The organism is Mucilaginibacter sp. 22184 (assembly GCF_052045695.1).
In the GTDB taxonomy this organism is placed as follows: Bacteria; Bacteroidota; Bacteroidia; order Sphingobacteriales; family Sphingobacteriaceae; genus Mucilaginibacter.
Map to the genome: position 1 here is coordinate 287,818 of NZ_JBQEPI010000008.1, position 115,343 is coordinate 403,160.

The 115,343-nt window shown below is 43.7% G+C and carries 96 protein-coding genes and 3 tRNA genes (1 of these 99 running past the window's edge); 44 read left to right on the forward strand and 55 right to left on the reverse strand.

The window, feature by feature from the left end:
* From ACTJKG_RS19210 to ACTJKG_RS19220, 3 genes are all read right to left on the reverse strand, one after another.
* Positions 1 to 1,294, reverse strand: partial view of an ABC-F family ATP-binding cassette domain-containing protein gene (locus ACTJKG_RS19210; RefSeq protein ID WP_172337140.1) — the 5' portion only. Its footprint begins 629 nt before the window's first position; the window shows 1,294 of its 1,923 coding nt (coding positions 1-1,294); it begins with the start codon at positions 1,292 to 1,294; its stop codon lies beyond the left edge, outside the window.
* Between the two features lie 173 nt (positions 1,295 to 1,467).
* Positions 1,468 to 2,232: a type I methionyl aminopeptidase gene (map, locus tag ACTJKG_RS19215; protein WP_172337139.1), complete on the reverse strand. Its 765-nt coding sequence runs from the start codon at positions 2,230 to 2,232 to the stop codon at positions 1,468 to 1,470.
* A 380-nt stretch (positions 2,233 to 2,612) separates the two neighbouring features.
* Entirely contained in the window at positions 2,613 to 3,398 is a 786-nt protein-coding gene (locus tag ACTJKG_RS19220) for an SGNH/GDSL hydrolase family protein (protein ID WP_172337138.1), read from the reverse strand.
* A 302-nt stretch (positions 3,399 to 3,700) separates the two neighbouring features.
* Between ACTJKG_RS19220 and ACTJKG_RS19225 the strand changes: the two genes are divergently transcribed.
* Positions 3,701 to 4,741 carry a quinone-dependent dihydroorotate dehydrogenase gene (locus ACTJKG_RS19225; protein ID WP_172338143.1) on the forward strand — a complete coding sequence of 347 codons (1,041 nt, stop codon included), beginning with the start codon at positions 3,701 to 3,703 and terminating at the stop codon, positions 4,739 to 4,741.
* Between the two features lie 200 nt (positions 4,742 to 4,941).
* Here ACTJKG_RS19225 and ACTJKG_RS19230 read toward each other — a convergent pair whose 3' ends face one another.
* From ACTJKG_RS19230 to ACTJKG_RS19240, 3 genes are all read right to left on the reverse strand, one after another.
* A complete protein-coding gene (locus tag ACTJKG_RS19230) occupies positions 4,942 to 5,118 on the reverse strand; it encodes a spore protein (protein ID WP_166090535.1) in 177 nt (58 codons plus the stop codon).
* 32 nt (positions 5,119 to 5,150) lie between these two features.
* Positions 5,151 to 5,221 (reverse strand) — tRNA-Cys (locus ACTJKG_RS19235).
* 50 nt (positions 5,222 to 5,271) lie between these two features.
* Positions 5,272 to 6,021 carry a TrmH family RNA methyltransferase gene (locus ACTJKG_RS19240; RefSeq protein ID WP_172338142.1) on the reverse strand — a complete coding sequence of 250 codons (750 nt, stop codon included), beginning with the start codon at positions 6,019 to 6,021 and terminating at the stop codon, positions 5,272 to 5,274.
* Between ACTJKG_RS19240 and tamL the strand changes: the two genes are divergently transcribed.
* The gene (gene tamL, locus ACTJKG_RS19245; protein WP_440740164.1) at positions 6,012 to 8,387 is read left to right on the forward strand and encodes a translocation and assembly module lipoprotein TamL; all 2,376 of its coding nucleotides are present in this window, start codon (positions 6,012 to 6,014) and stop codon (positions 8,385 to 8,387) included. The two genes, ACTJKG_RS19240 and tamL, sit on opposite strands and share 10 nt — an antisense overlap.
* Positions 8,388 to 8,502: 115 nt before the next feature.
* On the opposite strand, the gene ACTJKG_RS19250 is transcribed toward tamL, so the two are convergent.
* The gene (locus ACTJKG_RS19250) at positions 8,503 to 9,036 is read right to left on the reverse strand and encodes a hypothetical protein (protein WP_172338140.1); all 534 of its coding nucleotides are present in this window, start codon (positions 9,034 to 9,036) and stop codon (positions 8,503 to 8,505) included.
* A 301-nt stretch (positions 9,037 to 9,337) separates the two neighbouring features.
* Between ACTJKG_RS19250 and ACTJKG_RS19255 the strand changes: the two genes are divergently transcribed.
* Positions 9,338 to 9,703: a hypothetical protein gene (locus ACTJKG_RS19255; RefSeq protein ID WP_172338139.1), complete on the forward strand. Its 366-nt coding sequence runs from the start codon at positions 9,338 to 9,340 to the stop codon at positions 9,701 to 9,703.
* A gap of 87 nt (positions 9,704 to 9,790) precedes the next feature.
* Here ACTJKG_RS19255 and ACTJKG_RS19260 read toward each other — a convergent pair whose 3' ends face one another.
* Positions 9,791 to 10,195, reverse strand: coding sequence for a hypothetical protein (locus tag ACTJKG_RS19260; protein ID WP_440740165.1), 405 nt, complete (start codon positions 10,193 to 10,195; stop codon positions 9,791 to 9,793).
* A gap of 136 nt (positions 10,196 to 10,331) precedes the next feature.
* Between ACTJKG_RS19260 and purU the strand changes: the two genes are divergently transcribed.
* Together purU and ACTJKG_RS19270 are read left to right on the forward strand one after the other, a co-directional pair.
* Positions 10,332 to 11,156, forward strand: coding sequence for a formyltetrahydrofolate deformylase (gene purU, locus ACTJKG_RS19265; protein ID WP_440740166.1), 825 nt, complete (start codon positions 10,332 to 10,334; stop codon positions 11,154 to 11,156).
* Between the two features lie 179 nt (positions 11,157 to 11,335).
* Complete coding sequence (locus tag ACTJKG_RS19270; RefSeq protein ID WP_440740167.1) at positions 11,336 to 12,214, forward strand: endonuclease/exonuclease/phosphatase family protein; 879 nt, start codon at positions 11,336 to 11,338, stop codon at positions 12,212 to 12,214.
* 42 nt (positions 12,215 to 12,256) lie between these two features.
* Here ACTJKG_RS19270 and ACTJKG_RS19275 read toward each other — a convergent pair whose 3' ends face one another.
* From ACTJKG_RS19275 to ACTJKG_RS19290, 4 genes are all read right to left on the reverse strand, one after another.
* Positions 12,257 to 13,711, reverse strand: coding sequence for a glycoside hydrolase family 30 protein (locus tag ACTJKG_RS19275; RefSeq protein ID WP_440740168.1), 1,455 nt, complete (start codon positions 13,709 to 13,711; stop codon positions 12,257 to 12,259).
* A 625-nt stretch (positions 13,712 to 14,336) separates the two neighbouring features.
* Positions 14,337 to 14,723 (reverse strand): chorismate mutase, encoded by a 387-nt coding sequence (locus tag ACTJKG_RS19280; RefSeq protein WP_172338134.1) that lies wholly within the window; start codon positions 14,721 to 14,723, stop codon positions 14,337 to 14,339.
* Between the two features lie 101 nt (positions 14,724 to 14,824).
* Entirely contained in the window at positions 14,825 to 15,187 is a 363-nt protein-coding gene (locus tag ACTJKG_RS19285) for a hypothetical protein (protein ID WP_172338133.1), read from the reverse strand.
* A gap of 11 nt (positions 15,188 to 15,198) precedes the next feature.
* Complete coding sequence (locus tag ACTJKG_RS19290) at positions 15,199 to 15,804, reverse strand: DUF998 domain-containing protein (RefSeq protein ID WP_440740169.1); 606 nt, start codon at positions 15,802 to 15,804, stop codon at positions 15,199 to 15,201.
* 311 nt (positions 15,805 to 16,115) lie between these two features.
* Here ACTJKG_RS19290 and ACTJKG_RS19295 point away from each other — a divergent pair, with 311 nt between their 5' ends.
* Positions 16,116 to 18,896, forward strand: a complete 2,781-nt coding sequence (locus tag ACTJKG_RS19295; RefSeq protein WP_253952332.1) for an ABC transporter permease — start codon at positions 16,116 to 16,118, stop codon at positions 18,894 to 18,896.
* Positions 18,897 to 18,971: 75 nt separating this feature from the next.
* On the opposite strand, the gene ACTJKG_RS19300 is transcribed toward ACTJKG_RS19295, so the two are convergent.
* The 5 genes from ACTJKG_RS19300 to ACTJKG_RS19320 form a co-directional block, all read right to left on the reverse strand.
* Complete coding sequence (locus ACTJKG_RS19300; RefSeq protein WP_172338131.1) at positions 18,972 to 20,483, reverse strand: RagB/SusD family nutrient uptake outer membrane protein; 1,512 nt, start codon at positions 20,481 to 20,483, stop codon at positions 18,972 to 18,974.
* Between the two features lie 76 nt (positions 20,484 to 20,559).
* On the reverse strand, positions 20,560 to 23,658 hold the full coding sequence (locus ACTJKG_RS19305) for a SusC/RagA family TonB-linked outer membrane protein (RefSeq protein WP_172338130.1): 3,099 nt from the start codon (positions 23,656 to 23,658) through the stop codon (positions 20,560 to 20,562).
* Between the two features lie 210 nt (positions 23,659 to 23,868).
* On the reverse strand, positions 23,869 to 25,167 hold the full coding sequence (locus ACTJKG_RS19310) for a hypothetical protein (protein WP_172338129.1): 1,299 nt from the start codon (positions 25,165 to 25,167) through the stop codon (positions 23,869 to 23,871).
* A 540-nt stretch (positions 25,168 to 25,707) separates the two neighbouring features.
* A complete protein-coding gene (locus ACTJKG_RS19315; protein ID WP_440740170.1) occupies positions 25,708 to 26,265 on the reverse strand; it encodes a pyridoxamine 5'-phosphate oxidase family protein in 558 nt (185 codons plus the stop codon).
* A 3-nt stretch (positions 26,266 to 26,268) separates the two neighbouring features.
* Complete coding sequence (locus ACTJKG_RS19320; protein ID WP_172338144.1) at positions 26,269 to 26,679, reverse strand: winged helix-turn-helix transcriptional regulator; 411 nt, start codon at positions 26,677 to 26,679, stop codon at positions 26,269 to 26,271.
* A gap of 94 nt (positions 26,680 to 26,773) precedes the next feature.
* Between ACTJKG_RS19320 and ACTJKG_RS19325 the strand changes: the two genes are divergently transcribed.
* Positions 26,774 to 27,157, forward strand: coding sequence for a DoxX family protein (locus tag ACTJKG_RS19325; RefSeq protein ID WP_172338127.1), 384 nt, complete (start codon positions 26,774 to 26,776; stop codon positions 27,155 to 27,157).
* On the opposite strand, the gene ACTJKG_RS19330 is transcribed toward ACTJKG_RS19325, so the two are convergent.
* Entirely contained in the window at positions 27,132 to 27,842 is a 711-nt protein-coding gene (locus ACTJKG_RS19330) for a hypothetical protein (protein WP_440740171.1), read from the reverse strand. The genes ACTJKG_RS19325 and ACTJKG_RS19330 overlap by 26 nt on opposite strands.
* A 74-nt stretch (positions 27,843 to 27,916) precedes the next feature.
* On the reverse strand, positions 27,917 to 28,774 hold the full coding sequence (locus ACTJKG_RS19335) for a helix-turn-helix domain-containing protein (protein WP_440740172.1): 858 nt from the start codon (positions 28,772 to 28,774) through the stop codon (positions 27,917 to 27,919).
* A 550-nt stretch (positions 28,775 to 29,324) separates the two neighbouring features.
* On the opposite strand from ACTJKG_RS19335, the gene kdpF reads away from it, so the two are divergent.
* The 9 genes from kdpF (at position 29,325) to ACTJKG_RS19380 (ending at position 41,393) form a co-directional block, all read left to right on the forward strand.
* Positions 29,325 to 29,402, forward strand: coding sequence for a K(+)-transporting ATPase subunit F (gene kdpF, locus ACTJKG_RS19340; RefSeq protein WP_076377293.1), 78 nt, complete (start codon positions 29,325 to 29,327; stop codon positions 29,400 to 29,402).
* A gap of 11 nt (positions 29,403 to 29,413) precedes the next feature.
* The gene (gene kdpA / locus ACTJKG_RS19345) at positions 29,414 to 31,129 is read left to right on the forward strand and encodes a potassium-transporting ATPase subunit KdpA (protein ID WP_172338124.1); all 1,716 of its coding nucleotides are present in this window, start codon (positions 29,414 to 29,416) and stop codon (positions 31,127 to 31,129) included.
* 110 nt (positions 31,130 to 31,239) lie between these two features.
* Entirely contained in the window at positions 31,240 to 33,270 is a 2,031-nt protein-coding gene (gene kdpB, locus ACTJKG_RS19350; RefSeq protein WP_172338123.1) for a potassium-transporting ATPase subunit KdpB, read from the forward strand.
* A gap of 90 nt (positions 33,271 to 33,360) precedes the next feature.
* Positions 33,361 to 33,927, forward strand: a complete 567-nt coding sequence (locus ACTJKG_RS19355; protein ID WP_172338122.1) for a K(+)-transporting ATPase subunit C — start codon at positions 33,361 to 33,363, stop codon at positions 33,925 to 33,927.
* 412 nt (positions 33,928 to 34,339) lie between these two features.
* Positions 34,340 to 35,470, forward strand: coding sequence for a sensor protein KdpD (locus ACTJKG_RS19360; RefSeq protein WP_172338121.1), 1,131 nt, complete (start codon positions 34,340 to 34,342; stop codon positions 35,468 to 35,470).
* A gap of 1 nt (position 35,471) precedes the next feature.
* Positions 35,472 to 37,184: an ATP-binding protein gene (locus ACTJKG_RS19365; protein WP_440740173.1), complete on the forward strand. Its 1,713-nt coding sequence runs from the start codon at positions 35,472 to 35,474 to the stop codon at positions 37,182 to 37,184.
* A 553-nt stretch (positions 37,185 to 37,737) separates the two neighbouring features.
* On the forward strand, positions 37,738 to 39,495 hold the full coding sequence (locus tag ACTJKG_RS19370) for a family 43 glycosylhydrolase (protein WP_440740174.1): 1,758 nt from the start codon (positions 37,738 to 37,740) through the stop codon (positions 39,493 to 39,495).
* Positions 39,496 to 39,883: 388 nt separating this feature from the next.
* On the forward strand, positions 39,884 to 40,390 hold the full coding sequence (locus ACTJKG_RS19375) for a hypothetical protein (protein ID WP_172338118.1): 507 nt from the start codon (positions 39,884 to 39,886) through the stop codon (positions 40,388 to 40,390).
* A 46-nt stretch (positions 40,391 to 40,436) separates the two neighbouring features.
* Complete coding sequence (locus ACTJKG_RS19380) at positions 40,437 to 41,393, forward strand: acetyl-CoA carboxylase carboxyltransferase subunit alpha (protein WP_172338117.1); 957 nt, start codon at positions 40,437 to 40,439, stop codon at positions 41,391 to 41,393.
* Between the two features lie 564 nt (positions 41,394 to 41,957).
* Here ACTJKG_RS19380 and ACTJKG_RS19385 read toward each other — a convergent pair.
* Entirely contained in the window at positions 41,958 to 45,110 is a 3,153-nt protein-coding gene (locus ACTJKG_RS19385; RefSeq protein ID WP_440740175.1) for a protein O-mannosyl-transferase family, read from the reverse strand.
* Between the two features lie 214 nt (positions 45,111 to 45,324).
* Between ACTJKG_RS19385 and ACTJKG_RS19390 the strand changes: the two genes are divergently transcribed.
* The 7 genes from ACTJKG_RS19390 to ACTJKG_RS19420 all read left to right on the forward strand — a co-directional run bounded on the left by ACTJKG_RS19390 (position 45,325) and on the right by ACTJKG_RS19420 (position 53,051).
* A tRNA-Gln gene (locus ACTJKG_RS19390) sits at positions 45,325 to 45,395 on the forward strand.
* Between the two features lie 153 nt (positions 45,396 to 45,548).
* Positions 45,549 to 46,493, forward strand: coding sequence for a ribose-phosphate pyrophosphokinase (locus ACTJKG_RS19395; protein WP_172338115.1), 945 nt, complete (start codon positions 45,549 to 45,551; stop codon positions 46,491 to 46,493).
* 136 nt (positions 46,494 to 46,629) lie between these two features.
* On the forward strand, positions 46,630 to 47,214 hold the full coding sequence (locus ACTJKG_RS19400) for a 50S ribosomal protein L25/general stress protein Ctc (RefSeq protein ID WP_166090502.1): 585 nt from the start codon (positions 46,630 to 46,632) through the stop codon (positions 47,212 to 47,214).
* A 143-nt stretch (positions 47,215 to 47,357) separates the two neighbouring features.
* Positions 47,358 to 47,918, forward strand: a complete 561-nt coding sequence (pth, locus tag ACTJKG_RS19405) for an aminoacyl-tRNA hydrolase (RefSeq protein ID WP_172338114.1) — start codon at positions 47,358 to 47,360, stop codon at positions 47,916 to 47,918.
* Positions 47,919 to 48,025: 107 nt separating this feature from the next.
* Positions 48,026 to 50,473: a TonB-dependent receptor domain-containing protein gene (locus ACTJKG_RS19410; RefSeq protein ID WP_440740176.1), complete on the forward strand. Its 2,448-nt coding sequence runs from the start codon at positions 48,026 to 48,028 to the stop codon at positions 50,471 to 50,473.
* A gap of 63 nt (positions 50,474 to 50,536) precedes the next feature.
* Complete coding sequence (locus ACTJKG_RS19415) at positions 50,537 to 50,887, forward strand: Spx/MgsR family RNA polymerase-binding regulatory protein (RefSeq protein WP_172338112.1); 351 nt, start codon at positions 50,537 to 50,539, stop codon at positions 50,885 to 50,887.
* A gap of 178 nt (positions 50,888 to 51,065) precedes the next feature.
* Positions 51,066 to 53,051 carry a M1 family metallopeptidase gene (locus ACTJKG_RS19420; protein ID WP_172338111.1) on the forward strand — a complete coding sequence of 662 codons (1,986 nt, stop codon included), beginning with the start codon at positions 51,066 to 51,068 and terminating at the stop codon, positions 53,049 to 53,051.
* Positions 53,052 to 53,146: 95 nt separating this feature from the next.
* On the opposite strand, the gene ACTJKG_RS19425 is transcribed toward ACTJKG_RS19420, so the two are convergent.
* Positions 53,147 to 54,883: a thiamine pyrophosphate-dependent enzyme gene (locus ACTJKG_RS19425; RefSeq protein ID WP_172338110.1), complete on the reverse strand. Its 1,737-nt coding sequence runs from the start codon at positions 54,881 to 54,883 to the stop codon at positions 53,147 to 53,149.
* Between the two features lie 94 nt (positions 54,884 to 54,977).
* Between ACTJKG_RS19425 and ACTJKG_RS19430 the strand changes: the two genes are divergently transcribed.
* Entirely contained in the window at positions 54,978 to 55,295 is a 318-nt protein-coding gene (locus tag ACTJKG_RS19430; protein WP_172338109.1) for a hypothetical protein, read from the forward strand.
* 117 nt (positions 55,296 to 55,412) lie between these two features.
* Here ACTJKG_RS19430 and ACTJKG_RS19435 read toward each other — a convergent pair whose 3' ends face one another.
* The 4 genes from ACTJKG_RS19435 to ACTJKG_RS19450 form a co-directional block, all read right to left on the reverse strand.
* Positions 55,413 to 55,997, reverse strand: a complete 585-nt coding sequence (locus ACTJKG_RS19435; RefSeq protein WP_440740177.1) for a hypothetical protein — start codon at positions 55,995 to 55,997, stop codon at positions 55,413 to 55,415.
* 315 nt (positions 55,998 to 56,312) lie between these two features.
* Positions 56,313 to 57,218 carry a helix-turn-helix domain-containing protein gene (locus ACTJKG_RS19440; RefSeq protein WP_172338107.1) on the reverse strand — a complete coding sequence of 302 codons (906 nt, stop codon included), beginning with the start codon at positions 57,216 to 57,218 and terminating at the stop codon, positions 56,313 to 56,315.
* 35 nt (positions 57,219 to 57,253) lie between these two features.
* Positions 57,254 to 57,985 (reverse strand): LytR/AlgR family response regulator transcription factor, encoded by a 732-nt coding sequence (locus ACTJKG_RS19445; protein ID WP_440740178.1) that lies wholly within the window; start codon positions 57,983 to 57,985, stop codon positions 57,254 to 57,256.
* Positions 57,982 to 59,100: a sensor histidine kinase gene (locus ACTJKG_RS19450; protein ID WP_440740179.1), complete on the reverse strand. Its 1,119-nt coding sequence runs from the start codon at positions 59,098 to 59,100 to the stop codon at positions 57,982 to 57,984. Before ACTJKG_RS19450 ends, ACTJKG_RS19445 begins: the two co-directional genes overlap by 4 nt.
* 235 nt (positions 59,101 to 59,335) lie before the next feature.
* Between ACTJKG_RS19450 and ACTJKG_RS19455 the strand changes: the two genes are divergently transcribed.
* The gene (locus ACTJKG_RS19455; RefSeq protein ID WP_172338104.1) at positions 59,336 to 59,641 is read left to right on the forward strand and encodes a hypothetical protein; all 306 of its coding nucleotides are present in this window, start codon (positions 59,336 to 59,338) and stop codon (positions 59,639 to 59,641) included.
* 126 nt (positions 59,642 to 59,767) lie between these two features.
* On the opposite strand, the gene ispG is transcribed toward ACTJKG_RS19455, so the two are convergent.
* The 3 genes from ispG to ACTJKG_RS19470 all read right to left on the reverse strand — a co-directional run bounded on the left by ispG (position 59,768) and on the right by ACTJKG_RS19470 (position 63,916).
* Positions 59,768 to 61,813 (reverse strand): (E)-4-hydroxy-3-methylbut-2-enyl-diphosphate synthase, encoded by a 2,046-nt coding sequence (gene ispG / locus ACTJKG_RS19460; RefSeq protein ID WP_172338103.1) that lies wholly within the window; start codon positions 61,811 to 61,813, stop codon positions 59,768 to 59,770.
* 89 nt (positions 61,814 to 61,902) lie between these two features.
* A complete protein-coding gene (locus ACTJKG_RS19465; RefSeq protein ID WP_172338102.1) occupies positions 61,903 to 62,514 on the reverse strand; it encodes an RDD family protein in 612 nt (203 codons plus the stop codon).
* A gap of 394 nt (positions 62,515 to 62,908) precedes the next feature.
* Positions 62,909 to 63,916, reverse strand: coding sequence for an MBL fold metallo-hydrolase (locus ACTJKG_RS19470; protein WP_440740180.1), 1,008 nt, complete (start codon positions 63,914 to 63,916; stop codon positions 62,909 to 62,911).
* Between the two features lie 78 nt (positions 63,917 to 63,994).
* On the opposite strand from ACTJKG_RS19470, the gene ACTJKG_RS19475 reads away from it, so the two are divergent.
* Positions 63,995 to 64,357 (forward strand): hypothetical protein, encoded by a 363-nt coding sequence (locus ACTJKG_RS19475; protein WP_440740181.1) that lies wholly within the window; start codon positions 63,995 to 63,997, stop codon positions 64,355 to 64,357.
* Between the two features lie 108 nt (positions 64,358 to 64,465).
* Here ACTJKG_RS19475 and ACTJKG_RS19480 read toward each other — a convergent pair whose 3' ends face one another.
* From ACTJKG_RS19480 to ACTJKG_RS19500, 5 genes are all read right to left on the reverse strand, one after another.
* A complete protein-coding gene (locus tag ACTJKG_RS19480; RefSeq protein ID WP_440740182.1) occupies positions 64,466 to 65,293 on the reverse strand; it encodes an alpha/beta hydrolase family protein in 828 nt (275 codons plus the stop codon).
* A 244-nt stretch (positions 65,294 to 65,537) separates the two neighbouring features.
* Entirely contained in the window at positions 65,538 to 66,020 is a 483-nt protein-coding gene (locus ACTJKG_RS19485; RefSeq protein ID WP_440740183.1) for a hypothetical protein, read from the reverse strand.
* A 214-nt stretch (positions 66,021 to 66,234) separates the two neighbouring features.
* On the reverse strand, positions 66,235 to 67,032 hold the full coding sequence (locus ACTJKG_RS19490; RefSeq protein WP_440740184.1) for a TlpA family protein disulfide reductase: 798 nt from the start codon (positions 67,030 to 67,032) through the stop codon (positions 66,235 to 66,237).
* Between the two features lie 109 nt (positions 67,033 to 67,141).
* Positions 67,142 to 68,668 carry a carbon-nitrogen hydrolase family protein gene (locus tag ACTJKG_RS19495; RefSeq protein WP_172338097.1) on the reverse strand — a complete coding sequence of 509 codons (1,527 nt, stop codon included), beginning with the start codon at positions 68,666 to 68,668 and terminating at the stop codon, positions 67,142 to 67,144.
* Between the two features lie 249 nt (positions 68,669 to 68,917).
* Positions 68,918 to 69,292 carry a DoxX family protein gene (locus ACTJKG_RS19500; protein ID WP_440740185.1) on the reverse strand — a complete coding sequence of 125 codons (375 nt, stop codon included), beginning with the start codon at positions 69,290 to 69,292 and terminating at the stop codon, positions 68,918 to 68,920.
* A 166-nt stretch (positions 69,293 to 69,458) separates the two neighbouring features.
* On the opposite strand from ACTJKG_RS19500, the gene hemA reads away from it, so the two are divergent.
* Positions 69,459 to 70,688 (forward strand): glutamyl-tRNA reductase, encoded by a 1,230-nt coding sequence (gene hemA, locus ACTJKG_RS19505; RefSeq protein WP_172338095.1) that lies wholly within the window; start codon positions 69,459 to 69,461, stop codon positions 70,686 to 70,688.
* Positions 70,689 to 71,065: 377 nt separating this feature from the next.
* Here the strand turns inward: hemA and ACTJKG_RS19510 are convergent, their stop codons facing one another.
* Complete coding sequence (locus ACTJKG_RS19510) at positions 71,066 to 71,944, reverse strand: hypothetical protein (protein ID WP_172338092.1); 879 nt, start codon at positions 71,942 to 71,944, stop codon at positions 71,066 to 71,068.
* Positions 71,945 to 72,416: 472 nt separating this feature from the next.
* Between ACTJKG_RS19510 and hemC the strand changes: the two genes are divergently transcribed.
* The 12 genes from hemC (at position 72,417) to ACTJKG_RS19570 (ending at position 84,210) form a co-directional block, all read left to right on the forward strand.
* The gene (hemC, locus tag ACTJKG_RS19515; RefSeq protein WP_440740186.1) at positions 72,417 to 73,991 is read left to right on the forward strand and encodes a hydroxymethylbilane synthase; all 1,575 of its coding nucleotides are present in this window, start codon (positions 72,417 to 72,419) and stop codon (positions 73,989 to 73,991) included.
* 127 nt (positions 73,992 to 74,118) lie between these two features.
* Entirely contained in the window at positions 74,119 to 75,090 is a 972-nt protein-coding gene (gene hemB / locus ACTJKG_RS19520; RefSeq protein WP_440740187.1) for a porphobilinogen synthase, read from the forward strand.
* A gap of 123 nt (positions 75,091 to 75,213) precedes the next feature.
* A complete protein-coding gene (hemL, locus tag ACTJKG_RS19525; protein ID WP_172338089.1) occupies positions 75,214 to 76,584 on the forward strand; it encodes a glutamate-1-semialdehyde 2,1-aminomutase in 1,371 nt (456 codons plus the stop codon).
* 89 nt (positions 76,585 to 76,673) lie between these two features.
* A complete protein-coding gene (locus tag ACTJKG_RS19530; RefSeq protein ID WP_172338088.1) occupies positions 76,674 to 77,543 on the forward strand; it encodes a sensor histidine kinase in 870 nt (289 codons plus the stop codon).
* A 21-nt stretch (positions 77,544 to 77,564) separates the two neighbouring features.
* Positions 77,565 to 78,272: a response regulator transcription factor gene (locus tag ACTJKG_RS19535; RefSeq protein ID WP_172338087.1), complete on the forward strand. Its 708-nt coding sequence runs from the start codon at positions 77,565 to 77,567 to the stop codon at positions 78,270 to 78,272.
* A complete protein-coding gene (locus ACTJKG_RS19540) occupies positions 78,272 to 78,793 on the forward strand; it encodes a hypothetical protein (protein ID WP_172338086.1) in 522 nt (173 codons plus the stop codon). The genes ACTJKG_RS19535 and ACTJKG_RS19540 overlap by 1 nt, the downstream gene beginning before the upstream one ends.
* 113 nt (positions 78,794 to 78,906) lie before the next feature.
* Complete coding sequence (gene hemE, locus ACTJKG_RS19545) at positions 78,907 to 79,932, forward strand: uroporphyrinogen decarboxylase (RefSeq protein ID WP_172338085.1); 1,026 nt, start codon at positions 78,907 to 78,909, stop codon at positions 79,930 to 79,932.
* A gap of 113 nt (positions 79,933 to 80,045) precedes the next feature.
* Complete coding sequence (gene hemJ / locus ACTJKG_RS19550) at positions 80,046 to 80,585, forward strand: protoporphyrinogen oxidase HemJ (RefSeq protein WP_172338084.1); 540 nt, start codon at positions 80,046 to 80,048, stop codon at positions 80,583 to 80,585.
* A 334-nt stretch (positions 80,586 to 80,919) separates the two neighbouring features.
* Complete coding sequence (locus ACTJKG_RS19555) at positions 80,920 to 81,489, forward strand: RNA polymerase sigma factor (protein WP_172338094.1); 570 nt, start codon at positions 80,920 to 80,922, stop codon at positions 81,487 to 81,489.
* Positions 81,473 to 82,240, forward strand: coding sequence for a hypothetical protein (locus ACTJKG_RS19560; protein ID WP_440740188.1), 768 nt, complete (start codon positions 81,473 to 81,475; stop codon positions 82,238 to 82,240). Before ACTJKG_RS19555 ends, ACTJKG_RS19560 begins: the two co-directional genes overlap by 17 nt.
* A 17-nt stretch (positions 82,241 to 82,257) precedes the next feature.
* Complete coding sequence (locus ACTJKG_RS19565; RefSeq protein ID WP_172338082.1) at positions 82,258 to 83,079, forward strand: outer membrane beta-barrel protein; 822 nt, start codon at positions 82,258 to 82,260, stop codon at positions 83,077 to 83,079.
* Positions 83,080 to 83,211: 132 nt separating this feature from the next.
* Positions 83,212 to 84,210: an ABC transporter ATP-binding protein gene (locus ACTJKG_RS19570; protein WP_172338081.1), complete on the forward strand. Its 999-nt coding sequence runs from the start codon at positions 83,212 to 83,214 to the stop codon at positions 84,208 to 84,210.
* 103 nt (positions 84,211 to 84,313) lie between these two features.
* Here the strand turns inward: ACTJKG_RS19570 and ilvA are convergent, their stop codons facing one another.
* From ilvA to ACTJKG_RS19660, 18 genes are all read right to left on the reverse strand, one after another.
* The gene (gene ilvA / locus ACTJKG_RS19575) at positions 84,314 to 85,564 is read right to left on the reverse strand and encodes a threonine ammonia-lyase IlvA (protein WP_440740189.1); all 1,251 of its coding nucleotides are present in this window, start codon (positions 85,562 to 85,564) and stop codon (positions 84,314 to 84,316) included.
* A gap of 2 nt (positions 85,565 to 85,566) precedes the next feature.
* Positions 85,567 to 86,733, reverse strand: coding sequence for a 2-isopropylmalate synthase (locus ACTJKG_RS19580; RefSeq protein WP_440740190.1), 1,167 nt, complete (start codon positions 86,731 to 86,733; stop codon positions 85,567 to 85,569).
* A gap of 162 nt (positions 86,734 to 86,895) precedes the next feature.
* Positions 86,896 to 87,678 carry a class I SAM-dependent methyltransferase gene (locus ACTJKG_RS19585; protein ID WP_440740191.1) on the reverse strand — a complete coding sequence of 261 codons (783 nt, stop codon included), beginning with the start codon at positions 87,676 to 87,678 and terminating at the stop codon, positions 86,896 to 86,898.
* A 41-nt stretch (positions 87,679 to 87,719) separates the two neighbouring features.
* A complete protein-coding gene (gene leuB / locus ACTJKG_RS19590) occupies positions 87,720 to 88,799 on the reverse strand; it encodes a 3-isopropylmalate dehydrogenase (protein ID WP_172338077.1) in 1,080 nt (359 codons plus the stop codon).
* 44 nt (positions 88,800 to 88,843) lie between these two features.
* The gene (leuD, locus tag ACTJKG_RS19595; RefSeq protein WP_172338076.1) at positions 88,844 to 89,434 is read right to left on the reverse strand and encodes a 3-isopropylmalate dehydratase small subunit; all 591 of its coding nucleotides are present in this window, start codon (positions 89,432 to 89,434) and stop codon (positions 88,844 to 88,846) included.
* 46 nt (positions 89,435 to 89,480) lie between these two features.
* On the reverse strand, positions 89,481 to 89,774 hold the full coding sequence (locus ACTJKG_RS19600; protein ID WP_172338075.1) for an antibiotic biosynthesis monooxygenase family protein: 294 nt from the start codon (positions 89,772 to 89,774) through the stop codon (positions 89,481 to 89,483).
* Between the two features lie 111 nt (positions 89,775 to 89,885).
* Positions 89,886 to 91,304 carry a 3-isopropylmalate dehydratase large subunit gene (gene leuC / locus ACTJKG_RS19605; protein ID WP_172338074.1) on the reverse strand — a complete coding sequence of 473 codons (1,419 nt, stop codon included), beginning with the start codon at positions 91,302 to 91,304 and terminating at the stop codon, positions 89,886 to 89,888.
* A gap of 150 nt (positions 91,305 to 91,454) precedes the next feature.
* The gene (ilvC, locus tag ACTJKG_RS19610; protein ID WP_172338073.1) at positions 91,455 to 92,513 is read right to left on the reverse strand and encodes a ketol-acid reductoisomerase; all 1,059 of its coding nucleotides are present in this window, start codon (positions 92,511 to 92,513) and stop codon (positions 91,455 to 91,457) included.
* Positions 92,514 to 92,674: 161 nt separating this feature from the next.
* Positions 92,675 to 93,280 carry an acetolactate synthase small subunit gene (gene ilvN, locus ACTJKG_RS19615; protein ID WP_172338072.1) on the reverse strand — a complete coding sequence of 202 codons (606 nt, stop codon included), beginning with the start codon at positions 93,278 to 93,280 and terminating at the stop codon, positions 92,675 to 92,677.
* Positions 93,281 to 93,310: 30 nt separating this feature from the next.
* The gene (ilvB, locus tag ACTJKG_RS19620; protein WP_440740192.1) at positions 93,311 to 95,047 is read right to left on the reverse strand and encodes a biosynthetic-type acetolactate synthase large subunit; all 1,737 of its coding nucleotides are present in this window, start codon (positions 95,045 to 95,047) and stop codon (positions 93,311 to 93,313) included.
* Positions 95,048 to 95,129: 82 nt separating this feature from the next.
* The gene (ilvD, locus tag ACTJKG_RS19625; RefSeq protein ID WP_172338070.1) at positions 95,130 to 96,842 is read right to left on the reverse strand and encodes a dihydroxy-acid dehydratase; all 1,713 of its coding nucleotides are present in this window, start codon (positions 96,840 to 96,842) and stop codon (positions 95,130 to 95,132) included.
* Positions 96,843 to 97,610: 768 nt separating this feature from the next.
* Positions 97,611 to 97,865: an ATP synthase F1 subunit epsilon gene (atpC, locus tag ACTJKG_RS19630; RefSeq protein ID WP_076374640.1), complete on the reverse strand. Its 255-nt coding sequence runs from the start codon at positions 97,863 to 97,865 to the stop codon at positions 97,611 to 97,613.
* 101 nt (positions 97,866 to 97,966) lie between these two features.
* Positions 97,967 to 99,472: a F0F1 ATP synthase subunit beta gene (atpD, locus tag ACTJKG_RS19635; protein ID WP_172338069.1), complete on the reverse strand. Its 1,506-nt coding sequence runs from the start codon at positions 99,470 to 99,472 to the stop codon at positions 97,967 to 97,969.
* Between the two features lie 160 nt (positions 99,473 to 99,632).
* Positions 99,633 to 100,619: an NAD(P)H-quinone oxidoreductase gene (locus ACTJKG_RS19640; RefSeq protein WP_440740193.1), complete on the reverse strand. Its 987-nt coding sequence runs from the start codon at positions 100,617 to 100,619 to the stop codon at positions 99,633 to 99,635.
* A 189-nt stretch (positions 100,620 to 100,808) separates the two neighbouring features.
* Entirely contained in the window at positions 100,809 to 102,428 is a 1,620-nt protein-coding gene (locus ACTJKG_RS19645; protein WP_440740194.1) for a SusD/RagB family nutrient-binding outer membrane lipoprotein, read from the reverse strand.
* A gap of 11 nt (positions 102,429 to 102,439) precedes the next feature.
* Complete coding sequence (locus ACTJKG_RS19650) at positions 102,440 to 105,763, reverse strand: SusC/RagA family TonB-linked outer membrane protein (protein ID WP_440740195.1); 3,324 nt, start codon at positions 105,761 to 105,763, stop codon at positions 102,440 to 102,442.
* A 572-nt stretch (positions 105,764 to 106,335) separates the two neighbouring features.
* Positions 106,336 to 107,232 carry an SDR family oxidoreductase gene (locus tag ACTJKG_RS19655; RefSeq protein WP_440740196.1) on the reverse strand — a complete coding sequence of 299 codons (897 nt, stop codon included), beginning with the start codon at positions 107,230 to 107,232 and terminating at the stop codon, positions 106,336 to 106,338.
* Between the two features lie 310 nt (positions 107,233 to 107,542).
* On the reverse strand, positions 107,543 to 108,286 hold the full coding sequence (locus tag ACTJKG_RS19660) for an SDR family oxidoreductase (protein ID WP_172338066.1): 744 nt from the start codon (positions 108,284 to 108,286) through the stop codon (positions 107,543 to 107,545).
* Positions 108,287 to 108,433: 147 nt separating this feature from the next.
* On the opposite strand from ACTJKG_RS19660, the gene ACTJKG_RS19665 reads away from it, so the two are divergent.
* Positions 108,434 to 108,745, forward strand: a complete 312-nt coding sequence (locus ACTJKG_RS19665; protein ID WP_440740197.1) for a winged helix-turn-helix transcriptional regulator — start codon at positions 108,434 to 108,436, stop codon at positions 108,743 to 108,745.
* Positions 108,746 to 108,789: 44 nt separating this feature from the next.
* On the opposite strand, the gene ACTJKG_RS19670 is transcribed toward ACTJKG_RS19665, so the two are convergent.
* The 3 genes from ACTJKG_RS19670 to bla all read right to left on the reverse strand — a co-directional run bounded on the left by ACTJKG_RS19670 (position 108,790) and on the right by bla (position 112,754).
* Positions 108,790 to 109,368 (reverse strand): Crp/Fnr family transcriptional regulator, encoded by a 579-nt coding sequence (locus tag ACTJKG_RS19670; protein ID WP_172338064.1) that lies wholly within the window; start codon positions 109,366 to 109,368, stop codon positions 108,790 to 108,792.
* 174 nt (positions 109,369 to 109,542) lie between these two features.
* Entirely contained in the window at positions 109,543 to 111,936 is a 2,394-nt protein-coding gene (locus ACTJKG_RS19675; protein WP_440740198.1) for an ABC transporter permease, read from the reverse strand.
* 80 nt (positions 111,937 to 112,016) lie between these two features.
* On the reverse strand, positions 112,017 to 112,754 hold the full coding sequence (gene bla, locus ACTJKG_RS19680; RefSeq protein ID WP_440740199.1) for a subclass B1 metallo-beta-lactamase: 738 nt from the start codon (positions 112,752 to 112,754) through the stop codon (positions 112,017 to 112,019).
* An 88-nt stretch (positions 112,755 to 112,842) separates the two neighbouring features.
* On the opposite strand from bla, the gene ACTJKG_RS19685 reads away from it, so the two are divergent.
* The 4 genes from ACTJKG_RS19685 to obgE all read left to right on the forward strand — a co-directional run bounded on the left by ACTJKG_RS19685 (position 112,843) and on the right by obgE (position 115,244).
* Positions 112,843 to 113,304, forward strand: coding sequence for a redoxin domain-containing protein (locus ACTJKG_RS19685; protein ID WP_172338061.1), 462 nt, complete (start codon positions 112,843 to 112,845; stop codon positions 113,302 to 113,304).
* A 115-nt stretch (positions 113,305 to 113,419) separates the two neighbouring features.
* Positions 113,420 to 113,493 (forward strand) — tRNA-Arg (locus tag ACTJKG_RS19690).
* A gap of 54 nt (positions 113,494 to 113,547) precedes the next feature.
* Positions 113,548 to 114,120, forward strand: a complete 573-nt coding sequence (locus tag ACTJKG_RS19695; protein WP_172338060.1) for an adenylate kinase — start codon at positions 113,548 to 113,550, stop codon at positions 114,118 to 114,120.
* Positions 114,121 to 114,239: 119 nt separating this feature from the next.
* Positions 114,240 to 115,244: a GTPase ObgE gene (gene obgE / locus ACTJKG_RS19700; protein WP_172338059.1), complete on the forward strand. Its 1,005-nt coding sequence runs from the start codon at positions 114,240 to 114,242 to the stop codon at positions 115,242 to 115,244.
* Positions 115,245 to 115,343: the final 99 nt, after the last annotated feature.

A 115,343-nucleotide genomic window follows, 5' to 3' on the forward strand; every position in this document is an offset into this window, starting at 1 on the left:
CACCCGTAAACAGGAACGAACCCAGTATGGTACGCAGCTCCGTATCGGTATGTTTTGGCGCGAAAGCCTGCAGCTCCTGCAATATCTGGTTTTCCAGGTGCAGGGACTCTAACTGGTGCTGGGCGAAGAACGTAGTAGTTACATTATGCCCGGTAGTAACCTTGCCCTGGAAATCTTTATCGGCCGAGGCGATGATCCGCAACAATGTCGATTTACCTTTACCGTTGGCACCGATCAGGGCAATTTTATCACCTTTTTCAATTACGGCTTCGCCACCATTTAAAATATCAATAGCCGGGTATTTTTTAACGATATCCTCTAAAGTTATAACATGGCGGCCCGATTGCTTGCTGAAACGGAAGGCGAAGTTAACTGTCGGGTTATCATCGTCCACATCATCGATACGCTCCATCTTGTCGAGCATTTTGATACGCGACTGTGCCATTTTTGCTTTAGATGCCTTGGCCCGGAAACGCTCGATCAAACGCTCTTCCTGTTTTATTTTTGATTGCTGGTTTTTGAACTCACCGCGCTGAATTTCTTCGCGCAGGGCTTTCTCTTCCAGGTAAAAGGTATAGTTGCCCGCATAAACGGTCAGTTTTCCTTTGCGCGATTCCACCGTGCGGTTGATCACTTTATCCAGGAACCATCTATCGTGCGATACGATGATGATAGCGCCGTTAAATGCTTTCAGATAGTCTTCCAGCCATTGGATAGATGGTAAGTCAAGGTGGTTGGTGGGCTCATCCAGCAACAGGATATCGGGAGCTTGTAATAAAATTTTGGCCAGCATTACCCGCATACGCCATCCACCCGAAAAGGTGTTGAGCTTACGTGCGCAATCGCTGTCGCTAAAACCCAAACCGGCTAAAATTTCGCGGGCTTTGTATTCAATGTTATAACCATCAAGCAATTCAAACTCATGTTGTTTGTCGCTCAGCTTGTGTAAAAGATCTTCGGTATAATCGGTTTCCAGCTTTTTAAGCAGGTTCTCGATCTCATCATGCAGTTGGTTCTGACGCTCAAAAGCCTCCATAGCCACATGCACAATAGTTTTATCGGATGAGTATGACAGCAAATCCTGGTTAAGGTAACCCATGGTAAGGTCCTTAGCCATTGATATGGTGCCCGATGTAGGTTTATAGTCGCCTACAATAATTTTTAAAAGGGTAGTTTTCCCCGTTCCATTGGCACCTATTAAACCAATTTTTTCACCGGGTTTTATATGCCAGTTGGCTTCATCGTAAAGGGCCCGCGCACCAATCTCAAACGTAAGGTTATTTATAGCAATCATTTGCGCGCAAAGGTACGAAATTAAGCTTAAGGCTGAAAGCCTAAGGCCAAAAGCTTACTTGTTAATTACCAAAGCTTTAAGCTTTGTGATTAGAGCTTAAAGCCGAAGGCTAAAAGCATAAAGCTTATTAAAACTAAGCAGGGCTTTAAGCTTTCCGCTTTGAGCCTTCTGCTCTAATCCCAAATGCCGTTCTGTGCGGTAAATATTACCGGTTCGCCACCGGTTACCATAATGGTATGTTCATGCTGTGCCACAAAGCCGCCTTTATTGCCGGTTAGCGTCCAACCGTCGGCTTGGGTATCGGCAATGGTTGAACGTGTGGAAATGAATGTCTCTATGGCTACCACCGAATTCTTTTTGAAACGGACCGCGTTATATCTGTCGGCGTAGTTGGCTATTTCATGGGGTTCTTCGTGCAAACTCCTACCTACGCCATGCCCAGTCAGGTTTTTTATTACCGTGTAGCCTGCTTTTTTAGCTTCCGTCTCGATCAATCGGCCTATCTCCGATATCCGGACACCACCTTTAATGTTGCTGATGGCCTTTTTCAATATCTCTTTGGATGCTGCTACCAGTTTGCCATGGCCGTGGATATCCTCGCCCAATACAAACGAGCCACCATTATCGGCCCAATAGCCGTTTAACTCTGCCGATACATCAATGTTTACCAGGTCGCCTTCTTTCAGGATCTTATCGGCTGAAGGTATGCCGTGCGCTGCCTCTTCGTTAACGCTAATACAGGTATAACCAGGGAAATTATAGGTTAAAAAAGGTGCGGAACGCGCACCCATCTGTGCCAGTAATTCGCCGCCGTACTCGTCAAGTTCTTTTGTTGAAATGCCCGGTTGGGCAAAGTCACGCATCTTTCTGAGCGTAATGGCAACAGCATCACTTACCTGCTGCATCCCAATTCTTTCGTCTTCGGTAGTTATCGACATGGTTAACGTATTTATCTGTGACAAAATTAGTAATTAATACACTTATCAACGTTTACCTAACGTCAGTTTATGATTGCTCATCCATCTCCATTTTAAATTAACCCACAAAATAGAAAGCGTACTGAAAAGAGTTCGGTAAGCAAGTTTGTGATTAGGAGACTCCGTTGGAGTCGGGAATTTCCTCAAATTTTTCTATAAACAGGTGGTCTCTCTGAGGTCGAATCTCATGCGAGGTATACTATTATATGATAAACCATTTGCCGGCCCCAAGGGGGCCACGTGTTTATAGTCCCAAAGTGTGAATTAATAGGCTCCGTAGGTGCCTCCTATTGGAATTCAGGTTGATATTTTATGGGGTAACTTAAACTATCACTCACCGCTCAGGCTCCTACTGCTTTAAGCCATGTTTGGGCCATCAGGGCTTCGCCGGGTACAGCGGGGTGTACGCCGTCCATGCTCCAATAAGGTGCGGGGGCTATCTCCAACGCTTTATCAAACGCTGCCTGGTAGGGTACAAAAACAGTCCCGAACTCGGTAGCGATATCGCGTGCGGCCTTGCGGAACAGATCAAACGTAGGATACCACTTATCATCAACAGCGCGTACGCCCTTGGTGGCAAATGGTTCGCAGATCACCAGTTTAACATCGGGTAAGGTTTGTTTAGTAAGGGTAAGCAGTTTTTTATAATCGGTGATGTACGTATCAATAGTGCCGGTATAACCGCCGGTGAGTGTGTGCCAAAAATCATTTACGCCGATGTGGATACTCAGAATATTGGGTTTCAGGTCAAGGCAATCGCTGGTCCAGCGTTCGGCCAGCTGATAAACTTTATTGCCGCTGATGCCTTTGTTGTATATTTTCAGATCCTTGCCGGCATGATCAATCAATAGTTTTGAAGCGGTAATGAGGGTATAACCCGAGCCCAGGGAACTGGTGGTATTGGGTTCAGTTTTTTTATGATCGCGGCCCCAGTCGGTAATGGAATCGCCCTGAAATAAGATCACATCACCGTTATTGAATTTTAATTTAGGCGCGCTTTTTTCGGTAGCCAGCGCTGCCGATACAATTTGAGGGATACCCACCGCGGCCATACTGCCAACGGCTGTGGTTTTCAAAAAATTACGACGTCCCTGTTTAAAGGTGTCTCTTAGTTCTTTTCTGGTCATTGAGGTTGTTTTAGGGATAACTGATTTTTCGAAAATACAGATTTGTGGTGTGTTTTTAAATAAAAGTTGCAGTACCTGCATGGCGTCGAATGACTCACCCGGGCAAGTATACCCCACGCGTCATTGCGAGCATAGCGTGGCAATCCCCTACCTAAAGAGCGGACCTGCTTATCGGGAATTGCCACGTCGTTCCTCCTCGCAAAAACGCAGCGATGGCTGGGTGAGTCAACTCATCGTCGCCCAAATCAAAAAATCCTAAAATTCTGGTTTACACACCTAAAGGAATGTGTTAACTTCGCGGCATGTATTTTTTATTAAAACCCATCCTGTTTCTGTTCGATCCCGAAAAAGTACATTATTTTGTAACCCGTAACTTAAAACGCTTCAACCGTTTTCCGGGTGGCGCTGCCTTGAGCAGAGCTATTTGGGATGTGAACAATCCGCGACTGGAAAAAGAGGTATTTGGTCTTAAGTTTAAAAACCCGGTAGGACTTGCAGCCGGTTTTGATAAAAATGCCGAACTCATGGGCGAAATGGCCAACATCGGTTTTGGCTTTGTGGAGATAGGCACTGTTACCCCCCTGCCGCAACCCGGCAACCCTAAAACACGGATGTTCCGCTTGCCGGCAGATGGTGCGCTCATCAACCGCATGGGTTTTAATAATTTTGGTGTCGATGTAGCCGCCGAGCGCATAGCCACTTTCCGCAGAAATGCTAAGGGTGCTCAAAAGGGACTTATCATCGGTGGTAACATCGGTAAAAACAAGGTTACGCCTAATGAGGAAGCTGTTAACGATTATATCAAATGCTTTGACCGTCTGTTTGATGTGGTTGATTATTTTGTGGTGAATGTAAGTTCGCCCAATACACCGGGCCTGCGCGAATTGCAGGAAAAAGAACCGCTGATGCATCTGCTGAATACACTGCAGCAACGCAATTCAAAAAATGGTATCAGCAGGCCTATACTGCTAAAAATAGCACCGGATCTGACCGACTCTCAGTTGGATGATATTGTGGATATTGTACAGCAAACCGGTATAGCGGGTATTATCGCTACCAATACTACTATCAGTCGTGAAAATTTAACTGCTGCCGAAAGTTTAAAAAATGAAGCGGGTGGCCTGAGTGGCAAACCTTTAACCAAACGCTCTACCGAGGTGATCCGTTACTTGCACCAAAAGTCAAACGGCTCGTTCCCTATTATTGGGGTAGGCGGCATACATTCTGCTGATGATGCTATCGAAAAACTACAGGCCGGCGCATCGCTGGTGCAGCTGTATACCGGCTTTATTTATGAAGGGCCTGGATTGATAGGGCGGATCAATAAAAAGTTATTGTCTTGAATCTGAATTGATAGAATGAGGATGTCTGAATCAGGATTTTCAGAATTAAAGAATTCTCAGAATTTTTTCCATTACTCAATTATGTTAATTCAAAAATTCTGAAAATCCTGATTCAGACATAAAAAAACCTCTTGTTTCTGAAACAAGAGGTTTTTACAAGATCTTTTCAAGCACCGTTAAGCGCTTAAAAACAGAAAAAATTATTTCGCGGCAGCAGCTTTTGCTAAAACTTCGTTGTTTTTAGCTATCTGGCTGTGTTTTGACTCAGCAGAACGGCTTCCGTACTCCAGGTTGGTAGCCAGTTTCAAAAACTGAACTTCTAAACGTGAAGTAGTTTTGTTTTTTCTATCTTTTCTTTTTAAACGAGTAACGCCCATGGTGTTGTATTTTAAATTTTTTTAAACCCTTGAGGTCGGGAGCGGATTCGAACCGCTGTAAAAGGTTTTGCAGACCTCTGCCTAGCCACTCGGCCACCCGACCATTTTTTAAGGACTGCAAAAATAGTAATTTATTTTTTGGAAAGCCAACATTTATTTCATTGAATTTCTTTTTATTTCAGAACAGAGTATCGCCGTAGCTATCGCCACGTTTAATGATTCGGCATTTCCGGCCCTGGGAATGGTTACGGCGGTGGTTATCAACTGTTCAATGGCGGCGCTGATACCATTGCCTTCATTACCCATCACCAGCAGGCCTTCGGCGCCAAAATGAGTATTGTACATGTTTTGCCCATTTAGCATGGCACCAAATATAGGTAGTTTGATCTGCGGCAGCATATTTAAAAGATCGGCATAATGTACATTAACGCGCGCCAGGGAACCCATGGTAGCCTGCACTACTTTGGGGTTGTATACATCAACGGTATCTTCAGAACAGATAATATCCTGTATGCCAAACCAATCGGCCGTGCGGATAATGGTGCCCATATTGCCCGGGTCCTGCACGCTATCCAGTACCAGCGAAAATTTTTTTTCGAGCGCTTTATAATTTAATACCGCCCATATTGGTATCTTGACCAAACCAATTACCTCTTGCGGTGTTTTCAGTGTGCTGATTTTTTGGAGTTCATTTAATGAAATTTCCTGAAAGTTTATTTTTCGGGATAAATTCAGCAATTTTGGAGCAATTGCAGGGGTATGGTAAACGGTATCAACCTGGTAGGCAGAGTTTATAAATTCCGTAACCGATTTGTAACCCTCAACCATAAATAAACCATGTTCCCTGCGAAACTTTTTATGTTGTAAGGATGATAATAAACTGATTTGTGATTTTGAAAGCATATATAAACCCTGCTGTTTTCCGCCTTACAATATTAAGTATTTTGCTGCTCATTATTGGGTCGGGCTGTAGCAGTACCCGTGGTTTAAAAAAAAACCAGGTAATAGTGCGCAAAATCACCATTAAAGGTATTGATAAGGAATTTGCCGAAGCGGCTGTAAATTATGTAGATAAGGAGCAGCAGCCCAATAACTGGCTCGACCTTCAATTTTATTACACCTTTAACAAAAACGGCAAACGTAATTTTGGCACAGCACCCTCCATCCTGGATAGTAACCTGGTGGAGTTTTCGCGTTTTCAGATAGAAAGATATATCCAGAACCGTGGCTATTTGAAAGCCAAGGTAACGGATAGCATTGTTGTTAAAAAACAAAAGGCCGAGCTGGTTTTTACCGCGCAGGAGGGCCCTATGTTCCGGATACGGAAGGTATCAGATAGTATTGCCGATAGAAACATTAAAAATTTATTCGACGCCAACCGTGTTAAGATATCCCACATTTCGCCGGGGGCACGTTTTGATACCGATAGCCTGGCCCATGACCGGGATGAGATATACTCGCTGATGAAGCGGAATGGTTACTTTGATTTTTACAGGCAGTATGTGAGTTTTGATTACGACTCCACCTTTAATAATAGCGTGGTTGATGTTAAAATGATCATTGATAACCCGGCAGGTAAAAAGGAGCACCCAGTTTACACCCTCAATAATACGCTGGTTACCATTTCGCGCAGTAGCGGCCGCACAACAGGTAAGGCCGACACCTTGCAGGTTGATTCGCAATTCAGGTTTGTTGACTTCTCGGGCCGTTTTAAGCCGAGGGTAGTAAAGGATTATGATTTTCTTCGGAAGGGGGAGCTTTATAATATAGATAAGCAAACATTAACCACTACCAGGCTTTCGGAATTAAATGTTTTCCGTAATGTGCCCAATCCCACTTATTCAAAATTGGCCGATAGCTCCAACCGGCTCAATACGCAGATAGATATTGTGCCGCTCAAAAAAATGTCAGACCGTGTGGAGGGCGAGATCCTGTTTAGCGGCGGGCGTTTTGGTTATAACATAGGTAACACCTTCACCAACCGTAATGTGTTTAAACAGGCTGCTATATTACAGGTAAAATTAAACTGGAGTATTTTATTTGATAATGGGCATAGCATCCAAAACCAGGAGCTGAGGGCAGGGGTTAACCTGATCTATCCCCGTATTTTAACACCGTTTGATTTTCCATTGTTGGGTAAATTTGGTGTACCGCATACAACATTCTCCAGTAACTATTCATTGTTTTATCAAAAAGGCCTGGTAAGGCGCGAGAGTTTTATCAACTCAATTACCTATGATTTTTTTGAAACCGGGCGTAAACAACATACCATTACACCTATCAGTGTCGAATTTTCACGGGGTATACTTGATCCCGCAGCCAGAGATACTTTGATCAGCCAAAACAGGCTTTCGTATGTGCGGCTAATTGGTCGTACTACATTTACCACGGGTAGCCAGTATACTTTTCAGTATAACGCTCTTGAACTAAACTCTTATAAGAATTTTACCTATTTCCGCGGTAGTTTAGATATTGGGGGTAATTTTCTGAGCCTGGCAAGCAGCGTGTTTAATACCTCAAGAGATGCGGATAATGAGCGTAAAGTATTTGGCTATACTTTTTCGCAATATGCCAAAACCGAACTGGACTTGCGTATTTATAAAACGCTGGGTGGGGAACGGCAATTTATATTCCGTATAAATCCGGGTATTGGTATCCCTTACGGTAACAGTGATCAATTGATATTTGAAAAAAACTTTTATACCGGTGGCGCTAATGATATAAGGGCGTGGCTGCCACGTACCTTAGGTCCGGGACAGTTTAACCGTGGTACCTTTTATGGCGATAATTATAATACCCGCGCAGGTTTAAAATATCTTGATCAGTTTGGAGAAATAAAAATAATTGGCAATGCCGAATACCGGTATACCATAGCCAATAACTTTTGGGGAGCCAAATTAAAGGGAGCGGTATTTATGGATGCCGGCAACGTATGGCGTTTAGGCAAAAAGGCCGAAAATCCGGATGGTGAGTTCCGGTTTAATAATTTGCTGCAATCCACCGCGGTAGGTGTAGGTACAGGTTTACGGTTCGACCTCGGCTTCTTTATCTTCAGGCTCGACGCGGCATTTAAATTTAAAGATCCACAGTTTAACGGCTCCGATCAGTGGGTACTCATCAAACACTTTGGTGAATTATTTAGTGATGGCCCGTTTAAGAAGGCTTATCTCCAAAACAATGCCACCAGCAAAGATGCCAGTGGAAAAGTTACGGCAGGCGACAGCTACAACTTTATGCAGCTGAATTTTGGTATCGGGCTACCGTTTTAATTATTGAATTATTGAATTATTGAATTATTGAATTATTGAATTATTGAATTAGGCTAATTGCTGAATTAATGATTTATTGATTTTCCAGGTTTTCAACTTTCGGCTTTCAGCTTATCTAAAAAATTCCCTTCAGGCCATCAATAATACTTTCAAAAAAGGTGGGCATACTCAGGCCGTTGTGATAGTTGAAATACAGAAATATGCAGAATATCACCACCGCTATAATAATAAACCGCTTAAACATATAGGCCAGCAGTACCAGCGCCAGCGGAATGGCTACCAGTAATATCCAACTGATATGGAAGGGGCTTAGTTTACTATCATGTTTGTAAATGTAATACAGGATGGCATGTGTACCACTGTCGTTCATGTGTTTGGCATATAAAAAGGCAGAGCGATCAAGCTTGTGGCGATAAAAGGCGGTTCCCTTTTCAAATTTGAGCTGTTCCTGGAAACCGTTCATCACAAAGGTGAATACCCCGTTTACATCTTCCTGTATCACACCGGCGGTATCGGTGGCAACTACGGCAACCTCGTCAACAGCAAAAGGGTTTTCTTTTACAACAAAGTGATTTATGGCGATGGATTTTGCAAAGCCAAAGCTATGAGCCGCCGTAATAAGGCATAGTAAAAGGAATAGTTTTTTCATTTTTTTAATTGGCCGGTTTATTCCCGGATAAAAATGTACGCAATAAAAATAGTGTTTTAAAGCGGTTGGTTCAAGAAAATATATGCCTGCATTTAATGGTCGGGTAAAAGTTACACGGACAGTAAAACTATAACAGGCTTTAGGGTATTTTGTTGAATTTGTAGGGCTAGTATATCTAAGTGAAACTTTTCGGGCGCGGGCAGTAGTCATTTAATAATTTACAATGCCGTTATGCAGGCTTCATCACTAAAACATTAAAATGTATTAGTTTAGCCGCCAGTGCAAATAGCACTCCATAAAAATGATCAAAGCATATAAATTATATACCGGGGCCGATGGCAACTCACATGTGCAAACAGGCAGCGTAGCCGAAGCTCAATTTAACGAAGCTTTATCTGTGCGTTTCCAGGAGTCGCCGCCGCATTCATTTTTCGACTGGCACAATGCCCCAACCAATCAATACGTGATCACCTTATTGGGTACATTGGAATTTGAGACTCGTACCGGCGAAACGTTTATATTAAAACCAGGCGAAATACTGATAGCCACCGATACCACCGGCACAGCCCATAAATGGCGCCTGATCAACGATGAGCCCTGGCGCCGCGTTTATGTAACGTTTGAACAGGAAAACCAGGTGAATTTTATACCCGATGTTGAGTCGTAAGTCCGAAGTCCTGAGTCTAAAGTCAGGAAAGCGAAGGTTTTTGATTTACGACCTCGAACTCAAAACTTCGGACTAACGACTTAAAAACTATTTTATCCGCACATAAATACTGCCGTAACCATCGGCTATGTCTATATCGTGTAAGTACAGCGTATCATTCCTGATCAGCAGGGATTGGTCGAACCCATTGCCTCCTGTTTTCAGTACATCGATAGGTTGCGGGTTAGATTTGATGTTCCTCACGATAGAAAATTTACCCTGCGCGGCTACCGTATCTTTTCTGTAAAAACGGAAGGTACTATCGTCATTAAACTGATAACGTTGGGTAAAACCGGAGCTTTGGGGTGTTATGGTAAAGCCACCGATACCACCTACTGATTTAACCCATCGCCATTGCCCCATAACAGATGTTGACGCCGGGAGTTTGCCCTTATTACAAGCGCTCGCGCTGCATAAGATCAGCGCTGTGATCATTAAAAGAAATTGTTTCATAATGTAAGGTTTATATCATGTAATTACGGAGATGGCCGCCCGAACGATACATGACGCTGATTTAAACTACATAATTGTTTGTATAAATGATACCTGTTTGTAAATTACGGGCAAATTCTTTTTGTACCCTGATATCATGATTATTGTTATTCAATGTAAAGACCAGGTTGGTTTGGTAGGTTCCATAGCTACTATACTGGCCAAACATCAGCTCAATATAGTTTCCATGCGCGAACATGTGGATAAAGCCGAAGATGTTTTCTTTGTGCGCCTGGAAGTGGAGGAGGGCGATACCAGCGGATTGGAGGATACATTGAAAGACGTGTTACCTGCCGGTGCTATTATATCGGTAAATCCTACGCCGCATAAAAAAATAGTGGTGATGGTAACCAAAGAGTATCATTGCCTGGCCGATATCCTAATCCGCAATTATTTTAACACGCTGGGTGCAACGGTGCAATGCGTAATAGGTAATCACGCTACCCTGCAAAATATTTGCGAACGCTTTGATATGCCTTTTTACCACCTGTCGCATGAGCAGTACGGCCGTGAAGAGCTGGAGCAGCAAATGGCCGATGTGATACAGCAATACAATCCGGATTATATTGTGCTGGCCAAGTTTATGCGTATCCTGTCGCCTGCATTTGTAGCCCGGTTCCCGATGCGGATCATTAATATCCATCACTCATTTTTACCGGCGTTTATCGGGGCCAATCCTTATAAGCAGGCTTTTGAACGTGGGGTGAAACTGATTGGTGCGACAGCCCATTTCGTATCCAACGAGCTGGACGAAGGTCCTATCATCGCCCAGCAGATCATCCCGGTAAATCACTCGTTTACGGCGGCTACCATGGTAAAAGCCGGCCAGGAAATTGAAACTGCCGTATTAGCCAATGCACTTAAACTGGTTATTGAAGACCGTGTTTTTGTTTACGGGAATAAAACCGTTGTTTTTGGGTAGGGAAAACGAATAAAAAATAGGGTGTCATGATGGGCCCCGTCGAACCATGGTGGGCAGGGCGTCTTCGACAAGCTCAGACTGACAGGCCTTTTTACAGTTTAGTAATTTATTTCGTTAATTAACGCTTGTTTAATACACAGGCCTTATTTTCGCCGCCTGTTCATATTTATCAAATCATCATGAAAAAACTCTTTTTTCTTTTAATCCTGGCTATCGCTACTTGTACTGCCGGGTTTGCCCAGCAATTTACGGTAGCTACTTACAATATGCGTAATGATAATGCCAGTAATGACGATTCTGTACGCGGCAACGGGTGGAAACAACGCTTGCCCGTGATTATAAAGCTTATCCAGTTTCATGACTTTGATATATTTGGTACACAGGAATGCCTTATCCATCAACTACAGGGCCTTAAGGCCAGTATGCCTAATTATGCCTACACTGGTATAGGCCGCGATGACGGTAAAACCGAAGGCGAGTTCTCGGCCATTTTTTATAAAACCACCAAATTTAAGCTGCTAACCCATGGCGATTTTTGGCTGGCTCCCATTACCGATAAGCCCAACAAAGGCTGGGACGCCGCCTTGCCGCGGATTTGCTCATGGGGATCTTTCCAGGAGATCAAAACGGGCTATAAATTCTATTACTTTAACCTGCATATGGATCATATTGGTGTGGTGGCCCGCAGGGAAAGCGCTAAACTGGTTTTAACCAAAATCAAAGCTATCGCAGGCAAAGCCCCGGTTATATTTTCGGGCGATTTTAATGTCGATCAAACTTCTGACAGCTATGCGGTGATCAATACATCGGGCACTTTAAAAGATGCTTATGAGTTATCACCCATTAAATATGCCGAGAATGGTACTTTCAATAATTTTAACGCCAATACCAAAACTACCTCACGCATCGACCATATATTTTTAACTAAAGATTTTACGGTAAAAAGGTACGGGATACTGACCGACAGCTATCGTGGAAAAGCAAAGGAGGGAGATAAATACGAGGCCAAACTGCCGTCTGACCATTTCCCGGTAATGATAGTGGTGGATCATAAATGACCCACCACACCAGAGATATAGTTGATATAGTATAAGACTCCTTTATTCTACAATAAGCGTAGCGATGGAGTGAGGCAGGCTGGTTGTTTTAGCGGCCTTGCCTTTTATCCATAAGTTGTATTCAATTTTTTCGTCGGTTTTGTTCATCACCACCACGGCCAGTTTTCCATCGGTGTTGAGGTAAGCGGTGGTTAACAGTTTATCCCTGCTGGCTACCGCGCTTACGCGTTTGGCACCCGGGCGGATAAATTTTGAGAAGTGCCCCAGGTAATAGTATGAGCTGGTATAGATGAGGTTGCCGGTTTGCGTATCGGCATGTACCGGTGCAAAGCAAAAGTTACCTACGTGGTTTGGTCCGCCTTTTTCATCAAGCAGGATGTTCCAGTCGGTCCAGGCTACAGTGCCGGCATTAAAATCGTTGATCATGGACAGGCCGTATCTTTCGCCCATTGCCCAGTCATTAATTTTGGCAAAATCATACTTTTCGATGCAGCCCTCTGTAAAGATCAGGTTTTTATCGGGGAATGATTCATGTACGCGGCGGGTACTTTCAAATTGCTGACCCGCTCCTGTCCAGGTTTCATACCAGTGGAAACCTACACCCCAGATGTATTTGGCAGCCTCAGGATCTTCCAGTATGGTGCTGGCGCGTTGGTAAAGTAAATCGCGGTTATGATCCCATACAATCAGTTTCTTTTCGGCCAGGCCTTGTTTGTGCAAAGTTGGACCCAGGAAGTTCTTTACAAAATCGCGCTCCTCTTCGGCGGTGAACATGCACGACTCCCATTTTTGTTTGGCCATAGGCTCGTTTTGTACCGAAAGGCCCCATACCGGGATACCTTCTTTTTCATAGGCTTTGATAAATTTCACAAAGAAATTGGCCCAGCTTTGGTCAAACTCAGGTTTTAATTTACCGCCGTGCAGTACATCATTATTATCTTTCATAAAAGCCGGTGGGCTCCATGGCGAAACAAACAGGTTTAGCTTGCCGCCTGCCGCCGCTATAGCCGCTTTAATAAAAGGGATGCGGTAGGTTTTGTCATGACTGATATCGAAAGTTTTCAGATCAGCATCACCCTCTTTTACGTAGCTGTAACTATCACTTGAGAAATCGCAGCTTTGGATATTGGTGCGGGCCAGTGTGTAACCAATGCCTTTGTCTTTATCGTAATAGGCAGTTAAAAACTCTTTTTGCTTATCCTTTGGCAGCTTGGCGAATACCTCGGCCGATGCATCGGTTAAAGCAGCGCCTACGCCCATCATGGTTTGGAATGTTTTAGCCGGATCAACAAAAACAGCAACCTCTGTTTCGGCGGGTTGGGGTTTGTCTGTAAACTGAAGTGTTTCGGTTGGTGTAAGCTTATAGCCTGCTTCTTTTTCAGATACAATTACCTTTACCGATTTGTTGCTGACAGAAAACGGAGCCTGAGCATATACAACTCCGGTTTTTACCAGGCCGCCCGCTATAAAACAGGCAATTAAAAATTTTTTCTTCATGGATTTATAGTATAGAATGCCGGTTTGAATAACGCTGAAAATGGACGTTTCCGGCAATCCAAATTTATTAAAGTTAATGAGAATAAAGCAAGCTGAATGATATAAATAATTGATTTATAGTAACTTGGTGTGAAATTGATACGGTTTAATACCATGCTTATTTAATGGCAAAAAATCTCATAATCAGCCTGTTCCGTTTGGTGTAGCCGAGCCTGAATAAAATTTTGATGCGCTTAAATACAAAAATTTAATGGTGATTAAATAAGAAGCTTTTGATGATGTAATTGCCTATCAGTATCCGCTCCCGCGAGATTAGCGTAAGCATATCTCGTGGAGGGCATGTGGTAAGCTTCCAGCTTACGTCAGCTGAAAACTGAGGCATGCATGCCCCGGGCTTCGCGGATAGAGTGAATTTTCTCCGCGCGTCATTGCGAGGTACGAAGCAATCTCTATGCTTTACAGGGTGACTCTGCTTATCGGGGATTATCAATGTTGTGTTTGTTTTTATTGGTATTAATGAACTCCCTCCGGTCGGTTGTCTTCGTACCTCGCAATGACGCGTGTATTAAAAAGTGTAGACTGGTGAGTAGGCTCTGCATCATGCTATTGCTTAACAAAGCTTCAATTACTTTTGCGCCTTGATCTCTTCCTCTATCCGCAAGCTTTCTTTGTGTATAGCGTTCATCAGTTCGGTTACAAAAGTTTCTGATAACCCTTCTTTTTTACCGGCCTCAATACTTTTTTCGATCACCTGTTTAAAACGGTCGGCTTGCAGGGCGGGGATATTGTTTTGTGCTTTATAAACACCAATTTCTTTTACCACTCTTTCGCGTTCGCCCAGCAGGGCTATCAAAGCTTTATCCAAAGAGTCGATCTTTTTGCGGCTTATCTGCAGGGTTTGGTCGTTGCCTTTTGGAGTTTTCATTGGTGCTGTTTGTGCGCTAACTAAACTATAACTAAACAGGGCTAATAATAATAAGCCAAACACACGGCTGTATAATTTTATTTTCATGTCTTTTTAACCTATAAACCGGCTAATTATTATCAATGTTTTCAATTATGCATAAAAAAAGCAGGTATAACTATACCTGCTTTTTAGATAACTCCTATGAGTTATCGCCCATCGGCGTTGTGGCCGTGTCTGATCATGTCTTTAACCGCCAGGGCCAAAAATCCCTTGTCGGCTTCGCCAAGCATAGTTTGTTTGCCGCCGTCGTTTATTTCATAAGTGATCTTGCCATGATAGTCGCTCTCGGCAACCAGCTGTTTGCCATCCCGCGAGTATTTTACATAGCCATTGGGTGAAATGCTTTGAATACCGGTGCCATCGGGCGTAAAATAGGTTTGGCCCACATATTCTATTCTTACCGTTAAACCATTTGCATTTTCCACAATAGTAGTATGTCTTTTGCCAAATCTGCAGGCAGTTACCGATAAAAGGATACCCATAACCGCTATTAATTGTAGTTTTTTCATGATATAAATTTTTAGTGATTTAAAAGTTGTTGATTTTCCTGTAATGAAACCAGTCTGATGAGCCCTACACTCAAACCCATGAACCAAACCGACCAGCCCAAATGCGCAAACCGCTGAATAAGGCCCGGATAAACATTTTCAATAGCAGGTACAAAGCGTAAAAATATAAGCAGCATGAGTGACAGGCTGATTAAGGAAATTATTCTGACCGATACCAGCTCTTGTCTGCCCCGCCATAAAATGACAACCAGTAAAGCGCCCAGGTATAACAGTAAAAAAAAGGGCCCCGAAGCAGAATGAAGATGATTGCCTGCGTGAAACATGGCAACCCAGCCCATCATCAAAGTAAACGCGGGCAGTGTAAATACTGGGATAAGGTTAAGGCCTAATTGTTTACAGGCCCCATAAACACCCATGATAAAAAACATACTTAAAATGGCGCCAAACATGGTTAGGGTTGCCATTAAAGGTTCGGATCGGGTACCCATGGCGCCAAGCTCGCTAACAGTATTACTCAGGTGGTTATAGTTACCATGAATAAAACCGCATATGATGGTGGAGGCCCAAAAAATTATCGGGATAATAATGCCTGTGTATAGTAATGTTTTGATGTTCATGATAGTTAAGGTTAAAAATTAAAACAAATATATATATAACATGGTACTATACAATACATAGTACTGTATATTTTTTTATTATTTGCTGCAACCTATTGATATGAGGGCGCGTCATATAAAGCGTATATACTATTAATACTATGCTAAATGGATAGAATAAATGGCTCAAAAGCGAACATTCTGTACGGATACGGACGATTTATTTAATATTTTTTGTATTTAATTCATTGTAAATGAATTATTTATAATAGTGGCACGTATTTTATCATAAAGTTTACTATACCTATAACTTATTTAAACCCGTTTGCGAAATGAATACAGAAGACCGTATCTGGCATCTGATGATAAAAAGGCTCACCCACGAAGCCTCTGCAAAGGAGTTACAGGAGTTGGATACATTGCTCAATGAAAATCCGGATTTTAAGAACAGCGTTAGACTCATGTTGGAGTGGTGGGAGCCCGGAGCAGTGCAGGAGAGTCCGGAAGAGTATAGCTATTATCTTTTTAAAAAGATCCTCAAACGTATCCGGGAAGCGGAAGCAAACGCCAAACCAGCTAACCCTTATAAAGAAACAGGTACCGGTTATTCTGAACCGGGCTTTAAAAAAAAAGTACCAGGCAATCCAATTGATAACTTTGTAAGCCATTTTACCATGATAAAAAATTACTTGAAAATCGCGCTAAGACAATTGCTCAAACAGAAAATGTACGCGGCCATTAAAGTTGGTGGTTTTGCGTTGAGCATTGCCGCCTGCCTGCTTATCGCCCTGTATATAAGGGAGGAGCTGAGCTTTGATAAAAGTTACCCGGATGCCAACCGTATTTACCGGATAGTAGGGCAATACAATTTTGATCAGGTTCATGAAAAAGGAGTTGACTGGCCAGCGGTAATGGGGCGGACAATAAAATCTGATTTTCCGGAAGTGGAGCAATTTGGCCGCTTAATGCCCAACTCGCTTTTTTGGGGCGCCGGGAGCAATGAGCTAAAACGGAGCGATGCCCCCGAAAATACACATGAGGAAGGGTTCGCTTATGCCGATCAAACTTTGCTTGATATATTAAAACTGCCTATGGTTTATGGCGATGCCGCTCATGCGCTTAGCGAGCCTTATACCATGCTGATATCAAAAAGCAAGGCCGATAAATATTTTCCCGGTCAAAACCCGGTTGGTAAGGTGATGTACCTGAACAATAATAAAAGTAAGGCCTATAAAATTGGCGGTGTGATGCAGGATATCCCGGCCACATCTCACCTGCACCAATATAACTTTTTGCTAACCCTTGCCGGTGTGGAATTTTGGAACGGCGAGCAAACTACCTGGCAGGCCAGCAATTACCACGTTTATGTTAAACTAAAACCGGGAACTAATGCCGCCGGGTTTAGTAAAAAGATAACCCATGCGGTAATCAACAATTATTATATCCCCGATATGATTAAGAGCGGGGACAAGAACGCGTCAAAAATTGCGGCAGCATTAAGTATGTATGCGCAAAATGTTCAGGACATCAACCTCCGGTCATATGACATTCATGATGGCGAATCGCATGGTGATATCCGTTTCATTTGGCTATTTGGCGCTGTGGCGGGTTTTATATTGGTTATAGCCTGTATCAATTTTATCAATCTTTCTACCGCTAAATCGGCCAACCGGGCTAAGGAGGTTGGTTTACGCAAGGTGGTAGGTTCGCAACGCAGCGGTTTAATCAGTCAGTTTTTAACCGAATCTTTATTATACAGTTTCTTTTCCTTCATCTTGGGTTTAATACTGGCTGTTGTACTGCTGCCTTATTTTAATGTACTGGCATCAAAATCATTAACTATACCCTGGCAGCAGTGGTGGCTGTTACCAACAGTATTGGTATCGGCTGTTCTGATTGGTGTAGTTGCGGGAATCTATCCCGCATTCTACCTGTCGGGCTTTAAGCCTGCCGAAGTGTTGAAAGGCAAGCTGAGTACAGGCGCTAAAAGCTCTGGATTGCGTAACGGGCTTGTTGTTTTTCAGTTCACCACATCCATCATTCTCATCATCAGCACATTTATTATTTACAACCAGATGCAATTCATCCTCAATAAAAAGGTTGGGTTTGAAAAAGACCAGGTAGTGATGATTCAAGGAACCAATACCTTGCAGGATAATGAAGTAAAGAGCTTTAAGAATGAACTGTTAAAACTGCAAGCAGTAAAAAGCGTATCCATCAGCGATTTTTTACCGGTGGCCGGAACTAAACGCAACGGTAACGAATTTTTTAATGAAGGAAGGGTTAAAGTGGATGTTGGCGTTGGCAGCCAGTTTTGGGATGTGGATGAAGATTATATCAAAACCTTTGGTATGAAGCTTGTTGCCGGTCGTAATTTTAACCCGGCCATGAAAACCGATTCGCAGGCGGTGATCATCAATCAAAATTTGGCGCAAAAACTCAACCTTAAAAATCCGATAGGTAAAAGGATAGTGAATTATGGCGCGCCGAAGGAGATCATCGGTGTGGTGCAGGATTTTAATTTTGAGTCATTGCGCGATGGGATTAGTCCGTTAGTAATGCATTTAAGTACCAGCAATTCCATCGTATCGGTAAAAGTAAAAACCGGCGACATGAAAAATACGCTGGCCGAGATCACCCGCACCTGGAAAAGCTTTTCGCCCAATCAACCCATACGTTACACCTTTATGGATGAACGTTTTGCCGGCATGTATGCCGATGTGCAGCGCATGGGGCGCATATTTACCAGTTTTGCCATACTGGCCATTATTATAGCCTGCCTTGGCTTGTTTGCCCTGGCGGCCTATATGGCCGAGCAGCGGAGCAAGGAGATCGGGATCCGCAAGGTGCTGGGTGCCAGTATTGGCAACATCACTACGTTGTTATCGCTTAATTTTATCAAGCTGGTATTTATAGCTATTATCATAGCATCGCCCATAGCCTGGTGGGCCATGACCAAGTGGCTGCAGGATTTTACCTACCGTATTCCTATTGGCTGGGAAGTGTTTGTATTTGCTGGCGTAGTTGCTATCGGGATAGCCCTGTTTACGGTAAGTTTTCAATCTATCAAAGCGGCCATTGCCAACCCTGTTAAAAGCCTCAGAAGCGAGTAACCCATCTTAACCTGTCATAAAAAAACAGCCCCGGTTTTGTCCGGGGCTGTTCTGTTTTATATTAACCTATATTAATTAAAAGCCTGGGTTATTAGGCAATAATTTTGGATTAACATCTGTTTCCTGTTTTGGTAAAGGGAACAATAATTGTTTTTCGGAATAAGTTGCGTTGAACACGGTTTTGTGTCCCACAAAATTATCCCAGTTACCGGTAACATCGTTATGTATTTTGCGTGTGCGAATCATGTCAAACCACATTTTATTTTCAAAACAAAGCTCAAAATAACGTTGCAGCCATACTTCTTTCTCAAACGCATCTTGTGACAATGCACCTATTGCAGCCAGGCCAGCCCTTGAACGGATCTGGTTCACATACTGAATAGCATTGGCATTTGGTGACCCTTCGGCACGGTTTGATGCTTCGGCATACATCAACATCACATCGGCCAAACGGTAAATGGTGTAGTTCAAATCTGATTTTGCAGTATTGGTAACCGCGTTTACATCAAACCATTTGTAGATGTAGTGATTTTTAAACACAACCGGCGCGTTCGGTGCTTTAATAGAAGGATAGCTGGTGTAAAAGAATTGTTTTTCTGCTACACGTTTATCACCTGCCGGGAATGAAGCAATGAACTGATCTGTTGGCCAAACCGATCCGTACTCGTCTGAGTATTTAGAAATACCCGAAAAGTTAGGAATAGTAAGTGGTGTAAGCGGATTTGCTTGCGGAACAGAAGCGGCGTACTGTACCTGAAAGATAAACTCGCCAAGGTTTTTGTTGGATGGGTTGATCATATCGGTATAGTTAGGGAACAAAGAGTATTTACCGCTTTGTATTACAGCCAGTGAGCGTTTTGCCGATTCGGCATAATATTGCGCCCCACCGTTAATAGCTGCACCTGCATAGGTTAAATAAACATCGGCCAGCAGCGATTGCACCACGCCCATGGTTACTCCCCCGGTTGATGTTGCTACCGGTAAAGTTGATTTCTCGGCGGCTAACAGATCGGGGATGATAATCTCGTCATAGATCTGTTTGGCAGGTACACGCGGCACTTGCAGGTTAAGATCTTTTGGCGGTTCGGTTATTTTAGGAACCGCACCATACATACGCACCAGGAAAAAGTAGTAAAGAGCACGCATGGTACGGGCTTCGGCCACCATGTTGTTTTTTGCTTCGTCGGTTAATCCCGCGGCATTAATAAGCGGGATCCTTTGGATAGCCAGGTTACAGGCACCCACACCCAGGTACATTTGCTGCCACCAGGTATCAAAATAAAACGACGTATTGCTGTAAATAAGGGTCTGGAAGTTTACAAAGCCTGTTTGCCCCAGGTCGCTGTTGGCTTTACCGGTCATAAACTCCATCAGGTTCCAGGTATTACCACCATATGAGCCAGACTGGCCGGCCAATAGGCCTGTTAGATTTTGATAAGATCCGTTAGCAAATGCCCGGGCCACCTTTGCGCTTGAAAGGTCGGCATCTGGCGTTAGAACTGATTTGGGATGCTCTTCCAAAAACTTTTTGCATGAGCACGCAAGTACTAAGCCCGATATGATTAATATGTTTTTTAATATTCTCATTTTAGTAAGTTTTTATATGGTTACTATTATCCTTCATTCCTATTTTTCTTTCTGATTGTATCATACCATACTGTTTTTAAAATCCAACCTGTAAACCAAGGTTCCAGATACGTGGACGAGGGTTTGCAAAAAAGTCGATATTTTGAGTAAACGCAGGGTTTGAACCATAAGAGTTATTAAAGGTGTCAACCTCCGGATCATAACCAGTATACTTGGTTATTACAAACAAGTTTTGCACACTGGTATAAATACGGAAACGGGTTACATGCAATTTTTGCAATGCAGAGGTCGGTAAGTTGTAACCCAGTACAAAGTTTTGGCCACGTATAAATGATCCATCTTCAACCCACCAGGTATCAAAGTGCGAGTCTTGTGCATATTTATAGTTACGCACTTGTGATATCATCGTGTTCTGGTTGTTTGGGGTCCATCCGTTTAAAACTGTTTTTAAACTGTTGGAGATGGTTTGCCTGTCTTCAACTGAGTGTTTAAAGTTAGCAGCCGTATTTACACCCTGTACAAAACGGATATCGAATGAGAAATCCCAGTTTTTGTACTTGATGGTACTGTTGAAGTTACCTGTCCATTTTGGATTTGACCGGCCTATAATACTGTAATAGTTACTACCATCAGCATTATAAATATATTTCCTGTCGCCAGCTTTTAAACCATGTTTGGCTGCTTCTGCAATATCTGCTGCATTATCACCATAGGTACCTACACGGGTCATGCCGTAAAATGAGCCTATTGGTGCACCAACACGTATCACATAGTTTTGTCCAAGGAAGTTAGGGCCAGGGAAAATATCGGCGTTTCCATCGTTCAACTTGGTTACCTTGTTTTGGTTGGCGGCAAAGATGATACCGGTACTCCACTCCAGATCGCTGGTTTTAACGTTAACCGTATTCAGGCTTAGCTCAATACCTGAGTTTTTCATGGAGCCTACGTTTTTGTAAACGTTGGCAGTGGTGAAACCTGCCGACCACGGAATAGGGGCCTGCAATAATACGTCGGTAGTAGTACGTTGATAGTAATCCAAATCTAAGTTAACACGGCCATGAAACAAGCCTAATTCGATACCACCATCAATCTGGCGTGTTTTTTCCCATTTCAGATCCGGGTTACCCAGGTAACTTGGCAGCAATGAAATTACCGCTTGTCCGTTCTGCACGGTTTGGCCTGTACCATACTGGGCCAGTGAGCGGTAGTTACCAATTTCCTGGTTACCGGTGTAGCCAAAGCTTGCTCTTAGTTTTAAGTTAGAAATGGTTTCACTGTTTTTCAGGAAATCCTCCTGTGATACGCGCCATGCGGCACCCAATGACGGGAAGAAAGCGAATTTATGCCCTGCGGCTGGTCTTGATGAACCATCATAACGACCGGTTGCGGTAAACAAATACTTTTCGTCGATATTATAGCTGATACGACCATAGTATGAGTTTAACGAACCGGGATAAAGCGCGCCAGGTGAACTTGGGTTTTCATCAGATCCTGATGCACTTTTAACAGAACCGGCGCCCAGGTTATTAAACTGGAAAAAGTCGTCAATAAAGTTTTGGGTTTCAACGTTTGATCGCTGATATACTGATCTGCTAAAAGATATACCAGCCAATGCGGTAAACCTTTGATGATCATTGATCTTTTTGTTCCAGGTAAGATAATTTTCAGTTTGCCAGAAATAAGTGGTGTTGGAGTTAACGCTGGCAATACCACCCTGATCGGCTGATAAGTGCTGCAGATCTAATGATGAGTAAAAGTTATTTTTTTGCCCGATGAGGTTATACCCGAAATCTGTTTTAAATTCAAGCTCTGAGGATATCTTAGCGGTTGCATAGATATTACCCAATACCTGTAAGGTATTATTAATAGTATACCGCTCATTGGCAGTTTGTATTGGGTTTGGAGCGCCTTCTAAACCAGCAATATCATAGTTGCCGGCCCAGGTTCCGTTTGGATATTTGATAGGTACAATCGGCACTTCCTCGCTTACAGCCCGGGGTACGTTCAAACCACCATTGTTATCTGTTACCAAACGCTGGCGACTAAAAATGCCATTGATACTGCCCCCTATTCTTAACCAATCCTTTACATCGTTATCCATGGTCATTTTAACCGAGTAACGTTTAAAGTTTGATGTGGGGGTTAAGCCATTTTGGTTAAGATAACCCAATGATAAGCTGTAAACAGATTTGTCGCTGCCACCCTGAATATTCAATTGATGGCTTTGTGAAAAAGCGGGCTTATACGTTTCCTTCTCCCAATTGGTATCATATTTCGGGCTGTTGTCCGAATTAAATAGTAATGGGAAATTTTGATACGTTAATGCCTTGGCTGGTGATTGTGTCGCACCGGTTGGATCAAATTTTGACCCGTTTGCAAATGATTGGTTGTAAATTTCTACAAATTCTTTGGAGTTAAGTGTTGGCACATGCCTGTAAAGTTGGCTGATGTTGGTATTGGCTTCGTAACTAATGGTAGCAGGACCTTTGCGGCCACGTTTGGTGGTTACCATGATAACACCATTGGCACCACGTACACCATAGATAGCAGTTGATGAGGCATCTTTTAAAACCTCAATTGATGAAATATCATTAGGGTTGATAGAGTTGGGGTCAACACCTACCACACCATCAACTACGTAAATAGGGTCGACGTTGGAGTTGATGGAACCTATACCCCTGATGCGCACCTTTGCCGCAGCACCCGGCGCATTACTGTTAACGCTTACGTCAACACCGGCAACCTTGCCTTGTAAGGCCTGAGATAAGTTGGGCACAGGTTTATCAAGCAATTGCTCGGCTTTAACAGTAGCTACAGAGCCCGTTAAATCTGATTTTTTTGCCGTACCGTAACCAATTACCACTACCTCATTCAAGGCGCTTGAGGTTTCTTTTAATTGAACATTTATGGTACTCCTGCCGGCTGCGCTTACTTCTTGCGCCGCAAAGCCGGTATAGGTGAATATTAAAACAGCATTGGCATTGGGTAATGTAATGCTATAGTTTCCGTTGGCATCAGAAACGGTACCGCTTGGGGTGCCTTTTATTTTGATGCTTACAGCAGGTAAAGGCGAGTTGTCTTGCGCGCTGGTAACCTTTCCGCTAATTTTAAGCTGTGCCATCGCCTGCAGGGATAGCAGGGTGAACAGGATCGAGTAAATAAGGATTTTCTTCATAACGTTAATTAATAATTTAACAATTGATTCTTCGGAGGAGTGTAGCGCCGTGTGTGAGAATGGCGGCTAACGACTAAGGAGGCTGGTGATAAACGGTAGCCCTGCCCTTAAAAAAGAGCAAAGACATCCCCGCTACCTTTATGGTATTATTTTTTTTCATGAAAAATTGATTTAGTACTGGTTTTCTAAAATTGTATGCTAATAAGTGTTTTATTTATTTTTAATAGCCCATTGTTTTAAAACTGTAATTGCATCAAATAAAACACCGGCTTCGCCCCTGAAATCGCCCGAACCTTTGGGGGCGCCGGTTTGCACATCGTACCATTCATAAAAGCCTTTGTGTGTAATGGCACGGTCAATCATCGGTATTAATTCGTTATACGCATCCTTTGCCTGATTATTGGCCACCAGGGCTGCTATCATTCGCCCGCCAAACCAGGTCCAGTCGCCGGCATTCTGATAATTGTAAGGGTGCATGTTAGGAAATTGCGCGGCAGGGTAAGCCGGATAAACCGTTTTACCAATCGTGGAGTATTTATCAACGGCCGCGGCGGCTAATAGTTGCCTGTTTATTTCTTTGATCTCGGCGGGAGTGTTAAACCCGGCGAGTATAGCGCAGATAGATCCGCCGCTATACAGGATCTCGTTTTCGTTAAAATCTTTGGAGAATGGGCTTCCGTTCAAATAAAGATGGGGAAGGTATTTCTGGGCTTGCGGCATCCACAGGTACTTACGTACATTTTTTTTGATGGTATTGGCTACCAGGGTCCAGTTTTGTTTGGTTTGATATCCCTGCGGTTTTATAGCCATAAAATCATGAATAGCCATTACATACATGGCATTATCATAAATATCAATGGCCCATTTGGTTTTATTGTTGATGGCTACGCCCCAGCCCGTCTCGGGTTGTACATCGCCCCAATCAATAGTAGTGGCCCCGGTTACCAGGCCATATCTGGCAGACCATCTGTCTTTTTGAATATAGACAAAAGCATCTTCCATGCGTTGCAGAACCGTTTTAGCACCTATAACCTCGGCCAATATCGAACGGTCGCCGGTCACATCTATATATTTTTTTACAGCCTGGATAAGGGAGGATTCCTGGTCGGTTTCGACAGTGTTTTTATGTGCTGCCCAGCCTGGCAGTAATTTAGAGTAGCGGTATTGATAACCTACACCAGCCTTTGCACTATCAACCACACCATCAACAATGTTGCCATCGGCACCCTGAATTTTAAAAAACATCAGGAGCATTTCCTTTACTTTTTCTTTGGGGTGTACTTTTAAGGATCCTTTGATGAAGGTGTTAAAATCCCTGATCCATACTTCGTTATAGGAGGTGCCGGCCGAAAAACCAGAAAGCAGTTTTAAACCCCGTGCCTGTATGGTATCCAGACGGCTGTCTGTCAGTATAGAATCGGCCAAAGCAGTGTTGTCTTTTACCTGCGCGGTTACATGCAGATAAAATGGACACAGGAATATAAACACACCTAGTAAACGTATCTTCATGCAGGGATCGTTAAGGATGTAATATGGTTAAAAGTGTATTTTTAATAGGCAAAATACACTGTGTGAAATTGGTTATATTATATGTACAAACATACGTACATTAAATTCATTTCCAAACTTTTTGTGTTATAAAACGGTTAAATTTTTGGTGTGGAATAATTATAAATCTTAATCGGCGGTTAAAGGTAAAGTATTTGTTACAAAAAATGTCATAAAGATTTAAACTTAATCGATTAAGAGGGTTTGATTTAACTGAGAATAGCAGCAGAATGCTTTTGATATGTACTCTCATAATTTTATATGAAAATACATATTTAATTAGCCTGAAGAATGATTTGCGCCGGAGTTTGCGTTTGTGGGCTGATAATGATGAAAAGGCAGGAGGGGGAAATGGTTTGAAAATGGGAGTAGCCCAAGCAACTACTAAAATGGGTGACCTCCCCGCTTTTATGCTATTTATTGATTTTCGGTGTATAATCATGGCTCTCTCCTGCCAAAGGAGAAAATAGCACAGATCTCTTTAGAAAACAGGTCAGTATGCTATTTAGATGAGTTAAACAAAGCGGTAGGCAGGCCATCCATACTGATCATATTTTTTTCCTTTTTATATGCCTCCAGGCCATCGGCGCCTTTGTTGGCTGCCCATTTATAAGCCTGGTCCCTTTCGCCTTCGTAGGTATAGTAGGGTACGCTAAACCCGCAGGAGGTTTGTACCTTGTGGATATCGGCCACGATGATTTGCCGTGTTGATAATAGAATATCGAATTTAGTGGCTAATATGCTCCACGCTTCATCACCAGGTAATACGGCGTATCCTTCGCCATATAAACGCAGGATATTGGGTGGGCCGTCAAAGGCGCAAAACATAATGGTGATACGCCCATTCTCCAGGATATGGGCCGATGTTTCGTTACCGCTGCCTATAATATCCATATAGGCTACTTTATTGGCCGATAATACTTTGAAACTATCTATCCCCTTGGGCGAAAGATTTACATGCCCGTTGGCTGCCAGTGGTGCCGAGGCCACAAAAAACATTTTCTGCTTTTCAATGAAAGCTTGGTGCTGTTCCTGTATGCTGTCAAAAAATCTGGCCATAATCTACTCATTTGTGTTAACGTTATCCACCTCTAAAACGGGCGTTTCGCGCCGGCTGGCAATGATGCGCTCCCGGTGCTGCTTTCCCCATTTTTGTAACTCTTCTAACACTGGTCCTAATGTTTGGCTATAAGGGGTAGCTTCATACGTAACGGTAACCGGGGTGGTTGAAAAAATGTTACGCTTTACAAATTCGTTCAACTCCAGCTCTTTGAGCTCTTTTGATAATATTTTAGGGGTGATGCCGCTTAAAGCTCTTTGGATATCATTAAAACGCAGCGGCCCATCAACAAGCGTCACAATAAGCGGCAATTTCCATTTTCCGTTGAGTACATAAAGTGCATCTCTGATTGAGCTTGCGGCGGCCTTGCACTCCGTTGAACTGTGATCTCTTTTTTTTAACTGACCTTCCATAAATAATACTGCTATACTCAAAGATACTACTATCCTTTGGTATAGTAGTATCTTTTTAATAGTAAAGGTAGTTAAGTTTGCTTGAAAAAAGAAAATGAAAGCATTCAAGATCACTTACTGGATAACCACGGCCATAGTAGCCTTAATGATGACCTACTCGGCCTATGCCTATTTAACACTACCCACCATGAACCAGGCTTTTAGCCACCTGGGCTATCCGGGCTATTTCAGGGTAGAGCTGGCCCTGGCTAAACTGGCCGGCGCTGTTTTGCTATTGATTCCTCTAAAATCATTGATTAAAGAGTGGGTTTACGCGGGTTTTACTTTCACCTTTATATCGGCTTTTATAGCCCACAGCGCATCCGGCGATCCGGTAAACTATCGCGTAATGCCGATTATTTTCCTGGCGTTCCTGGCTGTATCCTACATTACCTGGCATAAGGTAAAACAAGCTACGACCAAAAGCCCTGTACTTTAATTTGCCCCGACGGATAACCCTGGTTTTTGAGCAGTTTACGCAGCTGGCCAACCATAGTATTATTGCCAACAAGGTAAAATACCGTGTTTTCCAGGCTGTATTGCTGTTCAAGCACCCATTCCATTAAACTGTGGTGACCAAAAATATCCTTGCGTGCCACCGGCTGTAAGGGCGACCAAAAATATTCATGGAATAACTTGCGGTGATGCTCGTTCCCAATAACCAGTCCGCCCGAAAAGCGGGTGTGCGGCAGTACCATTTTTTGCAGGGCCAGCAAGTGGCCCATGCTGCTTTCATCGCCCAGGGCAACAACTGCCGAAGTGGCAACAGGGGTGTGATAGGTTGAGCCTATTTTAAGATAACTCACCATATCATTTTGTTTGAGTTGCTGCGCCCATCTGCTGCCCGGCCCACTGTGCGCCGCATCTACATAAATAGTGCAGGTATTGGTTTCGGCATCCCAGCCCGATGGGGTATAATCACGGAAGGTGAAGTCGTCAACTCTGAATTTTATATAGGGTATCTCGCTCCATTGTGCTATATCGGCAGATGGCAGGTGCAGATCAACCTCAATCAAGGTAGATGGTTCCCAGTGCCGCACCTCAAGCACCCTACCGGATTGTAATCTGTTTTCGAACAGTTTCCCGGCTTTTTTTCTGATTTTTTGAAAAGTGGATGTTTCCATGGTAGTTTTTGAATTATACAAAGAAACTGCCTATTTACCCCCAAATCAATGAATAGCTTACGGTAATGATTGGACTATTTACGGTAATGTGTGCGGAATAAAAGTGGTGTGGTACCCTCGGCTTTTTTAAACAATCGTGAAAAGTAGGTATGGTCGGTATAACCCAATGTGTGGGCAATTTCTTTTACGTTCATCTCGCTGTAATACAGCAAACGCTTGGCTTCGAGCAATGCCTCCTGCTGGATCCAGTAACTCACCGAAAGGCCGGTTACTTTCTTGAGTGCCTCATTTAAATAAGTTTCTGAAACATTAAGCATGGAGGCATAGGCCGATGGGCTTTTAACCTGCCTGATATTACCAGCCAGTAGCTTTTTAAATTCCTGCGCCAGTTGTACCGGCCTGGATAGGGCAAACTGCGAATTGCAAAAGCCACTAAAGCAGCAGGCGGCTATACCTACAAAGGATTGTACCAGGGAATGTACCACCTGCAAATAAAACGGACCGGGGTTTTCTTCCCGGTATTTTTCCTGCATCAGGCATAACAGATCGGTACATTGTCTAAATTGCACCTCATCAAGCGTAAAAGGTTGCTGTAGTACCAGCTGGCTTTCAAAAACATTCCTGTAGTCGGGAGCTATTAACAAAGAATCGATGGCGATGAACCAGCCATAACCTATCTCATTGCGGATGCGGTGATGTACCTGCCCCGGTAATATATAATATAAGGAGGATGCGCCGAACCTTAACTCCTGGAAGTCGATCATGAGCGACGCCGTGCCTTGTTCAATAACAAAAAATATATAATGATCATCACGATGCGCGCCCAGGGTATTGGTTTCATCATCCGGTGGCAGATCTCCGGCAACAAAGCGCCTGATCTCGAGGCCTGTGGAGGCCCGCTCTCTGAGCTGATGGAACGGAATATCTTTCATTTTTTGTTATCCCGGCCAATATATGGCTATTTGGGTAAAAGAAAGGCTGTTTGAATGTCAAAATTAAAAAGGGGCTGGCGTAGAGACGACTCACCCCGCCTGCGTTGCGCTGGACGACCCTCTCTCCGCCTACGGCGGAAAGAGGGATGGCCTTTCTCTCCACGCGTCATTGCGAGCGCAGCGTGGCAATCCCCTACTTACAGAGCGGATCTGCCTATCGGGGATTGCCACGTCGTTCCTCCTCGCAATGACGCGCTGATAAAAATATGGTTAACGAACTAAAACAACTCCCACTTTGATACTTAAGCCTATCATTTTGATAGGTTGATTTTGCTCAAAAAGTTTTTTGCAATCCAAATGAACTAAATAAATAGCTGTATTACAGTTGTTTACTCGTATATTTTATTTATTGGCATTTACTTGGTAAAGGGACACTTAAAATACTTAATACTATGGATGTTTTACAAGTTGTTATTTATGTAGTGGTCTTTGCGGCCATCTTCTGGCTCTTTTTCAAATCCGTTAATTACTTCGAAAAAATCTAATCACCATGATCGCATTATTCATTGTGGCAATTGCCGTGTTTGTTTACATGGTGTACGTGCTGCTTAAACCCGAAAAATTTTAATTATTTAAACCATGAACACTGAAATTTCAGGTGTAGTATTTACCTACCTGCTCACGCTCGCGCTGGCCATACCTTTGGGCCGATATATAGCCCGCGTTTTTAAAGGCGAGAAAACCTGGCTCGACTTTCTGGCCCCGCTTGAACGCTTTATTTTCCGTTTCAGCGGCATCGATGCCAAAAAAGAAATGAACTGGAAACAGCATTTATTTGCCCTGCTTACTATCAATAGTGTATGGCTCATATATGCTTTTGTTTGTTTAATGGCACAAGGGCACTTGCCGCTCAATCCGGATGCTAACCCTGGCCAGTCGGCTGATACGGCTTTCAATACCGCCATTAGCTTTTTGGTGAACTGTAACTTACAGCACTACTCGGGCGAAAGCGGCGCCACCTATTTTACACAGCATTTTGTATTCATGTTCCTGCACTTTGTATCGGCTGCTACTGGTATTGCCGCGCTCATTGTAGTATTCAGGGCCATGAAAGATAAAGTGACCGATAAACTGGGTAACTTCTGGGATTATTTTGTAAAAACCGTTACCCGTGTATTACTGCCTATATCATTTGTAATAGCTGTTATTTTAGCCTTCAACGGCATGACCACCAGCTATGCCGGTAAAGATACTTTTATCAGCATGCAGGGCGATACCGTTCACGTATCACGCGGACCAGTTGCGGCCCTGGTAGCTATAAAACACCTGGGTACAAACGGTGGCGGCTGGTTTGGTGCCAACTCTGCCCACCCTATCGAAAACCCTAACTATGTAACCAACACTACCGAACTGGTAGCACAAACACTGATACCTATAGCCCTGGTATTTGCCTTAGGCTTTTATTTAAATAAAAAGAAATTCGCTTACGTGATATTTGGGGTGATGACGATAGGCATGCTCCTGTTCCTGATACCCACCATGAACGCCGAATTGAATGGCAACCCCGCCATCGCTAAAATGGGTGTAAGCCAAACAACCGGTGCTATGGAGGGTAAGGAAGTACGTTTTGGTCCGGCCAACTCGGCTTACTGGAGTGTGATCACTACTATTATATCTACAGGTTCGGTAAATTCCATGCATGATAGCGCTATGCCTATGTCTGGTAACATGATGTTGCTGGGTATGATGGTAAACTGCTTTTACGGCGGCTGCGGCGTGGGTATCCTCAACTTTTACATCTTTATCATCATCGCGGTATTTATATCGGGGCTGATGGTTGGGCGAACACCGGAGTTTTTTGGCCGTAAGATAGAGGCCCGCGAAATGAAGATCGCTTCGCTGATTGCCTTGCTGCACCCCTTTATCATCCTGGTGGGTTTGGCCATTTCATCATACGTAGTGGTAAACATGGCTGGTGCCGATTGGGCCGTTAAGCCATCGAGCTGGTTAAACAACCCTGGTAATCATGGGTTCTCCGAAATGCTGTATGAATATACTTCATCGGCAGCCAACAACGGTTCGGGCTTTGAAGGTTTGGGCGATGGTAACATTTTCTGGAACGTTACTACCGGTATTGTGATGATCCTGGGCAGATTCCTGCCAATTATTGGTCCGCTGGCTATTGCCGGTTTACTGGCCAATAAAAAATACATACCAGAATCGGCCGGTACATTAAAAAGTGATACATCAACCTTTGGGGTAATGATCTTCGCGGTGATCATCATCATTGCTGCCCTGTCATTCTTCCCAGCATTAGCATTAGGTCCAATTGCCGAACACTTTTCATTAAAATAAACACGAGCCTCACCCTGCCCTCTCCAAAGGAGAGGGTTCTTAAAAGTCCTCTCCTTTGGAGAGGGTTTAGGTGAGGCTAAACAAAGAGAAATAATCATATAGAATTCGTCATGAACTCAAATCAAAATACATTATTCCAGGGCGACCAGATGAAAGAGGCTTTTAAGCAGTCATTCATCAAACTAAACCCACGCATCCTGTTCCGCAACCCGGTGATGTTCACTGTAGAGATCGGTACGTTTGTGATGCTCATCGTCAGCATCTACTCTTTTGCCAATAAGGGCCAGGGTAGCTTTGCCTACAACTTTACCGTATTTGTTGTTTTATTGTTAACCGTACTGTTTGCCAACTTTGCCGAAGCCATTGCCGAAGCACGCGGTAAAGCACAAGCCGAAAGTCTGCGCAAAACCCGTGAAGAAACACCTGCCCGTTTGCTGGTGAACGGCAAGGAGCAGATGGTAATGTCATCCCAATTAAAAAAAGGCGATGTGTTTATCTGCGAAACAGGTGATAACATCCCTACCGACGGCGAGATTGTTGAAGGTATCGCTACCATTGATGAGTCGGCTATTACCGGCGAATCGGCCCCAGTTATCCGCGAGGCAGGTGGTGATAAATCGTCCGTTACCGGTGGTACCAAAGTACTGTCTGATAAGATCAAGGTGATGGTGACCACTCAGCCCGGCGAAAGCTTCCTGGATAAGATGATAGCCCTGGTTGAAGGTGCATCGCGCCAGAAAACCCCTAATGAAATTGCTTTAACTATTTTACTGTCAGGTTTTACTTTGATCTTCGTGATCGTATGCGTTACCCTGAAACCCTTTGGCGACTATGCTAATACCCCTATAACTATAGCTGCCTTTATCTCCCTGTTCGTTTGTTTGATCCCTACAACTATCGGCGGTCTGTTATCAGCCATCGGTATTGCAGGGATGGACAGGGCTTTACGCGCCAATGTGATCACCAAATCGGGTAAAGCGGTTGAAACTGCCGGTGACCTGGACACTTTGCTGCTGGATAAAACGGGTACCATCACTATAGGTAACCGTAAAGCCACCAACTTTTATCCCGCTACCGGAGTAACCCGCGAAAACTTTATTGCCGCCTGCGTGCTGAGCTCGCTGGCCGATGAAACTCCCGAAGGTAAATCGATAGTGGAACTGGCCCATGAGGATAAAAGCATGCCCAAAGTGGTTGCCCCTAACGGTGCGGTGTTTATTAAATTTACTGCCGAAACCCGTTCAAGCGGTTTGGATACGCCTGATGGTCTGCGCATCCGTAAGGGCGCGTTCGATTCTATCCGCAACATAGCCTTAAAGGCCGGTAACCCTTTCCCAACAGAAGTGGAAGATCATGTTAAAAAGATCTCCTCAAACGGTGGTACCCCACTGGTGGTATCGCAAAACGAAAAAATCATGGGTGTTATCGAGCTGCAGGATATCATCAAAACCGGTATTGCCGAACGTTTTGAGCGTCTGCGCAAAATGGGTGTAAAAACCGTAATGGTAACCGGCGATAACCCGCTTACTGCCAAATTTATTGCCGAAAAGGCCGGTGTGGACGATTTTATTGCCGAGGCTAAGCCTGAAGATAAAATGAACTACATTAAAAAAGAACAGCAAGGCGGTAAACTGGTAGCCATGATGGGCGACGGTACCAACGATGCACCAGCCCTGGCACAAGCCGACGTAGGCGTGGCCATGAACAGTGGTACCCAGGCTGCCAAGGAAGCCGGTAACATGGTGGATCTGGATAACGACCCCACCAAACTGATTGAAATTGTGGAGATAGGTAAACAGCTGTTGATGACCCGTGGTACGCTAACCACTTTCAGTATAGCCAATGACGTGGCCAAGTATTTCGCTATTGTACCAGCCTTGTTCATGGTATCTATACCATCATTAAAAGCGCTGAACATCATGGACCTGCATAGCCCGGAATCGGCCATATTATCGGCCGTAATATTTAACGCTATCATTATACCATTGCTGATACCACTGGCCCTGAGAGGTGTGGAATATAAACCGATAGGCGCCAGCGCGCTATTGCGCCGTAACCTGTTGATATACGGCTTGGGTGGTGTAGTCATTCCATTTATTGGTATTAAACTGATAGACCTGGCGGTAGGCTTGTTCTTATAAATAGAGTGCGGGTGTGGGTGCGAGACATTTATGCATCTCGCTCTGGCACTCACACTCAAATCTCGATCTCAAACATTAATAATTAAAAAAATGAAAACATATTTGTTGCCCTCATTAAAGTTAACGCTCATATTGATCGTAATACTTGCAGGCATATATCCACTGGCTATTGCCGGTGTAGGTAAATTAACTCCAGGCCATGGTGATGGCGAAACATTAAGCTATAAAGGTCGCGTGGTAGGCTACGCTTTAGAAGGCCAGAAATTTACAAAGGACGAATACTTCTGGGGCCGTCCATCTGCGGTTGATTACAATGCTGCCGGATCTGGTGGTTCAAACAAAGGTCCGTCAAATCCGGACTATTTGAAGGATGTTGAAAAACGTATCGAGGATTTCCTTAAACATAACCCTGGTGTAACCCGCGCGCAGATCCCTGCCGAACTGGTTACCGCATCGGGTAGTGGTCTGGACCCTGATATTTCAGCAGCCGGTGCGCAGGTACAGGTAGCCCGTGTGGCCAAAGCCCGTGGTTTATCTGCCGATCAATTAACCAAACTGGTTAATGAACATACCGAAAAACCGCTGTTGGGTTTGTTTGGTCCATCCAAAGTAAATGTGTTGAAACTGAATATAGCTTTAGAAGAGCTGAAAAAATAACCGGGACAGGGTCTGAATCAGAATTTACAGAATTTAATGATTAACTCCGTTGAGGGCTACGCCGTTTTCAGAATTTATTGCATTGTCATTTTGTGAATTCTTAAATCCTGTAAATTCTGATTCAGATAAGATAAGTATGATTGTTTTTTATAATTAATGTTTGGTTGTTAATTATAAGTTTGGTTGACGAACATTCATACCGTAAAAGGGGATTTTTCGGAATCTCCTTTTATTAGTTTTATAAAAAATTATTAGTGATGAAAATGTTAAGTTTAGATATAGGCAGGGCCGTGCGATTCCCCTCTTGAGAGGGGTGGAGGGGTGTGTTTTTTAAACGATTGTGAACACACCCCTGCCATTGCACAAAGCCACGCTCCCCCTCTCAAGAGGGGAGTCTAACCAAAGCCACATTATGAGCGAAGAAAATAAAGAGCAGTCGGTTGAGCATTTCCTGGAGCTCATTAAACGTTCCAGGCGGGGTAAATTTAAGGTTTACATAGGCATGAGTGCGGGTGTGGGTAAAACCTATCGCATGCTGCTGGAAGCCCAGGCCCTGCTGCGCAATGGCATCGATGTTAAAATAGGTTATATTGAAACCCATGGCCGTAAAGAAACCGTGGCACAACTGGAAGGCCTGCCCGTAATACCCCGCCGTAAGTTGTTTTACAAAGGGAAGGAGCTGGAAGAGATGGATCTGAAAGCCATCATCAGCCTGCGCCCCGAGGTAGTGATAGTGGATGAGCTGGCCCATACCAATATTGAGGGTAGCAGTAACGAAAAACGCTGGCAGGATGTAATGCAGATCCTGAACGCGGGTATCAACGTGATCAGCGCGGTGAACATCCAGCATATGGAAAGCCTGAACGAAGAGGTGCAGCGCATTACCGGCGCAACCATCAACGAGCGCATCCCCGATAAGGTTTTGCAAATGGCCGATGAAGTAGTGAATATCGACCTTACTGCCGATGAACTGATAGACCGTTTAAAGGAGGGCAAGATATATGATGAAAAGAAAGTACCGCTGGCGCTCAATAATTTTTTTCAGTCCGAGCGCATACTGCAGCTGCGGGAACTGGCCCTGCGCGAGGTGGCCCACCAGGTAGAACGGAAAATCGACATCGAGATTCCCAAAAATATCAAGCTGCGGCCCGAGCTTTTTTTGGCCTGCATCAGTACCAATGATGCCTCGGCCAAGATCATTATACGTAAAACGGCCAGGTTATCATCATACTATCGTTCTAAATGGTACGTGCTTTATGTACAAACCTCGCGCGAAAGCAGCGATAAAATAAACCTGGCATCACAACGGCATCTCATCAACAACATGAAACTGGCTACGCAGCTGGGGGGCGAGGTGCTCAAAGTAAAAAACGACCATATAGCCAAGGCCATTTGGGAAACGGCCGAAAAATATGATATTACCACCATTTGCATTGGCAAACCCCGGTTTAAATTTTACCAGGTGATCATGAAAACGGCGGTATTTACCCAATTGTTAAATAAGATGTCAAAAACTGATATTGACCTTGTAATACTATCATAACATGACCATTAAAAATAAACTACGTACAGGCATCGGGTTTTTGTTTGTACTGTCATTCATCTGCTGCGGGTTGTCGGTGTATTTCCTCAACCGTTTGTCGGCCGATGCGGGGGCTATTCTCAAGGATAACTATAAATCATTGCAGTACGGCCAGCAGATCCTGTCGGCAGTGGATGCCAATGGTGGCCCGCTTAGTCCGGCGCAATTAAAAACAATTGAAACCAACCTGGTGCTGGAAGAGCATAACATCACCGAACCGGGCGAGGGGCAGAAGGCGGCTTCATTGCGTGCTGTTTTTGAAAAAATTAAACTGGCAAATAATGATGCCGTCCAGCTATCTACCCTACGTGTACAGGCAAGGCAACTGGTTTATGGGTTTATGCAGCTTAACATGACGGCCATTGCCCATAAAAATGATATCGCCAAAGGTACAGCCAGCCGTGCTACCATACTGGTGGCTTTTTGCGGTGCGTTTTTGTTCCTGGTGGCGTTTAGTTTCGTGGTTAATTTCCCGGGATATATTGCCAACCCGCTCAAGGAGCTTACCGCCCGTATCAAGGAAGTATCCAACCGTAACTATCATCAACAGATCGATTTTCACTCTAACGATGAATTTGGCGAACTGGGCCAGGCTTTTAATACCATGACCCGCAAGCTGGATGAATTTGAGAACAGTAACCTGGCCAGTATCCTTTTTGAAAAAAGACGGATCGAAACCATCATCAATTCCATGCACGATGCCATTTTGGGGCTCGACGAAAAAATGATCATCATATTTGCCAATGAGGTGGCTTGTTCATTAATCGGTATGACTGCCGATCAGCTCAATGGCCGTTACGCGCCCGATGTGGCTTTGGAAAACGACCTGCTGCGCAACCTGTTGGTGAATGACCAAACCAAACTGAAAATATTTGCCGATAACCGCGAGAGCTTTTATTCACGCGAGTCGCTATCCGTTACCAGCAAGGGTAAGGTGATAGGCAAGGTGATCATCCTGAAAAATATTACCGAATACCAGCAGCTGGATGAGGCTAAAACCAACTTCATCGCCACCATATCACATGAGCTCAAAACGCCGATCTCGTCCATCAAAATGAGTCTTAAATTGCTGGAGGATGTGCGCATTGGCGATGTAAATACCGAGCAAAAGCAACTGCTGGAAAATATTGAAGAAGACGCCCGCCGCCTGCTGCAAATAACCGGCGAACTACTGGATATGGCCCAGGTAGAAACCGGTAAGCTGCAGCTCAACTTTGGCAAAACCCACCCCAGAAACATTGTAGATTACGCCGTAAAAGCCATCAAATTTATAGCCGATCAGAAGCAGGTAAATATCAAAGTGGATTGTGATGAGAACCTGCCCGATGTACACGCCGATCTGGACAAAACCACCTGGGTGCTCATTAATTTATTATCAAACGCTATCAAATACAGCCACGAAAAATCGACGGTGGAACTGGTGGTAAAAAAACGCCATACCGACGAGATCGAATTTTCGGTACAGGATCATGGCAAGGGCATCGAAGAGCAGTACCTGTCGCGCCTGTTTGAGCGCTATTTTAAAGTTCCCAATGCCACCGCCGATCAAACCGGTACCGGCCTGGGCTTGGCCATAGCCAAAGATTTTATCGAAGCGCAATCGGGCAAGATAGCGGTAGACAGCGAACTGGGCGCCGGCAGCCGGTTTGCCTTTACCTTGAAGAGAGTAGCGTGATGAGCTACTTTTCTTCAATTTTGTCATGCTGAGGAACGAAGCATCTATTATTAAACTTTGCGATTGTGAAATAGAGCCCCGCTGTCCGAAGTCAGAGACTTCAGGCAACGGGGGAAATAAAAAATAACGTCATTGCGAGCGTAGCGTGGCAATCCCCGACTTACAAAGACGCTCCACATATCGGGGATTATTAATGTGTTATTGTTTTTATCGGGATTAATGAGCTCCTTTCAGTCGGTTGTCCACGTCGTTCCTCCTCGCAATGACGTGCAGGGGAAGAGCGCGTTATATCCTCCTTTCTAAGGCATCCACACAGAAATAAAACAGTCTAAAAAAACCGACCGTTCGGTATGTCGCTATTTACCTATCAATAAATCAATACTTTTTAAAATTTTCAAAACTGCTCAAAACGGTGTTGAAATTTGTTAAAATCGTTAAAACCGATGTTTTTTGATGAATTTCTGAATGTTTTTAGCCCGTTTTTGAACATAAAAGTGTTAAAATTTGAGGTTTAAAAAGTTTTAGGCTATCTGAATTTTATAAGTTTGCCTAAATGAAAACATCTCTCCGTTTTTTGCTGATGCTGCTGTGCTGCTTTGCCTTATCAACGGCGCATGCCCAAAACAAAAGGCTCACCTACTGCAACCCCCTCAACCTCGATTATGGGTATACCCCCTTTGCCGATTTTGCCGCCTGGGGTAAGCACCGCGCCACCGCCGATCCAACCGTTACCCTGTTCAAAGGGAAATACTACCTGTTCAGTACCAATCAGTTTGGTTATTGGTGGAGCGATGATATGTTGAACTGGAAATTTGTGTCGCGCAGGTTCCTGAGGCCCTATAATGAGAACCAGGGCGACGAGCTTTGCGCGCCGGCAACCCTGGTGTTGGGCGATACCCTGCTGGTGATCGGCTCTACCTATAATAAGGATTTTACCCTTTGGATGAGCACCGACCCTACCCATGATACCTGGAAAGCCGCCAAAGACTATTTTAAAGTAGGCGCCTGGGATCCGGGTATGTTTACAGATGATGATGGCCGGGTTTATATCTACCATGGCTCCAGCAATACCCTGCCGCTCTATGGCCAGGAGATTGATCGCAGAACGTTTGAACCTACCGGCCCTAAAAAAGAACTGGTGAAGCTAAACCCCGAAATACACGGCTGGGAACGCTTTGGCGAGCATAACGATAATGTTTTCCTGCTACCCTTTATCGAAGGTTCCTGGATGAACAAGCATAACGGCAAATATTACCTTCAGTTCGGCGCCCCAGGCACCGAGCAAAGCGGCTATGCCGATGGTGTTTTCACCAGCGATAAGCCGCTGGGGCCGTTTACTTATCAAAAGCATAACCCATTCTCGTACAAACCGGGCGGTTTTGCCAAAGGTGCCGGGCATGGTGCTACCTGGCAGGATAAGTTTGGCAACTACTGGCATATCTCCACCATGGGTATCTCGGTAAAAAACAACTTTGAGCGCCGCATCGGTTTCTGGCCAGCCGGTTTTGACAGCGATGGCGTGCTGTATACCAATACTGCCTATGGCGATTACCCGCATTATTTAGCAGCAGGTCCCGAAGATCACCTCAAAAGCAATTTTACCGGCTGGATGATCCTCAACTATAATAAACCGGTAGAAGTTTCCTCAACACTGGGCGGTTATGCATCCAACAATGCTGTCGACGAGGATATCAGAACCTATTGGAGCGCCAAAACGGCCAACAAAGGCGAATGGTTTAAAACCGACCTGGGAGAAGTAAGCACGGTAAATGCCGTACAGATCAACTACGCCGATCAGGATGCCACTTTCCTGGGTAAATCACAGGGTGTTTTTCATCAGTACATCGTTTATTCGTCGTTGGACGGAAAAACATGGAAACCGCTGATCGACAAAAGCAAAAATAAAACCGACGTACCGCACGATTATATCGAACTAAAAAATCCAACCAGAACCCGTTACCTTAAAATGGTGAACCTGCACATGCCAACCGGTAAATTCGCGCTATCCGGCTTCCGGGTATTTGGTAAAGGTGCTGGTGCAAAAGCAGATACGGTACAAAACTTCATTGTATTGCGTGGCGATAGCGAACGCCGCAATGCCTGGCTAAAATGGAAACCGGTAGATAATGCCACAGGCTATACTATTTATATGGGCATAGCGCCCGATAAACTGTACAACAATATGCTGGTATACGGCAAAAACGAGTATTACTTTAATGGGATGGATAAAAACCTGCCGTATTATTTCCAGATCGAATCATTTAATGAAGATGGTATTTCAAAGCGATCTAAAGTGGTGAAAGTGGAGTGAGATTAACCGTATGTCATTTCGAACGAAGAGAGAAACAAAAAGTTGGGCTGTCACCCTGAGCCCGTCGAAGGGCGCGCGCAGAGGCCTGCCCACCATGCTTCGACGGGGCTCAGCATGACAGCCGATCGAAAAGCCAAAGCTTTGTGCGATTCCTTCCCTCGGGAAGAGGAGGAAGGAGTTTCTGTGCCTTGTAAACTTGCATCATGCATAAACTCCTCCCTGCCACAACACCATCCAGCCGCACCCCTCCCGTGGGGAGGGAATTGAAAATGGCACTGCTCCTTGCACTCGTTGCAAACGAGCGCAAGTATTTAGAGCGATACATTAACTTTTAGTTATTTTTTTTGTTGGATGGCCCAATAATTGCCGTTTTTTCGTAAAATGCCCCATGCTAAGATCAATATTTTCCTTTATTGCTATTTTGTTCTTTTGTGGCACTATTCGGGCGCAGCAGGCGGATAGTACGCTGAAAAAATCGCCGGTAAAAACGCTTACCGATAAACAATATACCGCATTGCTCAACGGTGATGATGCGTACGGTAATATGGCCTTACCCGCCCAGATCAATCATTTCCCCATGCCCGATCAGGCCATCAGGTTTAAAAAAGAATTGGGACTGAGTCCTGCGCAGGTAACCAAAATTACGGCTATTGCTACTGAGCTGCACCGCAAAAGATTGGAAATGGGGGCATTCATTATTAAAAATGAACAAACCCTGGATGAGCTTTTTCGTAAACAGCGGTTAAATAATGGCGATGTGATATTTTATGCAACGCGCTCCGGATTGTATTACGGAGAGCTCAGAAACGCCATTTTGCAGGCTTGTTTAAGCACCGGCGACCTGATGGCTCCCCAGCAAATCAAGAAGCTGGAAACTTTACAAAACCCTAATTGATAATATACCGTAGGATTTACTTAATTTAGCGGCCCAAATAAATAGTATGAAGATTACTTTTGATTTTGAAAAACCACTGGCTGAACTGATACAGCAGATTGAAAAGGTAAAGCAGGTTGAGGACAAGAACAAACTGGACATGTCGGCAACCATTGCAGAACTGGACGCAAAGCTGGAGGCTGCCAAAAAAGAGATCTACGGCAATTTGACCGGCTGGCAAAAGGTTCAGATATCACGTCACCCCGAAAGACCATATACCCTTCAATATATTGAGTTAATGTGCGATGATTTTATTGAGTTGCACGGCGACAGGACGGTAGGCGATGATAAAGCCATCATTGGTGGTTTTGGAACGTTGAACGGTCAAACCGTGATGTTCATTGGGCACCAGAAAGGTCGTAACACCAAGGAGCGCCAATACCGCAACTTTGGTATGGCTAATCCCGAAGGTTACCGCAAGGCTTTAAGGCTCATGAAAATGGCCGAAAAATTCAATAAACCTGTGGTTACCCTGATTGACACACCGGGCGCATTCCCTGGTCTGGAAGCCGAAGAGCGCGGACAAGGCGAAGCCATTGCCCGCAACCTGCTGGAAATGGCCGTGCTGAAAGTGCCGGTGATCTGCGTGATCATAGGCGAAGGAGCATCTGGCGGGGCCCTGGGCATAGGTATTGGCGATAAGGTACTGATGCTGGATAATTCCTGGTACTCGGTGATATCTCCCGAAAACTGCTCAACCATCCTTTGGAAAACCTGGGAAAACAAAGAACGTGCTGCTGAAGTACTGAAATTGACTTCGACAGAAATGTATAAGAACAAACTGATCGACGGTGTGATCAAAGAACCCCTTGGCGGTGCGCATCAGGATCCCGTGGCTATGGCCACCATCCTGAAAAAGCAATTGCTAAAAGATCTGAAAACACTGGGCGAACGTAATATCGATGAGCTGGTTACCGAACGTATCGACAAGTTCTGCAACATGGGCGTTGTAAACGAAGGATAAAAAATTCTGATCTATATTAAAAAGCGGCTTATGCCGCTTTTTTTGTTTAACGATAAAGGCCGGCTCATTGATTTCTATGATAAAAGCAAAAGATTTTGAATTAAGTATCTATTTTTAATTCCCTCCCTCGGGAGGGGCGCGTTGGGCAGGTGTAATGACAGGGAGGGGTTTCTACGCGCGATGATTATCTTGTTCTACAAACCCCTTCCTCCCCTTCCCGAGGGAAGGAATCGCACCAAGCCTTCGCTCTTTTGATGGCTGTCATACTGAGCCTGTTGAAGTATGGTGGGCAGGCCTCTGCGCGCGCGCTTCGACAAGCTCAGGGTGACAGGCCTTCGCTCCCGCGAGATTAGCGTAGCGTATCTCGTGGGTGGCATGCGGTAATACGCCAGCTGAAAGCTGAGTCATGCGTACCACGGGCTGGAAGCCCGCGGCAGCGTAAGGACAAAAAGTGGGTTTACATGGGTTTACACTTTTTGCCAATTAAAAACATGTAATAAATTGATTTTCAACTATATAATTCGATTTTAACCATAAAAAGTGTAAACCCATGTAAACCCACTTTTACTGTTTAGGAGTAACGCCAAATTTGGCTTCAAAGCCTTTGAGCTGCGCGCTGAATTTGGTGTTTAATGCTGTTTGTTTAAAATCTTTGGTGAAACCTACCAGTCCGCTTAAAATCTGTATGGAGTATTGTATGTCGCGGTTGTCCAGGCTGGTTTCGTTACGTTGCAGCAAGGCGTAATTATAGGTAAGCGAGTTGTTTACATAATCATCAACCTGATTAGCCAGTTTGTTAGCCAGCGCGATATCACCCAGACGGTAGGAGCTTTCGATCATATAAAATTTACGTACGGCAACCTCGGTGGAGTTGATGATGCCCGGCATTACTTCGTCGTATTTTTTCAGCGCGTTTTTGGCAAGGTCGTTATGGCCTTCTTTCATCAGGTTGTCTGCTAAATTGGAATAAAGCCTGGTGATCAACGGATAAAACATGGTCATGGACTCATGATCAAGGTAACGGGCGTTTTTCATATTGCCCCATTTAAACTTGGTCATCATGTTATGATACATCACCGGGGTATTGCTATTTTCGAGCGAGTTTGATGATGCTGTATCAGGTTTCAAAGGCATCAGGCGATAAGCGAAGCCCTCGTTGTACAGGTACTTGTCCAGGCCTATCATGTTATCATTAGGCACGGTTACCGAGAAATAGATGGGCCGTTTCCAGTTATTATGCGATAGAATGTCCATCATTGCCAAAACATCTTTGGTTACATAGCGGCCACTAAAGGTCCAGTCCATTTCAGGTACTATCTTATCTTTTTCTGCAGCCGGAACAGTACCGGTTTGCACTACCTGGTTAGGGTCGATAGTCAGCTTAAAGTTTTTAGTAGGGAGATAATTGGATACATCGCCATTATTGTACTCTACCATGGTTGATTTATCATCAGAGGTCATAAAATCAAAAACCTCTTTGAGCTCAGTAGCGCCGGTTAGTTTTTGATCGTTAAAATAAATAACATCACGTACACCTGGTTTAAACTTGTCGTTCGGCATAGTGATAGGCAGCGGTTCCGACTCATTCATCTTATTTTTCATACCGCGGATGTACCAGTCGGTACCCAGCAAGCTCAGGTTCACGATGCGTACATCCGGGCGCACATTTTCCACCTCCTGTATATACCAAAGCGGGTAAGTATCATTATCACCATAGGTAAATAAAATAGCGTTAGGCGCGCAGGAATTCAGGTAATTGTACGCCATATCATGCGGCGTAAGCTTGGTGGAACGGTCATGATCGTCCCATTCCTGGTTGGCCATTAATACCGGTGCAGCCAATAGGCAAATTAGCGTAGCTATAATGGCGCTTGTTTTGGCATTGATCTTTTTCGACAGAAAATCGGCAATAGCCAGCACACCTAAGCCAATCCAAATGGCAAAGGCATAAAATGAACCTGCATAAGCATAATCACGCTCACGTGGCTGTAAAGGGTCCTGGTTGAGGTATAATACAATGGCCAAACCTGTAAAAAAGAACAGCACCAACACAACGCCCGCATTTCGCTGATCGCGCCAAAAATGGAAGAACAGGCCTATCAGACCGATGATCAGCGGTAAAAAGAACAGGCGGTTGTAGCTTTTGCTTTCGGTAACAGCGTAGGGCAGGGGTTTGCTGAAATCCCAGCCGCTTAACCAGGAACCGTCTACACCGCCCTTGCCATCAATGGCGCCGGTTTGGCCGTCAAGATCATTGGCACGACCAACAAAATTCCACAGAAAATAGCGGGTGTACATCTGGTTCACCTGCCAGGTGCCAAAAAAGCCCAGGTTGGTGGCAAAGGTTGGATGTTCGCTTTGACCCAGTTTACTCCATGCCCGGTAAAAATCGGGATGTCCAGCCTTATCGCTGAACATACGGGGGAAGGGCGTATTGCGGTCATACACAGTGGTCAGTTTTTTACCGGCTACCTCATATTTGGTTTCGCCGCGACGGTAAATAGTAGCACCTTCGGTTTGCTCGGTTGGGGTTGAATCAAAAAACTGGCCATAAAGTAGTGGCGTATCGCCGTATTGGTCGCGGTTCAGATAGCCGTTAAGCGCGAAAGCGTTTTCAGGGTCGCTGTTGTTTAGGTTAGGGTTTGCCTTGGCCCTTACTACAATCATCACAAATGAGCTGTATCCAAACAGGATAAACAGGAGGCAAATTAAAAAAGTATTCAGAGCAAAGCGTTTTTCGCGGATCTTCACTACGTACTCCAACAGGGCAAGTACTACCGCGCCAACTATGATGCCTACAATCCCGGCGCTGATGCCCAGTACCAATATAAAGCATACCGCAGCCATAATGATAGCCGGTTTTTGTGGTTTAATGGTATAATAGATCCCAGCAACAATAGTGGCTATCAGCAAAAGAAAGAACACTACAGCGCCGCTGCCAAAGCCCATACCCAAAGTATTCACAAAAAGCAGGTCGGAAAAAGCCGCGCCCTTTACGGTATATTGAATAACCCCCCAAAGTACAAAGGCCACAGCCACTATACCGGCAAAAAATGCCCAGAAAGTACCTTTGGAAGTGATATTTTTTGCTCTGCGGAAGTAGATAACCAATGCTATAGCTGGTATTACCAGCAGGTTTAATAAATGTATACCTATAGATAAGCCCATGACATAGGCAATAAATACGATCCATTTATCGGCATGCTGCTCATCGGCATGGGCATCCCATTTTAATATGGCCCAGAATACAATGGCTGTACATAAAGATGATTGCGCGTAAACCTCGGACTCCACAGCCGAGAACCAGAAAGTATCAGACCAGGCATATGCCAGGGCGCCAACTAAGCCGGCTCCTATGATCAATATCAGGTTTGCAATAGTGATGTCTTCGGTCTTTTTAACCAATAGCTTTTTGGCCAGGGCGGTAACCGTCCAAAACAGGAACATGATAGTTGCCCCACTGGCCAGCGCCGAAGCCATATTGGCCCAGTAAGCCACTTTGGTGCTATCACCCATAGACAGTAAGGTGAAAACCTTTCCTATCATCGTAAACAGGGGCGCACCGGGCTGGTGGGCCACTTGTAAACGGTAAATACAGGCAACAAACTCGCCGCAATCCCAAAAACTGGAGGAGGGCTCTAAAGTTAAAATATAAGTTAGCGAAGCAATGATAAAGGCTACCCAGCCAAATATATTATTGATTTTTTTGTAGTCCATGTCTGAATTTTACGATAGAAAAAAGGTTGAATGCAGCCCGAAATTAGTAAAAGTATTATGATGTTAAAACCAAAAGCATGGGATTAACACTTTTTTGGCCTGTTTTGGGCGTTAAGAGGCAATGAAAAATACTTTTTTAAAATTCTTTTTGAGAGTTAAAAAATCGTCTTATATTTGCATTCCTTTTCGGGGAGTAAAACAAACCAAAGGAGATTGCCTGATAGTATAATGGTAGTACGACGGTTTTTGGTACCGTTTGTCTAGGTTCGAATCCTGGTCGGGCAACATAGAAAATTTCGGATTTCTGATTTTCAATTTCGGATTTAGGTCTGATAGAAAATTGAAATCCGAATTGTTTTTATAAGGGTTTACAACATAAAGATTAAGCTATCGGATTGAAACATCCGGAACTGAACATCCTAAATCCAACATAAGAAAATGCCATTACAATTTAATCCGGTTAAGTTATTTGCAGGATCAGGTTCTAAGGAACTGGCGCAAAAGATTGCTGATGCTTATGGACGGGAATTAGGTGACGTGGTACTGTCACGCTTTAGTGATGGTGAATTTCAGCCGCATTTTAATGAATCTGTAAGGGGATGCGACGTATTTCTGATACAGAGTACTCACCAGCCTACCGACAATCTAATGGAATTACTGATGATGATTGATGCCGCTCGTCGTGCTTCATCACATTATGTAAGTGCTGTTATTCCGTATTTTGGATTGGCCCGTCAGGACAGGAAAGATAAGCCACGTGTGGCCATCAGTGCTAAACTGGTAGCTAATTTGCTGGTTGCAGCAGGCATTAACCGTATCATGACCATGGATTTGCACGCTGCGCAGATTCAGGGCTTTTTTGATATACCGGTTGATCACCTGGATGCTTCTATCATTTTTGTGCCTTATATCAAAAGCCTCGGCTTGCAGAATTTAACTATCGCATCGCCGGATATGGGTGGCTCATACAGGGCCCGCAGTTTTGCGAAATTCTTTAATGCCGAGGTGGTTATTTGCGATAAACGTCGTAAGCGTGCCAATGAAATTGAGGCGATGACGCTGATTGGTGATGTAACCGATCAGGATATTGTGCTGATTGATGATATCTGCGATACGGCTGGTACACTGGCAAAAGCTGCCGGACTGATTATGGAGCGTGGTGCACGCAGCGTACGCGCGGTTTGTACACACCCGGTATTGTCAGGTAAGGCTTATGAAACTATTGAAAACTCGGCTTTGGCAGAGTTAATAGTTACCGATACTATACCGTTAAAACAAACGAGCCCTAAGATTAAGGTGCTGTCAACTGCCGAATTGTTTGCAAAAGCCATTAGCAATGTGAATGAACACGGTTCTATCAGCCAGTTGTTTAGGGTAGATTGATAGGAAGCTTATAGTTCATGGTCGATGGTTCATAGCCGGAAACGTGGATTTGAATAGAATAAAAATATTTGTGCGGATTAGACACATGAACAATGATCTATGAACCATGAAATTAACAAATAAATAAATACAAATAATGAAATCAATTGCTATTAGCGGTTCTCCAAGAGAGAACGTAGGGAAAAGAGACGCTAAAGAACTGCGTTATCAAGGCTTAGTGCCTGCAGTACTTTACGGTGGGCCAACACAATCCCACTTTGCAGTGTCCGCAGCTGATTTGAGAGCCGTTGTTTATACTCCGGTTGTTCATTTCATCGATCTTGAAATTGCTGGTGTTAAATCACAAGCTATTATTAAAGATATTCAGTTTCACCCTTTAACTGAACAAATTATCCACGTTGACTTTTTGTTGCTTGACGAGAAAAAGCCAATCACTATCGAGATCCCTGTTAAATTAACCGGTACTTCTCCAGGTGTTAAAGTGGGTGGTAAATTAGTTCAGAAACTAAGGAAACTGCGCATCAAAGCATTGCCTAAAGATCATTTAGATGCTATCGAAGTAAGCATTGAAGCTCTGGAAGTTGGTAAATCAGTAAAAGTTGGCGAAATTAAATTGCCAAACCTTACTATTACTAATGCTCAGGAAGATACTATCGTATCGGTAACTACTTCACGTGCATTACGTCAGGCAGAGCAGGAAGCTGCTTCAGGTAAAAAGTAAGCCCCCTAACCCCCTGAAGGGGGAATGAAAGGGTACTATTAAAACAGCGGTAAGGTAACTTATCGCTGTTTTTGTTTAAAAATAATATCTTCGCACTTTAATTTAAGTAAATCAAAAATTCCCCCTTCAGGGGGCCAGGGGGCATGAAATATCTTATAATTGGCTTAGGAAATATTGGACCTGAATATGCTGATACCCGGCATAATATAGGGTTTATGATACTGGATGAATTAGCCAAACAGGAGAATGCGAAGTTTTATCACATGCGCCTGGCTTACTATAGTGAGGTATCATTCAAAGGACGTACACTCCATCTTATTAAACCAACTACTTACATGAACCTAAGCGGCAAAGCCATGAATCATTGGATGAAGGAGCTCAAAATACCTGTCGAAAATGTATTGGTGCTGGTTGATGACATAGCCCTTCCTTTAGGTACATTGAGGTTAAAACCCAAAGGCAGCGCTGCGGGGCATAATGGTTTAAAACATATCGAAGCAACTTTGGGCAATAATAATTATGCCCGCCTCCGGTTTGGTGTAGGCGATAATTATCCCAAAGGCCGCCAGGTTGATTATGTATTAAGTGGTTTTGATGATGATGAAAAACCCGAACTCCCTGCACTTATTGATCGCTCTATTGAAATGATAAAAAGCTTTGCTACCATCGGTACCGAACTCACCATGACCCGCTACAATAAATAGAAATATGTGGGAATCACTAAAAACTAACTGGTTAGTTAAAAAGTGTTAAATAATACTTTCCCTATGCAACAGTTAAATAGGTTGCTGCGTCTTATTACTAAATCATTATGAAACAATTTTTACTGACCCTGCTTTCCTGTTATATTTCGGCGATTTGTTTTGCCCAGACTCAAAATTCGCCAACAAACATAACTGTTAAGGGCTCAGTAATTGATTCTGCATTAAATAAGCCCTTGGGATATGTTACTGTTGCTTTACAGGATGCTAACACCCATGCCCCTGTAAAAAGCACCCTTGCTAAAGACGATGGAAGTTTTGAATTAAAAGCTCCGGATGGTAAAACTTACCAGCTGGTAGTTGCTTTTATTGGCTATGCTACCAAGATTTTGCCTGTAAAACCAACGGAGACCGAATTCAATGCAGGTAAAATTTTGCTTGCTCCCTCCAGTAAAGAATTAAAAGAAGTTACCGTAACAGCAGTGCGGCCAACCCTGAAACAAGAGGTGGATCGTCTTACTTATGATGTAACTGCCGATCCTGAGAGTAAAGCAGTATCTGCGCTGGATATGATGCGTAAAGTGCCGCTTTTATCGGTTGATGGAGATGATAAGATCAGGCTCAAAGGAAGTGGTAATTATAAAATCCTGATCAACGGAAAAGAATCGGCATTGATGGCCAAAAGCCCATCGGATGTATTGAAAGCGATGCCGGCCACCAATATCGAAAAAATCGAAGTGATTACCACGCCGCCCGCTAAATACGATGCGGAAGGTTTAACAGGTATCATCAACATTATCACCAAGAAAAATGCCGATCAAGGTTATAACGGTAGTATCAATATGCGCTATAATACGGTTTGGGGACCTGGATATAATTTGAATGCAACGGTAAAACAAGGTAAATTTGGTCTTTCGGGATATGCAGGTTTTGGTACCCAGAAAGAAGTAACCGGCGCAACGCACAATACGCAAACACAATTTTTAAATCAATCGGTATCAAGCATCTTAAATCAGGACGGTACCAATACCTTTAGCGGTAAATACAAATATGCTAATGCGGAGTTGAGCTATGAAATAGATAGCCTTGACCTGATCACCGGTTCATTTGAGATATTCCAGGGACATTTTGATCAAAATGGTTCGCTGCAATCCAACCGGGTTAACAATGTCGGAACGCTTGATGAGGCTTATCGTAATGCTACTACCAGTAATAGCAAGGATAAAGGAGCCGATATCGCCATCAATTATCAGCGGAATTTCAAAAACCACAAAGACGAGCTGTTAACCTTATCATACAAATACAGCTATTCGCCAAGTGATCAAACAAGCTCGAACGCGTTTACTGACAGATTTAATTATGATGCTGTTAACAATCCCGATTTCAGACAGCGTAACAATGCTGGTAACCGGGAACATACCATCCAGCTTGATTATGTATATCCGCTTAAAAAATTAAATATAGAAGCTGGAGCAAAAGCTATCCTACGGAATAACTTCAGTGATTTCGGACGTGAAGACCTCGATCCTACTACAAACCAATATGTAGTTAACACTGGGCAAACCAGTACGTTTGATTATCATCAGGATGTAACCAGTGTTTACAATTCTTACCAGTTAAAACTAACTAAATGGACGGTAAAAGGTGGTTTGCGTATTGAACACACTCAAGTTAGGGCTGATTTTGTGGGTACGCCGCTTGATAAAGGCTATAACAATTTGATCCCTTCAGTATCCATACAACGCACCCTGAATAGCAGCAGCATTAATTTCGGTTTTACGCAGCGGATACAGCGCCCTGGTATATACCAGCTTAATCCTTTTGTTGATAACTCAAATCCTAAATTCATCAACACCGGTAATCCTGATCTGCGCCCCGAACTCAATAACACCTTTGAACTTACCTACAGCAACTTTAAAAAGGCATCAGTTACGGTGGGTTTAAGCTACGCGTTTTCCAATAACTCCATTCAAACTATAAGCACTTTGCGTGATACGGTAACATACACAACCTATCAGAACCTGGGTAGCAACCGTACACTTGGTTTCAATATCAATACCAATTTTTCTATCATTAAGCCCTTAACTGTTAGTTTAAATGGGCAAGTTTCACATGTTTGGTTAAAAGGCGTTTACAATAGCGATTTTTTTAAAAACGATGGCTATATCGGTAACGCATTTGCCAGCTTTACCTATAAACTGGGTGATACATACCGATTTGGTTATAACGCCGGTTTCTTTAGTGGTGATGTAACACTGCAAGGTAAATCAAGTAACTTTATCTATAACTCCTACAGTGTTGCTAAAGATCTGTTTAATAAAAAATTCACAGTTACCCTTGTGGCTAATAATCCTTATAGCAAATACAGAGCATTTAACAATAGTACTAACACGCCAGATTTTTCTCAAACCATCAGCAGAGAAAACCCATACCGCCATTTCGCTATCAGGCTTAATTATAAATTCGGCAAGCTCAATAGCGATATTAAAAAGAACCAGCGTAGCATCAATAATGACGATACCAAAGGCGGGGGTAAAAGCAGTGGCGCCAGTCAATAAGAGCTATGCATTAGATTAAAAACACCTGACATACTTTCGGCACAAAAAGGATAAATTAGCCTCATGAAAGTTTACGGAATAACCAATTGCAACACAGTTAAGAAAGCGCTTGACTGGTTGAAAGAAAATAAAGTAGATTATGATTTCCAGGATTTTAAAAAATTAGGTGTAAGCACCGAAAAACTGCAGGAATGGGACAGCAAAGCGGGTTACGAAAAATTCCTGAACAAGCAGGGCCTTACCTGGAAACAACTTGATCCGCAGGTAAAGGAAAGTGTGAAAACCAATGCCGATGCACTTACCTTGTTACAGCAAAAAACAAGTATGATCAAAAGACCTGTTATTGAGGATGGCGACTTTTTGTTTTTTGGTTTTGATGAAAAAGTTTACCAATCTCATTTTCTAAATAAATAAGACCCTTATATTTTTCTATATATCAATTTAAAGCCTATAAATCTCGTATATCTACCTGATTTATAGGCTTTATGTTTATCAAGCCAATAATTAATATTCTGGTAACAATCGTTTTACGAGGCCGTTCAAAAACGTTTTTTTGTAGTATACTTGCTGTATACATACAAAAAATATTGAAATGAATTTAAAACTGATGGCCGGTTTCAGCATGGCCTTTATGTTGGCGGTTAGTGTAAGTGATGCCCAGCAGGCCGCTTCAACGAATGCGCCTGCTTCTGATTACAATTATCATGAAACTTTCGGGCCTGGCTTTTATACCAAAAATGGTACAGAATATCGTGCCGCAAGTGGCGAACCAGGACCTAAATACTGGCAAAACCGGGCCGATTATCAATTGGCTGCAAAACTGAATGATCAAACCAATGAGATCACCGGATCTGAAGTATTAACCTATACCAATAATAGTCCGCAAAACCTTGGCTTTTTATGGATGCAGCTCGATCAAAACCTGTTTAAATTAGACTCACGCGGAACGGCTATTGTACCGCCAACAGGCAGCCGTAACTGGGGCCGTGGCGAAGCATTTGATGCCGGTTACAAAATAAAATCAGTAAAATATGCTATTGGTAAAGGTGAATTTGCTGAAGCTAAATTTTTGATCACAGATACCCGTATGCAGGTTTTTTTACCAAAAGAGGTAACAGCTAATGGCGGGCAGGTTAAGCTTAAAATAGAGTATTCATTTAATCCCCCAAATTATGGATCGGACCGTATGGGGTACCAGGATACTAAAAATGGTAGGATTTATACTGTAGCACAGTGGTATCCACGCATGTGCGTATATGACGATGTAATGGGGTGGAACACACTGCCATATACTGGTCCGGGTGAGTTTTATCTGGAATATGGCGATTTCGATCTGAGTATCACTGCTCCGGCAAATCATATTGTAGTTGCCTCCGGTGAACTGCAAAACCCGCAGGAAGTGTATACCGCAGAGCAGCAAAAGCGCTGGGCCGAGGCAGCTCAAAGCGAAAAAACTGTAATGATCCGTACGGCAGATGAGGTTAAGGATCCCAAATCGCGCCCGGCTGGCAAAACCGAATTAACCTGGCATTTTAAAATAAAAAATGCACGTGATGCCTCATGGGCTTCATCGGCCGCTTTTATTATTGATGCCGCCAAAATGGATCTGCCAAGCGGTAAAAAATCAATAGCTATTTCGGCCTACCCTGTTGAAAGCGATGGCAATGATGCCTGGGGACGGTCAACAGAATATGTAAAGAAATCAATTGAATATAACTCTGCCAAATGGTTTGAATTTCCTTATCCTGCTGCAACAGCAGTTGCCGGTATAGTAGGCGGTATGGAATATCCGGGTATTGTTTTCTGCGGATACAAAGCAAAGAGAAATGCGCTTTGGGGCGTAAATGACCATGAGTTTGGGCATACCTGGTTCCCTATGATCGTAGGTTCAAACGAACGTATGTACGGCTGGATGGACGAAGGTTTTAACACTTTCATCAATACACTTTCGACAGCTAATTTTAACAACGGCGAATATAAAAACACCCGCGCTACAGATATGCACCGTACCGGCGACTTTTTAACCAAGCCCGAACTGGAGCCTGTGATGAGCCAGCCAGCTAATTTGAAAGAGAAAAATACCGGTACATTGCTATATTTTAAACCAAGTGCAGGTTTGGTTTTATTACGTGAGCAGATATTAGGCCCCGAACGCTTTGATTTTGCTTTTAAAACATACATCAACAGATGGGCATTTAAACACCCAACACCTGATGACTTTTTCCGTACCATCGAGAATGCATCGGGTGAAAGTTTGCAATGGTTCTGGAGAGGTTGGTTCCTGAACAACTGGCGTCTGGATGTTGCGGTTAGCGATGTGAAATACGTGGATGGCGATGCCTCAAAAGGAGCAATGATCACCATTGATAACCTGGGCAAAATGGCCATGCCTGTTATCCTGGAGGTGAAAACCAAAAGCGGCAAAACAGATCGTATTAAATTGCCTGTTGAAATCTGGGAGCGTTTTGCTTCATGGACATTCAAGTATCCATCAACCGAAGAAATTGAATCGGTTACTTATGATCCTGACAAAGTAATGCCAGACTATAATCCTGACAATAACGTTTGGAAAAAATAAAAGCAAAGGCCCGGTTTACCGGGCCTTTGCTTTTATTGGCATATCTATTTTAGACTTACGAAGTTTTTAAAACTTCGTAAGTCTTCGTCGGGGATCTACAACAAATCTTTCAAATGTTTATAATTTGATTTTACCGTATCCAACACTTCGTCCATATGGCCGTTGAGCATCAGCTTAGTCATGGATACGGCCATGCCTTTTACCTGTTCAAATTCAATTTTAGGCGGCATAGCCAGTGCATTCGGGTCGGTAAACACATTAACTAAGGCCGGGCCATCAAATGCCAAGGCCTCAGTGATAGCTTCCTTAACATCTTCGGGATGTTTCACATTAATACCTTTAATACCCATGGCTTGAGCCACTAAAGCAAAATCGGGATTGTACATATCTGTTTGCCAATCGGGCAGGCCGGCGACCTCCATTTCCAATTTAACCATGCCCAGGGAGCGGTTGTTAAAAACAATGATTTTAACCGGCAGTTTGTATTGAACGATGGTAGCCAGGTCGCCTAACAGCATTGATAGTCCGCCATCGCCGCAAAGCGCTATAACCTGCTGGCCCGGACGGGCAAGGGCTGCGCCAATGGCCTGTGGCATGGCATTAGCCATAGAGCCATGGTTAAAAGAACCTATCATTTTTCGCTTGCCTGTGGCATTAATATAACGGGAACCCCATACGCAGGACATGCCCGTATCCACCGTAAATATGGCATCGTCAGCAGCTATTTTATCCAGTACGCTGGCTACAAATTCAGGGTGTATCTTATCCTGTTCGCCGCTGTCTTCAACATAGGTTTGCATTTTGTTTTTTACATCGGCATATACTTTTAGCTGGGCTTTTAAAAAGCTGTCGTCTTGTTTCTGACTGATCAATGGTAGCAATGCGGTCAGTGTATCCTTGATATTTCCGCATAAACCAACATCAACCTTAGCCCTGCGGCCAATACGCTCCGGTTTGATGTCTACCTGTACAATTTTGCAATCGGTAGGCATAAATGGCGTATACGGAAAATCTGTACCCAACAATATCAACAAATTGCTTTCGTGCATGCTATGATAGGCCGATGGCAGACCTAAAAGACCGGTCATACCCACTTCGTTAGGATTATCATATTGAATATCCATTTTGGCCCGGAAAGAGTAAGCTACTGTAGCATGAAGTTTCTGGGATAAGGCTACCACTTCGTCATGTGCTTCGGCGGCACCTATACCACAAAAAATGGTGATTTTTTGATGATGATTAATCAATGCAGATAGCTTTTGCAGATCAGTATCTGATGGTCTGATCACCGGAGCTGGATTAAAGTTTTGGGTAGATGTATTGATCTCCACAGCATCCATGCTCGTAACATCGCCGGGTAAACCAATTACGGCCACTCCTTTTTGATGCAGGGCACTTTGTATGCCAGCCTGTAACATGCGCGGCAACTGCCTGGGCGTTGCAGCCACCTGGTTGTAATAGCTGCAATCATCAAACAGTTTGATGGTATTGGTTTCCTGGAAATAATCGGTGCCGAATTCAAAACTGGCTATGGTTGATGCAATAGCGATAACCGGTGCGCCAGACCGGTGCGCATCATACAAACCATTAATGAGGTGTACGTGCCCCGGGCCACTGCTGCCCGCGCAACATGCAAGACCATTCAACTGTGCTTCGGCGCCTGCGGCGTAGGCACCAACTTCCTCATGACGCACATGTATCCATTGTATGTTATCCGCCCGCCGTACGGCATCATTTACTTCGTTAAGGCTATCGCCGGTAACAGCATATATTCTTTTGATGCCCGCGCTTGCCAGCATTTCTACCAGTTGGTCTGCAACGTTTTTTGCCATGGTTAGGTTGATTTATGTTTTGATATTTATAAAGCTAACCATCGAATATGATGTGGGTTTTAAAAATTGTAAATTGCTGTAAAATATGACAATTATGGGGCGAATAGTTATTGTGGCTTATAAACCAAAACCAGGAAAAGCAGATGCCTTAAAGCAGCTCACCAAAACCCATGTACCCCGACTTAAACAGGAGGGATTGGTAACGGATCGGCAGCCCATTATTATGGAAACCGCTGATGGTACCATTATTGAAGTTTTTGAATGGTTGAGCGCCGAGGCTATTGATCAGGCTCATCACAGCAAAGCTGTTCATGCAATGTGGGGTGAGTTTGCAGCCGTTTGTGATTATGTAAGCCTGAATAGTTTGAATGAGACAGCAAACGTGTTTGCTGAATTTACTCCGGTGAATTAAACACCAGAATAGCTAAAACATAAAACAAAACAGGCAGACTTCAAAATGAGTCTGCCTGTTTTTACGGATTAATTGTATATAGAGAAGCCGCAAACCGGCTGTTGTTTTTGGTATTGATTAGAGGTTGAATGCGTAGGCAACTCTCAGACCAATAAAATTGCTGGTGCTGCCATTAGTATAAAATTTACTGTTACTTTCAAATCTTACACCTGCGTCGATATAATTTTTGCGACCTACATTAAATAATACGCCTACTTGCGGCGCGTAAACAAACGCTGCTGATTTGGTTACACCAAGGTCTGTTTTATTGGCAATGAATGATGCGCCGGCTTCGCCCTGGATATAGAAGTTTTTAACAGGGAAATATTTCAAACCTGCCTTAACAGGGATTAATTGAATGTCAGGAGCATTGGTAACATCATCGGCATAAATGTTGTTGAAACCAGTGTTTAAAGTAACATATAATTGTCTGTCAATCACCGGAAAATCGGCTTGTAACGAACCTCCGAAGTTAAGGTTATAGTTATTGTTGAGTTTGCCCAAAGGCAGGCCTGATTCAATACCGGCACTTAAACGGATGCCTGAACCAACGGAAGTAGTTTTTGGTGTTACAGGAGTATTGATATCCTGTGCTTTAATATTTAAAGAGATAACAGATAACAATGAAAATATTAAAACACTGAGTTTAATGGAAGTTTTCATGATCGTGTAGGTTATAGTATAGTTTTGTTATATATGGTAAAATTTTTAGTGATCGCCCCGAAGGTGATTATCTGTAAATGATAGTTAAAATTTGAAAGGTGCCCCAGTATACTTGAAGTAATCTGCCTTTTAGTAAGTTTAAGTTTTCCTTTTTCATGACCGTTGTTGTTGATTGACATGTCAAAGGTACTGCCTGTACGAAGGCACATCAATCCCAATAAATCGGATTTAACAACCAATTTTTCCGATAGACAGAAAATACCGTCAGGCAATAGTCATAACGGGGATTTTGGAGGGGGCAAAGGGAGGATTTCTTTATTGTACCTGCTTAAGTTCCGAGGGATTATATCCGGCAAAGCGTTTAAAAAAGCGGCTGAAATGCGAGCTGTTATCAAAGTTAAGCCGTTCAGAAATTTCTTTTATACTAAGACCTGATGAGGATAGCAAGTATTGTGCTTCCAGGTACAGGCGGTTATGGATAACATGCAGGGCATTTTGACCGGTTTCGCCTTTTACTATTTCGGTTAAATACTTGGCCGATATGAAGAGCTCGTCGGCATACTCCTGTACGGTTTTTAGGGCCAGAAATTTCTCCTCAACCAGTTTTTTGAATTTGTATACCAGTTGATATTGTTTGCTCAGATGCCTGGTTGAATGGAGCAGACAACTTTCGCAGGCCCGGTTCATTTCATACAATAGATCAACCACAAGCAGGCGTAAGATCTGCAGGTGGAAAGCTCCTTTTTCACGGCTTTCATCACTCATCTTTTCGTAAAGCGCCTTTAATGATGTCACACTTTTTTGTGACAGCCCATAAATTGGCGGATAGTCTGGATTTACCTCCAGCAGGTTATCCACAATATTTTCTTTCAGGAAATTGTGGGTCAGAAAATCCTTTTTAAACAATACCTGGTACAGGAGCAGATCGTCGGTAGCATCTTCAAAAGAAGTAATAAAAGCAGGTGATACCAGGTGTATGGAGTTTGGATAAACCTCAAAAACAAAATGACCAACTGTTTTTTTACAGCTGCCGCTCAGACATAAAATAACCGAGTAATAATCTGTTTTAACGGGTAAGCCATGTTTTAAGTCATGTTCATTACCCAATATGGCGAAATTATCCTGGTTCCAGTTATCGTGAATAATACCAAAATCAGGGTTGGCGTTGGTATATCGTTGAAGTGTGGCAGGAATATCTAAAACAGCTATTTTATTACTCATGTACCTCAAAGATAATGCAAAATTATTGACACCTATCAGTCAAACTGCAGTCGTTCGGCTTTCAGCTTTTTTTGAACATCCTGTTTGTAATTACGACCAATTGGTAACTCATGCCCGGCAACCTCAATGCTATAGGAGTAAAAAGAATCTATTTTAGCCAGGGCCACAATGAACGACCTGTGAATACGTACAAACCTGTTTTCGGGCAACATTTCTTCCAGTATGCTGATCTTTTGCCGGGCGATATATACCTGATCTTTGATCACCACTTTTACATAATCACGCAGGCTTTCTATCCACAAAATATCATTTACATTTACCTTAACCGTTTTACGCTCTACTTTGAGATAGATGAATGTTTCATGATCACTTGCCGGAGCTTCGTGGATGATTACCGGATTATGCCTGCTTTCTGCCAGCTGATAAATCTTATCAACGGCACGCAAAAAACGTTCGAATGAAATGGGTTTCAACAGGTAATCAACCGCGTTTAGTTCAAAGCCTTCCAGGGCGTATTCACTATAAGCGGTGGTGAAAATTACCCTGGGAGGGTTTTTGAGGCTCCGGAGCAGATCGGTTCCTTTAATACCGGGCATTTGAATATCCAGAAACATCAGGTCTACCTGTTTTTGCTGCAGCAACTGAAAAGCCTGTATGGCATCCGAGCATTTGCCTATGAGTTCCATTTGGTTAAACTGGGCCAGGTATTTCTCCAATACAGCTATGGCATGAGGCTCATCATCAACTATGAGTGTCCGGATCTTCATGCGCTTACCAATTGTTTTTCAATGTGTTTAACTACATGTAGCTCCATATCGAGCACAATCAGAAAGGTATCATCCTCATTCATGATCTTTAGCTTTGAGGTGGCAGGATAAAGCAGATCGAGGCGTTTCATTACATTTTTCAGGCCGATATGCCCGCGGATATCTTCTTCGTTTTCTTCAGGCTGATGCTCGGGTTTGTTATTGGCTACTTTTAGCTTAAAGCGGTTCCCTGTCACATGTACATTAATGTTTATCCAAACCTGCCCGGTTTTTTCGCTGGTGCCATGTTTAAAGGCATTTTCGATAAACGGAAGAATCAGTAATGGTGCTATCAGTTTATTTCTCAGGTCGCCGGTAACGGTAAAGTTAATATCGATACGGTCTTCATAACGTAGTTTTTCCAGCTTTACGTATTGCTGCATCATCAATATCTCCCGCTCAAGTGGTACTTCATCGGCATTACATTCATAAAGCATATATCGCAAAATATCGGATAAGCCTAATATCATTTGGGGTGACTTGGGCGATTGATCCAGACTCAACGCATACAAATTATTTAGTGTGTTAAACAAAAAGTGTGGATGTACTTGAGCTTTCAAGGCGCTTAGTTCGGCCTCCAGAGAGGCTTGTTTGCGTTCATACCACATCTTAAATAATTTAATGGCCAGTACAAATCCAATAATAAGATTTACACCTTTAAAAGAATTTACGAGATTTTCTATATCAAATAGTTTGGTAAAAAAAGGCAGCCGATCATACTGTATATAGCCCTGAAAAGTAACCGGCATTACCCGCACTAAATACGGATGCACGAACAATAAGCCTACAGATCGTGTTGCTAACGTTGAAATAACAACCAATAGCAACAGCAGAAACGTGAACATCAAGTACCGGTTAACAAACAAGTAGCGGGGAATTACCCAATAGGCTATTGCATAATAATAAGCAATCTGAACTGGCATAAAAACCATATTGTTTCTTAATGATACTTCAAAATTGGTTTGAACCGAGTACATACTGGCTATCAGAAGGTAACCCACACTCCAAAACAACAGGTGTTGGTAAACCCTTGGTATCTTGATGTTTTGCAGCCGGATATCGAGCCTGTTGTTCATAAAGCTAATTTACCTGATAGCGGTCAAAAGATGGAAAATCTTTTATTCAAATGCGATAAAATGCACACTTTCATCGACATACGACAGAAAAAGATTTGGTACGACTAATTATTTTTGACCAATGTTGATGGCGTTACAATAAATGCAGTTGGTATGCAATCTACAGCTGAATAACAACGTTGCTTTTTAATGATATCCGGCCCGCTTAGTTTTGATAATTAAATAGAAACGGGCCATGAAAAAAATAATGTTAACAGCATTGATCCTGATAAGCGCTGTATGCAGCCAGGCTCAAACAAAAGTACCAGAACGTGGTTTCTGGGTGGTAGAAAGTAACGCGAATCAGCCTAAGGCACAAACCATCCGGTTTTATACCGATGACGCGAAGCTGATCTATGAAGAAACCATCAACACGAAACTGAATTTAAAACGTGAAAAAACACGATTGGCTTTAAATCAGCTATCGAACAAGTTGAATGAGGGTAAAGACAATCCTGAAAACAAAAAGCTGATCGCGCTTGCCTTCAATTTAAACCGATAAAAGATCTTTTTTAATTATACTTTGAACAAGGGTTGGCGCGAGGTCAGCCCTGTTCTGTTTAAAAGAGAAAGTATCAAGACATTAGTATCAAGTATCAAGATCCTTTTCAGCTATTGACTTTAATTGCTAATTAACCTCCTGCTCTACCCAGTTGCCATCTTCTTTGATAATGCCAATGAGTTCATCGAGCGCGTTAGCTGAGCTGATGTTTTTCTTCACCGCTTCCTTACCGCGATATAAAGTTACCTTATCGGTACCGGAACCTACGTAGCCATAATCGGCATCGGCCATTTCGCCCGGGCCGTTCACAATGCAACCCATAATGCCAATTTTAAGTCCTTTAAGATGGCTGGTACGGCTGCGGATCATCTGGGTGGTTACCATCAGATCAAACAGGGTACGGCCGCAGCTTGGGCATGATATATACTCTGTTTTAGAGATCCTGGAACGGGTAGCCTGTAAAATACCAAAGGCTGTTGAAGTAATAACGTTAGCCGATAACTCAGGAGCGTCTATCCAGATACCATCACCAAACCCATCAACCAGCAAGGCCCCCAGATCTGTAGCAGCGTATAGTTGGAGTTTAGTGGTTAAGTCTGTTTGTCCATGGTCCATGGTCGATGGTCCATGGTCTTTTTCAAACTCATAACTTCTTTTAACGATCACCGGAATCTCCAGGCCAAGTTCTTCCAACTTAAAGAAGAAGCCGCGCTGATCGGCCATACCGTGCAGAGCATCGGTTTCCAATACAAATACCAGTGAATTATCAAAAGGTAATGAACCAAACTCATCCGAATCCATATCGGCAGGCAATATCCTTACCAGGTTTAATTTGGATGATCGATCAGTATCCTGTGCGATATACTCTACCAGGGAAAATACCGGGTGGCAATTGGTTTTATCAACCAGTTTCTGCCAGGTGTTATAATTGTAAAGCTGTTTTAAGTTGCTTGGGAACACAAACGAAGGCAGCTCATCGGCCAGGTAAACAAAATCAACCGACTGCTCGGCCATGTTATATTTATCCAACAAGGGCGAATACAGATAACCAGCATCCTTCAAAACAGCCGGATCTTTAAGGTTTTTGGCTGAAAGATCAACCACTACCCTGGGTACCATGTGCCCGCCTATAAACGCGTTGGCCTCATAAGTATGGCGTTTTTTATACTCGTAGGGGGAGTGACTGGTGAGTGGTGAGTGGTGAGTAGTGAGTGAAGTGCTCTCTGCTTCTGTGTTTTGACTTTTGACTTTTGATTTTTGGCTTCTTTCCGTATATCGGCGTACCAGTTCAATGGCAACAGGAGCTTCTGCTTCAGGTTCCTCGGTGAGAGAAACACGTACCGTATCGCCCAGACCATCTTCTAACAAGGTGCCGATACCTACAGCCGATTTGATACGGCCATCTTCGCCATCGCCGGCTTCGGTAACGCCCAGATGCAGGGGATAGTTCATGCCCTCGGCCACCATGGTATCTACCAGCAAGCGATAAGCCTGTACCATTACCTGCGGGTTGCTCGATTTCATGGAGATTACCAGGTTATAATAGTTCAGCGTTTCGCACATCCGCATAAACTCCATAGCCGACTCCACCATGCCCTGCGGGGTATCGCCGTAACGGCTCATGATCCGGTCGCTCAGCGAGCCGTGATTGGTGCCAATGCGCATGGCGGTACCATACTCCTTGCAGATATTAACCAGGGGAGTAAATTTTTTGTAGATGCGTTCCAGTTCGCCCTGGTATTCCTGATCGGTATAATCTATCTGATCAAATTTCTTTTTGTCGGCGTAATTGCCTGGGTTTACCCTTACTTTTTCTACAATGCGTGCGGCCACTTCGGCGGCGTTGGGGGTAAAATGTATATCGGCCACCAGCGGAACGTTATAACCACGCTGGCGAAGCTGTTTCTTGATCTCGGCCAGGTTTTGTGCCTCTTTGATGCTGGGCGCGGTGATGCGCACATACTCACAGCCGGCATCAACCATACGGATGGATTGCTCAACGGTACCAAGGGTATCCATGGTATCTGTAGTGGTCATGCTTTGTATACGGATTGGGTTATTGCCACCCAGGGGCACATCACCAATATTTACTTCGCGGGTAACAAAACGAGAATATTCGGTGAGCGAATTACAATAACGGCCTTGCAGCACTTTAACGGCATCAGTATTCATGCAGTGGATGAATTAATAAGATGCAAATTTAATGAATATAGTCGAATAGCTATTTAAATTTCTGTAAGCGTTTCTTTTACATCATTGCCTTAAAATAACCTTTCTTTGATCACCAGGGTATTGGCTAGCATATCATGCAGGCATTGTTGTTTTTTGTTAAAGAAGGCTATTACATAACCCAAACAAAAGGGCAGGGCAGAAAGCAGCTTGAGCAAGTTGCGGCTAATGGCTTTGCCTGTACTGATGCGATCGCCGTTCATATCTACTACCTTGATTTTGAGCATCTGTTTGCCGTAGGTAGCTTGTTTAACCGAGCTTTCCATCACAATGTGATAGATAATTTTAGCCAGCGGGATAACGCCCAAAATACCGAAGGACACCATAATACGTGTTTCTTTATCCTGTATAAACAGCAGTACCACCACAAAGGCAATAATCACAAATACCGCGAAAAGCATAAACCAATCCAGCACCGAGGCCAGCAGGCGCTGATCAAAACTGCCATAATATTGCATAAGCATCGGCGGTTTGGCAAAACCGAAAAGTGCACGCAGCTCGGCAATTTCCTGCGCCTCTTTATAATCATCCATTTCAGGGGTTTTTACAAAATCGCCGGGCTTTAGTTTACGGTTTTTTAACTCCTCAATGCTAAAAGGGCCTTGTGGTTTACCTTCAATTACCAAGATATAATTTTGATTCATTGATCGGGATTTTTGTGAAGCGTTTACTTTTGTTTGATCGTCGCAGACGCCCGACGTTACTTTGTTTGATGGAAAAACTTTTTAAACCTCAAATTTTAACACTTTTTTAGCCAAAAACAGGGTGAAATGGAGTGGCTTTTGCTCATTTTAACTAAACTTTAACGCCATTTTAACACTTTTTAACAAATTTTTGACGGGTTTTGAAAGGTTTAAAAAGTATTAATTTATTGATGCTCAAGTGGCGACATACCAAACGGTCGGTTTTTGTGCCTTGTGGTTCTTTAACAAAACAGCCCGGTTTTCTGGTTTAGAGAAGCCCGGGCTGTTGCGTGTATAAATATACGAAAAATTATGCAGAGGATGACAATCTTTTTGCCATGCCCATGATCTATCACTATGAACTTTGCGACAAATACGGTTTCCACCAGTTGGAGTTATACTCGGCTTTTACCTCCGTAGGTTCGCCGGGTTTGGGGACAAACAGGTTGATGTTTTTATCTTTTGCCAGGTCGGTTAGCCGTTCAATGGGTTCGTACCAGGCATGCGGGGCCAGGCTAAAGGTGCCATAATGTACGGGCATCATCAGTTTGCCTTTGAGGGCCAGGTGCGCGTTGGAGGCATGATCGGGGCCCATGTGTATATCGGGCCAGTATTTGCCATAAGCGCCAATTTCCAGTATGGTTAAGTCAAACGGGCCAAAGGCTTCACCGATCTCCGCGAAACTGGGCGACCAGCCCGAATCGGCACCAAAATAAATATTGTGTTTGGGGCCTTTGATCACGAATGATGACCACAGGGTTTCATTACGCCCGGTAATGCCCCGGCCAGAGAAATGGCGTGCTGGTGTAGCTGTAACCACCAGATCGTTGCCGATGACCACGCTATTGCCCCAATCCATTTCGGTGATGCGATCTGCATTAATGCCCCATTTACGCAGGTGTTGCCCTACGCCTATGGAGCAATAAAAGGGAACGGTAGCTTCTGCGAAAAATTGAATAGTATCCTTATCCAGATGGTCATAATGATCATGAGATATGATGACGGCATCCAGCGAGGGTAATTTACTTAATGAAAGTGGTGGTTGAAAAAAGCGTTTAGGGCCGATGTATTTGGAAAAGGAAACACGATGGCCCCAAACCGGATCGGTAAGGATACGTTTGCCGTCAATCTCGATCAGTATGCTGGTATGGCCTATCCAGGTAATGCGCAAACCGCTGGCCGGTGGGTTTTGGTAAATGGCAGTATCGGTTTTAAACGGGCCAAGCGTTTTGAGGGGGATCCGCTCGGCCTTGTTATTGATGTATTCGCCCAGTATCGGGAGTATTTTACCAAAGCCGCCTTCGTCGGTTGGTATAACGTTAATATATTTTTTTCCTTCTTTTCGTGATCCTTCTAAACTCATGGTAAGCTAATAGTATTTTGGTTTAAGATAAGGCTAAGTGTTTAAAGTTACGGTAATGGGGTGTTTATTGACGAAGGAATGACGTTTGGGTATGGCGCAGACCCGCTCTTGGCCGCGGGAGGGCCAGTCACTTTTGTCGCCACAAAAGTAACCAAAAAGGCTGTCACCAGAAATGCTTCTTTGCCGCACAGGGCCTTTACCCTGCAAACCGGACAGAACCAGGGCTGCAATTATTTTGCCCCACTTCGTTCCCTCATTTTCCTGCGCTTCAGCAAAAACTTGCTATGCCCCGCATCCGCACAGGCCACCATTGTTCTGCCCGCTTTCGCCCGAAGCTGTTCTGTTGACGGGGAAGAAGAAGGGTGGTTTTTACAATATGTTTGTCATGCTGAACGAAGTGAAGCATCTATTAAGCGATATGCCTGTTTGCCAATGTGTTAATAGATCCTTCGTCCCTCAGGATGACAAACTAAATTACTCGAATAATAAAGAAATCAAGCTAATACCAAAATCCTAAAAATCATGGTTCAGACAAAATTCAATAATTCACTAATTAAAAAAGGCTATCGTCCTGTCGCAAAACTCCTGTAGGGCGGCGGGTATCGTATCGCCGGTATAAGGGTGTGTGGCGCCTAAAACATGGTCGCCACCTTTGATGATCACGAATTCGGCATTGGGTTGGGCGGTATGCAGTTCTTTGGCATGATCAAGCGGTACGGTTGGGTCGATGTCGCCGTGTACCAGCAGCCAGGGTTGTTGTACTTCGGCGGCTTTGGCGGGGATATCCAGGCGAAGCGGATGTTTGTCCAGATCATCCAATAGGGTTGATTTGAGGGGCATTTGCTGACCGGTGCGCGAATTGTGCATATAAATAACGCCTTGCAGGTACCACTGGGCTTCGCTTTGTTTTGGCCACAGATTACGGAAACCTGATATAGAGGCCAGGGTGACCAGTTTTTTGATGCGGCTGTCTTCGGCAGATTTAATGATACTAATGCCGCCCCCCATGCTGTGGCCTATTAAAAATACGCCGTTAGCTGCCGCCATGCCCGAGCCACTACAGGCAAAATCAATAATAGTATCCAGGTCTTCCAGCTCAATGGAAAAGGTGTTATCGCTGAAGGCTATGAGATCGGCAAAATCGGTAGGATGATCGGGCGTGGTGCCATTATGCGAAAAGTTGAACTTGAGGTACCGGAAACCGTTCCGGGCGAAATGATCTGCCACGAGGTTATGCGTGCCCCAATCCTTAAACCCTTTAAACCCATGCGCGAAGATTACAATCGGCGCGTTTTTCAGCGCATCGTCATACGTTACATCTATCAACATCGGGCGACCCTTAGCGCCGGGCAGGGTATAGTTATCTTTACGGATCATGGGGCGAAAATTACACTTTTTTGGTGTGAATTGGTTGATGCACACGCGGTGTGGATGCATCTGATTAGAGAAGATGATGCAACTTTTTTATCCTTCGGCTGCCGCGGGCTTTCAGTCCGTGGTAAACATGGCTTCAGCTTTCAGCTGAACTATAAAGCTGAAAGCTTTAATCATGATCTTCACGAGATACGCTGCGCTAATCTCGCGAGAGCGAAAAGCGGGGCTATATAAAAGTTTTGCAAGTTTATAAATTACTAGTTGGCAGGTATGGAGTTATTGCATGGTAATATTTATGTTGATCCCATGGAAATTGTTGTTGTGAAAGCTGGGTATCAGTTAAAAATTCATTAAGGGAAATACCTTTTGTATGACCATAATTTTCATTATAATCAAATATTAAATCTACATCACCATTGTTTTTATAAGTAAACTCTAAAAGTAAATCATCATTTGGGTTCTCAAATTGATTACCGTAGTAATTTTTAAATGCCCCCTCCTCAAGTTGGTTTGTAACTAAATCAAAGGAACAGGAAAAAATTAGTCTACTTTGATTATCGTACACTTCCTTGCCTTTAAAATATAGGCGACCTTCTTTAGAATAACTCTCCCAATCCCATAAATTAAATCCATTGGTTTCCTGCTTATTAAAATATACAATACAACTTGTATTATCAGTAACATCACAATTCTGTTGTAGGATGATATCCTTATCTTCTGTTTCATCCATGAAATACCGAACGGTTCTATAATTTATATTTTTGCTTTGTTCATAGGATTCAATTATCTTAAGACTACCTGAAATATAGGTTAGTTTGTTATAGTTAGTCAATGAATTTAGTTGTTGAGGCGTAATTATACTTCCCAATTCGTTTGTGTATGTAATTTGCATATTCATTCAGCCTGTGGCTGGTGTTATCACCACACCACTATTACAGTGCTTATCATTTCAAAACCTCATTAATAGTCTTTTTCATCCAGTAAGGTGAGTTTGCGGCGAAACTTACCGTATGGAAGGCTACTTTGCCTTCCTTATCCAGTATCACGCTGGTGGGGTAAAGGTGTATTTTATAAATATCGGCAATAGAACGGCCGTCGTCGATAATTTCAAAATTGAAAGGGTTTGTTTTCATGAAAGTCCGGATATCCCATCGTTGATCTAAGGCTACGGCTAAAAAAACAACATTAGGGTTATCTTTATATAGTTCAACCAATTTGTTTAACTCGGGTATTTCTGCCCGGCAAGGCGGACAGCCAATAAACCAAAAGTTCAGCATCACTACTTTACCACGCAAGTCTTTGAGTTTTACTTTTTTGCCATTCATGTCATGTGTGCTGAACGATTCGATCTCCTGGCCTATAGTGAAATTCTCCGACTCCATGGGTTTGGGATATGATGCCATACGCCGTTCTTCTGCTTCCTCAGGCGAAAGATTTTTTTGACCGGCAGGAATCGTATTGCCCGTATTTGCAGTTGAACGATATTGAGGAGGTGTATAGCCTTTTTTTAAAATGGTAAACGCGGTATTGGCATTGTTCACGTCATCCGGCCACAAAACATATTCCCTTGTGCGGCTTAAGGCACTCCACTCATTAAAAGTAAGCGTTTTCCCGGTAGAGTCTTTTACCACCGAATGTGCATCTATGCTAAACCGGTGCGTAGCCGCTTTTTTTACCGTGTCCTGTGCACGGGCTACAAAGCCGGCAATGATAAACAGGAATAGCACACAAATATTTTTCATAGGTATGATAACAGGTTTAGGTTTCATTATTTCAACAAGTATTTAACTGGCGTTGAATGTAAATATTATTTATATAAGTAGCATTCTGTGGGTTAAATATTTCGACGAACTACACCTTTTTGCCGTTAAAAGTAATGTTGTACAGATCTGTCCGGCGATCCTTGATGTTTTGTACGCTGCCGTATTCATGCAGTTCATCCAGCAACGACAGATCTACATCGGCAATCACGATCATCTCGGTATTGGGTGTAGCTTCTGACTGGATACCATTGGTAGGGAAACCAAAGTCCGAAGGTGTAAATACTGCCGATTGCGCGTAGCTGATGCCCATATTGTTTACATTGGGCAAATTGCCCACACAGCCGGCAATGGCTACATAACATTCGTTCTCTACAGCGCGGGCCTGGGCACAAAATTTTACCCGGTTGTAGCCATTCTGTGTATCGGTGAGGAAAGGTACAAACAATATCTGCATGTCCTGGCTGGCCAGGATGCGTGATAGTTCGGGGAACTCCACATCATAACAAATCAGGATGCCTACTTTACCGGCATCGGTTTCAAATACTTTTACTTCATCGCCGCCGCGCATACCCCAGGAGCTGATCTCGGCCGGGGTAGGGTGTATCTTGTAAACCTCTTCCATGCTGCCGTTGCGCCTGAACAGGTAGGATACATTGTACAGCGAATCCTCAAAAATAACCGGCATGCTGCCGGCAATAATATTTACGTTGTAGGATACCGCCAGTTTGGAAAACTCTTCGATAATGGGTTGTGTGTACTTGGCCAGTTCGCGCATGGCCTTGGCCGAATCCATGTGGTTATAATCGGCCATCAGCGGGGTGTTGAACAACTCGGGAAACAGGATAAAATCGGCCTGGTAATCGCTCACCGCGTCAACAAAATACTCGGCATGTTTAAGCAGTTCGCTGATGTTATTATAACTACGCATTTGCCATTGTACCAAACCTATGCGTACCACGGTTTTTTGGTTGATGGCCGTGCTGATCTCCTCGTAATACACATTGTTCCACTCAATAAGGGTAGCAAAACCTTTGGAGCGGCTATCCTCGGGCAGGTAATTACGCAGCACCTTACGTACGTGAAAATCATTGGCCAACTGAAACGACAGGGTAGGGTCATAGATCTCTTTGTACTTTACTTTATCGATATATTGCCGGGGCGTCAGATCATTCTGGTATTTCTGATAATTAGGAATACGGCCACCGGCGATGATGCTTTTCAGGTTCAGCTTTTCGCAAAGGGCCTTACGGGCTTCATATAACCGACGGGCCAGGCGCAGGCCGCGATAATTAGGGTGGATAAAAATGTCGATTCCATACAATACATCGCCTTTGTCGGTATGGGTTTTAAAAGTGCTGTCGCCGGTTATTTGTTTGTAAGTATGGTTATCGCCGAATTTTTGATAGTCGACAATGATAGACAGCGCGCAGCCTACCACCACATCATTCACGGTGATACAGATCTGGCCTTCGGGGAAAAGTTTAATGAGCCTTTTGATGGAATTGGCATCCCAATAGTCCTCATCCATATCCATGTAGGCCGATTTCATCGACTTTTTAAGCTCCTGGTAGTCCTGTACTTCCAGGTTACGCATTTCGACACTTTGCAGATCCATAGGTTGTTTTTATGTGGTGTTCTTAATGTTAGTCCATCAATGCCGGTGACAACTCACCCGCTGACGCTTCTTCACACGTCATTGCGTAGCGTGGACAACCGACCAGAGGGAGCTCATTAATTCCTTTAAAAGACAATTAACAATATTAATAATCCCCGATATGCAGGTCCGCTCTGTAAGTAGGGGATTGCCACGCTAAGCTCGCAATGACGTTATTTTTTTATATATTTCTACCCTCTTGTTTCACAACTACGATTTAGTATACCACCATGCCCAGGCTATCAGCACCGGCTGCAATGCCAGGCGTATCCAGGCCAATAGTGGAGTTACGGTCAATTTACCCAATCTTAAAGGTGCATCACTGATCATGCTGATGTGTACCGGTAAAAAAGCAATCAGCATTAATATTATAGTATAAGCCGCCATAGGTCTGGTTTGTGTAGGGATAAGCAGCAGGCCAAGCAATATTTCGGCAGCGCCCGCTACTATATTAATCGCTACCGGGTAGGGCAAATAATGCGGAATGATGCGATAATATGATGTTGGATTGATAAAATGATTGATACCTGCAAGCATATAGCCAATTACCAGTATAACCAGGCTTATATTTTTGATGAGATGCATTATGTAATATACATTATTTTGCTAAATATTGTTTTAAGCAGTTTTAATGTGGTGTTACGGTCAAAATACGTAATTTATAAACATTCTAAATAGCCCTGTATGACAAAGTATTGACACGGGATGTCATTTATAGTGATATTTTTGTTCGGTCAAATTTAAAACTGCTTTGAAGTACTTAAAGGTTATTGCTTTTACACACAAACAGATTGAACTGAAGGAATTAGGTAGATTGGTGGTTTGCCAGGAAAATCTGACAGAAAAACTTCAACAGGTAAAAACTCAATTTGGGATTCCGGAGATATTTTATCTGGCTACGTGCAACCGTGTTGAGTTTGTGATGACAACCCCCCATAAGGTTGATAAGGATTTTGCCCGTAAATTTATCGAGTCGTTTAATACCGAATTGTGTGATCATTCTTTAAGTACCTTCATGGAAAGCGCTTCTATCTATGAAGATCAGGAGGCGATGGTGCATCTTTTACGTACATCATGCTCATTGGAAAGTTTGATAGTTGGCGAAAAGGAGATTTTAGCCCAGCTGCGCAAAGCTTATGAGCATTGTAAAGAGGCAGGTCTTACTGCTGATAGTTTACGCATGGTGATGAACTGTGTGGTTAAAACAGCTAAGGAGGTTTACACGCATACCAACATTTCCAAAAATCCCATTTCGGTAGTATCATTGGCTTACCGCAAACTGCGCGACCTTAACCTGTGTGCCAGCGATGCCCGTGTACTGATCATCGGTGCAGGCGAAACCAACCGTAATATTTCCAAGTATCTTAAAAAACATAAGTTCACCAATTTCGCGGTATTTAACCGTACCCTGTCAAAAGCTGCCGAGCTGGCCGCCGACCTGGGTGGTGAGGCATTTGACCTGGAAGCCTTAAAAACATACAAAAAGGGTTTTGACGTGATCATCACCTGTACATCGGCGGTGGAGCCTATCATCACTACCGAAATATACCAATCGCTGCTTAACGGCGAAACCGGTCGTAAAACTATTGTGGATCTGGCTATTCCTAATGACACCGCTCCCGAGGTATTGGAGCAGTTCCCGGTGAACTTTATCGAAGTACACTCGCTTAACGAGGTTGCCAAACGTAACCTGCAGGAGCGCTACCAGGAACTGGTACATGCCGAAGCTATTATTGAGCAAAACATCGCCGAGTTTTTAACCCAGTTAAAACAACGCCGTATTGAAGTAGCTATGCGCCAGGTGCCCGAAAAGATCAAAGAGATCCGCAACACGGCTATCAACTCGGTTTTTGCCGATGAGGTACAGGGCCTGGATGATCAATCGCGCGAGATACTGGAAAAGGTGATCAATTATATGGAGAAAAAATATATCAGCGTGCCCATGATCATGGCTAAAGATATATTGATCAACGAAAATTAATCTTCTTTATTTTTTATAATTATGTCATTGCGAGCGTAGCGCGGCAATCTCCTCATTTAGGCGTATACCCGCTCTTGACCGCAGGAGGGCCAGTCACTTTTGTCGCCACAAAAGTAACCAAAAAGGCTGTCAGCAGAAATGCTTCTTTGCGCTCCCGGCCTTTACCCTGCAAAGCAGTCAGAACCACGGGCTGCAATTATTTTGCCCAACTTCGTTCGCACATTTCCCTACGTTTCAGCAAAAACTTGCTATGCCCCGCAACCGCACAGCCCACCATTGTTCTGCCCGCTTTCGCCCGAAGCCGTCCTGCTGATGGGGAAGAAGAATTGTTTTTGTTTAATCACTAATTCACTAACTCACTAATTCAATAATTAAAATTATTGGTAACCCAGTTCGTAGTCAAAGAGGAAAGGCCGGTTAGGTGTGGGTACGGTTGTTAAATGAATATGGCTGATACGGGTTTCGGTGGTGGTGAAAATATACTCCCAGCCCGCATGGTAAACGCTATCGTTGCTGTAATATAGCCGCATGGATATGGGCAACCTGCCAATTTGCGCCAGTACCAGGGGATGCATATTAAAGTCGAAAAAATAAGAAAGCGCCTGGGCATTGAAATCAATCTTATCTGTAAATTTTGTGAACAATACGTAGGTGTAATTTGAGGTATCCTGGTCACTGGAAATAACTGATTTTGCCGGTAAGCCCTGCGCATCATACTCAAAGGTGGTTTTATAATGGCTATTGATGGGCGGTAAGTAATACTTATCTATAAGCGTAATCTTGCCGCCCGTATCGTAGGTAAAGATATCGGTGTGCTCAATTGCGGTATTGAGTACTTTGGTACCAACTGGCAGATAGGCGTATTTGTTGATGTGATCAATGGAAGTTACCTGCCCCTGCGTGTTATAATGATAGTTTTCGGTATACTGGTAATTTTGGCCGTCGTCAAATACTTCAGCAACGATATGATTGCCATTATAGGTAAAATCAACGTTTGTTTGGGCCGGGAACTGGTAAGCGGTATGGCTAATATGAGTGAGCCTGTTTTGGGCGTCATAAGTGTAAAATATCGAATCGCTTTTATAGCCGCTGGTAAGATTGGTTTGATAAACCTTTTTCAGGTTGAAGACCTTAGAGGTAACCGGGGTATCAGGCTTAACAGGAGGATCGGGCGTTTTGCCCGGCTTGTCTTTTTTACAAGCCGTAAAAGCCAGGGCAAACAATAAAATCGTGAAAAAGGTATAGGTTGCTTTCATCTACTTAAATATAAGGGTGTTATGCCTGGTATTTGTTATTCGTTTTAGTCATTTACCGGATGCAGGTGGCCCTGGTTATCTATTTGTACAGGCAGCGTTAGGGATAGCAGCGGATACCGGCCCCTCGCTTAATGCCCGCAGGCGTATGAGCGGATAGCCCGGGCAGAAGGCAACGCCTTTATGAAGTCAAAATTCAAAAATTAAAATTCAAAAAATGCATGGTGAATACGCTGCATATAGGATGCTGAAATTAAAAAGTCATGACTCCCGGATGAATTAACCAGGCAATTCACCAACCCAATTGATTAATATAACATTAACAAACTCAAGTTGAATACACGCCAAATTGACTTTTTTTGACTTTTGAATTTTAACTTTTGAATTTTCATTAGTCACTCTACTTTCATAACATGAATTAATGTTAAATTCATGCCTGTAAAAAATTAAATTTGCACCGTAAAAAATCATTCTTTTGGACAGAACACTGATAATAGGAACCCGCGGCAGTGAATTGGCACTATGGCAGGCTAATTTTGTAAAAGACAGCCTTGCCGCCATCAACGTAAATGCCGAACTGAAAATCATAAAAACCCAGGGCGACCGTATACTAAACCTGAGCTTTGACAAGTTAGAAGGAAAGGGATTTTTCACCAAGGAATTAGAAGAAGAATTATTGGCCGGTACCATTGATATTGCGGTACACTCGCACAAGGACCTGCCAACTGAAAACCCTCCGGGACTCATCATCGCAGCAGTTTCAGAACGGGAGGACCCATCTGAGCTGTTGTTGATCTTGAAGGATTGTGTGGATGTGCACCAGAAGCTATCGGTAAAATACGGCGCTATTGTGGGTACATCATCCAATAGGCGTAAGGCGCAACTGCTGGCGCACCGCCCCGACCTGGAGATAGAAGATCTGCGCGGCAACGTGCCTACCCGTATAGGCAAACTGCGCGACGAAAAATACGATGCCATCATGATAGCCAAGGCAGGCGTTACCCGCCTGGGTTTAGATCTGAGCGAATTTCATGTAGAGGAGATTACGCCGGTTGAGTTGATCCCGGCTCCTGCACAGGGGGCTTTGGCCATCCAGATCCAGGAAAATAACAAGGAGGTTTTTGATATACTGCAATCGCTGCACCACCCTGATGTGGCCGAAGAACTGGCCGTGGAACGCACCGTGCTAAAGTTGTTTGGCGGTGGTTGCCATTTGCCATTAGGCTGCTATTGTCGCCGTGACGAAGGCATGTTCCAGGTGTTTACTTCTAAAGCCGATGCCGGGGATGAGTTTCCGGACAGGCTGTTTTTAGAAGCGCCTACTACCGAAGGCCTGGCCGAAAAGGTGGTAGCGAAATACGCTAAAGACCGTAAATTCCCGCTGAAGGTATTTATATCAAGGGAGCTATCAGAACAAAGCTACTTTAAAAAGGCGCTGGAGCATTTGGGTATCGAGGTGGAGGCCCGCTCATTGATTCGTACCGTGCCAGTAATTACCAAATTCGACTCTTATATATTAAAAAATATCGACTGGGTGTTTTTCTCCAGTAAAAACGCGGTGGAGTACTTTTTTCAGCTAAACCCGGTATTTCCTAAAAAGGTGAAATTTGGCGTAATGGGCAGTGGTAGCGAAGAAATGTTGCGCCGCAAAGGTCACTTTACCGATTATGTAGGCGAAGGTACTGATACCGCCGAGGTAGCCGAGGAATTTGCCAAACTGGCCAACGGCAAGATTGTGCTGTTCCCCGGTGCCGAAAGCCCGATGAGGAGCATACAGCAAGGACTATCTGCCGATACCAAAATTATTGATCTGCCAGTATATGAAACCGTACTGGAAGAAGATGTAGAGCCTAGCGGCGCCGATGTGCTGGTATTTACCAGCCCGTCGAACGTTGAAGCCTACTTTGCCGATAACCTGCTCGACCCATACCAAAAGGTAGTAGCCATCGGAAAATCAACCGGCAAAAAATTTGATGAAATGGGTGTAAAATATACCCTGCCTTACTCGCCCGATGAAGTTGGGCTGGCTGAGGCTGTGTTTGGATTATAGAATGTTCATAGTTGATGGTTCATAGATCATAGTGATTTGGGATTATTAACAGGAACTACTAAATAACAATTGGCGACGTTGCTGGTATTACCATGAACTATCAACTATGAACCATGAACTAAAAAATATGTTACAAAGACCACGTAGAAACCGGAAAAGTGAAGTGATACGCCAAATGGTGCAGGAAACACATGTTAGCGCGGCTAACCTGATATTCCCGCTGTTTATTGTAGATGGTACGTTTCAAAAAACAGAAGTGGCATCCATGCCAGGTATTTACCGTTATTCTGTTGATAATCTGTTACGCGAAATTGAAAGCTGCCTTAAACTGGGCCTAAATTCTTTTGATCTGTTCCCCAATATTGAGGATGCATTAAAAGATCCACTGGCTACCGAAAGTTACCGCGACGATAGTTTATATCTGCGGGCCATACGTGAAGTTAAAAAGAACTTTCCGGAGGCTTGTGTGGTTACCGATGTGGCGATGGATCCTTACAGCAGCGATGGCCATGATGGCATTGTGAAAGACGGTGTGATCCTGAACGATGAAACGCTGGAAGTACTGGGCAAAATGGCACTGGCCCATGCACAATGCGGTGCCGATATTATCGCTCCATCGGATATGATGGATGGTCGCGTTGGATATATTCGTAATGTATTGGACGAAAACGGCTTTACCAACGTTTCTATCATGTCGTACTCGGCCAAGTATGCCAGCGCTTTTTATGGCCCTTTCAGGGATGCTTTAAATTCGGCCCCTAAGTTTGGCGATAAAAAAACCTACCAGATGAACCCCGCCAATCAGCGGGAAGCATTGATAGAGGCTAATTTGGACGAACTGGAAGGCGCCGACTTTTTGATGATAAAACCGGCATTGCCATACCTGGATGTGATCAAACTTATAAAAGATAATACCGAATTGCCGGTAGCGGCCTACAACGTAAGCGGCGAATATGCCATGATCAAAGCGGCCATACAAAAAGGCTGGCTCAATGAGCAACGCGCTATTACCGAAGTGCTCACCAGCATCCGCCGGGCAGGCGCTACAGCGATACTAACCTATCACGCCAAAGAGGTATTGGAGAATAAATGGCTTTAAAATAAGTCAAAATTCAAAAGTAAAAATTCAAAATATCGACTTGGGTTTTCTTTTGGATAAAATAAAACAATTCTGATTCAAAAGGATTTTGACTTTTGAATTTTGATTTTTGAATTAAGAAACATGTTAGATTCAATAAAGAAAATATTTTCGGGTGAGGCCAATGAGCCTTTAAATACTACAGGCAAGCCTGATATCAGCAGGGAAAAATCTGCAGAATTATATGCCAAGGCTAAAACCTATTTCCCGGGTGGGGTAAACTCGCCGGTAAGGGCGTTCAAATCTGTTTATGGCACGCCGTTGTTCATCCAAAAAGGCGATGGCAGCCATATCTGGGATGCTGATGGCAACGAATTTGTAGATTTCTGCTGCTCCTGGGGACCGCTTATCCTGGGCCATAACAACACCAAGGTACGCGAAAAAGTAACCGAGGTAATGCAAAACGGCATGTCATTCGGTGCGCCGACAGCTTTGGAAAATGAACTGGCTGAGCTGATCCTGAAAAATAATAAACTGATTGAAAAATTGCGCTTTGTAAGCTCGGGTACCGAAGCCGTGATGTCGGCTATCCGTTTAGCCAGAGGGTATACCAAACGCGATAAAATATTAAAGTTTGAGGGCTGCTACCACGGCCACGTAGATGCCCTGCTGGTAAAAGCAGGCTCGGGCCTGGTAACCTTTGGCGAAACCTCATCTGCAGGCGTACCCAAGGCTTTTGCCGATGAAACCATCGTGGTATCCTTAAATGATAAAGAAGCTTTAACCAAAGCTTTTGAAGATTTTAAAGACCAGATAGCCGCCATTATTATTGAGCCTATCCCGGCCAACAACGGTTTGCTGTTGCAGGAAAAAGAATACCTGCAGTTTTTACGTGATATCTGTACCCAAAACGGTACCCTGTTGATATTTGACGAGGTAATATCGGGCTTCCGGATTGGTTTTGAAGGTGCATCAGGCCATTACGGTATCAAGCCGGATATTATTACCTATGGTAAGATTATCGGTGGTGGTATGCCGGTTGGTGCTTACGGTTCGTCGGCTGCTATTATGGGCAATATATCGCCCGAAGGACCGGTTTACCAGGCTGGTACCTTATCGGGCAACCCGGTAGCTATGGCAGCAGGTATTGCGCAATTGAGCGAACTGCTGAAAATGGGCTTCTATCGTGATCTGAACAACAAAACCGAGGAGTTTCGCGAGGCCATACAGCGCTTTGCCACAGCACGTAACTACAAGTTTAAAGTGTTTGGCGTCGGCTCCATATTCTGGTTTGCTTTTACAGATAAAGAGTATATTCGTAAAGCCGAAGACATTGACGCTTCCAGCATGGAAAAATTCAAAAAGTTCCACCGCGAACTGATCAACCGGGGTATTTACCTGGGGCCATCAGGTTACGAGGTGGGCTTTATATCATCGGCACATACAAAAACAGACCTGGAGAAAGCAAAACGTGCTATCTTTGATAGTCTTGACCTGGTATTTAGTAACAAGTAGCTAGTATCAAGTATCAAGACTTTAACCTGTTAAGTGAAAAAACATGGTAGTCTAGCTACTTGATACCAACTATTGAAACTGATAAAGAAATGAAAAAGCCATTTATTATTTTCTATGCGCTCATCATATACGCCGTATCCGAACTGGTTTGGTGGGGCTATATGCTGATGAAACTGCAGCCGCAACGCATCGGGATGATCCTGGGCGAGGGCTCAATGTTCATATTGATACTGGTGGTAGGTGCCTACAGCCTGCACGCGTCGATTAACAAGGAGCGGAAACTTCAGGAGCAGAAAAGGAATTTCCTGCTGTCGGTTACGCATGAGCTTAAATCGCCATTGGCCTCTATCAAGATATTACTGCAAACCATTCAAAAGCGCTCTTTAACCAAGGAGCAGCTGCTTGATTTTGTAAGCAAATCATTGCTGGATGTGGAACGCTTGGATGATATGGTAGAGAATATGCTGCTGGCATCAAAAATTGATAACCGGTCGTACACTTTCCCCAAAAACACATTTAACCTTTCGGTGTTGGTAGATAGCATTGTTAACCGTTTGCAGATCACCAAGTGCGATTGCAACCAGCAGATCATTGATGCCGAAATTGAACCCAAGATAGAGATTACCGGTGATAAATTCGCTTTAACATCGGTAGTTACTAACCTTATCGAAAACGCGGTAAAATATTCCAGTCCCTGCTCGGCAGTGGCGGTAAAGCTGTTTTCAAAAGACGATAAGGTTTACCTGGAAGTGGCCGACCAGGGCATTGGTATAGCCGATAACGAAAAAACACGTATTTTCGATAAGTTTTACCGTGTAGGCAGCGAGGATACCCGTAATACCAAGGGTACCGGACTGGGGCTATATATTGTAAAAGAAGTACTTGATAAACACCAGGCCAGCATTAAGGTGCGGGATAACCGCCCGGCAGGCAGTGTTTTTGAAGTAGTATTTGGATGAACCTAAATTTAAAAAAATAACATGCTTAATAAGAAAAGAATTTTATTGGCCGAAGACGAAGAACATTTGTTGGAAGCCATCAAACTTAACCTTGAGCTGGAAGGTTATAAAGTTTCTACAGCTAAAAATGGTAAAAAAGCGTTACAGTTATTTAAGGAAGAGCGTTTTAACCTGGTGATATTAGACGTAATGATGCCCGAGATTGACGGCTTTGTAGTAGCCGAAACCATCAGGCTGGAAAATACTGAAGTGCCCATTATGTTTTTAACTGCGAAAAACACCAATGAGGACAAAATAGCGGGTCTTAAAAAAGGCGCGGATGACTACCTGACCAAACCTTTTAACCTGGAAGAGCTGATCTTAAGGGTGAACAACCTGATCAAACGCAGCCTGAAAGGCGAAGATCTGAAAGAGTTTAACAGCTATAAAATTGGCGATAAAACCATCCATTTTAACTCCTTTGAGCTGGTAAATGCCGATGGATCAATCACCGCGCTTACTAAAAAGGAAACCATGCTGCTTAAACTGCTTATCGAACGCAGAAATGATGCCGTATCGCGCGAGCAGATCCTGGAAACGGTATGGAACTATGATGTATATCCATCTACCCGTACCATTGATAACTTTATCCTAACCTTCCGTAAGTATTTTGAACCAGATCCTAAAAACCCGGTTTATTTTCACTCTATCCGTGGTGTGGGTTATAAGTTTACCGATAATCAGCATTAATGTTCAGTAACAGGGTACGTTTATTTATCGCATTTATTTTCCTGTTATCGTTGGGCATTTTACTGTACCTGCCAATATATGAGCTGGCAGCCGTGGCGGTAATGATGATACTGTTACTCATCTGGGATTACTTTAAACAAGGTACCCTGGTAGTGGCGGCCAAATATTTTCATGCCAAGGATTATGCAAAAACCGAAGCATCGCTAAAAGAGATCAGTAACCCCAAATGGCTCAGTAAAAAGCGCCGTGGGTTTTATGAGTATATATACGGTGGAGTTTGCATCCAGCGGCAGGATTTTGAAGCGGCCGAACGGCACTATGAGCTGGCAGCGCAATATCCCTTGCATACGCTGAATGATCACGTAGCCGCGCTGGTTACCGTTGCCAACCTCAACATCAGGTTTGGCAATTTTGAAAAGGCCAAAGCCTATCTGGGCCTGGCCGAAAAACATACAGAAAAAATGACAGCCAAAATGAAGGAAGTGATTAACCGCCTTCACCAGGAATTGAAAAAACATTGAAAAATAGTATCAAGTAGCTAGTATCAAGTATCAAGATTTTTGTCACAAAAGGCCAATAAAGCTCTTTGAGAGGTCTTGATACTTGATACCGGCTACTTGATACTCAAAAAAATATGAGAGATTCGTTATTAATAAAAGCAGCTTTTTCCGAGAAAACAGAACGCCCGCCGGTGTGGATGATGCGCCAGGCTGGCCGTTTCATGAAAGAATACTGGGATATCAAAAACAAGTATTCGTTCCTGGAAATGTGTAAAACCCCGGAGCTGGCTGCTGATGTTACCATGCTGCCGGTTGATTTGTTGGGTATTGATGGAGCCATCCTGTTTTCGGACATATTGGTTACCGGCGAAGCCATGGGCGGCGATCTGAGCTTTACCAACGGTGTTGGCCCCAAATTCGCCAACCCGGTACGCACACAGGCCGATGTGGATAACCTGCAAACAAACGTATTGGATAAACTGCAATATGTTGCCGATGCCATTAAAGTAATTCAGCAACGTTTAAATGGCCGCATACCGCTTATTGGTTTTGCAGGTGCACCCTTTACCGTGATGAGCTACCTGGTAGAAGGTGGATCGACCAAGGATTTTAAACTCACCAAACTGATGCTGCATAATGAGCCCGAACTGGCTCATCAGCTGTTATCAAAAATAGCTACCGTTACTGCCGATTACCTGAATATGCAGATAGCTGCCGGTGTAAATGCCGTACAGATATTTGACAGCTGGGCACAAGCGCTGGCCTGGGACGATTATAAGGAATTTAGCCACCGTTATATTGCCGAGATCATCAGCAAGCTGAACCGTAAGGATATTCCGGTGATATCTTTCTGTAAAGGCAGTTCGGTGTTTGCTCCCCTGATGGCCGAAGCCAAGCCGGATGTGATCTCTATCGACTGGAACGTTGATTTGCTGGATATCAAAAAACGGTTACCCGCGGGTATTGCTGTTCAGGGTAACCTTGATCCGCATATTTTATATGCCGATAAAAAGGTGATCAAAGAACGTATCCATCGTTTGTTTGACAGGATGAAGGACGAAAATGGCTTCATCTTTAACCTGGGGCATGGTATAATGCCCGATATCCCGTTTGATAACGTGAAGTACGCGGTAGAGGTAATCAAGGAGTACAGGAACTAACTGCAAATAGGTGAATACCACCCATTTTGCTTAAAAGATAAATTGAATCTGGAAAATTCGGTTAATTTTTGTGAAGTTAGTGTTTATTAATTCGTAATTAAATATAACTACCTATGTACAATTACGTTAAAGCTATACACATCATTTTTGTGGTTTGCTGGATGGCCGGGCTGTTTTATATAGTGCGTCTGTTTATTTACCATACCGAGGCCCAGGAAAAACCAGAACCCGATCGTAAGATATTATCAGATCAGTTTACGATTATGGAGCGTAAACTGTGGAATATCATTACCATCCCTTCCATGATCCTTACCGTGACTGCTGGTATTACCATGCTGGTGATGCAGCCCGGCTGGCTTCATTTTGGCTGGATGCACCTGAAACTCACGTTTGTGATCATACTGGCTGTATACCACCACATGTGCCAGAACAAGATCAAGCAAATGGCCAATGGCGTATTTAAATGGTCGTCCACGCAATTACGTTTGTGGAATGAGCTGGCCACTTTATTACTATTTGCTATAGTTTTCCTGGTAGTGCTCAAAAGCGCCCTCAATTGGATATTTGGCGTGGTAGGTCTGGTTGCCTTAGCCATGATCCTGATGATAGCCGTGAAAATATACAAGCGCTACAGGATGAAGAGCAAACAATAACCCCTTATGCCATTCTAAAAACGCGCGTCATTGCGAGCGATAGCGTGGCAATCCCCGATAAGCAGAGCCGTTCTGTATAGTTGGGGATTGCCACGTCGTTCCTCCTCGCAATGACGTGTGTTGCAAATTCTATTCTGCTTACCTTTCGCTCCCGCGAAATTAGCGCAGCGTATCTCGTGGGTGGCATGATCAAAGCTTTCAGCTTTAATTTCAGCTGAAAGCTGAAGCCATGTTTACCACGGGCTGAAAGCCCGCGGTAGCAGAGCAGGTTAAAAATATATTTTTTAAACCATGCAACCAATTGCCAAAGCATCACATCTTACTGGTATAAATGATGTTTTTGGAACCAAAATTTACCATTCAACAATTGATAGACCGCTGCAAAGCGGACGAACGTAAAGCACAGGAATTGTTATACAAGCAATTTGCGGCCAAAATGCTGGCGGTGTGCATGCGTTACGCTACAGACAGGATGGAAGCGGAGGATATGCTGCAAAACGGGTTTATCCGCGTGTTTCAAAAAGTGGCAGACTACCGCGGTGATGGTTCATTTGAAGGCTGGGTAAGGCGCATTATGGTACACAGCTCTATAGAATATTATCGCAAACATCATAAAATACTACAGGTGGTTAATACGGACGAAGTGGCCAATGAGCCATCGGTAAATCCATTGGCTACATCAAATTTAGATGCCAAGGTATTGCTGGGACTGATACAACAGCTGGCGCCGGGTTACCGGATGGTATTTAACCTGTACGCGCTGGAAGGTTATTCACATAAAGAAATAGGGCAGATGATGGGCATTAGCGAAGGCGCTTCCAAATCACAACTTTCAAGGGCGCGGACTATACTGAAAGAGCAAATTGCAAAAATGGAGGGTAAAAGTTATGGATATGCAGGGTAATGAATTGGATGACTTCTTCCGGTCGTCGCTTGATGAATTGGAAATACAGCCATCGGCTCATGTGTGGGCGGGTATAACCAATCGGTTGGATGCCGATAAGCGCAAAAGATCGCTGGTGTCCTTTTTGAGCATAGTTGCTGGTATTGCACTGGCAATTGCCATGGGCGTATTGTTTATACCCAAACAGGCCAGAGTTAATAATCCTCGAGCTAACCGGATAGTTAAAAATGTGAAGCAGGTTACTCAAATAAAGCCTGCTGTGCCTGTTTACGAACAGCAAAACAAAAAAGTAACAAAAGAAGTTATAGCCTCAGCTAATCATTTGGCAGCTGTAAAAGTTGAAAAAACAAATAACGATGCAAACACCGGCCACATTAAAAAACTACAGGCTCGTGGAGAAATAACAAAGATAAATACCGAATCACAGATTGGTTCAGTAACACGTGGTGATGATTTGGCGAGTGCTACAATAACTGATGAAAGCCAAAGCGGGGTAACAAAAAAACCTGTGGTACAAGATCTGGATTTAACAGGGAATAAGCCGCAGGCAGTAGCTGTACAGGCTCAAACAAATGTTAAAACCTTGGCAAAAAAACGCCGTATCCATAGCGTGGGCGACTTGTTTAACGTAGTGATAGCCGCAGTTGATAAACGGAAAGATAAAGTTATTGAGTTTAGCAATACCGATGAGGGTGATGCTGTAATTACCGGCATAAACCTGGGTATCATCAAAGTGAAGAAAGAAAAATAATATATTTACCTTATTATATGAAACGCTTAATTTTTACCATCCTTATATGTTTTGCTGCGGGGGCAACATTCGCCCAAACTACAACCGATTCAACCCAAACAACGGCCGATAATGGCCATAAGAAACGTGTAAGGGTAAAATTGGGCGTGGGTGATGATGCCCCTGGGGTTTCGGTAAATAATGATCCGGATACGGCTTATCATGCCCACAAAGCGCCTGGGTTTTCGTTTGGGGTAACATTTTCCCGTATCGACCTGGGTTTGGCTACTTTGGTTGACCATGGCAGCTTTACGTTATCGCCCAACAATCGGTTTTTAAGCTACCGCCAATGGAAAACCAGTAATTTTGGTTTTGATGTGGTACAATTTGGATACCGTTTTAACAGCGCTTTTAAAATATACGTTTCGGGAGGGTTTGATTGGACACACATCCGCCTGCGTAACGACATTACCATACAACGGAACACCCCGGTTTTAACCTATACTGAGGATAACATCCATTACAGCAAAAACCGTTTTTCGTCAAGCTATCTGCGTATTCCACTGTCGTTTTACTATCGCAGCCATGAGGATGAAAGGGGTAATTACTTCCGGGTTGTGGCCGGACCCGAAATTGGCGTATTGTTGAATGGCCGTGTAAAGCAAATCAGCGAAGAGAATGGCAAACAGAAATTTAACGACGATTATCACTTTACCAAACTACGTAAGGGCGCTTTTGTACGCGTAGGCTATGGCCTGATGGGTATTTATGCCAAATATTACTTTAGCGATATGTTTGAGAACAGTCCGGAACAGGCTGGCCTAAAGAATTTCTCGTTCGGGTTGACCTTGGGCTTTTAGTCTGAACCATGACTCATTTGATTCAAGGATTGGCTTGATTAAATATTATCAAAATTATCTTGATCCTATAATCAGGTTAATCATGGTTCAGACAGAAATTGGGGTTCATACAATTTTGTATCTTTACCACCGATGTCAGATACTCCTTTTTTGCAGGCTATTGCGGTAAGTAAAATATTTCCTGGTAAACAACTTTCGGGTGTAAAGCCAACCAGCATGGTGGTGCAGCCCGGTAAAATAACAGCTATTATTGGCGAAAGCGGCAGCGGGAAAAGTACTTTACTCAAATTGCTTTACGGTTTACTATCGCCCGATACCGGGGAGGTTCAATTCAAAGGCGATCGTATCTGGGGGCCGGAAGAAAAGCTGATCCCAGGGCATGACGCCATGAAAATGGTTACCCAGCATACCGACGATCTGAACCTGTTTGCCAAAGTTTGGGATAACGTAGCCGCCATGCTACCCGCCACTGACCTGACTGCTAAACAACAAAAAACAGAGCAGGTGCTTAAACAACTGAACATGTTGCACATGGCTGAAAGACGCGTGGCCGATCTGAGTGGCGGCGAAAAGCAGCGTGTAGCCATTGCCCGGGCCATTATCACCCGTCCGCAGGTTTTGTTGCTGGATGAACCTTTTAACCAGGTAGATACTTCATTTAGGGAAGGCCTTCAAAGCGATATCAGGCAGATAGTAAAAGAAACCGGGCTCACCGTGATCATGGTATCACATGACCCTGCCGAGGTGCTCTCCATGGCCGATGAATTGATCGTGCTGCAAAACGGGGAGATCATCGAACATGGGCATCCTAAAACATTGTACCAATCGCCCCGTAATCTTTATACTGCGCAGCTACTCAGCAATTGTAATGTACTTACGGCTACCGAAGCCAGGCTTTGTGGTGTTGATATCAAAAAAGAACATGCCGTTATATACCCCGAATGGGTAAAAATAAAAGTGGTTACCCCAAACAAAAGCTGGACAGTGAAGCAGGTGCTTTTTAAAGGTTTTTATGAGGATTTGATACTGGAGCAGCGAGGTGTACCATTACGCGTAGTGAATGAGGAACCAGGCAAGTATACAGAAGGAGATAAAGTTGCTGTAAGGGTAGGGAAGTGGTTGGAGTATTAAAATGATATAATAACAAAATTGTCATCCTGAGGTACGAAGGATCTATTCGGCGATTAGATTCTTCACTACGTTCAGAATGACAAAAGTATTTTGAAGCGATTTCTTACACCAGATACTCAAACAGAGTACGGTCTTTATTGAGCTCAATAACATTAAAGCGATGAGCCAGCATACGTTTTAATAGGGCCGGATAATCATCGGCCGATTGTAGCTCGATCCCTACCAGGGCGGGGCCGTTCTCTTTTTCATTTTTCTTGATAAATTCAAATCGGGTAATATCATCATGCGGACCCAATACATTGGTCACAAACAATTTTAAAGCACCCGGACGCTGTGGAAAGCGTACAATGAAGTAGTGTTTAAGTCCTTCATACAATAAAGATTTCTCTTTGATCTCCTGCATGCGGGCAATATCATTATTACCACCGCTCACTACACAAACTACTTTTTTTCCTTTGATTTTATCCTTGCAGGCGTCTAATACAGCTACAGAAAGTGCGCCAGCTGGTTCAGCCACAATGGCATCCTCGTTGTATAGCTTGAGTATGGTGGTACAAACTTTTCCTTCGGGTACTAACAACATTTCATCCAGTAACTCGCGGCAAATTTCATAGGTTAAAGTACCTACACGTTTTACCGCGGCACCGTCAACAAAACGATCTATCTCCGGTAGTGTGATCGGTTCACCATGTTCAAAAGCTTTCAGCATAGATGGGGCACCTTCGGGTTCCACACCTATCAGGTAAACTCCCGGAACGTGTTGCCTTAAGTAGCTACTGGTACCTGCCGCCATACCGCCACCGCCAATAGGCATAACTACGGTCTCTACATCCGGCAGATCCTCCAATATTTCTAAGCCTACAGTTCCCTGGCCTTCAATGATACGGTAATGATTAAATGGCGGTATAAATGTCATTTGATTGGCTTCTGTATAGATCAATGCTTCGCGCAGGCAATCATCAAAAGTATCGCCGGTTAAAACGATCTCTACGTTGCCGTGCCCATGCATTTCTGTTTGAGTGATTTTTTGTCTTGGGGTGATCTCGGGCATAAAGATCACGCCTTTGGTACCCAAAGCATTACAGCTGAATGCCACACCCTGCGCATGATTGCCCGCACTGGCACAAACCACACCCCGGCTTAATTCTTCGGCGCTTAACTGGCTGATCATGTTGTACGCGCCGCGTAATTTGTAAGAGCGTACAACCTGCAGGTCTTCACGTTTGAGGTATACCTCGCATTCGTACTTTGCCGATAAGCCGGCATTATATTCCAGCGGAGTGCGTTTAACAACACCTTTAAGGCGTTCATGCGCAGCTTCAAAATCCAGCTGGTTCTTAGTATCAGTTTCCATTATTAGTTTTTTACCAACTTGTGCGCTACCAGGCTCAACAGGTCGTTATCGTTGATGTCTAATTTAGCATCAGCAAGGGTTAAAAAGTTAGTATATGCTTCGGCCAGTTCCTCTTTGCTCAGGTTGATGCCCAGGCGTTCGAGGTGGAATTTAAGCGCGTGACGGCCGCTGCGAGCGGTAAGCACGATACTGGCGCTTGGGAAACCCACATCCTCCGGACGAATGATCTCGTAATTTTCGCGCATTTTCAAAAAGCCATCCTGGTGAATACCAGAGCTATGCGCGAACGCGTTGGCGCCTACAATAGCTTTGTTTGGCTGTACAGGCATGCGCATTTGTGTGCGGATCATCTGGCTAAGCTCATAAAATCTTTTAGAGTCTATCTGGGTATGTAAACCCAGTACCTGGTGTGTTTTCAGGATCATGACCACCTCTTCAATAGAAGTATTGCCCGCACGTTCGCCAATACCATTAATGGTACCTTCTATCTGGCGGGCACCGTTTTGCAAACCTGCAATAGAGTTAGCAGTAGCTAAACCTAAATCGTTATGGCAATGTACCGAGATAATAGCCTTATCGATGTTTTTAACGTTCTCTTTCAGGAATTTGATCTTGGCACCGTATTGATCGGGCAGGCAATAGCCGTTGGTATCCGGAATATTCACTACGGTAGCACCCGCTGCAATTACAGCTTCTACCATTTGTGCTAAGTACACTACATCGGCACGACCGGCATCTTCGGCATAAAACTCAATATCTTCTACACCACGTTTGGCATATTTTACGGCTTCAACGGCACGTTCCAGAATTTCTTCGCGAGTGCTGTTAAATTTATGCTTGATGTGCATATCAGACGAACCGATACCCGTGTGGATACGCGGGCGTTTGGCGTATTTTAACGATTCGATAGCAGCGTCAATATCGCCTTTGTTGGCACGGGTTAAGGCGCAAACGGTAGGTTCTTTTACAGCTTTTGAAATTTCAACAACGCTGTTGAAATCGCCCGGACTTGAAACCGGGAAACCTGCTTCAATAATATCCACGCCCAGCAGCTCCAGTTCTTTTGCTATCTCAATTTTTTCGGGGGTTGTTAACTGGCAACCCGGTACCTGCTCGCCATCGCGAAGCGTAGTATCAAAAACATAAACGCGGTTGGGATCGTGTAACATATCTTTCTTAGTTTTTAAATTTTTGTTAGTATCAAGTAGCGAGTATCAGGTATCAAGACCCATTCGTTTACTTTTTACTCAATTCAATTCGTTATCTGTAGGTATCTAAATCAAAACAGATAAAAAGTCTTGATACTTGATACTAATTACTTGCTACTTAAATTATTCTTTTATGGCCACAAACCTCAGCCTTTTATAATCGGCATACCATTGGCCGTTTTCGTTGTAAAAGGGCTCCAGTTTGTGGGTAATCTCTTTTAATATTTCTGCCTTTTCCTCTACGGGGATATTCTCCAGGAATTGCGCGCCAAACATGGTCACCCATTTAGCTACACCTTCATCACCATCCTGCAGCGGTGTTTTACGGTCATAATGCACCATATAGGTTACCCTGAAGCCATGCTCTTCCAGCAGGGTAGCATATTCGCCTACAGAAGGGAAATACCACAGCTTGGTATCAGCCTGTACATGGTAACCATGATTTTGCAATACCAGTTGAATGGCCTCAATCAAGTGTGCCACATTTCCTTTACCACCCATTTCGGCTACAAAACGACCACCGTGTTTCAAGCTGTTATATACACTGCGGGCAGCGCCATTGGCATCAAGCACCCAGTGCAGCGCCGCATTTGAAAATACGGCATCATATTTTTCGTTCGTAAAAAAATCGGCAGCATTTTCTACCGCGAAGTCAACTTCAGGATATTTTGCCCTTGCCTGTTCAATCATTTCGGGCGAAAAATCGGTGCCTTTTACACGGGCGCCTTTATCTTTTATTTGTTGTGTTAAATGGCCCGTACCGCAACCCAAATCCAATATATATTCACCGGGTTTTACATCCAGTAATTCCAGCACATCCTCGCCGTATTGAAATACAAAGGCATGCTTTTGGTCGTATAAATCAGCGTTCCATTTCATCGTTGTAGTCATTGTGTCATTGGTCATTATGTCATTACATTTTTGACTTTTGACTTTTTAATTTTGACTTATTGTAAGTATTCCAACACTTTTTGGCCCATGGCCTTAGTGCCTAAAATTTTGCTTTTGTCGGTATTCGCGTCAGCGATATCACCGGTGCGGTAACCATCTTTTAACGCTTTATCAACGGCTGATGTTACCAGCTTTGCTTCTTCTTTCAAGCCAAAGCTGATCTCCAGCATTAAAGCTACCGATAGGATAGAAGCCAGCGGGTTGGCTTTGTCCTGTCCGGCAATATCATGTGCCGAACCATGGATAGGCTCAAAGAAACCTGTACCATCACCCACAGATGCCGATGCCAGCATACCCATGGAGCCTGCAATTTGTGAAGCCTCGTCGGTTAAAATATCACCAAAAAGATTGGCAGTTAACACCACATCAAACTTTTTAGGGTTTTTAACCAGCTGCATAGCTGCATTGTCAATAAACATATGCTCGGTTTCCACATCCGGGTATTGTTTAGCTATTTCCTGAACAACCTCACGCCATAAGCGTGATGCTTCCAGTACATTAGCCTTATCAACAGAGCATAATCTTTTGCCACGAACACGGGCTGCTTCGTATGCCTTTATAGCGATACGTTCAACCTCGTAACGGGAATATATCATTAGATCTGATGCGGTATTCCTGTCCTCACTGCGTTTCTTTTCGCCGAAGTAAACATCGCCGGTTAGTTCGCGGAAGAACAGGATATCGGTTCCTTTCAGTATTTCGGGTTTTAGGCTCGATGCATCCAGCAGCTCATCAAACAGCATGATGGGGCGCAGATTGGCATACAGCCCAAGCTCTTTACGTATTTTTAATAATCCTTGTTCGGGACGTACTTTGGCTGATGGATCATTATCGTATTTGATGTGACCAATAGCGCCAAAAAGAATAGCGTCACTGGCTTTTGCTTTGGCTAAAGTTTCATCAGGTAGCGGATTACCAGTTGCTTCGATACCTGCGTGGCCCATCAGAGCCTCGTCAAAGGTAAATTCATGACCAAATTTTTGACCAATGGCTTCCAGTACAGCCTTACCCCAGGTTGTTACTTCGGTACCGATGCCATCACCGGGTATTACTAATATATGTTTTTTAAGTGCCATAAGCCCCCTAACCCCCTAAAGGGGGAATTTTTTGATTGTGTTAATTATTTAGATTCTTCAAACTCTGCTATCAGCTCTTTTTTGCTCAGGATGTAATCAATATCGTCATAGCCGTTTATCAGACAGGCTTTTTTGTATGGATTGATCTCAAAGCTTTCCTGTTCGCCAGTGGCCGAGATGATGATCAGTTGTCGTTCCAGGTCGATCTCGATCTCCGCGTTATGATCGGCATAAACGGCGTCGAATATCTTTTTCAGGAAATCGTCGCTTACCTGTACCGGTAACAGACCATTGTTTAAGGCATTGCCTTTAAATATATCGGCAAAAAAGCTGCTTACTACGGCATCAAAGCCATAATCAGATATTGCCCATGCAGCGTGCTCGCGACTGCTGCCGCAGCCAAAGTTTTTGCCGGCAACCAGTACCTTACCACTAAAGGTAGGGTTGTTGAGCACGAAGTCCTCTTTAGGGCTATCATTCTCATCAAAACGCCAGTCGCGGAAAAGATTGTTACCAAAGCCTTCGCGGGTGGTAGCTTTTAAGAAACGGGCAGGGATGATCTGATCCGTATCGATATTCTCGATAGGCAGAGGCACTACGCTGGTTTGTATATGTTTAAATATTTTAGTTGCCATACTTTTAGATATGAGATGTTAGATGTGAGATATGAGACTATTTTGTCTATAACTTAATATCTGTATAATGTTCAACAACCGGAAAAGGATCATAAAAATGATGTAATAACCTTTTCCATTCCTGGTATTCTTTTGATTGCCTGAAGCCCTCTGTATGGTCGGTGAGTTTTTCCCACTCCACCAATAAGATGAATTGACTTGTATTCTCCATACATCTTTTTAATTGATGTGAGATATAGCCTGCCATCTTTGAGATGATACCTTGAGCTTTTGAAAATGCGTTTATAAACTCATCTTCCTGGCCGGGTATTATATTTAAAATGGCTACTTCAAGTATCATTTATTTCTTTTCATGTCATTGCGAGCGATAGCGTGGCAATCTCGTCGTTTGTATATTGAATGCGATGAGATTGCTTCGTCGTTCCTCCTCGCAATGACATGGTTTTTATAATTAACCTACCAATTCTTCTTCTTTCAAAAACTCCCGTATATCCGTTACCTTACCCGTAATAGCCGATGCTGCCGCGGTGAGCGGACTGGCCAGGAAGGTGCGGGAATTTGGCCCCTGTCTGCCTTCGAAATTACGGTTGGAGGTGGATACGCAATATTTGCCTGCCGGTATTTTATCCTCGTTCATGCCCAGGCATGCGCTGCATCCCGGTTCGCGAAGCGGGAAACCTGCCGCATCAAATATTTTATCCAGTCCCTCACGGATGGCTTGTTCCTGTACCTGTTTTGATCCGGGAACTACCCATACGGTAACGTTGTCTGCCTTGTGCTTGCCTTTTACAAATTCGGCTACCTGGCGAAGGTCCTCAATGCGTGAGTTGGTACAACTGCCGATGAATACATAGTCAATGGGTTTACCCAATAGCTGTTCATCATCATGCAGGCCCATATATTCCAGGGCTTTTTTGTATGATCCCTGCTCTTTGGCTTCAAACGAAGCGGTTTCGGGAACGTGTTGTGTTACGCCAATGCCCATACCCGGGTTTGTACCGTAGGTGATCATTGGCTCAATGTCTTCGGCTTTAAAGGATAATACTTCATCAAACTGCGCATCAGCGTCAGAGTATAAAGTTTTCCAGTAAGCTACTGCTTTGTCCCACTCTTCGCCTTTAGGGGCAAATTCGCGGCCTTTTACGTATTCAATAGTTGTTTCGTCGGGAGCTATCAATCCGCAACGGGCACCCATTTCGATGCTCATGTTACAGATGGTCATGCGGCCTTCCATGCTTAAAGAACGGATGGTATCACCAGCATATTCCACTGCATAACCCGTACCGCCTGCGGCCGAGATCTTGGCAATGATATACAGGATGATATCTTTAGCGCCAACACCTTTGTGCAATTTGCCGTTCACTTCAATCTTCATGCGCTTAGGACGAGATTGCAGCAAACACTGGGTTGCCAACACCTGCTCTACCTGTGAAGTGCCGATACCAAACGCTATGGCACCAAAGGCGCCGTGTGTTGAGGTATGGCTATCGCCGCAAACATAAGTGCCACCGGGGCGGGTAATGCCCAGCTCGGGCCCTATTACGTGTACTATACCCTGGTAAGGGTGACCAAGACCATATAGCTCTACACCAAACTCTTTGGTGTTTTTGGTGAGCATATCAACCTGGTAGCGGGAAAGTTCTTCTTTTATGGGGAGGTGCTGATCAATTGTAGGAACGTTATGATCGGCAGTGGCCACAGTTTGTTTTGGCCTGAAAACCGGTAACCCTCTGGCGCGCAAACCGTCAAATGCCTGCGGACTGGTTACTTCGTGTATGAAATGTGTGTCGATGTATAAAATGTCGGGAAAACCCTCGTTGCTACTGACGACGTGTGCATCCCAAATCTTATCAAATAATGTTTGTCCCATGTTTTTTAAAGTATCAAGTAGTGAGTATCAAGTATCAAGTAATTTGCGCGAGCCTGATACATGGTACAGGTATATCATTATAATAGCAAGTAGTTAGTATCAGCAAATCAAAAGGTCTTGATACTTGATACTAACTGCCTGATACTTGGATTACGCTTCTACAACCTGGTTTTCAGGGCGTAAGCTGCGTACAGTTTTACCTGCCTGCCATAATTCGCTTTCGCGTAATTCTTTTAATTCGGCATCCAGTTTCTCGCGGTAGTCTGGCTGGCTGTTTGAGTCGATAGAACGTTGTGACTCTTTGCCGGTAGCTACGCTTTCGTATAATTCTTCAAATACTGGTTTTGTAGCATCACGGAATTTTTTCCACCAGTCAAGCGCACCGCGTTGTGCAGTAGTTGAGCAGTTGGCATACATCCAGTCCATACCATTTTCTGCAACTAATGGCATTAATGATTGGGTTAACTCTTCAACAGTTTCGTTAAATGCCTCAGATGGTGAGTGGCCTTTGCTGCGTAATACATCGTACTGAGCAGCGAAGATACCCTGGATACAACCCATTAGTGTACCACGCTCGCCGGTTAAATCGCTATATACTTCTTTTTTGAAGTTGGTTTCAAACAGGTAACCGCTACCTACCGCGATACCTAATGAAATAACACGCTCAAATGCTTTACCAGTTGCATCCTGGAAAATAGCGTAGCTTGAGTTTAAGCCACGGCCTTGCAGGAACATACGACGCAATGAAGTACCTGAACCTTTAGGAGCAACTAAAAATACGTCAACATCAGCTGGAGGAACTATGCCGGTTTGCTCGTTAAAAGTAATACCAAAACCATGAGAAAAGTATAATGCTTTACCTGGAGTTAAGTGTTTTTTAACGGTTGGCCAAAGGGCGATCTGAGCTGCATCACTTAATAAATAGCAAATTACAGTTCCTCTTTCCAGAGCTTCTTCAATTTCAAAAAGTGTTTCGCCGGGTACAAAGCCATCGCTTACTGCTTTATCCCATGTTTTAGTGCCTTTACGCTGACCAACAATTACATTGATGCCATTGTCTTTTTGGTTTAATGCCTGACCAGGACCTTGAACGCCGTAGCCAATTACCGCTACAACTTCGTCTTTCAATACTTCCTGCGCTTTTGATAAAGGAAACTCTTCGCGGGTTACTACGTTTTCTTCAGTACCGCCGAAATTTAATTTTGCCATTGTTTTGTTTATTTTGTTGATTTTGATGATTTCACCGATTGAGGGTGATTTCACAGATTTGTTTAAAGTTTATTTGTTCTGATTTCACCGATTTTATACGGGATTTCACTGAGTTTGTTATTCACCTTTTAGCTTTAACCTTTCGGCTTTCAGCCTTTTTATTACATCGTAAATACTTTTTCGCCCTGGTTAAGATATTCGTTTTCTATCACATCCTCACCTGGTTCCAGTCGTTCAAATTCGCGCAGTTTACGGTTAAAGCCATCGCTGTCTTTAATAATAGCTACACGGGCGCTACGTACAAATTCAATCAGGCCATAAGGCTGCAATATACTGATCAAATTGTCAGTTTCCTCACGGTGGCCGGTGGTTTCAAATACGGTATAATCTTTACGCAATACAACCACACGTGCGCCGTTTTCGCGCAGCAAGCGTTCAACGCTTACCTTTTCGGCGATAACATCTGTTGATACCTTATATAACGCTAATTCCTGCCATATCACATCGGCATTGGTATGATAATATGCTTTTAATACCTCTACCTGTTTTTCTATCTGGCGAACCAGCTTACGCACCACTTCTTCCGATTCGGTTATCACGATGTTAAAGCGGTGAATCTTGTCGATCTCTGAAGGAGAAGTGTTCAGGCTTTCGATATTGATCTTACGGCGCGAAAATATAATGGCTATACGCGTTAGCAGGCCTATCTGGTTTTCGGTATAAACCGTGATGTTAAATTCTTGTTTCTCTGTATCTTGATTGCTCATGATTGCTATTTTAAAGGTTATAGGCTGTAATTATTTCAACCTGATCTCGGCTACACTGCATCCTTGCGGCACCATCGGGAACACGTTGTTCTCTTTAGTTACCATTACTTCTAAAAGGAATGATCCTTTGGTGTTCAGCATTTCATTTAATACTGCCGGAAGTTCTGCCCGGTCGTCAATTCGTTTTCCAGGGATCTTATATGCTGCTGCCAGTGCAACAAAATCAGGACTTTGGATATCTACAAACGAATAACGGCGCTCATTAAATAGTTCCTGCCATTGCCTAACCATGCCCAGGAAACGGTTGTTCAGGATGATGATCTTAACATCGATGCCGGTTTGCATAATAGTACCTAATTCCTGCAAGGTCATCTGGAAACCCCCATCGCCAATAATAGCGACAACGGTGCGATCCTGGGCACCAAATTTAGCACCGATAGCTGCAGGTAAGGCAAAACCCATCGTACCTAAACCACCACTGGTAACGTTACTGCGTGTTTTATTGAATTTGGCATAACGGCAAGCCACCATCTGGTGCTGACCTACGTCGGTTACGATAATAGCCTCGCCTTTGGTTATTTCATTCAATTGTTTGATCACCTCACCCATGGTCATTTCCGGGGTGGTAGGGTTTAGTTCGTCATGAATTACGGCTTCAACTTCTTTCTGCGTGTATTCGTTAAAAGTATTCAGCCATTCGGTATGTTTCTTTTCTTCTATCAACCTGGTCAGCATAGGCAGGGTCTCTTTACAATCGCCCCATACCGGTACAGTTGATTTTACGTTTTTGTCGATCTCAGCCGGGTCAATATCCAGGTGCACCACCTTGGCTTGCTTGGCATATTTATCTAACCTGCCGGTTACGCGGTCGTCAAAGCGCATACCGATAGCAATCAGTACATCACATTCGTTAGTTAATACGTTAGGGCCGTAATTGCCGTGCATGCCCAGCATACCCACGTTTAAAGGATGCTCTGTAGGGATAGCGCCAGCGCCTAAAACGGTCCATGCTGCAGGAATACCGCTTTTTTCAACAAAGGCTTTAAATTCCTGCTCTGCACCACCCAGAATAACGCCTTGGCCCCAAATTACAAACGGCTTTTTGGCCTGATTGATCAGTTCGGCAGCTTCTTGTACGTATTCAGAACGAACAATGGGTTTTGGGCGATAACTGCGGATATGGTTGCATTGCGTATAACCCTGATAGCTGAATTTTTGTATCTGCGCGTTTTTAGTAATATCAATTAATACAGGTCCCGGGCGACCGCTTTTGGCGATGTAGAATGCCTTGGCAATAACCTCCGGAATTTCATTGGCATCGGTTACCTGGTAGTTCCATTTGGTTACGGGGGTAGTGATGTTAATCACGTCGGTTTCCTGAAAAGCATCGGTACCCAACAAATGGGCGAATACCTGCCCGGTGATACATACCAATGGGGTACTATCTATCTGCGCATCGGCCAAACCGGTTACCAGGTTGGTAGCACCAGGACCGCTGGTTGCGAATACAACACCCACTTTACCTGATGTGCGGGCATAGCCCTGACCAGCATGGATACCGCCCTGTTCATGACGGACCAGGATGTGGTTCAGTTTATCATTATAATCAAACAGAGCATCATAGATGGGCATGATAGCGCCACCCGGGTAGCCAAAGATGGTATCAACACCTTCAACAATTAATGCCTCCAATAATGCTACTGATCCTGAAACTTCTACCGCTGTTGTTGGTGCGGGTGTAGTTAGTGTTTCCTGTGCAACTTCCATAGTGTTGGGTATTATGTTGTATGTTTATTGTTTTTAGTTCTTTATTATTAGCCCTTTTATTCCCCCTTCAAGGGGTGGGGGGCTATGGCATTTCGTCAGTTACGCAACCTTCGGCAGCGGTACTTACTGTTTTAGCATATCTGTATAATAAACCTTTGCTTACTTTTAAAGCAGGTTGTTTCCAGGCTGCTTTACGGGCAGCAAATTCTTCGTCGCTGATGATTACGTTGATGGTACGGTTAACGGCATCAATAAATATCCGGTCCTCGTCTTTTACAAAAGCGATACCGCCGCCATCATAAGCTTCTGGTGTAATGTGGCCCACTACAAAACCGTGTGTACCGCCCGAAAAACGTCCATCGGTAATTAATGCTACCGAGCTACCCAGGCCCGCACCAAATATGGCCGAAGTTGGTTTCAGCATCTCCGGCATACCCGGAGCACCTTTAGGACCCACGTTGCGGATAACTACCACATCGCCGGCTTTAACACGACCGCTTTGTATACCATGTATCAACTCAAACTCGCCATCAAATACACGGGCAGGGCCTTCAAAGCTGGTACCCTCTTTACCGGTGATCTTGGCTACGCTGCCACCTTCGGCAAGGTTTCCGTATAATATTTGTAAGTGACCGGTAGCTTTAATAGGGTTGGTAGCCGGGAAAATTATTTTTTGTGTTTCGAAGCTGAGCTCCGGAACATCAGCCAGATTCTCGGCGATGGTTTTACCGGTAACGGTCAAGCAATCGCCATGTAACCATCCCTGGCTCAGGCAATATTTCATTACAGCTGGCACACCGCCAATATTGTGCAGGTCTTCCATCATGTATTTACCGCTTGGTTTCATATCGGCCAGTACAGGGATGCGGTTACTTACCTCCTGGAAATCGTCCTGAGTTACTTTAACGTCAACGCTTTTGGCCATGGCTATCAAGTGCAATACTGCGTTGGTTGAGCCGCCCAGTACCATGATCACTACCATCGCATTTTCAAATGCTTTGCGGGTCATGATGTCTGACGGTTTAATATCTTTTTCAAGCAATACCTTGATCGCTTTACCAGCGGCAAGGCACTCTGCTTTTTTATCTTCGCTTAATGCAGGGTTTGATGATGAATAGGGCAAGCTCATACCCAAGGCTTCGATAGCTGCAGCCATGGTATTAGCGGTATAAATACCACCACAAGCACCCGCGCTTGGACAGGCGTTTTTAATTACACCCATAAAATCAACATCATCTATCTGGCCGGCAATTTTTTTGCCCAAAGCCTCAAATGCCGATACAATGTTCAGATCTTCACCTTTCCAGTGACCAGGTTTAATAGTACCACCGTACACCATGATTGATGGACGATTTAAGCGGCCCATAGCCATGATAGAGCCCGGCATGTTTTTATCACAACCCGGCAAAGTAATTAAACCATCATAATACTGCGCGCCGGTAACGGCTTCAATAGAATCGGCAATGATATCGCGGCTCATTAAAGAGTAGCGCATGCCTTCGGTACCATTGCTCATGCCGTCGCTTACGCCAATGGTATGAAATATTAAGCCTACCAGATCCTGATCCCAGATACCTTGTTTAACCAGTTTGGCCAGATCGTTCAGGTGCATATTGCAGGTGTTACCATCGTAACCCATGCTGGCTACGCCGACCTGGGCTTTTTCCATATCGTCGTCGGTTAAACCTATGCCGTATAGCATGGCCTTTGCAGCAGGTTGTGTTTCGTCCTGTGTAAAAGTTTTGCTGTACTTATTCAATTCTATAGCCGCTGTAGTATCTGATGATGAACTCATTTTATTTGGTATGATAGCCTAATTTGTAAATAATTCTGTCTCTTGATCCTGGTTTATTCGTACAGTACGAATCTGTATTTGTAAGGTAGATATAGCAATAAAGAATAGCAATACCTACAAATATTTTTTCGAAAAAAGTATTTTATGTTGTTTTTATTGTAAATATGAAATTTAATTCTGTTTTAAATAAAAATATAGCAATAATGTATGTTGTAAAATATACCAAAGTTCAAAACGGTATTCGGTACATTTTTTATGCATGCATAGCAAGTTGTCGATTTTCTGCCTGAAATGGCCAAAGTTGGTTCAGAAGTTGTGAAAATCGGGTTGCTTTGCATGGTGTAATTGTTGCTTAATGATGTTGCTTTATGCTATATATAATTTGCCTTAAAATTTACCTCCGTTAATTTAAACAACTTTTAAGCAGGGGCCGATAAAAAAAGGATTCAGTTTGTTCAGTGTCGGCTAATGTCGTGTTACTTATGAATTGATGTTTAGCCAATAATATTATCCCAAAAACATGGTTTACACTTTTTTGAGGAAATAAAATATATATTGTTAATTATCAATATTTTATGCCCATGTTAACCATGAAAAGTGTAAACCATGTAAACCCACTTTTTGCTTATTGAGTTAATCTCCAGCTCATGGTTCTACGCCAATTGCTGGTTGACATAGTTTGCAAAATCCCCTGTCGAAAAAAAATGTCAAAAAAAAACGTCCGGGGTATTATACCCGGACGTTTTTTTGTGAATGTAGGTATAAGGACTATTTGTGCTGAATGCCTTCAGCAAGAATAATGACCTTATTGTTTAATACTTCAACCACACCACCTTTAATAAAGAAAACCTCTTCTTTAGCAGCGCTGCCACCGCGCACGGTTAATTTACCATCCTGTAAAGTAGAGATGATAGGCGCGTGGTGGTTTAATATTTCAAATAATCCCAAAGTACCAGGAACGGTTACCGATGTGGCTTCGCCCTCGTATACTTTTTTGTCGGGAGTAAGAATTTCTAATGTCATGTTTTTAGTATCAAGTATTTAGTATCAAGTATCAAGTAAATAAAGTTAAACCAAGTAGCAAGGCTGTTTTGATCTTGCTACTTGATACTAATTACTTGCTACTAGTTATTAGCTTCTGCTAATAGTTTTTTACCTTTTTCAATGGCGTCTTCGATGCTGCCTACTAAGTTGAAAGCTGCCTCAGGATATTCATCCACTTCGCCGTCCATGATCATGTTGAAACCTTTGATAGTTTCTTTGATATCAACCAATACACCTTTTAAGCCGGTAAATTGCTCGGCCACGTGGAATGGTTGTGACAGGAAACGCTGAACACGACGCGCACGTGATACAACCAGTTTATCTTCCTCAGATAACTCGTCCATCCCCAGGATCGCGATAATATCTTGTAACTCTTTGTAACGTTGTAAAGTTTCTTTAACACGTTGAGCAGTGTTGTAGTGCTCGTCGCCTAAAACAGCTGGGCTAAGGATACGTGATGTAGAGTCCAATGGATCCACAGCAGGGTAGATACCTAACTCGGCAATTTTACGTGAAAGTACAGTAGTAGCATCTAAGTGAGCGAAGGTTGTTGCCGGCGCAGGGTCGGTCAAGTCATCCGCAGGTACATAAACTGCTTGTACTGATGTGATTGAACCTCTTTTAGTTGAGGTGATACGCTCTTGCATGGTACCCATCTCGGTAGCCAGTGTTGGCTGGTAACCTACCGCTGACGGCATACGGCCTAACAGCGCCGATACTTCAGAACCTGCTTGTGTAAAGCGGAAGATGTTATCGATAAAGAACAGGATATCACGGCCTTTGCCATCTTCTTCACCATCACGGAAATACTCGGCAATGGTTAAGCCTGATAAAGCCACACGTGCACGTGCACCTGGAGGCTCGTTCATTTGTCCGAAAACGAATGTTGCTTTTGACTCTTTCAGTGCTTCGGTATCAACCTTAGTTAAATCCCAACCCCCTTCTTCCATCGAGTGCATAAAGCCATCGCCATATTTAATAATGCCCGATTCAAGCATCTCGCGTAAAAGGTCATTACCTTCACGGGTACGCTCACCTACACCGGCAAATACTGATAAACCAGAATAAGCCTTGGCAATATTGTTGATCAATTCCTGAATTAATACGGTTTTACCTACACCGGCACCGCCAAACAAGCCAATTTTACCACCTTTAGCGTAAGGCTCTAACAGGTCAATAACTTTGATACCTGTGAACAATACTTCAGTTTCGGTAGATAGATCCTCGAAACGAGGAGGGGTATTGTGGATAGGGCGACCATTAGATTTATCTAAGTTAGCAATACCGTCAATGGCATCACCAACTACGTTGAATACGCGGCCTTTAATGTTTTCGCCAACCGGCATTTTAATAGCGGCTTCGGTATCCAACACTTTCATGCCACGTAGCAATCCGTCTGTTGAATCCATCGCGATCGCACGTACACGATCTTCACCCAAATGCTGTTGAACTTCTAAAATTACTTTTTGGCCATTTTCTTTCGTGATTTCTAACGCGTCATAAATCTTAGGAAGATGAGCATCATCAGCGAAACTTACGTCAACTACCGGACCAATGATCCGTGATATTTTTCCAATGTTTGGCATATATAACCTGGTGTTTTAAAGAATTTTTCTGCGAAATAGTTGTTACTGTTAAAATATAAGATGCTATTTCAGAGGCGCAAAGTTAAGATTTCTATCCAAATATTTAAATAGCAACGTCAACATTTTTGCATATATTTTCTGCACACCTGTTTTCAGGTTTTTAATCCGCAAAACTCAACACAATTTTCCCTGTGTGTTTGCTGCTTTCCATCAGCTCATGAGCTTGTGCTGCCTCTTCGGCTTTGAAAACTTTATAGATGACCGGTTTTATTTGGCCCGATGCCAGCAGCGGCCAGATATTTTTTTGCAGGTTTTGAGCGATGGCAGCTTTAAACGCCACGTCCCTTGCCCTTAGGGTAGAGCCGGTGATCACCAGCCGTTTCATCATCACCTGGGCCAGATCAACCTGGGCGTCTTTGCCTTTCATGGTATTGATCATCACCAGGCGGCCCTCCACAGTCAGCGATTGGATATTACCAGGAGTATAATCACCGCCTATCATATCCAGTATTACATCAACGCCTTTATCATTAGTGAGTTGTTTGATGACATCGGCAAAGCTTTCAGTTTTGTAGTTGATGGCTTTGGCAGCGCCCAATTGCTCGCAAAAGCGGCATTTTTCATCGGAGCCGGCGGTAACATATACCTGGTGACCCAGCGCTTTTGTCATTTGTATAGCTGTAACTCCTATGCCGCTTGAGCCACCGTGAACCAGCAAGGTTTCATTGCCCTTTAAATTCCCACGGTCAAATACATTACTCCAAACAGTAAAGAACGTTTCGGGCAGCGAGGCTGCTTCTATAAAGGAAAGCCCCTCTGGTACAGGCAGACATTGACCTTCCGGTGCGTTGCAGTATTCGGCATAGCCGCCTCCGGTTACCAGGGCGCAAACATTATCCCCAATTTTCCATTGGGTAACTTCCGTGCCGATTTCTACCACAGTGCCCGCTATTTCCAAACCGGGGATATCCTTTACCACGCCAGCCGGAGGAGGGTATTTACCCTCGCGTTGTTTTACATCGGGGCGGTTAACCCCGGCGGCCATCACTTTCACCAATACCTCATTGGTTCCGCAACCGGGTTTGGGCCTCTCGGCAATTTGCAAAACGGACGGAGCGCCGGGATGGGTGATAACAACTGCCTTCATTTTTCAATTATTGAATTATTGATTTTGAGAAAAGGTACATGATACCAAACGGTCGGTTTGGGGGTTCCTTTTTCTCTTAACTAAACAGCCCGTTTCTCTTTTTGTTGATGAGAAACGGGCTGCCGTGTATTGTAAATATACGGAAAAATTGTGGGAAGTTAAACGGCTATAAATATTTAAAATCCCAAACTATCTTCCGGTCCACCAAACAGGGGTGGTGTAGTTGTTATCTTTAATTACAGATGAAAAATTTGTATTGTTCGCGGCTTCACTTGCCGGGTAAGGGAACCTTTCCATTTGTTTCATGTTTTTTGGTGAACGAATTACCCTTGCACCTAATTCTTTAAACAAACGCCTGTTATCTGCCCACAATTCGTATTCATTTACCACATTAAAATGAACAAATCGTTGGTCGGAGATCAATCCCTTTTTTTCCTGGTCGCTTGCAGCTGTAAATTCAGCAACCTTGGCAGCCAGAAAAGCATCGATAACCGACTGATTAGGTTTAGCCGGTTGGGCGGCGGGTAGCAAGGACAAACTCGCGCCGCCCGGATTTAACTTGTTAATGGCGTAATAATAATCTATCGACTCCTGAATTGCCTTTTGATATTCGGTAGCGCCGTTGATGCCGAGATCGGGCCATCTTACCGCGGCTTCCGCCTTTATTAAATGCACCTCGGTAGAGGCGATGATCTGTTGCGGCATGGCAAAATTTGTTTCAAAAGTGGTGCGGTTGTACAGAGCCGGAAATGTTTTGGTAATATCCTGGGTGGTTACCAAATCGCTAATAAGCGCTACATCTGCTCCTTCTGTTGGCATAACAGAATAGTTGCCATTCATGTCGGGCTGAAACAATACCATTAAACGCGGATCGGTTGGCAACCCCGTTTTTTTCAATACCTCCATCATTTTTTGAGGCAAAAACAAAACACCTCTCTGCTCCAAAAAAGTTCTGTAGATAGCACCACTGCCATTATAGCCTCTTGCTGTCAGATTGGGGTCTAAATCAACTATGGTTATATCATCGGCGGCACTTTGTATATACGCACCATCAGCCAGCACGTCACTGATGGTTGATTTGGCCAGATCTGGTTCCACATTGGTTAAACGTAAAGCCAGGCGCATGCGCAAACTGTTGGCAAATACGCGCCACTTACTCATATTGCCTTTAAATAATACATCATACTGTTGAAAGGTTAGCGCAACTTGATCGGAGGTGCTTAGTTGATACCCTTTTAGTTTGCCCGAAATATCCTTCAGATCGGCTAACAAAGCTTCGTAAATTGCCTTTTGGCTGTCGAACTTAGGTGCGAATACCGCGTCCTGCACCTTCATGGCATCAACATACGGTACAGAACCGCATTTGTCTGTTAAATTGTAAAATATATAGTCTTTAACAATGCTGGTGGTCCATAAAAATGGCTGATAGCTGGTTTGCTGATCTGCAGGAAGCTGGTTCACATAAATGCTGACATCTCTTGCCGACCGCAGTTTTGAATACGCGCCAGTATAAGGGTCCGTTTGTATATTGATATTAGCGGGCAGGGAAACACTGTTTACACCGCCGGCGCTCAGCATCTGGTTAAAATATTCGCTCCAAACATGGTACCATTCGCCATAATCCAGCCTGAACAAGCCGCCTTGCTGCAATAAATTCGAAAAACTTCCCTCAATGGTTGGCTTTGTAAACCCATCGGGGTTATTATATTCTGCTGCCAATTGTTTTTTGCAGGAGAGGGTACTGCTTATGATAGTTAACAGGCAAATTACCATAAGGTAATTAAGGATGTTTTTATATGTTGTTTTCATGTGATGTAGTTTTAAAATGATGCCCTTAAAGTTGCGCCAAAGCTTCTTGTGCTTGGATCGGCACTGTTTTCGTAATACACATTGCTGGTGCCGCTAAATGATTCCGGATCAACGTTAGGCATGGTTTTATGTATATAGAACAGGTTATTGGCAAAAGCCGAAATAGAAAGCCTTTGTAACCTAAGCTTACGCGCCACGGCTGCGGGTAACTGGTAAGATAGTACTACGTTTCTTACCTTGATGTAATCGTTTTTATAGATAACATCGGGCTGTATGTCTATAAAACTTCTCCAATAGTAGGAGTATTTATCGGCTGCTGTAATGATGGTGTTATTGGGGGTGCCGTCTGTCTTTACACCAGGCAAAATAACGCCATCATGAAAAACTGTTCCATTAAATTTAGCGTTAGCCGGTACCGCGCCATTCGCCGGCACAAAAGCACCATCGCTGTTTACATAGTAAGCCAAACCGCCATGTGCCGCGTCGCGATACTGCAGGGTATTGGCTCCCGAGCCATTGCCCATCATATACATATTGGTTAATGAAAACATCCTGCTTCCAAACTGGTAATCCATATTAACCTGCAGCGAGAAGTTTTTATACCTGAAATTATTGATCAAACCACCGTTAATACTGGGCAAAACATTTCCGGCCTCTACTGTTTTGGTCTGATCGGTATAGTACAAACCATCATCACCTACCAGGCGTTGCCCGGTTTTAGGATCGGTGGCATAAGGGTGCACTAAGATAGTTCCCCATGGCCGGTTTACCGGAGCGGCTACAGTAGCGCCCTGGCTTGAACCTATTGAACCGGTAAGGGTTTGCACGGTAATGCCCGGGTATAATTTTTTTACCACCGGCCTGTCCTTGCTGGCATTTAGGGTAATATTCCATTGAAAATCTTTAGTAAGTACAGGGGTGCCGGTTAGTTGTACTTCTAAACCGTTGGATACTATTTTGCCCGCGTTTATTTTAAGCGCGTCGGCACCTGTTGAAGCGGCCATGGATACACCGATGATTGAATTATACCGGGTATTATGATAATAGTTAAATTCTAAACCTATTCTGTTCTTAAGGTATTTTGTTTCAATACCAATTTCCAGCTCTCTGCGTTTTTCGGGTTTCAGATCAACCGGGGCTAAACTGCCAGGAGCGCTAAAGGTAATTACTCCTCCGTAATTGCCAAGGGTATAGGTGTTGTTTCCGAAATAACGCGGCCCCGGTGTACCCAGATCGGCGAATGAGGAACGCAATTTACCGTAACTTAACCATGAAGGCATTTTTAATGCCTCAGAGAATATCCATGAGGCGCTTACACCCGGATAAAAATAGGAGTTATTTTGCGGGGGCAGAATAGAGGTCCAGTCGTTACGGCCCGAAAATTCCACAAATAACCAGTCTTTATAACCAATTTGTGCAGAACCCAGCGCGCCATAAAGGCGGTCAGAACCGCGCGACGATCCTGTAGTTAAATTTGTTGACAATGAATTTGTTAACGAGAAGAAATCGCGTACAACAAATCCGCCATTTGTTGCCAAAGAGCTATACCTGTTATTTGTGCGCTGGGCTACCCCGCCAAGGTTGGCATAAAAGCTAAAATCGTTGCCGAATTTTGTATTATAACTTAAAATAGCCTGGCCATTATAGCCTATATCCTTGGTGTCGGCCCTGGAATATATACCATGCAGAGATGCATCTGCAGATAAGAACAGCGGCGTTTCCACCTTGTTTTTATCCTCCTTGAATGTAGTTACCATATCAAAGCCACCCAATACATCCAAACTAAGGCCTTTAGCAAGATCAACAGAAACCGTAAGCGAATTGATATAGTGATTACGGGTAAGGTTGTGCGAATTTTGGGTTTGATCCCAGAAATATTTATCGGCCAAATCACTGCGGGTAGTACCACCGGGACTAAATAAGGAGGTACGATTATTTACATTAAACCAGTTGTAACCACTTGCCGGATCAACTATCTGGGTTTTGAGTAAACCTATATTCAGCTGCCTGGGCAAGCCATAAGTTACAAACGCGTTTTGGTTTTGGGCGGGTGAATTATGATTCAATGTGGCATTATAAGTACTTACCAGTTTTAACCTCACCCGGTTGGTAACCTTAACATTGGCGCTCAGGTTAAAATTGTTACTGGTTATCTTATAGCCTAAGAATATACCCTTATAGTCGTCATGTGTATAAGAAAAGCGTATGTTGGCATCAGGGCCGCCACCCGCTACCGCTATATTAGCAGAATTGGTGTAGCCATTTTGGTATATTTCATTGATATTGTTAGGCTGTGGAGAATAGGGGCGCATCACACCATCATACCACAATATCTGGCGTCCATCCATTTTGGGGCCAAAGTTATAGCCGGTAGGGGCATATGCCTGCTTTCCGTTTTTTAGATAAAAGCCTTCAGCATCCTGTTGAGTGCCATAATTGTATACCCCCCAGGGCACGGGGAAGCCAGACCCAAATTCGTTTTGAAACTTCTGCTGTACCCAGGGCCTGTTTACCGAAGATGTAAGATTGGCTTCCACCCCAAATCCGGGTTTGTTTTTACCACTTTTTGTAGTGATTAATATTACCCCGTTGCCGCCGGCAGCGCCATACAGTACAGAGGCCTTGGCACCTTTTAAAACATCGAAGGATTCAATGTCATCGATATTCAGGTCATTTAAACCAGTACCGGTACCGCGATCGATGCTTACATTGCCACCGCTTATAAATCCGCTGCCGCCTGAAATGCCATTCACCATCGGTATGCCATCGATAACAAATAAGGGCATGGTGTTAACCTGGTCATTCATAGATACGGCATTGCGTATACGTATGTTTATGCCACCACCCGGCCCTAAAGCAGTCCCGGTAACCTGTACGCCCGGCGCCTGGCCATAAAGTGAGGTAAACGCATTAATGGGCGAGCCTACATCCTGCAGCTTATCGGTGGTAATTCTGGTGGCAGCATAGCCCAGTGCCTTTTTTTCGCGCTTGATACCCAAGGCTGTCACCGTAACTTCGGTAAGGTCTGAGGATGATTTTTTTAAAGTAACCGCAACCGTGGTTTGGTTGCTTACATCAATTTCGGTTTTTGCAAAGCCAAGATAACTGAATACCAATAACGCCTGGGATGGTGTAATGGATACCGAAAAATGTCCGTTAACATCAGTTGATGTTAACGCGTTGCCGCCTTTTACAGAAACGGATACACCAGCGAGGTGATTGCCTTCCGGGTCATTTACGGTGCCCGTAACAGTTTTGCGTGTTTGGGCAAAACTGAGAGCTCCATAAAAGATAAAGAGCAAAGTGAACGCTAAACAAGTAAATTTTTTGATCATTTTGAATGGGTTTAAAAAATGTTAATAAAAAAATTATAATGTTGGCAAGACTTTATAAATATTTTATTAAGTTATGGAAACTTATTGATCGTAGACAAAAAAAATGTAATATTTTTAGTATAATGTAATATAATTAACTGTTTAACGTTTTAGCGGTTTCTAATAAGGAAAATCCTCCGTCTTAATTGGTGGATATTGGGGGGCAGAGGGAGAACAGGTTATTGTAAATGAAAATAACGACTGTTTATTTTGTGCTTAGGTCACAAGTGACCCCTTACCCACTGGACTACAACGCAAGACCTGCGCCAAGAAGGGGGCGTGATCTTAAGAAGAATTTAATGGAAATATTATCCCTGAAAAAAGAAGAAGGCTTTCCTATACCGAGATATTTAATTATTAATAAAGAAGGTAAGATTATTTCACCAGATGCCTCGCGGCCAAGTAATATGAAAGTGCTTTCATATTACTTGAATAAGCTACATTAGCTTATTTTTTTAAGAGAGGAGATAGCATCAAATTACATGGTCATGCTGCAGAGCGCAACATGACCATGTAATTTGATGCTGTCCTTTTCAGGATTTGAAATAAGTTCCCTGTTCCAGATCGGAAATAAGGGTGATGCCGTTTGGTTGCCAGCCTAGTTGCTCGCGGGTTTGGACGCTGGAAACCAGGTTGTCCATACCTGCAAAATGGCCGAACCAGCCAAAATGCTCATTGGCTTCTTCATGTGTTTTGCTCACAACAGGTACATTCAGTTGCCTGCCGATCACTCCTGCGATGTCGCGGAAGGGTACACCTTCTTCAGCAACTGCATGATACCTGGCACCTGCAGCTCCTTTTTCCAGAGCGAGCCGGTATAAGCGGGCTGCATCCAGGCGGTGTACAGCTGCCCATCGATTATGGCCCTCCCCCACATAAGCCGCAACCCCTTTTTCGCGGGCAATACCAATTAGCACCGGTACAAAGCCGTGGTCGCCATCGCCATGTACGGTAGGTGGCAGGCGTAATACTATGGTATGTACACCCTGGGCCGCTATGGCCATTGCGGCTTCTTCTGTAGCTACGCGGGGGAAAGATGAGGCATCGAAATTGGGTATAATATCTTCCGTAGCCTTTGGGTTGCCCCTAAGCAGTCCGGTGCCAGAGGTAATAATAAACGGACGATCGGATCCGCTAAGCACTGAGCCTATCGCCTGTATCACTTGCCTGTCTGTTTCACAGCTGGCTTTAAATTGGGTGAAATCATGAATAAAACCGGTATGGATCACGCCATCGGCCATGGCTGCCCCAGACCGTATACTTTCGAGATCGGTGAGATCACCGCGGTGCGCTTCGGCACCAGCAGCGATAAGGGCTTTTTCGCCCGCATCTGAACGCGTGAGGCCAAGTACCTGGTGCCCCGCGCTTAATAATTCCTGAACAACGGCCGAGCCTACAAAGCCCGTAGCGCCTGTTACAAATACACGCATGTTTTTTTGAATTAGATAAATAAAAATTAAATCGTTTTTAACGATTCAAAATTGGCCAATACCGCTCCGGGAAAAGAGGACATTTGACGCTGTTTTTATTTAGGTGATTTGCCGCTTCTGCGAATTTCCAACTCGTGGGTACTTGGCTTTAGCTTTCAGCCGAACAATCGGTGAAAGCTGGAAGCTTCAAACATGCATCCCACGAGATACGCTGCGCTAATTTCGCGGTAGCTGAAGAGGACAGATACAAAAACAGCAATTGCAGTAAAATATCGCAATTGCCGTTCTCTGTGTTTAGCTTATTGTTGAATTATTTTAGTCCGTAAGTAAGATAGCCGCCATCAGCTACCAGTTCCGTACCGGTAATAAAACTGGCATCGTCAGAAGCCAGGAACAATACTGTTTTTGCAATTTCATCGGGATCACCCAATCTTTGCATCGCTGTAGCGGCAGCTAAATGCGGCTTCGCTTCCGCGGGTACCGCGTACTCTAACCCTGGTGTTTGAACCGGGCCTGGACTAATAATATTTACGCGGATATTTCTTTCGGCCAATTCGTTTGCCGCGATATTGGCAATTTTGTTTAACGCGCCCTTGGTTGCCGAATAAACACTGGTTCCTGAATTTGAAGCGGTTGCTACCGTTGATGAAGTGAACACAACGGCCGATCCGTTTGCCAAATGCGGAATGAGCTTTTGTAACGTGAAGAAATGACCTTTCACATTGGTGTTAAATTGCGCGTCAAAATCTACTTCTGTTGCGTATTCAATCGGCGTAAATACCGCTATACCAGCGTTAAGGAAAAGAACATCTACTTTTTCTCCGTTTTCCGCGATCGCTTTTTCTAAGATTGAGATATCTGCCAAATTTGAAGTATCCGAAACTATTGTTTTCAACTTTGCACTGCTGATCTCTGTGGCTGCCTTTTGTAAATTTTCGGCATTCCTGCCTGTAATCCAAACGTTTGCCCCGGCGTTAATAAATGCTTTTGCGGTGGCTAATCCAATCCCTGTGGTTCCGCCTGTTATAACTACGTTTTTATTATTGAAATTCATGATTAAATTTTTTTATTGTTTACCATGCAAACATAGGATACTGAAGTTTATTTTGGTTACTTTGTAACAAAAAGTAACAGTAACATTAGGGTAACTAAGTAACTTATGGCTGACAACGTATGTCTTGTAGGACACAAAAAGGAAATCATGGCTGTGCACGATGCCATGGATGTATTGAGCGGAAAATGGAAAATCTCCATCATCTCATCCATTTGTTATTATAACGAAAGAAGGTTTTCTGATATATTGAATGATGTTCACGGTATATCAAACAAAATGCTGAGCAAGGAATTAAAGGAACTGGAAATGAATAAACTGATAAAACGGACTGTTTTAGATACTCAGCCTGTTACGGTTCAGTATAATTTAACCGAATACGGCAAAACCTTGCAAACTATCATTGATGACCTTGCGGATTGGGGGATAAAACATAGGAAGGCGATTACAGAAGATCTATAATAGAAGACCTGGGGTGCCGGGGTAGTATGCTTTTTTAGAAATTATTATCGTTTAAGCTGGGCGTGCCGCACACGGCTAAGGGTTTTGAGCGAAAGCCCGAGGTACGAGGCGATCATGTGCAGCGGCACACGTGCGAATACAGTAGGGTAGGTTTGTACAAACTCATCGTATTTTTCTTCGGGTGTGGCGCTGATGGCGCTAAAGATGCGATCGCGGCCTAAAGTTACGTTGCGGGAAATGAGCCGTTCGGTAAAATATTTTAAGCGGGGGATCTGCGCAAACAGGAGATTAAAATCATTTTTAGTCCAGAACATGATCTCGCTGTCTTCTACCACATCAATATAATAACGGGAGGGGGTATCATTATGCAAACTATCCGGCTCGGTAACCCAAAAATTTTCGGGCGAAAACTGAACGATATGTTCGGTGCCGTCTTCGCGGGTACGGTAGGTGCGTAACAGGCCCTTGCAAACGAATATTTTAAAACGGCATACTCCACCCTCCTGCAACAACACTTGTTTGCGGCGCACTTTTCTTTCATCGGCAAAGGAGTAGATTAGTCTGATCTCATCATCAGACAGTTGCATATTCTCCTTCAAGTAAATTTCAAATCCGGTGTGCATATAACTATCAAAAATAAGGAAAATATGAAAGTTGGTTGTATTGCTGTAAGAAAATCACTTTTGGATGATATGTTGCAAGGGGTTAGGCTAAGTGCTTTTAATATTTTTGTCTCCTCAGGGTCTCCTGAAAGAGATCATGAGGAGACTGGAAAGGTGCCTCTGACGATTGTATGCTTACTCGCTCCTTAAACTATCAACCGGGTTACTGCGTGCGGCTTTAAATGATTGTGAACTGATAGTAACAAAGGCAATAACCAACGCGCCCGCGGCTGCCGAAAGCAACATCCACCACTGGATATTTTGTCGGTAAGCATATCCCTGCAGCCATTTGTTCATGATGAGCCAGGCCAGCGGCGTAGCTATGATAATAGAGATGAAAACCAGCTTGATGAAATCTTTAGAAAGCATAGTTATTATGGTGGAAACGCCGGCACCCAATATTTTGCGTATGCCAATTTCCTTATTACGCTGCTCTGCTGCGTAGGCTGCCAGGCTAAATAAACCTAAGCAGGCTATAAAAACAGCCAGGGTAGTAAATGTCACAAAAAGGTTTCCCATGCGCTGCTCGGTTCGGTAAAGGGCGTCAAAATCGGCATCCATAAATGAATATTCAAAATGCTCATGCGGGGCTGTTGTTTTCCATGTAGCTTCTATCTGCGCTAACATCGCCGGTAGGTTATGCGTGTTTACGCGTACGCTTAAGCGGGCCAGCCAATCGTTTTCCATTACCATTACCAATGGTTCTACGTTATCGCGCAGCGAACTGAAATTGAAATCTTTTACCACGCCTATAACGATATATTTTTTCTTAACATCATTTCCTACACCTGTATAAAGTGATTGGTTGACAGGGTCGCCGTGATAGCCTAATATTTTGGCTGCTGTCTCATTAATAACTACCGCTGTGGAGTCTGTTTTAAACTGGGCAGAAAATCCACGCCCGCTTTTTAGCTCGATACCCATTGTGTTTAAATAATCCTCATCCACTTTCCAGAGTTGGGTAGATTGTCCGTTGTTTTGATCGGTAGATATAAAACCAATCGAACGGTAACCTCCAACAGGTAAATAGCTGGTTAACGTGGCATTCACAACACCCGGCAATTGTTTAATTTGCTGTTTAAACAGCTTGGTATTATTGAGGGTATTTACACTGTTAATGGTTAATACCTGGCTGCGCTTAAAGCCAAGATCCTTGTTTTGAATATAATGCAGCTGATTATAAATAACCAGCGTGCCGATGATGAGAAAAATGGATATAGAAAACTGGAAAACAACCAAGGTACTCCGGAGTGTGCCGCCTTTAAAACCGGCGGATAGTTTCCCCTTTAAAACATCAACCGGTTGAAATGCCGACAGGAAAAATGCCGGGTATGAACCTGCCAAAATACCAACGAATAGTACAATGATGAGTAAAGCGGGCAGTAACCAACTTAACGTTTGAGGTGTTATGCTTAATTCCTTATTTGAAAAATGATTGAAAAGCGGGAGCAAAGCCCAGGCAGTCAGCACAGCTATCAAGGCCGCCACGAAAGTTACTATTAATGATTCGGCTAAAAACTGGAAAACCAGGTGCCTGCGCGATGAACCCAACACCTTGCGCACCCCAACCTCGCGTGCCCGATTAGCGGAGCGGGCTGTAGAAAGGTTCATGAAATTGATACAGGCCAGCAGTAAAATAAATATCGCTACCGCCGAAAATATGTAGATGTGTTGTATGTTGCCGTTAATGCCAAGCTCTCCCTGCCGGTTCGATTGCAGGTGGATATCCTTTAGTGGTATTAAACTAAGCTTGAAATAATTGCTGCTCGATTTAAACTTTTTATAATCAAAATCGGTATGAACCAGGTTTCGATCCATTAAGGGATTAAGTTTTGCCTCAAAGCGTTTCTGATCGGTTCCGGGTTTGAGCAATATATAAGTTTTGAACGGACTGATGCTGTTCCAATTGCCTTTTCCAACAGGAAATGAAGCCAATAGGAAATTAATTTTAAAATGTGATTGCTGGGGCATATCGCGCATTACACCGGTTACTTTATGGTTACTGCTATCGGTAATCAGGAAAAGCGTTTCGCCTACCACATTGGTACGGTTAAAATATTTTTTAGCCATCGATTCGGTAATGACAACGGCATTCGGTTCTGTTAATGCTGTTTTAGGATTCCCGGAAAGCATGGGGAAGGTGAAAATATCAAAAATGCCGTTCTCGCAATAAAAAGTAGCTCCGTCTTCCCTCACAGTTTCATTTCCTTTCTTGAAACGGATGTTTACAGCGGGGGTTATCCGCACGGCCTTTTCAACTTCCGGAAACTCCCTCATCAGCGCGTCGGCAAGCGGGATAGGGCTTCCTGCAAAATATGATACAGTTCCGTTATACTTAAGATCGGTATTTACCCGGTATATGTTTTCACATTTGGTATTGTACCGGTCGTAACTTAATTCATCAACCACAAAAAATATAATAAGCAGGCAAATAGCCAAACCCAAGGCCAGACCAAGGATATTAATAAATGTAAAACCTTTGTTTTTTAAAAGGGTACGTACCGCAATTTTTAAATAATTCCTGATCATAGCGTGTAGGATTTTGATATCCTAAAGCTATAACTAAATGTTTAGTTAATCAAGAAATATTTTAAAAAACTATTAGATAGCTATAAAAACCAAGCCTGCTTTTGCTTCGCTATGTCAATAGTATGATCGAGCATCTGCATACCACCTTGCCAGCCCTGGTGACCAGGGATAACATATTTAACACCTCTGAATTTATTTTTTAAACGGGCTACTGATAAAGGCCATTCAGCAATATTACCATCGGCGGTGTAGCCCTTTTCGTTGGTATCCATGCTTTTGATGAGGCAGCCACCAAATAGTACTTTGGTTTGGGGTAGCCATATTACAATGTTGTCTTTGGTATGACCCTCGCCCGGGAAATAGGTTTGCACTTTTACGCCTCCAATAGTAAAAACGGTGTCTTTAGTAAAGGTAAACTCAGGCTGCTTGTCATTGTGTTGTTTGGCCAGCTGTTTAGTTAATACGTTGGTGTAGGTTTTGGTGCCACTCTTTCTTAATACATCGAGGCCAGCGGTACGGTCGGTGTGGAAATGAGTGGATATGCAAAGCGCTATTTTTTGATGATAGCGTTGTTGGATGGTATCTATCAGCTGCCGGGTCTGGTCTTCGTCCCAGGGGGTATCAATCAATACGATGCCTGCTGGTGTTACTATATACAAACCGTTGGCCGGGAATGGTGTCTTGTCATCGGGCAAACCATAGGAAATATATACATATACATTGCCTGTTAAGTGTCGCGTACTGACGTGGAAAGGCCTGGTTTGCGCTTTGACTAAATCGGATAAAAGCAGGAATAATGCAAACAATGTATATTTCATAGCTCAAAATTATATTAAACGAATTAATTACTATCCGATTACGAATAAAGCGGGTATTTTTTATTTATTTGTAGTAAAACAATTAACTATGACATTACAAGCAGGCCAGGCGGCACCTCAATTTACCCTGTTTTCAACCAATGTAGACGCGGTATCATTATCTGATTTTAAAGGCAAAAAAGTAGTCCTTCATTTCTTTCCTTTAGCTTTTACCGGAGTATGTACCACTCAGCTGTGTACCATGCGCGATAATTTTGGCTATTACGACGGATTGAACGCCGTGGTATTGGGCATATCTGTCGATTCGCCTTTTACCCTGGGTAAATTCAAGGCTGAGAACAATTACCAGTTTGATCTTTTGTCTGACTTTAATAAAGAGGTATCATCCGCTTATGGCGCTTTGTACGAAGAATTTGCACTGGGCCTGAAAGGCGTATCCAAACGCTCGGCCTTTGTAATCGACGAAGATCAGAATATTATCTATGCCGAAGTGTTGGAAGATGCTGGTCAGCTGCCCAATTTTGCAGCTATTGCCGAAATAGTAAAGTAGGTAGCAGGCAGCAGATCAGCTATTTGGCGGGTCAAAAAAAATAAATCAGAAAGATATTTTAAAAAAGTTTGCAACGGATAGCTAAAAGTTCTATTTTTGCAGTCCGTTTCAAAAGGCACTCGTAGCTCAATTGGATAGAGCATCTGACTACGGATCAGAAGGTTAGGGGTTCGACTCCCTTCGAGTGCACTAAACGTTAAGCCTTTCTGTGTTGTACCGAAAGGCTTTTAATTTATATAGAGCATGCTAAATCTGGTATTGTTTGGTCCTCCCGGAGCAGGGAAAGGGACTCAGTCGCAAAAGCTTATTGAAAAACACGGTTTGATACACCTTTCAACAGGCGACCTTCTACGCGGCGAAATTGCACAAGGAACAAAGCTTGGTTTAGAGGCAAAGAAACTGATGGATGAGGGGATGCTGGTTCCGGACGAGGTAGTTATAGGCATGATCAGCAATAAGCTGGATGCCAATAAGGATGCCGAGGGATTTATATTTGATGGCTTTCCGCGTACCGTAGCGCAGGCCGAAGCATTAGATGAGTTGCTAAGTTCAAAAGAATCTGCCATATCTGGCATGATAGCACTTGAAGTAAATGACGACGAGCTGGAGCACCGCCTTTTATTGCGTGGTAAAGATTCAGGTCGTGCTGATGACGCCAACCCCGAAGTTATCCGTAAACGCATCAAAGAGTATAACGATAAAACAGCGCCGGTTGCTAATTTTTATAAAAACCAGCACAAGTTTACCAGCATAAACGGTATAGGTTCAATTGACCAGATATATGGCGCGATTGATGCCGTTATCGAACAATATTAAGTAAAAAGACAGTCCGCAAGTCGGGTAAGTCAGTAAAGTCCGGAAGTTGAGAAAGTCAAAATTCTTAACCTTTCGGACTTTACTGACTTTCAGACTTCCCGGCTAAAAATTAAAATACAATGTCGCAGGGTTCCAATTTTGTTGATTATGTGAAAATCTGTTGCCGCTCTGGCCACGGAGGGGCGGGCTCTGCTCATTTACACCGTGATATATTAACATCCAAAGGGGGCCCGGATGGTGGCGATGGCGGTCGTGGTGGTCACGTGATCATCAAAGGCAATGCCCAGTTGTGGACAATGCTGCACCTCAAATATCGTAAACACGTCATAGCCGGCGACGGCGATTCGGGCGGCAGCTCCCTACGTACCGGCAAAACCGGGCGCGACGAGATACTGGAAGTACCCCTGGGCACAACCGTAAAAAATGCCGAAACGGGTGAGGTCATCTTTGAGATAACCCAGGATGGCGAAACAAAAATATTAACACCCGGTGGTCGCGGTGGTTTAGGCAACTGGCACTTTAAAACCGCTACTCAGCAAACCCCCCGCTTTGCCCAACCCGGTGAAGATGGCAGGGAAGAGTGGAATATCCTGGAACTGAAAATACTGGCCGATGTAGGTTTAGTAGGTTTCCCTAATGCAGGTAAATCAACCCTGCTTTCGGTAGTGTCTGCCGCCAAGCCCGAAATTGCCGACTATGCCTTTACTACCCTGGTGCCCAACCTGGGCATCGTATCGTACCGTAATAACCGCTCCTTTGTAATGGCCGATATCCCAGGAATTATTGAAGGGGCATCACAAGGCAAAGGTTTAGGTTTTAGGTTCCTGAGGCATATCGAACGTAACTCGGTGCTGTTGTTTATGGTACCTGCCGATACTAACCGCACCATTAAAGAAGAATACGAAATATTACTGAATGAGCTGCAGCAATACAACGCCGAGCTGATGCATAAACCCCGTGTTTTAGCCGTTACCAAAATGGACATGCTCGATGATGAGCTGCAGGCCGAAATGAAAAAAGAACTCCCAGAGGGCGTTCCTTCTTTATTTATATCCTCTGTAGCGCAAAAGAACCTCACCGAACTGAAAGACCTGCTTTGGGCAGAGATCAATAAGGGCGCTTAGAGATAAGAACCAAGAAATTAAGAGTCAAGAATCAAGATCAGAAATGTTTTCTACTGTGTAACACAAGTTGCGCTTTATCCTGATTCTTATTTCTTGGTT

What these genes read in the sequence shown, in the direction of transcription:
- ACTJKG_RS19600 (WP_172338075.1), bottom strand. Translation starts at nt 89,774, where the DNA reads ATGATACTTGAAGTAGCCATTTTAAATATAATACCCGGCCAGGAAGAT.
- ACTJKG_RS19450 (WP_440740179.1), bottom strand. Translation starts at nt 59,100, where the DNA reads ATGAACAACAGGCTCGATATCCGGCTGCAAAACATCAAGATACCAAGG.
- ACTJKG_RS19420 (WP_172338111.1), top strand. Translation starts at nt 51,066, where the DNA reads ATGAATTTAAAACTGATGGCCGGTTTCAGCATGGCCTTTATGTTGGCG.
- ACTJKG_RS19685 (WP_172338061.1), top strand. Translation starts at nt 112,843, where the DNA reads ATGACATTACAAGCAGGCCAGGCGGCACCTCAATTTACCCTGTTTTCA.
- kdpF (WP_076377293.1), top strand. Translation starts at nt 29,325, where the DNA reads ATGATCGCATTATTCATTGTGGCAATTGCCGTGTTTGTTTACATGGTG.
- purU (WP_440740166.1), top strand. Translation starts at nt 10,332, where the DNA reads ATGATTATTGTTATTCAATGTAAAGACCAGGTTGGTTTGGTAGGTTCC.
- ACTJKG_RS19320 (WP_172338144.1), bottom strand. Translation starts at nt 26,679, where the DNA reads ATGGAAGGTCAGTTAAAAAAAAGAGATCACAGTTCAACGGAGTGCAAG.
- ilvC (WP_172338073.1), bottom strand. Translation starts at nt 92,513, where the DNA reads ATGGCAAAATTAAATTTCGGCGGTACTGAAGAAAACGTAGTAACCCGC.
- hemB (WP_440740187.1), top strand. Translation starts at nt 74,119, where the DNA reads ATGTTACAAAGACCACGTAGAAACCGGAAAAGTGAAGTGATACGCCAA.
- ACTJKG_RS19240 (WP_172338142.1), bottom strand. Translation starts at nt 6,021, where the DNA reads ATGCTTTCAAAATCACAAATCAGTTTATTATCATCCTTACAACATAAA.
- ACTJKG_RS19280 (WP_172338134.1), bottom strand. Translation starts at nt 14,723, where the DNA reads ATGAAAATAAAATTATACAGCCGTGTGTTTGGCTTATTATTATTAGCC.
- atpC (WP_076374640.1), bottom strand. Translation starts at nt 97,865, where the DNA reads ATGACATTAGAAATTCTTACTCCCGACAAAAAAGTATACGAGGGCGAA.
- ACTJKG_RS19225 (WP_172338143.1), top strand. Translation starts at nt 3,701, where the DNA reads ATGTATTTTTTATTAAAACCCATCCTGTTTCTGTTCGATCCCGAAAAA.
- ACTJKG_RS19380 (WP_172338117.1), top strand. Translation starts at nt 40,437, where the DNA reads ATGAAGATTACTTTTGATTTTGAAAAACCACTGGCTGAACTGATACAG.
- ACTJKG_RS19365 (WP_440740173.1), top strand. Translation starts at nt 35,472, where the DNA reads ATGACCATTAAAAATAAACTACGTACAGGCATCGGGTTTTTGTTTGTA.
- ACTJKG_RS19385 (WP_440740175.1), bottom strand. Translation starts at nt 45,110, where the DNA reads ATGGACTACAAAAAAATCAATAATATATTTGGCTGGGTAGCCTTTATC.
- ACTJKG_RS19395 (WP_172338115.1), top strand. Translation starts at nt 45,549, where the DNA reads ATGCCATTACAATTTAATCCGGTTAAGTTATTTGCAGGATCAGGTTCT.
- ACTJKG_RS19295 (WP_253952332.1), top strand. Translation starts at nt 16,116, where the DNA reads ATGAATACAGAAGACCGTATCTGGCATCTGATGATAAAAAGGCTCACC.
- ACTJKG_RS19650 (WP_440740195.1), bottom strand. Translation starts at nt 105,763, where the DNA reads ATGATCAAAAAATTTACTTGTTTAGCGTTCACTTTGCTCTTTATCTTT.
- kdpB (WP_172338123.1), top strand. Translation starts at nt 31,240, where the DNA reads ATGAACTCAAATCAAAATACATTATTCCAGGGCGACCAGATGAAAGAG.
- leuC (WP_172338074.1), bottom strand. Translation starts at nt 91,304, where the DNA reads ATGGGACAAACATTATTTGATAAGATTTGGGATGCACACGTCGTCAGT.
- ACTJKG_RS19530 (WP_172338088.1), top strand. Translation starts at nt 76,674, where the DNA reads ATGAAAAAGCCATTTATTATTTTCTATGCGCTCATCATATACGCCGTA.
- ACTJKG_RS19370 (WP_440740174.1), top strand. Translation starts at nt 37,738, where the DNA reads ATGAAAACATCTCTCCGTTTTTTGCTGATGCTGCTGTGCTGCTTTGCC.
- atpD (WP_172338069.1), bottom strand. Translation starts at nt 99,472, where the DNA reads ATGCCAAACATTGGAAAAATATCACGGATCATTGGTCCGGTAGTTGAC.
- obgE (WP_172338059.1), top strand. Translation starts at nt 114,240, where the DNA reads ATGTCGCAGGGTTCCAATTTTGTTGATTATGTGAAAATCTGTTGCCGC.
- ACTJKG_RS19430 (WP_172338109.1), top strand. Translation starts at nt 54,978, where the DNA reads ATGGGGCGAATAGTTATTGTGGCTTATAAACCAAAACCAGGAAAAGCA.
- ACTJKG_RS19445 (WP_440740178.1), bottom strand. Translation starts at nt 57,985, where the DNA reads ATGAAGATCCGGACACTCATAGTTGATGATGAGCCTCATGCCATAGCT.
- ACTJKG_RS19655 (WP_440740196.1), bottom strand. Translation starts at nt 107,232, where the DNA reads ATGCGTGTATTTGTAACAGGCGCTACGGGCTTTGTAGGCTCGGCCGTT.
- ACTJKG_RS19400 (WP_166090502.1), top strand. Translation starts at nt 46,630, where the DNA reads ATGAAATCAATTGCTATTAGCGGTTCTCCAAGAGAGAACGTAGGGAAA.
- ilvB (WP_440740192.1), bottom strand. Translation starts at nt 95,047, where the DNA reads ATGGAAGTTGCACAGGAAACACTAACTACACCCGCACCAACAACAGCG.
- ACTJKG_RS19300 (WP_172338131.1), bottom strand. Translation starts at nt 20,483, where the DNA reads ATGAGAATATTAAAAAACATATTAATCATATCGGGCTTAGTACTTGCG.
- ACTJKG_RS19480 (WP_440740182.1), bottom strand. Translation starts at nt 65,293, where the DNA reads ATGATCCGTAAAGATAACTATACCCTGCCCGGCGCTAAGGGTCGCCCG.
- ACTJKG_RS19585 (WP_440740191.1), bottom strand. Translation starts at nt 87,678, where the DNA reads ATGACCAATGACACAATGACTACAACGATGAAATGGAACGCTGATTTA.
- ACTJKG_RS19660 (WP_172338066.1), bottom strand. Translation starts at nt 108,286, where the DNA reads ATGAATTTCAATAATAAAAACGTAGTTATAACAGGCGGAACCACAGGG.
- ispG (WP_172338103.1), bottom strand. Translation starts at nt 61,813, where the DNA reads ATGAATACTGATGCCGTTAAAGTGCTGCAAGGCCGTTATTGTAATTCG.
- ACTJKG_RS19325 (WP_172338127.1), top strand. Translation starts at nt 26,774, where the DNA reads ATGAAAGCATTCAAGATCACTTACTGGATAACCACGGCCATAGTAGCC.
- ACTJKG_RS19440 (WP_172338107.1), bottom strand. Translation starts at nt 57,218, where the DNA reads ATGAGTAATAAAATAGCTGTTTTAGATATTCCTGCCACACTTCAACGA.
- leuD (WP_172338076.1), bottom strand. Translation starts at nt 89,434, where the DNA reads ATGGCAACTAAAATATTTAAACATATACAAACCAGCGTAGTGCCTCTG.
- ACTJKG_RS19490 (WP_440740184.1), bottom strand. Translation starts at nt 67,032, where the DNA reads ATGAAAAATATTTGTGTGCTATTCCTGTTTATCATTGCCGGCTTTGTA.
- ACTJKG_RS19560 (WP_440740188.1), top strand. Translation starts at nt 81,473, where the DNA reads ATGGATATGCAGGGTAATGAATTGGATGACTTCTTCCGGTCGTCGCTT.
- ACTJKG_RS19335 (WP_440740172.1), bottom strand. Translation starts at nt 28,774, where the DNA reads ATGAAAGATATTCCGTTCCATCAGCTCAGAGAGCGGGCCTCCACAGGC.
- leuB (WP_172338077.1), bottom strand. Translation starts at nt 88,799, where the DNA reads ATGGCACTTAAAAAACATATATTAGTAATACCCGGTGATGGCATCGGT.
- ACTJKG_RS19555 (WP_172338094.1), top strand. Translation starts at nt 80,920, where the DNA reads ATGTTTTTGGAACCAAAATTTACCATTCAACAATTGATAGACCGCTGC.
- ACTJKG_RS19640 (WP_440740193.1), bottom strand. Translation starts at nt 100,619, where the DNA reads ATGAAGGCAGTTGTTATCACCCATCCCGGCGCTCCGTCCGTTTTGCAA.
- ACTJKG_RS19665 (WP_440740197.1), top strand. Translation starts at nt 108,434, where the DNA reads ATGGCTGTGCACGATGCCATGGATGTATTGAGCGGAAAATGGAAAATC.
- ACTJKG_RS19425 (WP_172338110.1), bottom strand. Translation starts at nt 54,883, where the DNA reads ATGGCAAAAAACGTTGCAGACCAACTGGTAGAAATGCTGGCAAGCGCG.
- ACTJKG_RS19535 (WP_172338087.1), top strand. Translation starts at nt 77,565, where the DNA reads ATGCTTAATAAGAAAAGAATTTTATTGGCCGAAGACGAAGAACATTTG.
- ACTJKG_RS19220 (WP_172337138.1), bottom strand. Translation starts at nt 3,398, where the DNA reads ATGACCAGAAAAGAACTAAGAGACACCTTTAAACAGGGACGTCGTAAT.
- ACTJKG_RS19500 (WP_440740185.1), bottom strand. Translation starts at nt 69,292, where the DNA reads ATGCATCTCATCAAAAATATAAGCCTGGTTATACTGGTAATTGGCTAT.
- ACTJKG_RS19305 (WP_172338130.1), bottom strand. Translation starts at nt 23,658, where the DNA reads ATGAAGAAAATCCTTATTTACTCGATCCTGTTCACCCTGCTATCCCTG.
- ACTJKG_RS19580 (WP_440740190.1), bottom strand. Translation starts at nt 86,733, where the DNA reads ATGTTACACGATCCCAACCGCGTTTATGTTTTTGATACTACGCTTCGC.
- ACTJKG_RS19270 (WP_440740167.1), top strand. Translation starts at nt 11,336, where the DNA reads ATGAAAAAACTCTTTTTTCTTTTAATCCTGGCTATCGCTACTTGTACT.
- kdpA (WP_172338124.1), top strand. Translation starts at nt 29,414, where the DNA reads ATGAACACTGAAATTTCAGGTGTAGTATTTACCTACCTGCTCACGCTC.
- map (WP_172337139.1), bottom strand. Translation starts at nt 2,232, where the DNA reads ATGTCGATAACTACCGAAGACGAAAGAATTGGGATGCAGCAGGTAAGT.
- ilvA (WP_440740189.1), bottom strand. Translation starts at nt 85,564, where the DNA reads ATGGAAACTGATACTAAGAACCAGCTGGATTTTGAAGCTGCGCATGAA.
- ACTJKG_RS19415 (WP_172338112.1), top strand. Translation starts at nt 50,537, where the DNA reads ATGAAAGTTTACGGAATAACCAATTGCAACACAGTTAAGAAAGCGCTT.
- ilvD (WP_172338070.1), bottom strand. Translation starts at nt 96,842, where the DNA reads ATGAGTTCATCATCAGATACTACAGCGGCTATAGAATTGAATAAGTAC.
- ACTJKG_RS19675 (WP_440740198.1), bottom strand. Translation starts at nt 111,936, where the DNA reads ATGATCAGGAATTATTTAAAAATTGCGGTACGTACCCTTTTAAAAAAC.
- ACTJKG_RS19495 (WP_172338097.1), bottom strand. Translation starts at nt 68,668, where the DNA reads ATGGATCTGCAAAGTGTCGAAATGCGTAACCTGGAAGTACAGGACTAC.
- ACTJKG_RS19315 (WP_440740170.1), bottom strand. Translation starts at nt 26,265, where the DNA reads ATGGCCAGATTTTTTGACAGCATACAGGAACAGCACCAAGCTTTCATT.
- ACTJKG_RS19230 (WP_166090535.1), bottom strand. Translation starts at nt 5,118, where the DNA reads ATGGGCGTTACTCGTTTAAAAAGAAAAGATAGAAAAAACAAAACTACT.
- ACTJKG_RS19455 (WP_172338104.1), top strand. Translation starts at nt 59,336, where the DNA reads ATGAAAAAAATAATGTTAACAGCATTGATCCTGATAAGCGCTGTATGC.
- ACTJKG_RS19275 (WP_440740168.1), bottom strand. Translation starts at nt 13,711, where the DNA reads ATGAAGAAAAAATTTTTAATTGCCTGTTTTATAGCGGGCGGCCTGGTA.
- ilvN (WP_172338072.1), bottom strand. Translation starts at nt 93,280, where the DNA reads ATGAGCAATCAAGATACAGAGAAACAAGAATTTAACATCACGGTTTAT.
- ACTJKG_RS19355 (WP_172338122.1), top strand. Translation starts at nt 33,361, where the DNA reads ATGAAAACATATTTGTTGCCCTCATTAAAGTTAACGCTCATATTGATC.
- ACTJKG_RS19570 (WP_172338081.1), top strand. Translation starts at nt 83,212, where the DNA reads ATGTCAGATACTCCTTTTTTGCAGGCTATTGCGGTAAGTAAAATATTT.
- pth (WP_172338114.1), top strand. Translation starts at nt 47,358, where the DNA reads ATGAAATATCTTATAATTGGCTTAGGAAATATTGGACCTGAATATGCT.
- ACTJKG_RS19410 (WP_440740176.1), top strand. Translation starts at nt 48,026, where the DNA reads ATGAAACAATTTTTACTGACCCTGCTTTCCTGTTATATTTCGGCGATT.
- ACTJKG_RS19250 (WP_172338140.1), bottom strand. Translation starts at nt 9,036, where the DNA reads ATGAAAAAACTATTCCTTTTACTATGCCTTATTACGGCGGCTCATAGC.
- ACTJKG_RS19470 (WP_440740180.1), bottom strand. Translation starts at nt 63,916, where the DNA reads ATGAGTTTAGAAGGATCACGAAAAGAAGGAAAAAAATATATTAACGTT.
- ACTJKG_RS19485 (WP_440740183.1), bottom strand. Translation starts at nt 66,020, where the DNA reads ATGGATGAAACAGAAGATAAGGATATCATCCTACAACAGAATTGTGAT.
- ACTJKG_RS19695 (WP_172338060.1), top strand. Translation starts at nt 113,548, where the DNA reads ATGCTAAATCTGGTATTGTTTGGTCCTCCCGGAGCAGGGAAAGGGACT.
- bla (WP_440740199.1), bottom strand. Translation starts at nt 112,754, where the DNA reads ATGAAATATACATTGTTTGCATTATTCCTGCTTTTATCCGATTTAGTC.
- ACTJKG_RS19255 (WP_172338139.1), top strand. Translation starts at nt 9,338, where the DNA reads ATGATCAAAGCATATAAATTATATACCGGGGCCGATGGCAACTCACAT.
- ACTJKG_RS19540 (WP_172338086.1), top strand. Translation starts at nt 78,272, where the DNA reads ATGTTCAGTAACAGGGTACGTTTATTTATCGCATTTATTTTCCTGTTA.
- hemL (WP_172338089.1), top strand. Translation starts at nt 75,214, where the DNA reads ATGTTAGATTCAATAAAGAAAATATTTTCGGGTGAGGCCAATGAGCCT.
- ACTJKG_RS19510 (WP_172338092.1), bottom strand. Translation starts at nt 71,944, where the DNA reads ATGAAAGCAACCTATACCTTTTTCACGATTTTATTGTTTGCCCTGGCT.
- ACTJKG_RS19565 (WP_172338082.1), top strand. Translation starts at nt 82,258, where the DNA reads ATGAAACGCTTAATTTTTACCATCCTTATATGTTTTGCTGCGGGGGCA.
- ACTJKG_RS19670 (WP_172338064.1), bottom strand. Translation starts at nt 109,368, where the DNA reads ATGCACACCGGATTTGAAATTTACTTGAAGGAGAATATGCAACTGTCT.
- ACTJKG_RS19465 (WP_172338102.1), bottom strand. Translation starts at nt 62,514, where the DNA reads ATGAATCAAAATTATATCTTGGTAATTGAAGGTAAACCACAAGGCCCT.
- ACTJKG_RS19375 (WP_172338118.1), top strand. Translation starts at nt 39,884, where the DNA reads ATGCTAAGATCAATATTTTCCTTTATTGCTATTTTGTTCTTTTGTGGC.
- ACTJKG_RS19260 (WP_440740165.1), bottom strand. Translation starts at nt 10,195, where the DNA reads ATGAAACAATTTCTTTTAATGATCACAGCGCTGATCTTATGCAGCGCG.
- hemJ (WP_172338084.1), top strand. Translation starts at nt 80,046, where the DNA reads ATGTACAATTACGTTAAAGCTATACACATCATTTTTGTGGTTTGCTGG.
- ACTJKG_RS19475 (WP_440740181.1), top strand. Translation starts at nt 63,995, where the DNA reads ATGACGTTTGGGTATGGCGCAGACCCGCTCTTGGCCGCGGGAGGGCCA.
- hemE (WP_172338085.1), top strand. Translation starts at nt 78,907, where the DNA reads ATGAGAGATTCGTTATTAATAAAAGCAGCTTTTTCCGAGAAAACAGAA.
- ACTJKG_RS19310 (WP_172338129.1), bottom strand. Translation starts at nt 25,167, where the DNA reads ATGAAGATACGTTTACTAGGTGTGTTTATATTCCTGTGTCCATTTTAT.
- ACTJKG_RS19290 (WP_440740169.1), bottom strand. Translation starts at nt 15,804, where the DNA reads ATGAACATCAAAACATTACTATACACAGGCATTATTATCCCGATAATT.
- ACTJKG_RS19645 (WP_440740194.1), bottom strand. Translation starts at nt 102,428, where the DNA reads ATGAAAACAACATATAAAAACATCCTTAATTACCTTATGGTAATTTGC.
- ACTJKG_RS19285 (WP_172338133.1), bottom strand. Translation starts at nt 15,187, where the DNA reads ATGAAAAAACTACAATTAATAGCGGTTATGGGTATCCTTTTATCGGTA.
- ACTJKG_RS19360 (WP_172338121.1), top strand. Translation starts at nt 34,340, where the DNA reads ATGAGCGAAGAAAATAAAGAGCAGTCGGTTGAGCATTTCCTGGAGCTC.
- ACTJKG_RS19435 (WP_440740177.1), bottom strand. Translation starts at nt 55,997, where the DNA reads ATGAAAACTTCCATTAAACTCAGTGTTTTAATATTTTCATTGTTATCT.
- ACTJKG_RS19330 (WP_440740171.1), bottom strand. Translation starts at nt 27,842, where the DNA reads ATGGAAACATCCACTTTTCAAAAAATCAGAAAAAAAGCCGGGAAACTG.